Below are 115,010 nucleotides of genomic sequence, written 5' to 3'. Positions count from 1 at the left end.
GTGTATCAAGTAATGATCGATGATAGGCAGAACCCGACTCTCCAATCAGCCAGGCAAGCTCTGGCAAAATGGCTGTAAGAGAACCGGAGTGAACAGACAGTCCTTCTTTTATTTTTCGCTTCCAGATTTCTACTTGTTCATCATTCTCGGTCAGAAATTGGCGAATGAGTGATTTAAAGGCAGAAAGGATTGGCGCAAAGGGAACTGTTCTATTCATTTGCTCAAATTTCCCTGAAATAAAATATCCTTTTTCTTTTATCAATGGTTTATGAATCTCATTTACGAGTGCTGTCTTCCCAATCCCAGCCTCTCCTGGAATAAGCAATAGACTTCTTCCGCCATTTGCTACATGCGCAAAAGCTCTATGAATTTGTGAAATCTCTTTTTCCCGTCCATATAATCGACCAGCCTTCTCAAAAACGAGTCCATGGTCATGTTGTCCAATCGCAATACTTGGAATGTTTCCGAATGCATGATATTGGCTAATGGCGTATCCTAAATCTTCCCTGAGACCCCAAGCGCTTTTATAGCGATTGTCTGGTGTCTTTTCTAATAATTTTAAAATAGTTTCACCAATCATTTCAGGTAAATCAGGAAACTGCAGACATGGATGTTTAGGCCTTTTGGCAAGATGTGCATGAACAAGCTGGCTATGCTCAGCCAGATCGAAAGGTAATTGACCGGTAAACAGTTCGTATAATACCACCCCTAAGGAATACAGATCAGAACGATAATCAATGGGCTTATTCATTCTCCCTGTCTGCTCTGGAGACATATACAAAGGATGATTTTCAAATACTTGATGCTGGCTAGAGATAGCATAGCTTTCTTGTTTTAAAAAAGTGGCATATGTTAAACCTGTTATTTTAACTTCTAATGTGGATTCTGAAAGAAAAATCTGCATGGAATTTATATTTTTATGAATTATTCCATGCCGATGTAGTGCAGAGAGGGCATTTGCTATATGGTATGAGATCTTCAGTTTTTCAAGCAGAGGCAGCTTTGTTTGTTTTAATATTTCTGCTAAGGGAATGCCTTGGAAATATTCATATATAAAATAGTAGATGGAATGATGCTGCAGTATCTCAATTGGCTGCAGTACCATTTCCGGGATTTTTTCACTCATATGAAATTCATGAAGGGATGCAGCAATTTCCTTCTTATCTGGAAATTCCTTTTTGAAAGTTTTGATTAATACCTGCTTTCCTTTATTTGATAGCCCTTTAAAAAAGACGCTATCATGCAGTTCAATTTCAATCTCCAACAGCTGATAGTCGCCAATACGGTTCTTTTTGTCCAAATACGCACACCTCATGTTTAGAAGAACTTTAATTTCACTTTAACTAAACTTTAACTTTCAACTTTATAATATAAATACAATGAAAACATTTTCAATGGAGGTTTAAAATGGCAAATTTGATGAAATCTGATCACACTGAAATGTCTAAAGAGCAATTTGAGGAATGGTATATACTCCTTCTTGAAGCCAAAAGAATGGGATTGACTATTGAGGATATACGCAAATTTTTCAGAACATCGATCACTGGCCTCCGCTAAATTTATAGCCTAAACCTCTTACAGTTAAAATAAACTCCGGCTTACTTGGATCCATTTCTATTTTCTTTCTCAGATTACTGATATGTACCATCACAGTACGATAGTCACCCAAGCTCTCTTCACCCCATATTTTGTAAAATATTCGTTCCAGACTAAATACTCGATTGTGATTTTCAGCTAAGAAGCATAACAGCAAGAATTCCTTTGTTGATAATGTAATTTCTTTTCCGCCTTTTTTCACTGTACACTGTTCTTTTTCAATGATTAGATCTCCAAACATAAGAACATGCTGTAATTCTTGTACACTTGAATCCTTAGGCACGCTTGTTAATTCACGATAACGGCGCAAATGTGCCTTTACTTTCGCCACAAGAACACCAGGATTAAAAGGCTTATAAATATAGTCATCACCGCCAATGCGATGTCCCAAAATCGTATCCACATCATCACTTCTGCCTGTAACAAACAAGATTGGAACTTTCGTATATTGTCTTAAGCTTTGGCAAACCTCAAACCCATCCAAATCTGGCAAGTTAACATCTAAAATAATCAGACTTGGCTGTTGTTCTGCTGCGATCTTTAATGCTTCATTGCCTGAGCTGGCAAAATGCAGCCTGAAACCTTCTTTTTGGAGATAAAGTCTTTGCAGATTTTGAATGTCTTTATCATCATCAACAAGAAGTATGGTCTCTTTCGTCATCTATGGCTTTCATCCTTTCTTCACACTGCTTTAAACCCTTTATTTCCCACAATTATATAATATTTGGATGTACTACACATTATTTTTGCGTTATTTTCATATGCTTCTCCGCTGTATGGAGGAACCTGTCAATCTATTATTCCATATCCAGGGGTTAATTCCCTCCCAGTTAGAAATGTTGCTCATTAATTGAGTGAATGAATCTCTAATAAAAAAAGACCTGCGATGAAGCAATCGCAGGTCTTTTGGTGTTCATTATTAACATTCCTCAGGTGTACCAACGTTTGTTGCTGTTCTAAATGATGAACCACAACCGCAATTTGCAATTGCGTTTGGATTTTCAATGGTAAATTAGGCGGTATGGAAAACGTTGCCCCCATCGGTAACTTATGCGGTCACTGAGCGTTTATCGTACTCGTATATTTTTTCGCACCTACGTATTTAACGTAACGTGTATTGATAGTCCCATTATAAACGCAAGGTTTGCGATGTACAAGCGTCAAGCGCAAAAAACTCTGTCGGAGCCCAATAAATTCAGCCTATGAAGTGGCGAAGTTTTTCTATTGTTTCTTCCCAACCTAATAGTAACGTCATTAGCGAGCCGAACAACCCTATTAGAATAATTACTCCGTTAATAAATCGCATAAACCAATTGTCCGTAATTTTTGCAAAAGTTCGATATTCCATTAGGCCTGACCAAACTAAGACGGATAATGGCAATGTGACAATAAAGTTAACACCTTCTCGCAAAAGTTTAAATGGGTTTTTTATCATTGACCTAACCGAATCCGCGGCATCTATTTTCTCTTGAATTGTCATTGTAAGCATGTTCCTCAATAACTCAAAGTCTCGCGAATGGATATCAGGAAACCTCAATTTATTTATAGTATTGGCAAGCAATTGGTAGTTTCTATACAACATATTTCCAATTTGGTACGATTCCAAAATTCCGTTTTTACCCATCTTCCTCTGAGCTTTGCTTGTGTACCTTACGAGAAAGGAGTATAGCTCACTTTCTTTTGAAGAATTTTTTCCGCGCGAGTTTATTAGAAAGGATCCAAAATCCCTCTCGATAAAACTATTTAAATATTCTACATAATTTTGTAGATATTTAAGCAAGAATTTTTCATCCTCGTCTATTCTTTTGAGTCTACCTATACATATAACTAAGCCAATAAATATTAAAGCTGAAAAAACACCGACTATATACCAAATCAACAGCATCCCCCCTGTATTCAATATAATTACATTTTACTACACAAAAAGATAAATTTATGACAGGTTTCATGTGAATTTTGGAAATATTCAAGGGTTTTTTTGTTTTCTTGTAGAATTAAAATACTACAAATAAAGGAGGGGAATTCGTTGAGTGAAAAAATTGTAGATATCAAAGAGCGTTACCATGAGGAGATTGGAAATATTAAATCTATACTTACTTGCTTAGAAAATGGGAGGGTTTATGGATATAACGGGAATAAAAGCCAAGGAGACGGTTCTTTAGAATATAATGCGAGGAAACTAAAAAAGGAGATTGCACGGTTACTTACTAAAATTGAGTACGGAAAACCCTCGATTTCTGACGAAATTGCAGAAGCGTTTTTCAGCGAAAATAAATAATAAACTGGGTTTCGCAAATCTATCCGCCACTGCCAAATTTACCGCCAACATACAGAGAACCACCTCAAAGTAAAAATTTGATTCGCGGATTTAAAACGTGCCTGGGCAGCGTTTTCTAAAAACACCGCCCCCCCCCCTATTTTATCCACTTTAATACATTAAAGTTTTACAGTAATGATTTGGATTTTCATACAATCGTATACAATTTCGTTATACAAAAAGTTGCATGTGAAATACATTTCTAGTAGACATAATATACATTTTCAGAACCAACCTACTTTCACATACCGCGTCGTAGCAACGTTTATGGAGTGCACTGATTTATCGATTATACACGATTTTATACAACGTTGTTATAACACGGTTTATGTTGCGTATTCATCCGTTATTTCCCGAAATAATTGCATATAGTTCGGAAGCTGAAACGCTGGCATTATGCATATAACTTCGTATACTAACGCTTTAACGTATTAAATCGATAGGTTAAAGTTTTTGGAGGGGTCGCGCGCGAAGCTGCGTGGGTTGATATATAGGAAGACTATTACGCTAAATGTTACCTTTTGTAACGGAGAATATTAACACTGCTGAATATCTTCTATAATATATTTTGTATAATTTATTGTTACGTTAACGCTTCAGAAAATAAAAAAGAACCTTATTTAAAAGGTTCCAGTTATTTATTTAAACCTAACAATCTATGGATATTTATAGGAGGTAGAATTAAAGGTTCAATATTTGCTATTGATGTGACATTCGTAACCGCGCTCCTTAGGTAGGGAAATAGGATCGCTACAGTATTTAAATTAATTACATCATGTACAGATTCTCTTGGTACTTCACTAAATTTATCATCTATTGAAAATATACCTTTTAACATTATTTCTAAATAAAACGCATCAGAATCATCTGATAAATTATTCTCATTTATTAGGCATGTGAGTGAGACAAACACCCTATTTTCATTTTCATAAGTGTGTTCTACTTTAAATTTAGGTTTAACACTAACTTCAGCATTATTAAAATCAAACTTGCTATTTATATTAAACAAGCATTTTTCTATTTTATAATCCTCAAAAACTAAAAAACTTATTAGCTCGTCCATTATATCACTTTCCTTAAGTCAGTTAAGTCCATTTCCCATTTTTTTTGTGCTTCTCCACCCATATTATATGTTGATTTCTTTTTAATTTTAACTGGATACGGCAGCTCAAATTTATCATAGTCCTCTAATACCATAGAAGCTTTTTCGTCATTAAATACTTCCAGACCAGAGTTTTCAAAATGCTTTTTAAATTGTTCATCAGACATTTCGTCATAAAACATTTCTAATTTTTTTAAAATTTCGTTTTTATCCATTTAAAACACCTTCCTCAACTATTTTTGGTGCTTCAATATAATTTGTATCTCGAACACTAATTACTGTGCAATTCGGAACTCTAGATAACGTCTTTAAAATTCGGTCTTTTGATAATTGAATAAACATATCTTGCATTACAACTTTATATTCGGCAACCTTACACAAGTCATTAATTATTTGTCCATCAAAAAAATCTGTTTTACCTTTTACACCAATTCTTCTCTTTTTAAATTGATCTCTGACAATTTCTCTGTGAGCATGGAACATCTTCCTGTTATCAGGCTTGTTTAAATCTAACATTTCTTCATCAGTATTTATATTAATCCTTGCCTCTATAATTGTATATTCTACATAACTTTTTTTATAACCTTCTGATATGCACCATTCTTTAGCAATTTTTTTATCATTGTTAAAAAAATACGCCCCATCGCCCAACCATAGTAACGGTCTTGTGCTGATTAAAAATTCACCACTACAAACAATAGCAGTTCCTGCCTCTTTACTTGTTCCGTGATGTGCATTTTCAATTCGAACCATATAATAATCATTCCCATAATAAACAATATATAAAACATTAGTATTCAATTTAGTTTAATATAAACGACAAGATTTGACAACCGATATATTACCATAATTCGGCTATTAACTAATTCTTTAGTCTTGATAATTAGAAATACGGCAGCCCCAACGGAGCCACCGCGTTATTGATTATGCGTTCTTCTTACCCCGAAGTCGTGCAATTTCCGCCTTCATATCTTCGACTGTATTCGCTGATCTATCACTCTGTTTCGTTCTGTCCTCGACCTCTAAGCGATCCGTCAGCATGCCCGTCGATTGGAATAACAGCTTTGCTGCGGCAGCATTACCGTCTATCGCCTGCTTATACATAGCGTTGACTACATCGCCCATTTTCTCGGCTGTATTGCGGGAAATTTCGCGTTTAAGCTCGTCTTGAAATTCGATGCTTTGGCGCCATTGATAAAGCGTCTTTCTTGTAACGCCAACCTTTTCCGCGATTTGTTCTTGCGTTAAATCCCCGTGACCTGGTAACGCTAAATATTGAATTGCTTCGTATTGTGCTGCGTTTAACATTCCGATTCCTCCCTCGGTTTTCTATATAAGTCATGTAGCTTTTCTAAATCTTCCTCGTAAAAATACCACTCAATCTTTCCGCTTTCCTCTAACGCTAAAACATGAGCGTTAATGTCCGATGAAACCTCGAACGGATGGAAATAAGAAATCATTCCGTGTAATCCTGCTAGGTGATTTAAGACCTTTTGTCGCATATATCGCGATGTTTCGTCCGGTGTTTTATTGGCGATATCTTCCTCCGTAAAAGGTACGTTCATTAGTTTCGACCCAGCTTCGTGATATTTCTTAACTGGAGGCATTATAGACCAAATACCTGTGCCAGCTTCCGGTAAAGTTAGTGAAACGCCGTCCTCCGGAACGAAACTAACCTGGCCTACTTTTTTCGTATCTTTACAGAATCCGATTATCACGATTTTGACGCTATCGGCCTTATCGAGGAAATTTAGCCATTCCGGACCGTCTTTATTTTCGCGCGCTCGAGCAATAACTCTTTCCAAGGCGTCTTTGCAGTCTTTTATGTCATACTCGACACTAACTTCCTTAGTTAATTCATCCTTAATATATTCGCCAAGCTCCGCAATTCCGCCGATACTTAACAAAGTGAAATAACTTAAGCGACTTGATTTCGTATACTTTTCGTCGTCCATTGTCGGCGGTAAATCACTTTCCGTAAACTCGCCGGTTGCTTCATCGTATAGATAGTTTTTAGTAACTCGACGAGAATCACTTGCGGAGATAGCGAATAGACCGCTAACTCCATAATTCATGACCAATGTCATTAAAACGCCTCCCTGTGAATAGAGCCATCGCTTGTTCTGCGATCTCTGTTGAATATTCGTCGTCAGCCTCGATAGGTGAGTCTTTGATCTTCGAATATACATCTAAATTAAGGCCCGACATTGTGTTCGTTACTGCCTCCGTCAATCCTGCAGCAGTTCTAGCGATACGGCCAGCCGTTTTACCTAAACCGTTTTCAAAGCCTTCGCCAGTAAAAATACCGAGTTTCATCGTCACACGCGACGGAGACTTAATGCCTAGCGCGCCTTTGATCGTGCTTGTTATTCCGTCAGCGATAGACTTGACCTTTTCCCACACGGCAGACGCCATCGAGCCTATTCCGTTAATTAAACCTTGGATGATGTTCTTGCCGATTTGGACTAAATTAATACTACGGAAAAAGTCCATTACGCCGTCCCAAAGTGTTCGAATCGTAGTTCCAACAGTGCCAAAAATATTCCGTACGCTACTTAATAGGCTATTAAAATGGGCAGTAACCATGCTCCAAATTTGTGAGGCGATATTTACAATCGTCTGTTGCATGGCCGACCACGTACTCGCCCCAAAATTTCTAAGCATAGTAAAAATACTGCTGGCGCTGTTATAAAGGTTCCGGAAAAATCCTAGTACACCGTTGACCATGCCACTTGCTAGGTTCTGCCCTGTCGTCGCGAAGCTCTTAAAGAAATTTACGATTCCATTTGACATGCCTTTAATGATATTAAGCACGCCTTTTGCGAGGTTTGTTAAAAGAGTACGTAATCCTCCGACAAAGGTAAGCGTCATAAGACCAATAACAAAGTCGATTGCTCCGGAGAATATTTGCTTAATACCTTCCCACAGCGTCGTAAAGTCGCCAGTAAATATTCCAGAAAAGGCTTTTATAAGTCCCATAATGATGTTTAGTGCACCATCCACAACTTGCTGAATAGCCAACCAGACATTTTCCATGATAAATTGTACCGCCGGCATAACGAACTCAACAGCTGCCTTTATACCATTAAAGACATTTTCAACAGCCTGTAGAAATTGCGGTCCGATTTCGTTCCAAAACGACATGATTGCCGCTATTTTTTCTTGCACAAACGAAGCCACAATGCCGAATACATTTACCGCGACATCTTTGACGCTGTTAAATATACCGGTGACGGCACTTCGGAAGGTTTCGCTGTTTTGCCACAAAGCGACGAGCGCGGCGCCTAGCCCTATGATCCCAGCAGCGATTAGTCCGATAGGTCCTGTTAAAGCGGTGAATACAGGAAGCATGGCCGTAAATCCTCCGATAATAGACGGAATGGCACCAACCAACATTAACAGCGGTCCGCCTACTAACAAGAAACCTCCCGTAAGCGCAGCAATACCGGCGATTGTTGACTGTATTGGCGCCGGTATGGAGGCGAATAGTTCCCCGAGTGATTTTAGAGCGGAAGCTATTGATTGAACTGTCGGCAATAACGCTTGACCAAGTGGAATAAAAGCATCGCCTATAGTCCGGAATGCTTCCAGGAACTGCTTTCCAACCGTCTTTTCCATCGTTTCAGCCGCACGCATTGTAGCTCCTTCAACGTCGCCGATTTTGTTTTCAGCCGTGCCCATTGCTGCAACTACGTCAGCCTCGAGGTCCTCCCATTGCGTTCCGAATAAAGCAAAGCCGGCAATACCTTGTTCGACCGGATCTTCCATGGCTGCTAATGCTGCGATAGTAGCCTGAAAAGCATTTTCGCCTTTGATGCCCCCTTCTGCGATTGCTGCGCCCATTTCTTCGGCATTAAGTCCGATTGCCTGGAAACCTTCTGCTGTCAATTTCGATCCGTCTTTTGCACGGATATTAAATTCCTTGATCGCATCCCCGACTTTATCCAGGTTCCATGCTCCGGCATCTGCTCCGGCGATAAGGATGTTTAACATTTCTTCTGCCGAGTGGCCCATCGTTGAGAAGGCCGGCGAATATTCTCGCATTGTATCGAGTAATTCATCGGAAAAGTTTCCGCCCTTTTGGAAACCGACCGTCATTAAGTCCATTGCTTCGGAGGCTTCAATACCGAAATTCTTCATCATTACCGATGCGGTTCTCGATGACTCCGCGACATTGGCTCCGAATAACTCCGAAAGGAGCATTGCGCCCTTTGTCACTTCTTTAAGCTCTCCGTCAGCAAGATCGCCCAAGTTTTGGCGGATTGTTATAATAGCGTCTGTTGCCTCGTTAGCACTTGCGCCAAAACCGTCTTTCCATACCTCTCGAGCAACCTTACCAAGTTGACGCGCCTCTGACTCGGTGGTGCCTAGGCTTGCTTTAATTCTTGCGTTTGCATCTTCAACCGCACTTGCTGCCGCTGCTAACCCGCCTAGACCTCCTACAATAGCTGCACCTGCACCGGTAGCAATCGCACCAATTTCGCTGAATGATTTACTGGCTTGGCTTATATTTCTTTGCAAGTTGGTGATCTGCGAGGTAGCGTTAGTAAGTCCTCTGGTCAATCCACTGATATTAGCGCCAATATTTACGACTAAGTTTTGTACCGAAGCCATTAGCGCAACACCTCGATAACTTCTTTTAACGCCATGTTTGCCATGCGCTGAGCACGTCTAAACCGACCTTGCTTACCGACGACCATTGCATAAATTACCTTTTTAAACGCTTTCCTCACCGCGCTGATCTTCGGATGCTGGTACTGGCTCAACGCCTTATCAACGACTAAAGCTCGCTCGTGTGCCTCCGCAAATAACTGGCGAGGACTTTTCGTTTGTTCCTTTGCGCCTTGCTCCAGAAAACGTCCAATTGCAACGATTTCAGCCAGCGCTTGTTCGATATTTCTCATTGCTTAACCCCCCTAAATTAACTTTGATTAAATTTGACCTTATGGTCGTATAAAAAGCGCCCCAAGTGGGACGCCTAGTTCTTTTTATTTATATTTACGTACTATTCGATCATAAGGTCCTCGAATATCCCCTCGGTATTGTTCGATAGCTTCAAGCATCTTATATTCAACATTTGCATTCCGTTGATTTTCGTTAGATGCTGCTTCTTTTATAGCTTCATACGTTGAACGAATAGCGCCGTTGATTGTAACAGTACGTGCCGAATCGCTTCTAGCTTGCATTTTTTCGCCTTTTGATTCCAACATCGATTTGATTTCGCTGAATTGCGACAACAGTTCGAGTGCTGAATCTCGTTCGATATTAGTAAGTTGTTCGTTTATAGATTCAATAGCTTGAGTAAAACTAGAAGCCATGCTAATTTCGGTCTTTACGATACCAACTGTTTGCCGAACTTTATCGGCGTTATAACTATTGTCTAGGTCGATTGATGTAGCAGTTTTCTTCGCTGCTTGTTTTAATACATTTAAATCATGCGAAAACTTCTCTTGAAATCCATTGACCTTTTCCTTCAGTTCTTCTTTTAACAGTGTGATTTTTTCCGCTTTACCTTCAGGAGATAACCGATAGTTATCATTTATAGCAGTTACTCTTACTTCGAACTCACTTACCGCTGTTACTACGCTCTCTTCATGAGATTTTAACGATGGGTAATTAATTTCTTTCGCCTTACCTTCACTTATTAACTCGTCCGCCACATGTGTTTCTTCCGAATAAATAAGACCCGTTGATTTTCTAGTACCTCTATCCGAAACACTTTCTAACATATATATATCTTTAAAACTCATAATTTCATCCCCTTATTTTAATGTTTCGATTATTGTATCTTTCCTATTTAATGCGTCTGCAGCAAGTGAATTAGTGTCCCTAAACCGTCGTGCAGGATAAACTAATACATTTAAGTTTGTAAAATGCCGATACCAACTGCGTTTAGTTCTGAGTGTTGGATCGGATACTCGTATAGTTGCTATTTCATCCTCGTTTAATTGCGAAGTAACCTGGTCGATTATAAACTCGAATGTTTTGCGCCTCGAATACTCCGAAACTTGTAAATAATAAGAACCGATAAACTCAATTTCTTTGCAGTTATACCGCTCAATTCCGATTCCAATGTCATCACCGTCTCTTAATATTGCTACTCGATAAGTTTTTTCTTCGACCACGGATACACCCTTTCATCTTTAAAATTTTTATTAATGAAACTGCTTTCAGCTAATTCCTTAATCCGCTTTTCTGTAACATAACGTCCGGCAGTGAAGAAAAATTCTCGACCGCCTTGGACAACCCGGACAAGAGACGTTTTACCTCGGCAGATAGTGATTCGCATTCTATATCCTCCCCGTCAACAAAAGCGCTATATCGTTCGACTTCTTCTTGCTTCTCTTGGCTAAAGCGTTCAGCAATAGGTCTGTCGTGCTTTTTAACATTGCAAGGCATACATGCAACAACTATATTGGCTTTGGTATTTCCGCCACCTTTACTTAGAGGGACTACATGGTCAATTGACATAGTTCCAGCGATTTCCTGGTCACAATAAACGCAAGTATTTCCGAAAAACTCCATTACCGCGAGAACGTCGTCAACTTCTAAATTGTCCTCGACTTCGTACCCGTTCTTTTTAATCGTCTTACGGGCATTCTGTAACGCCATGCTTGCTTTACCGCGTGGAGTTCTGCCATATTCCCGCATTCTCACTGACGCAGCTGCTCGTTCACATTCGGCGCAATAACTTCTGTTCGCTTTGTAAAACACGTCTATCGGCTTGTCTTGGTCACATCGGCTGCAGTACTTTGTTTCTTCGCACATACTTAAACCGCCTTACGGCGCAAGTCGCGTGAATCCATAACCATGCGCGGTAATAATTCTATGATTTTGCGTTTGCTTAAATAGTGCCCGAGTTTAAATTCTGCGGTAGACCCGTCGTCAAAAATAACGCGTGTGATCTGAGGCTGACGAAACCCCGAGCCGCGGATAATTTCATATCTAAATGCTGTCATTGTAATCTTCTCCCCTACTAAATAGATTTTCTTGGTGATCTCAACAGTTTTTCAAGCGAATTAGACGATTACAGCCACAGAGAAACATTCCGAGTATGTTGGTTAGGGTAATCCCTTTAAACGCCTTAAACGGCTTTATTTTCGTTGAAAACTGTCACGCCAAACATCCGCTCCGCTGGTCGTCTTTGTTCAATCGGTATACGAAATTGAACGCTAATGAGGCGCTCGCGTTTGTAATATGAAGCCATGATTGTCCAATCTTTTTTATAGCGTTTTATACGCCGGATTAGCTCACGGTCCTCGCTATAACCGGCGAGCCAGCCAGGCTCTAACTTCCATAAAGAATTTTCCATTTCGATATTGACGTCCCCTTCTTGTGCGTGTTATACTAGTGTAAAGTAATAATTTTAAAATAGGATAACTATGAGATTTTTCTAAAATGAGTATAAAAAATATAAAAGTCATCCGATAGACCTGCTTCTATACGAACTAACTTAGCGCGCACATAATCCGAAATTTCCCGCTGACCGTTCTCGATTGCGCAAATAGTCGTAGCACCCACGCCGACTCTTTTAGAAAAAACGCTCATTGACTCTCCGAAAAAGTAACGGATCGCTTTCACTTTCATTCCGTCCATTATTAATCCCTCCTTTTTATTCTGTTTTAGTCCTAAAATAAAGGTGGACAAACACCGCGCGCCAGTATTCGTCCCTATATTATATAATGGAGTTTTCTTCGGCTAAAATTGGCGTTTTACCGCGGTTTAATGCAGTTTTTCTTTCATTTTCTAGCTCACACGCCGATTTATCGGACAACTTATATTTTCGACGATCTCCCTCTTTGTAAGCGACTATCCCCTGCTGCATATCGCATATATGACGTCTATAATCATGCGCATAAAAGGCGCTTCCGCAAACCTTACATTCTCTTACTCTCGACAAATCTAATTTTCTTATTCTCCTTAAAACATCTTTTCGTTGATAGCCATACTTTTCAGCTAAAGTTGTGGTATAAAACTCCGCATTCTGCTTAACGCGGCGAAGCTCCTGTCGAAACGCCTCAATGTCTGGCGCTACTTCCGCAAATAATATATCTTCGATTGAATCGTCGGCGAGCTGTAGCTCTGTTACTAAACCGCTTGGCATAACGTCACCTTCAACCATCGCGTCCATTTCGTACTGAAAAAAAATGCTACGTTCCTTTTGCATCCGGTCGCGGTCATCCCTCACCGATCTATCCGGATTAGTTACCGGGTATTCTTGCTGGCGTTCTGCTACCTGGTCAACACGCATAATAAAATCGGCAAGAACGTCAGCAACGGTACACGAACGGCTGCGCTCGCGTTTTCTTGTGGCAGGATGACGAATAAACGGCTTATCGATCTTTATTTTCGACGGGTCCAACCATTCCAGCGTAAAGTCCTCGGCCAACTGATTGCGTTCGTCTGCAGTATATTCTTGAGTATAATTAGCGTCCCAAAACCTATTAAGTGCGGATTGAACTTCGTATTCTTGCGGCGTAAGATACATTTAATTCCTCCTTAAATTTTGTATTTGGCCCATGCGTCTAACAATCCCCTCATGCGTTCCGAAGGAATATAAGCGTCTATCGGCTCGCCTCTGCGGATGCGCGAGCGCCACAACCACTGCACAAGCTCACTTACCGCATATAAATCTTCATCAATACTAATACCGTTATCTTGAAAGAACGCGCCTTTTTCCCTGTTCATAAAGCGATTGATTAGATACGCAACAGCTCGTTTATCTGCGTACTCATTAGTTGCGCGAGCATTGTGCGGTATGAATGTATTCTTAAATCCTCGTGGCGTTAGCAACGGCTCAACTTCTTTCAATGTCGACAAGTAAACGTCAGCCTTTTTTGCGTTGTCAGCATATCTCCGAAAGAAATTAGCTGCATTATTTTTTATCTGCGTAAGAGTGGCGTCATCGTACTGTTTTAATTTTGATTGGCTTAACGCAAATTTTCCTCGACCAATGTCGTTCATTTTGCCTTCATAGACTTTTATTAATTTGCGTAGGTCATCCCGCCTCTCACTTTTCGGATCATAGTCGCATAGCTCGTAGCGATCTCCGTTGCTTTTAACACCTTTGTAATCGTAGGTGAAGTTGAACATATCGAAATAGTATCGTTGCATCTGACACTTAAAAAGATACGTAAGCACAATCGCTTTAGGAAAAGCTCGAAACACTGCCGGCGGAAACGCCCACACCATGAAAGACCCGCGAAATAGATATAAGTTTCCTGCTTGCGCTAGTTCTCGAATGTCACGATAACGGCTTTTGTCCTCCGGATCACCGATCCAATCAACGCGTTTTGTTTCTTCGTCGATTACGATGTCCTTATTTGACTGCAGCCTTCTTATGTCCGTTGCCTTAATCGTTACACTGTCTACAACGTCCATCACTTCGTCTAATATAAGCGTATAGCCGGATTGTTCCAGCAGTTCGATAACTTCCTCATCAGCACGGGAAAACAAGGCGTGCGTGCTTACGATGTCGCGATTAGATGCGATCAGCCGCTTTAAATCCTCGAGTTTCGAGGTATCGTTAAATATCGTAGGCTCTACGAATGTACGACCGGTCACGCTCGCCTTCACACGTGCAACCTCGGAAAGAAACGGTGTAATGTAAATGAAGTTATTCATCGGTCCCGCTTCGCTCATATGCTGAATCGCCCACTGCGTTTTTCCACTTCCCATAATCGAATCTACTACGGTAATTTCCGTTGTCATTAAATCCCCTCCTTAATTTTCGAAAACCATTCCGCGACATTTCTGTCGCAAAACTTCTCAGAAACGTTGATATAACGCGGTTTGTAGCGTGTGTCCCTTAAAAGAAAAAAGTACATAAAACCGTTGCGATAAGATATTAACTGCACGAACTTCAGTGAGTGCCGGGCGTTAGCCCGTTGTTTTTCGAATTTATCCCTTTATTAAAAGTACCCTGAAACACTTCCATCTGCACAATCACCTAAACGCTACCCAATATATATTAAGCGCGTATCGCTGTAACTGGACGAAAAATCCCCTATATAAAGTTATGACGTTCTCAAACACTATCTGCGCACCCTATTTTTCACTTTCTATACGATATAATGCTTTTCGCTTGAATTTCGAACAACGGCCAATAGCGCGGGCGCATTGCACAACGGTAGAGTTGCCGCTCCTTAACCGCTCCACAACGCGTCTGCGCTATCATTTAAGCTGCTCGCTCGGACGCCCTGGCGATCGACGTCCGAACATATGCTGATCCGGCCGCTTATACCGGGCCAACAAAGCAGGCACCGCGTCACAGTTTTACTGCAACATTAAATCGATTACTTGCTCGGGACCAGTGAGGTAATTTGTGGCGTCCGCGTCTAAATCGACTAGCACCTCGTTCGGCTTGTCCGCTTTTGCGACGGAAAGCAACTGCGCCCCTGTTTCGTCGTCGTGAACGAATACCTTATCGCCCACTAGCACGCCGCGCTCATTTTCTCTTTCATTGATAGTTCCTTCGAATAAATACTTAACCACTACCGCTTTTTTCATTGCGCATTACCTCCATTTAATATTAGATTGATTAAAAATTCCGGATTCTGCGTTAAGGAGTCGTCAGCATTAACAACGACTGCCGTATCGTTGCTAAGCTCTACCGTTTTATAGACCGCTACCATGCCGTTAGCATCTACCGCTAATGTGTAGCCGTTATCAAATGCGATGCCTTGCTCGCTGTATTCGAAGTCCTCCGGCGCCCAGCCTTCGGATTGAAAAACCACTTTAACTTTTCGCATATTTCAATGCCTCCTAAAAAATCGCGTATTTTCTTACTACGTCTACAAGCGATGCTTTTGCCAGCCACTCAAAATCCGGCTCCTTACTTATGCGTATTGATATTAGTTTGCATAAAGCTCTATCAACGACGTCGCCGATTGGTTTAGGGTAAACACGAAAATTTAAGCCTTCATCCTTGGAATACTCCGCTATTATTTCTGGTGCGATAAGTACGGTCAATTCTGTAGTAGGCACCCAGTCCGGGTCGACCGAGTCTACAATTGTGATTAATTTTCGCTGCATGTTTCGGGTTCCTCCTTATATTCAGTGCGGACAGAAATACCGATCATTGCGCATGTCAAGCGTATTCCTGCTAATTGGTTTTTGTAACCGTCAAGATAAGAGCAAAAGTAGTAGTCGCGACCCTCTTTGAGTCCTTCGTCAATCGTTTTTACATAGTAGGCAATTTCCGCTTTAATTCTTTCGATTTCAGATTGGCTTAACGCACAACCTTCATTAACTACAAATCTTGTTAGTTTAAACATCTCGTTGCACCGCCTTTACGAACAGAGTTGCGATGATGCCAGCGACAAGGATGTAAGCTAATGTAAAAAGATAACCTATGACAACCGCCCCCCCTTTATTACTCTGCTAGTATTACTTGATGAGTTAATAATATAACTTAGTGAGTCATACGTCAAGAGGTTTACTAATAAATTTCTATAAAGTATAATAAATTTTGAGGTGAGGTTATGGTAATGGAGAAGAAAAAACTAACATCGATGAAGGAAAACGGCTTTATATCAACGTTTGAGCAGTCGTTAAGTGAACTTTCAATAACCAAAAACGCAATCGCAGTTGAGTCAAAAGTTCGTCCAGCCACTATTGCAGACTTACAAAACGGGCAAGCAAAGCAAATCAATTTTGAAACTTTAAAAGCTATTATTGACGCAATGAACCGAATGGCTGCAGTTCGAGGTAAGGAAAAAGTATATGCAATAGAAGACGTTTTTACATATGAGTCAACACAAAAAGCCCCCGAATGAACGGAGGCTTTTTATCTTTATTTAAAATTCTTTCTTCTTATTGGCGTTGCGATCTGATGTTCCTGATAAAGATTTGCAACTGGAGATGCTTTCTCATGGATCAATTGAATCTCATTTAAGGAGTAACGGACGTACCGATTCGTCATAGCCATGTCGGTGTGCCCTAATATTCGCATTAAACTGAACGACTCGCCACCGGACCTCAGAAACTTAACTGCGAAATAGTGTCGGAAAGTATGAGGGCTGCAGCGTACGCCTGCTACTCCTACCTTTTTACCGTATTTCTTTAAGAGTTTTGCGAAACTATCAGAGTGGAACCTTTCGCCGAATTGACTAAGGAATAAATAATCGCTCTGCTCTACGTTAATATAATCGATCAGCTTTTCGATTTCATCACGAGTTTTCCTTCCGATAGGCAAGACGCGCAAGGTGTTATTCTTAGCAACCTCGGCTGGCACCGTTATCTGGCGCAATTTTAAATCTACGTTTTCAATCCGCAAATTCGTCAACTCTCCGATGCGAATGCCAGTATCAATTAGCGTCAACATCATGACGTAATCCCGAAAACCTGTGTACGTTTTGATAGCCGGCGCACTTAGCAACAACCGCACATCTTCATCAGAGAAAACCTCAAATCCGCCTTTTTCTTCCGTTAAATATTTAATGCCTGCCGTTGGGTTGATCGATAGTGACCGTTCCTTTTCCGCCCAATTAAAGAACACGCGAAGATTGCGAATGATATTATTGACTGTTCTCGCGCTAACGCCCGTCTGGGCTATAACGCCCGCCAGCGTTTCGTGATCGTCCCACTTCTCCTTTTGAAATCGCATGTACTCGATGTAATTACGCAAACAGTCGGTATCAATACGTTCCAAGCCAGAATCCGTATACCATTTCGCAAAGTGATCTAACGACTGCTTGTACGTTTTGATCGTTTTAGGAGACCTATTCTCTAACTTCTTTGTCTCAAGAAACCTTAACATTATTTCGTCAAGATTTAACTGTTGATTTTTAGTCGTTTTTCTATTTTTAAACGCAAATTTCCTCGTATTACTTTTCTGCCCTTTTGCCATTATCCATACACTCCCCTTTTCAAATAAATAAATAAATAAACCGCCACATGTTGGATGGCGGCTTTTGTTACTCTATAATTCTTTCAACGCTTTTTCGTATTCTTTGTACTGATCTTCCGAGAGATCACCGTTTAATTGCACGAGTATATTTTTGTGTACAATGGTCCAGGAGAACAACATTGCGGATTCCTCGCCCATTTCATCGTAATATGCTTTCATTTGCTCTAAATCGTCCTGGCTATCGTAGCTAAACACTCGCCCGCCGCAATCCTCGCAAAGTGACGGCAGTAAAATCCTTTTCCCTTCTTCCGCCTTCATTGGCGCCATGCCGTAATCATCCTTAGTCATTTCGGTTGGACTTTCCGCCTCTAAACCTGCATTTGCGAACGCTTCAATTGACTCGTCGACAGTTAAATCGCCGCCACCGTTACTGCACGCTGATGTAACCATTCCTAGCAAAATAACAAAACCAAAAAATACTTTTTTCATAGTCTATTAGCTCCCTTTATCTTTAGATAGATTTTTCAATGGACTGAACTTATTATGGTGTTCTTTAACATGATGATCTGCCAATTGGACATATATCCTAACAACCTCAAGCGAACTATGCCCCAAGATCTTTTGTAATGTAAAGGTATCTCCACCCATCAAGAGGTAGTACAAAGCCCCCGAGTGCCTCAACACGTGCGGACTGAACCTCTTCCCTTTAAAATCCAATTGCTTACTCCAATGGTGAAAGTTATACCGAACATTATCAGCTGTCAGTGGTTTTCCATACCTGTTAGTAAAAAGATACTCAGAATCTTGGTAAGGTCTGCTTTTTAAAAATTTTTTAATTAATTTTCCACTCTGGTCTGAAAATGGGACCATTCTCTTTTTTCTGGACTTTGTATTTCTAGCTGGCAATGTAATCAGACCTTCTGCTAAATTAATATGATCTACCTTAATGTTCACAAGCTCTGAAATTCTCAACATACAATCTAACAGTAAGTACAAAGTAAGGATACTCCTATCACGTATAAATCGTTCTTTGTTCTTTTTTACAAGGGCAACTACTTGATTGAACTCTTCAGGAGTTAGTGGCTGAATATGATCAATGTCAGTCTTTAACAATTTTATTCTCCGATTTAAATCCTTTTCAATAAGTTCTTCTAAATAACAAAACCTAAAAAAGGATTTAATATTCCTAATTCTTATGTTCACCGTATAATTGGATAACTCCTTCGTATAAACCATATACGAAATGTATTCTCTAACTTTATCAACATTAAATTCTTCTAACATAATTTCTTTTCCAATAAAATTTATTAAATAACGAAAATGTTTTTCATAATCTCCAATAGTGCGTGTAGATAAACCCTCTATTTTCTTCACAAGCATAAATTTGTCATGCGCTTCTATTAATTTCAAATTTTACCACCTCCCCCCATTTGAATCATACCATGATTACGATAAAGAGAAAAGCCTTTCAACCTTAGAGCCACAAGCGATTGACGCGTTTCTAATACGTCTATAACCCGCTTACTATTCGGTTATATTTCGCGTGCATTTCGTTTATAAAGCCTTTGCAATTTCGACAAGTAAATCCATTATCATCGGAAGCATTTGCACCAACACGTAGCCAAGACCGGCCTTTTGAATCATGCTGAAACCTCTTTCCGAGTTGCCGATCATCACGAACAATCCACCGCTTAGCATCATCACTAGTGAAATCGGATAACTTAACGCCTTGACCAGTTCAACGACCGGCTCGAATACTCCGACTACTTTTGCAGTTATAGCACCGTCAATCACATTAGCAGCCGCGAATGAAACGTCACCGAACGACAGGGAAAGCACGATCACGCCAGCAGTTACGCAGGCTTTGACGATCATTTTACTAGCATCAATTTTGCGTTCGTACGCAAATTCATCAAAACGCGTCTCGAATCGTGGTTTCCGGCTCATAAACTCCTTAACGGACATCGTTTCAACTTTACGCTTAAACATCTAAATCACCCCTCGTATAGATTCGCGCGTCAAGACCTTCGCACATTTTCTCCAACTGTTTCCGTCGATACTCTGTTGTGGTAATCCAGATAAATTTCGGTTGCTTCTTGAATACACCTAACGCAATCAAATGCCGATATTTCGCAATTTTCGCCTTGTTTTCGGCCATACGCTGCGTATTATCGACCTCGCATATAAAATAGCGATCAGCCATCGTAAACAACGCGTCCGCAATAACAGTGACCTCATTTTTGACTGCCAGTTTTACTTCAACTTTCCAGGACGATGGGCAGCCTTGCGCAATATAAAGAGAATTACGCATTAAATGGTGCGTTATTTGATGCGTCTTTTTCAAAACCTTCGTTGCTCCGACACGTTCACGGCCCGCTGCGTTAAGATAGTAGACTTTTTCGTCTAACCTAACGGCATGTAAATAATCATTCATATCGCTTAAAATCCGATTAGCGTTTCGATCACCGCCCAACCGGTGCAAGCGTTGAATCTGCGAACGACTAAGAAATCCCAATTTCTTCAATGTCAAGAGTATGCGTTCCTGGCGTTGCTCCTTTGCTATTGTCGCTAACATGCTCATCGTCCTCCTTGCGTGCCTTAAAGGTAATGTGTGGCGTTATTATGCGGTCAATCGTGTTATTGCTGATATAAGGCGTCTGCAGCTCAGTACATTTGACTTGTTTGTATATCGCACGACCTTTAACTAACGGCAGCTTTTCCGCGCCTTCCTGGTCGATTACGACCTTACTCGCAACCCCAGTGTCCAGTACGAAGCATATCCGACCGATACAGTTACGCTTAATTTGCGAATCAATCGTCTGAGCTGTCGGATATTGTGTTGCGTAGATTAAACGCTCGCCTGCAGCACGGCCACGCCTAGCTATGTCGATAATTATTTCAACACAATCAGCATCGTCGGCAATGTCTGCAGCTTCATCAATAAAAGTGAAATAACGCTCTTTTATACCCGCTTCCTTTACGTCCTCGAATCCGTTTGCCTCGAGATAGTCCATCGTCTTATTCATCCGCTCCTGAACCGCCGTGAGCGCTAAAAGAGCCTCGTCAGGATTCTTCGCAACAATCTCGACTTGCTTTGCTTTTCGGAAACGGGAAAACGACAGTCCTCCTTTTAAATCAATAAGCGTAAACTTAACGTCATTTGGCCTGCGATGAATAAGCGCTGTGATCCATAGCTTTAAAATATTTGATTTCCCGAAGTCAGTGGAGCCGCCAATCAAACTATGCGCAATCTTGTCGAAGTCGTGTTTTATTAAACCTTGCCGACTCATACCCGCCGGCACTTCCCAACCTTTCAACGACATAAAAAGCGACTCGTCGACCTCGTAAAACTCTGTTAATGCCTCCGTGTAGACGCGAAACTTTAACATTCCGTCGAACTCGATTTCGACCTCTTTACGTTCCGTTTTCTTCTTTTTCGCCAGTTTACGTAGCTGTGTGACCACATCTTTGCTGCGCCAATTAATTGCGCGTAAGTCCGCCAGGGAAATATCGCGGACCCGACGTTTAGCGTTCAAACCGTCCTGGAAACGATCTAGCTTATCACGAAATTGTTGCGCTGATAGACCTTGCGGCAATTGAAACACGTATTCTACATAATCGCCTTTATTTGTCCGGCGAAATGGACGAATCTGCGTGCCGTCTTTTGCGACTAGGCCAGCGTTTGCAGCAATCCGTGTGATATTTTGCGTATCATTACCGCCAAGACCAATTTGATGAAAATAGGACGCACCGACAAGTCCCCCAACAAGAGCAGACGATAACAACTCAAACAACATAAGCACCACCACCTTTGCGATTTAATATTCGTAGAATAGTTCCTCCGAAAAGGAATGCTTCGGACAGGCTTAAACCATGCGACGTCGAGCGATTTCGAATATTCCGTTCGCGATTCTGTGCGGGAATTTTATTTGGAATAGTAAAAGGTATGGGCGACTGATTGTCCTTTATGTCTGTTTTTTGCGTGAGGTTTAAAAACGGACTTTTTGGACGAGACTGTTGGTAAAAAAAGTAAGGAGTGGCGTAAATGTTTGGACTAGGTAAGCGCAGAACGAAGTTTGGACGGTGGCTTGATCATGAAGGAATTACGCAGCTAGAAATCGAGAAGAAGGCGAAGCTGGGGCGTGCGACGATCAGCCGCTTATGTAATGACTTCGAATATGCTCCGAAGTTTGAAACGGTCCAGAAGGTAAAGCGTGCGATAAAAGCGCTTGGACATAACGTGCCGCCGGACGATTATTTCAACATGTAATGCGACTTTTCACTTGACTTTGGTTCTCGTTTTTTTTGCTTGCTGAGGCGAAGGCGAGCAACGGCTGGGCAACAGACTTTGCCCCTATGCGTCACAAACAAAGAGTGTCTGCAACGAATAGAAGCGAAGCTGTTATCGGCTTGCGTCGGTTCGACGAGTATCCGTTTGGTATAACCCTTCTGAACTTCCGATCTTTCGACCGACTGCAGCTCGTACAATATCGCCCCTGTACGTGGTCAAATACGAGGACGTCCTCGCATCTTCACTTGCCGCAGCACCCTAGCGCCTTAACGCCAACGATAACCGCCGAGCCGTTCGCTTGTCGCTGGTCGCTCGCACCTAGACCGTCACGCAGCGCAGAAGGATCGCTGTTTTATGTGAAGCGCTAGAGTTAATGCATCGGCCCCAGCTGACCGGTCAAGTTTCGATTTAAGTCGTGTTAATAGGCGTTCCACGACCGGCAAATGCCTGCGCATGTCTAAAGAAACCTAACGTTTCCGCTTGATTTTGCGAAAACAGATAAGTTATAATAAAGACATACAAAACCTGTTGGGAAGCAGCAGGCGAAGTCATTTCCGTTATCGAGTTGGCGCTCAATAACATTATGGAAGTGACTTTTTTATTTGTCCGTATTTAGTTTTCGGATTACTTAACGTAATTTCGTGCGAAACTTTTTAATCGGCGAGAATTGATCGTGCTTTATACGAACATCGTCTGCCGTCATCTGCACGTATCGGCGCGTCATATGAATGGAGCTATGCCCTAGTAATCGCATAAGCGTATACGGGTCCCCGCCGTTCAAAATGTACTGCCTTGCTGCGGTATGCCTCCATGTGTGCGCTGTTGAGCGAATCTCCTTTCCTACTCCGGTCATATCTCCGTAATACTTCAAACGCTTATTCATTTGTGTGTCGCTTACTTCCTCACCGTAGCACGATAAGAACACCTTATTTGAGCCAGGAAAGTGCGAATTATTTTCGTCAATTAATTCGAGCAATAACTTCAGCGTTTCGGGACTCAAAGGAATTAAACGGGCTCGCCTGTTTTTATTAAACCGTGCCTCTAGCGTAATAGTCCGCGTTTTCATATCGATGTCATCTGGTTTAATAGATAACGCTTCATTTATGCGCATTGCGGAATCTAAGAGAAGAAATTGAAATACATAATCCCGAAAGCCGACATACGTCCGCTGATCGCACGCTCCAAGCAGCGCCGTTATTTGTTCGTCCGTAAATGATTCGATTTTATCCTCGTCAACCTTCTGACACTTAACGTTATCCATCGGACTTTTATGCAGAAATCCTTCTTTATACCAAAAGTTAAACGACACCTTTAGCGAACGAATCCGCATATTAATCGTTGCTGACGATAGGCCTTTTCCTTGATCGTTGTTTATGTACTTGTGACCTTTATATCGCGGTGCCTCTACTGTCAAATAGTGAATATAGGTGCGTACCATTTCCGGCGTAATCTCATGAACATACTTCGCATCATAGTTTTCTTCGTTTATCCAGTCGGTAAAATATCGCCAGGTATTCGAATAGTCCTCCTTGGTTCTTTTGCGAATGCCTTCGCCTATCTTTGCGGTTATAAAGTAGTTAAACGCAGGCTCGAACGCCATTGGCTGAATGTCCAGCGACGGGTTTGCGCGCTTGTCCACCTTTCCCCTACGCTTCTTGATCGTCCTATCCGTTGACATAAAAAAACGCCTCCTAACGCATTGTTAAATACGTTAAGAAGCGTCTTATATACGAGTAGATAACAGTTTGGCGACGGGTTGATTACGTAACCCCCGGCGAGGTAAATACGTCATCCCCACCGCTTAACTTACCGCTCACTGACCGATTAACATTCCTCAGGTGTACCAACGTTTGTTGCTGTTCTAAATGATGAACCACAACCGCAATTTGCAATTGCGTTTGGATTTTCAATGGTAAACCCGCCGCCCATCATACTTTGTTTGAAATCAATTTTTGTACCATTTAAAATCGGTGCATCCTCTGAACTTACTACGACTGGAATGCCAAATTGCTCAAAGAAAAGATCCTTTTCCTCTTGTTCATGAGTGAAGCCCATGCCGTAGGATAAACCACTGCATCCTCCGCCTTTTACCGCCACACGCAGAAAAGCGTTCTCCTCCTCATTATGTTTCATCATGTCTTTTATATGAAGAGCAGCGGCTTCCGTTAAAATGACAACTTCATTCATCGTAAACCCTCCTTAAAAATAAATGCCTTTCCTTTTAGTATATACAGTATTTTTATGTTCCTCAACTAATCTTGTTTATTGCAGAGAGAATAAATACTGAATCCATTATTCACATACACCAATCTGTGTTACATATACAAATCCAGGTGTATTTTATTGGGTATAAACCACTACTTTTTTCACATAAAAAACAAGCGCTTTTTCCTCTCGCAGCTTCATTTATATGATACTATAGAACTATAATACCCAGGCCGAAAAACAGGAGGAAAGACATATGAATCAAATCGAACCTACATATGATAAACAATATAATTGCATTAAGTGCCAGCAGGTTTTCACGAGTAAAAGGGTGCGTTCACGGTTTATTAAAGTTGATGGGTATGATTCAGACTTTCTTCCCCGCTATTCTGCCAGCTCAAGTAATCCGCTGCTTTACTATATTCAAACATGCCCTTTCTGCGGCTTTTCTTACTCAGAGGATTTTGTTTCTTTATTCCCGCCAGGAACAGAAGATAAAATCCAAACAGAAGTGTGTGACCGTTGGGCGGAAAGAAGCTATAGCGGCATTAGAACGACCGAAGAAGCGATTTCCACATATAAGCTGGCTATTTATTGTGCGATTTTAAAGCAAGAGAAGATGATTACAATTGCCGGCCTTAACATGAGACTTGCCTGGCTATATCGATTAGAGGCCAACGAAGAGCAGGAACAGCGTTTTTTAAAACTTGCGATTGACAATTACCTTGCTTCCTATACTAATGAGGATTTTAGAGGATCAAAAATTTCCGAAATACGTGTTTTGTATCTAATTGCAGAGTTAGCAAGAAGAACAAACCAGAATGAACTTGCCATTCAATACTTTTCTAAAGTATTAGAACAGCAAAAAAGAAGCACTGAACCTAAAATCATAGAAATGGCGCGTGAGCAGTGGCAAACCATGCGGATGAAAGAAAAAATCTAAGAGGCATCTATACTAAAAGATTAACTTCTTGGTTCATTCCCATATTTTTGAACATGTAAAGAAAAGCTGGATCCTCTTTTAAAAGGGACCAGCTTTTCATCTATTTAAAACATTGGATTTTCTTCCAAGAATTGATATATATTGCTTACAAGCTCCTCAGCTGTTTCCCCTGTTACTACTTCACCATTCACAAGCGCAAACATATGCTCAGAGCACTTTCCGCAATAGCCAAGACAGCCGTATTCAATCACATCAAGATCATAATCTTTTTCAAGCTCTTCTAAAGCTTTGTATGAACCGCTTGCCAGATTACTGACACAGAATTCAATAATAGGCTTAATCATGTTCCTCACCTCACTACAATCTTTAATCTACCTTTTTTAATGCACTTGTTCAAGCTTTTGAGTTCAAACGCTGGTGAAATTATTCTAAAAAAGCATAACCTAAATAAGCAGGTTAAGATATTCGCAGCTTAAAGAAAGCGTTTTATGCTTCCTAATATGAATAATACACCGATATATGTTGTGATTTAACCGTAATTTCGTTATACTTTTTATTGAATTATGTTTCATATTCTTATATATAATCTGAACTGCTTAATAGCAGAATTATTGCCGAAGAGAGCCCTATATGGCACTTTTTCATTCGGCCTCTCATTTTTTTTGTAGAAATATTAAATAGTAATCTGACCATTTTCTTTAGTACGGACAAAGGGGTAATTTCCATGAAAAATCTCGTGATTTTAGGGGGAGGTTATGGAGGCATGCGGGTACTCGCTCGTCTACTTCCAAATCAGCTTCCCGATGATGTGACAATCACATTAATTGACCGTGTACCTTATCATTGTTTAAAAACTGAGTATTATGCATTGGCTGCTGGTACTATATCAGATCAGCATGTGCGCGTTGCCTACCCGGAGCATCCCAGGCTGCGCATTCAGTACGGAGAAATAACGAATATTAATCTAGCAGAAAAAAAGGTATATTTGCAGGAAGAAAAAGCAGTGTCATATGATGATCTAATCATAGGTCTTGGCTGCGAGGATAAATACCACAATGTTCCTGGAGCCGATATTTATACAGATAGCATCCAGACCATTGAAAAATCGCGAAGAACCTATCAAAAGCTGAACAATCTTGCTCCAGGGTCAGTTGTTTCTATTGTCGGAGCAGGTTTAAGCGGAGTTGAACTTGCTTCTGAGCTATACGAAAGCCGACCGGATCTGCATGTAAAGCTCTTTGACCGCGGAAAACATATCCTTTCTGCCTTTCCTGAGCGTCTGAGCACCTATGTTGAAAATTGGTTCATTGAACACGGGGTGGAAATTGTCAGTGGGTCCAATATTACCAAGGTAGAGGAAAATGTATTATACAATCATGATGAACCGGTTCATTCGGACGCAATCGTTTGGACAGCAGGCATTCAGCCCAATAAAATTGTCCGTTCTCTAGAAGTTGAGAAGGATCAGCAGGGCCGCGTCGTGCTCACTAAGCATCACAACCTGCCTGAAGATGAGCATGTTTATGTGGTTGGTGACTGTGCAAGTCTCCCTCATGCGCCTAGTGCACAGCTTGCAGAAGGGCAGGCAGAGCAAATCGTCCAGATTCTAGTGAAGCGCTGGAAGGGTGAAGAGCTTCCAGAATCACTTCCTACGATTAAACTGAAAGGTGTACTTGGCTCCCTCGGTAAAAAACACGGATTTGGCCTAGTTGCCGACCGTGCCATCACAGGCCGGGTTGCACGCCTTTTGAAATCAGGGATTTTGTGGATGTATAAGTATCATAACGGATAACTTTTCAATCAATCATATTTAGTTATATAGAATGTTGATTTAGCAATCTTTATCTATAATTTAAATAACAAAAAGTGCAATCAAAAATATCAGATTGCACTTTTTTTATTGGTTTTTTTATTTCGCACTACCTATATCTTTAAGTACACCCAATAAACATTGGCATTATTTGAATCCAATACGGTACATGAGCAGCTGCAGTTCTCTTGAGTTAGCTCTTGCTTACATATTGGTACACGCGTTAAAATAAGGTAAGGACGGTGGGGACAACGTATGATATCAAAATTTAAAGAGTTTCCGACGAGAAACAAAATTACAATAATAATTGGAATCGTTATCGTTTTAGTCGGTGTTATTATGACAATCATCGAAAAGGTATAAGGCGAACAAGCGACGCCAATTCCAGCGGCCGGCATGACGGCAGAAGAAAGCGCCAAGATTGATGAAGCCGTATTGTTCGATGCACTTACGGACCACAACGCAACTAATGTTCAAATGGACTATAAAGACGAGAATGAATAAACCCTGTAAAAAAAGATTGCAGAACATGTCTGCAATCTTTTTTAAGCTGGTGTATAGCCGTATTTCTCCATTTCAGCGTAAATCGTTTTTAGCTTCGGATTTCCTTCTCCAACAATCTCTTCTTCAATTAAGACAACTGGATAAAACATATCCTCTTCAATCACTCTTTGAGCAAACTGCTGTTTTGCTTGGTTTTCGGGCGGCTGATGAATATCAACATAGGATATAGTAAATGGCTGTTCCGGGTATTTACGTGATATAGCAGCCTCAAGCCATTCATATGTTTCCTTTGATGAAGGCAAGTTTACACAGCTTGGGCACAGCACCTCTGCTCCATAGATCGTTACTTCTACTTTACGGTTCATCTTTCTGCCTCCTTTTTTCTAATTCCTATTTTACAATATGTCGATATAGGAAACATATGAAAAAGTTACAAGGAGCGGAAATTCGTGTTTGAGAATAGATTTTTGCTAAGCATTTGATTATAATATAGGTAGGAAAGGAGTCGATTTCATATGGCAGAACAAACAACTATGAATGAACAAGTACAGGAAGTATTAGATAAATTACGTCCGTTCCTTCTTCGTGATGGCGGCGACTGTGAACTCGTTGATGTAGAGGATGGCATTGTTAAGCTTCGCTTGTTAGGCGCATGCGGCACATGCCCAAGTTCAACAATTACGTTAAAAGCTGGTATTGAACGCGCTCTTTTAGAAGAGGTTCCAGGCGTAGTAGAAGTAGAACAAGTATTTTAATAACAAAAGCGATGTCTTAGGACATCGCTTTTTTATTTCCATTCGACATGATCACTGTGCTGCCGCCATGATCCACTCGCAGTGACTTAAAATCCAGGAGCGGCATATCTTTCTTCAGTTTCCTCACTAAATCCGCTGAATAGCCAGAGCGGGTAAAGCATAAAACAGATGGGCCAGCGCCGCTTAGAGCAACACCAAATGCTCCGTACTTTATTGCTTTCTCCTCTAAATGGGCTAAATGTGGAATAAGCTCTTTACGATAAGGCTGATGATACAAATCACTCTGCATCATTTTCCCAGCCAGCTCGAATTGTCCATTTGCCAAAGCAGCAACGAGAACATTCCCAACTGCTCCAGCTTTCACTGCTTCATGGAACTTTAAGTGGCTTGGAAGAACCTTTCGTGATTCTTTTGTCAGCAATTCTTCCTGTGGAATCGCAGCGACGATTTCAAAATCCAAGTCATGCAGAACAACTGCATCTGTATAATTATCCATCATAACTCCGATGACAAGTCCGCCATACAGAGAGGCTCCTGCATTATCAGGATGTCCCTCATATGCAGAAGCTAAGCCAAACTTATCCTGTTTGCTTAATTTAAGTTTGCATAAAGCATCTGCCAGCTCAATGCCTGCAACGATCGCGGCCGCACTGGAGCCAAGCCCGCGTGCCAGTGGAATTTCACTTGATATTTCCAATGTACATGTTGGCAGAACCTTCCCATATGCTTTTGCTGTCTTCATGGCTATTTGAAAGATAAAATGGCTCTCATCAGTCGGAAAGTCTGTTAAATTACTTGTAAGCGGAACAACTGTCCACGTTTCTGAATGTGTTATCTCTAGCTTTAAATATAAATTAAGCGCTAATCCAATTGAATCAAAACCTGGACCTAAATTAGCTGTACTGGCAGGTACTTCAATGGTCAGCATTTCCCCTTCCATCATACATGGACAGCTCCTTTGATATGTGCAGCAACAATATCTTCATCATTCGGCAGATGTACAGGCTGAATCAGACTGGCTGTCATTGCTGTATCCGGATCTTTTAAACCATTGCCTGTTAATACAGCAACTATTTGCGTTTTATGCGCAATTTCACCATTGCGAAGCTGTTTATATACTCCTGCCAGTGATGCACATGAAGCCGGCTCTGCAAAAATACCTTCTGTCGAAGCAAGCTTCCGGTACATGGAAAGAATCTCTTCGTCACTTACTTCATCAATCTTTCCATTGGATTCTTGTAATGCATTTGAAGCCAAATCCCAGCTGGCTGGATTTCCTATACGGATCGCAGTAGCAATTGTTTCTGGATTTTCAAAAACTCGATTGTGAACGATTGCTGCTGCCCCTGCAGCCTGCATCCCATGCATTTTCGGGAGTCCTGTAGAATTCACCTGATGGTATTCTTTGAAACCTTTCCAATAGGCACTGATATTCCCAGCATTGCCTACAGGTAATGCTAATACATCAGGTGCGCCACCTAATCCGTCGCATATTTCAAATGCGGCCGTCTTCTGTCCTTCAAGCCGATACGGGTTAACAGAGTTAACAAGTGTCACTTGCCCCTCTTTTGCAATATTCCGAACAATGGATAGTGCTTCATCAAAGTTTCCATCAATTGAAATGACTTCAGCACCGTACATGACGGCCTGTGCCAGCTTTCCTGCTGCTATTTTTCCTTCGGGAATAACGACGATACAGCGCAATCCCGCTCTTGCTGCATAAGCGGCAGCTGCAGCAGAAGTGTTTCCTGTTGAAGCGCAAATGATCGCCTCACTGCCCTCTTCCTTTGCTTTGGCAACAGCCATAACCATGCCTCGGTCCTTGAAGGAGCCAGTCGGATTCGCTCCCTCCGTTTTTACATATAAATCCACGCCCCAGTCTCTAGAAAGCTTATCCAAGCGGATGAGAGGGGTATTGCCTTCATTTAAGGTCAGCAGCGGCGTTTCCTCATTGACCGGCAAATATTGTTTGTATGTTTTTAGCAGGCCTTCCCATCTCATGACTTTACACTTCCTTCTACCCGGTAAGAGCTTTTAATGGTATGAACCGGTTCTAAATCCCGCAGCTGTACGAGAATATTTTCATAATCGCTTAATGCTGCCTTATGTGTGACAACGACTATTTCTGCCATTCCCGCTTCTTCAAGGGGAAGCTGCAGAATTTTTTCGAAGCTGACATGATGATCAGAAAAAATACTTGTAATGTTAGCAAAAACGCCAACCTGGTCTTTTACATGAATGCGCATAAAATATTTAGAAAAAATTTCATCAGCACTCTTTAATTTTTTCTCATATTGAGGCGTCACTGCACTTTTGCCATTTACCCCTAAGCGCATATTCTTCATAACACCAACAACATCAGAAACAACTGCTGTTGCAGTTGGCATACTGCCTGCACCTGGTCCGTAAAACATCGTTTCGCCAACTGCCTCTCCATACACATACACTGCATTGTATTCATCTTGCACAGATGCCAGCGGATGTGATTTGGCTAACAAAGTAGGCTGAACACTTACCTCTACCTTTTCACCATCTCGTTCAGCAATGCCGATCAGTTTCATGCAATAGCCAAATTGTTTTCCATATGCCAGATCTTCTTCCGTAATACTTGAAATGCCTTTCACCTTTACATCATCCAAATCAATATTCATTGAGAAGCCAAGAGTAGATAGAATGGCCATTTTCCTTGCTGCATCAAGTCCTTCTACATCAGCAGTCGGATCGCTCTCCGCGTAGCCAAGCTCCTGGGCTTCTTTAAGCACATCTTCATAGGCTAATCCTTGCTGGCTCATCTTTGTTAAGATAAAATTGGTCGTTCCATTGACAATCCCCATCATTTTTGTAATACGATCTGAAGAAAGTCCATCGGCAAGCCCTCTTAAGATCGGGATTCCGCCTGCCACGCTTGCTTCATAAAACAAATCACATCCATTTTGAGATGCAACAGCAAGTAATTCTGATCCATAAACGGCCATTAAGTCTTTATTTGCAGTCACAACATGCTTCCGATTTTTTAAGGCGGTCAGCAAATACTCCTTTGTTTCTTCGACGCCGCCCATAACCTCAATAATGACATCAATATCTGCATCATTGATCACTTCATCTGGGTCTGTTGTGACCAGTGAAGAATCAACCTCAACCGCTCGCTGTTTATGTATATCTTTCACAAGAATCTTCTTAATGGAAACAGGGCAGCCAACTTGATGCATCAGTTTATCCTGATGATTTTTTATAATTTTTACGACACCTGAACCTACTGTTCCAAGTCCTAATAATCCGATCGAGATTCCGTTCATCCAGTCTTCTCCCCTTTTAATGTTCGCCTTAAAAGAACAATTGTTTTTATATAGTAGACATTATAATATTGAATAACTTACATTACAATAAGAATTTTAAGAAAACTTATGTCTAATTGGGGAAAAAGCAGTCCAATTATTATAAAAATCAGCGGTCAAAAAATAAAAGCAGAGGAAATTCCCCTGCTTTTACACATACAGCCATTCTGGCACAGCAATATTCCATTGTTTACTCGGAACCTCTGCTAACTCAAAAAATCCAGCCAGAAAGCGTTCATGGTCAACTGACTGCTGCAGATACTTTTCCAGGCGTTCTTCAAGCATATGTTTTTCCTGTTCTGAACTAGAACTATAATAGGCTTCAACGCATTCAAAATAATGAAGCGGAAAAAACAGTCTAGCGTAATATAATCTCCATGAGAACGAAGAAAGAGGGCTAATTGATTGATATTCCTTTAAAAATTGCTTTAGCTCAGGTTCATATGTTTTGATGTTATAAAAATACCTTTCACGGGTCCATTCGGCAAGGTCGCGTGTGCTATGATCAAAAACCCACTCAAATGGATTCTTCAAGTAATAAGCTCCTGACCATGTTTTTGACGTGAAGCGCCCATGACATACTGTACCGCTGTCATTCATCGTTGGCTCGTCATCAAATTCAGAATCCACAAGAAACTGAATGGCATTTTCACAGATGCCCATATAATAGGGAAATGATTCCAGGAAAAGACGATCAAACTCACTTTCCGGTTCTTGATATAACATTTCATTCCATACCTTTTCCATTTGATCTAATCGAGTTTCCCACATCTGTTTCCACTGACCTATACGGCTTAGTTTTTTTACAGGAAAGGAAACCGACCTTCCTCTGTAATGAAATTTTGCCAGCTTTCTGCCGCATTTCATTCCCTTCCTTCTTTCCAGTTGCTGATTGACCAGAACACAATATTTCGCTTGTTCCCAATTACTATATTCTCTTCCTTCTTTTGTTTTTAAAAACGTACTCACATGTCTTTCTCCATTATTGACGAGATGTGCTGCAATTTGGTCCAGCTCCATAATTTCATCTTCCTGTAAATGATCAGCCGGCACCAGCATATAATATTGATTATTAAATCTGCATGCAGGGTAATTTCCAATTCTCATCTCTTCCTCAGCTTTTATCCCGTACATTTCGTTTAATAGCCTTGTAATCATATTATTGTCCCCTTTCACGTATGATAGTTATATGTATGATTCAAATTGCAGAATCTTTCTTTATGACTTGTATAAGTACATTCAACAGGGAAAAGATGAAAATGAGGTATTTCCAGCGGCATTATAATTTGCTATTTAAGTGTATTACTGGAAAAATGGGTATATAGATGAAGAATATAAATAGAAAAGGTGACAGCAATGAGTAAAGAAAAAGAAATTTCATTAACCGAAAAGACAGCTCGAAAATGGCTGCATGAAAGAGGAGTAGAAATTAATGACATCGCTGAACTTGTCTTCTTTCTCCAGGAAAAATATCATCCAAACCTCCAAATGGATACATGCGTAGATAATGTAGAACGCGTCTTATCGAAAAGAGAGGTACAAAACGCGATTCTAACAGGAATCCAGCTTGATATGCTTGCAGAACAAAAGAAACTGCTCGAACCGCTGCAATCCATTATAGAAATTGATGAAGGCTTATATGGTGTGGATGAAGTATTGGCCTTGTCTATTGTCAATGTATATGGATCCATTGGATTAACAAATTTCGGTTATATCGATAAGTTAAAGCCAGGAATTTTAAAAGCGCTTAATGATAAAAGTTCTGACAGATGTCATACATTTTTAGATGATATTGTCGGTGCTATTGCCGCTGCTGCTTCAAGCAGACTTGCACACAGTGCAAAAGGCGCGAAATAAATAAGAGGTTAACTAGAAAAAGATGGAGCAGTTTAGGCTCCATCTTTTCTTATATTAAAACTCCCATTGTGCAAGTGAATCTAATACATAGGTTGGTTTCTTTTCATAGCCGAGCAAAAGTTCCTTTGTGGTAACTCCAGTATGCACAAGCAATGTATCCATTCCTGCATTCATGCCTGCTAAGATGTCGGTATCATAGTTGTCTCCAACCATTATAGTTTCTTCCAAACTTGTACCTAACACTTTTAAAGCCTGTTCCATGATGATCGATTCAGGTTTGCCGATAAAAGTTGGTTTAGTCTGTGTGGAAACCGTTATAACAGATGTGATGGAACCATTTCCAGGAAGCAGCCCTCTTTCAGTCGGGAGCGCAATATCTCCGTTTGTAGAAATAAATTGAGCTCCATTTCTTACAGCCAAACAGGCTGTTGCCAGCTTCTCATAAGAAATCGCTCGATCAATGCCTACAACAACATACTCAGCATCTTCCTCAGCAGGACGTAAATTCTGCTCGGCAATCGCTGTTCTGATGCCTTCTTCTCCAATCACATAAACAGATGCATCTTTCTTCTTTTCGGCAATATAATTGGCAGTTGCCATACTTGTTGTAAATACTTGATCTTTATGAGCTGAAATGCTGAAATCAGTTAGTTTTTCCGCAACCTGCTCAGGAGTTTTAGAAGAATTGTTTGTGACAAACAAATAAGGTATATTCCGCTCTTTCAGCTTCTGCACAAAATCTGCTGCTTCTTGAATTAATTCAGTACCTCTATACATCGTACCGTCTAAATCAATCATATAGCCTTTATAGTTTTTCACGATACAGCCTCCTAACGATGTCTTAATCTTATTCTTTAAATGCCGAAACAGGTCCGAGTTCATTTGTTAAGTAATTCCTGATTTTTTCAGGGAATATCTCTAAAATATGTAAGTTGTTTTTGGTCTTTATCAGCAGCTGCTGATGATCTATATTTATGTAGTCTTGCACAAGTATTTTACGGTAGGAAATGAATTCCTTCATTCCGCTGCTCATTGTATCTTCAATAACCTTTTCATCTTCAAGGATGTCGATAATATCATCATAGCTTCCAGGATCCCGCATAATAAAACCATCAATCATAGCATTTCCTGTGTCCAGAATCGCTTCAATCATAATATGTGTGACTCTTTCCAGTGCTGCCTTTTCAATCGGAGTTGTCCATTCAGACTGCTGCTTGAAGAGCAGGAGATGGTTATTATAATGCTGTAGTGTGTCCTCTATCTTGTTGCGATCAACAAAGTACATTTATCTCACCTATCCTTTTAATCCATTGCGATTTCTAAAGATCTGTTAAGTACACCCGGACGCGCATACAAGTAGCCTTGTGCAAGGTCTACCTTATTTCGTGCAAGGACGGATTCTTCTTCTTTGCTCTCAATTCCTTCTGCTACTACAATTGAACCCGTTTCTTTTGCGACCAGCAGCAGCCCTTTCAGCAAGGATTCTTTTACTGTATTTTTGTCAATATCCTGAATAACGGCACGATCAATTTTAATAATATCCGGCAAAATTTCACTAATCGAATTTAAGCTCGCATATCCCGCACCAGTATCGTCAATAGCAATTCTAAAGCCTAGAGTACGAAGCACCTTTATATTGTAAATAAAATGGTCCATCCCTTCAATTGAATCGCGTTCAGTGATTTCAAAAATCATCTGCTTTGGAGAAATTTCATCATGTCTTTGAAGCGTCTCCTTTATATCTCTGACAAATCGCTGATTGCCTAATGTAATTGGCGTGAAATTGATAAAAATCTCCTGTTTACAGCCTGTAGCAATAATTTGCTTCAGTATTTTTTCGAAAACAATCATTTCCAGATTGTATAGCATTCCAGTTTGTCTCGCAACGGAGAAAAGCTGAAGCGGATTCTCTAATGTTGTTCCCTTTGGACCTCTTGTCAGCATTTCCCATGCTCTAACTTCCCCTGTTGCAAGGGTAATAATCGGCTGTGCAAGGATATGTATATCTTTTTGGGAAATAATTTTGCTTATAGAGTATACCATTTCATTAAATTCTGTTTTTACTCTTTTTTCTGCCATTGCTACTGCCTGCTGATGGGCTTTGTAAATTGATTCTTGTATAGAATAGTGCTTTCTCTGAATAAACATATATCCTGTTTCGAATTTAGGCTTTATTTGCCCTAATTCAGGAAACATCATTTTTTCTGATTCACGCAGAATTTTCTTCATTGTGCTGTCAATATCAGACACGCTATGTATATTATGATTTACTCTAATAAATAAGGCTAATCCATCACTATAATAGTCATGCAATGCAATTAAATCGTCATTTACCTCCTGTGCTATAACCTGTTGAAAGGCCTTTTTCATTAAGCTAATGAAACGGACATATTCTGTTTCACCAAGCTGATCAGATAGCTCCTGCAGATTCTTAATATTATAGACGATCACCGCAGTTTCAAAATCCATTTTAAAAGCTTTTTTTACACCTTCTGCAATCGGGTCACGAATAACAAACCTTGGTGGAAAATAGCGCAGCTGATTTAGCGGAAGAAGAATTTTTCCCCATTGAAAAAGCGCTTTTACTTTTTTTATTATTTGACCAGCCATTGTCCCATTCCTCTCAGAAGCAAACATCGATTTATTTTGATTCAATTGTATCATAATATGCATACTTTAGCGGTTTTTTCCATTAAAAATACGCTGTTTTATTCAGCCTGCCCGTTAAAATACCACAAATCTGTTAAGATATAGAATGAGATGAGTAATTATAAGAATTAAAGGAGATTTTGCAATGTCTGAACGTTTTTTTCTTTACGATGATCTTGAGGATACAAAAACCAGATTCATTAGTTTTATGGGGGAAAATAAGCGCTTCGACTTAGCGTTAATCCGTTCAAGCCGCTTTTATGGAAAACAGCTTGTCCTTGACTTGCAGGGCAGCCGTTTTGCGATTATCGGAAGCGATGACCTGGAGGAAGAGGGATATCTTGAATCCATTTACCAGCTTTCTGAGGAAGATGCTGTCGAGCTGCGTGCGTTTCTTTATGAGGTAATTTAAAACTGGAATATATGTTTGTAAAGCCGCAAATGCTATTAATGCGGAGCTTCTTCGCTACTTTTACATTGGAGTGATCTCATGATGGCTGACAAAGAACAAGAAGCATATACAGACTTTTCCAATGCAGAAACACAGAAAAATTTTATTATACCTGAAGATTTGCCAGAGGGACCGTACGGGTCTCCTATTAATGCCACTGAACCTGTCCAGAATAAAAGCACACCGTGGGAAGAGGGGCAGCGCCCTTATAGTGCTTTTAATTATGAGTTTAAGTCGCTTCATCAGAATTTGCCTAGACAAATGGATGGCGCCCACCCAACACATGATGATCCAGATGTAAATGAAGAGCAACCATATACGGAAACCTAATGAAAAAATGAATATCCTTAAAAAGCCCAAGAATTTTATAAAATTCTTGGGCTTTAGTTTAAGAACAAAGAAATCAACGTGATGATTACATATGTTATTTACTTATCTTTTTAACCACAAAATAAGGACAGCCAAAATTACAATACTCATATAAGTATTCCGTAAGCGTGCTTATTTTTGTATCGAAGGTTGCTTTATGGTTTTGATCATCAAAAAAACCTCTTAACCGCAGCTGCCCATAGCCCCAATCCCCAACGATATAATCATATCGGGCTAAAATCTCACTAAATCTGCCCTTGAAAGCTTCCTCATTAAAGCCATCGCGCTGCTCTTCAACCACTTCATAGCATAAATTATTAATGCAAATCATACTTTCACCTCTTTGGAAGCAAGTTCAATTGTTTTCGTTAATTAAATTATAACTGATTCTCCATCAATTACTAAGAGAAAAAAATAAAACATAAGGCAATTCTAATAGTACTGGAGGTGTTTATGATGAAAAAAACATTTATTTTTCTTTGTCTATGTGGATTAACTGCCCTAACAGGCTGTCAAAACGATAGTGCACAAAATGACCTTTATGAGGAAAGCGGCAACACCATTAATGTAAACGATCAGCGAGCTGAATTGTATCATCAAGGAAACGAAGGCGACCGTGATGATGTCAGTGAAGACTTTGGCTATGTACGTCACCAGCGCAGTCCGGTTCTGGGAGAAAGTGTTGCCAATGAGCATTATGCTGCAATTGATCGTGAACAATTGGCTGATATAATCAGTAAATATTCAACCGAAGTGCCAAACGTTGATGATGTATCTACTTTGGTCACAGATGAAGAAGTCATTATTATTTATGACGCAGATACGGAAGATCGGAATTATACAGCAGATCAGGTCAAAAGAATGGCCTTGTCAGTTGTTCCAAGCTGGTACCACATATATGTAAGTGATAATACAAATTTACGTAAAACAGTAGAAAGTTATGCCACTATGGATTCCAATAGTGAAAATGCAGATTACGGCATCAGTCAGCTTATTAAGGAACTGAAGAAATCTCCTCAGGGTGTACAGAAAAAGGGAGACCCAGATCAGGGATCAATGGATGAAAATAATCTTTAATTATCATGAAAAAATCAAGAGGCTGCCTGCCTCTTGATTTTCTAAATATTATGCTTGTTGAGCCTGCTTTTCACCCATAACTTGTCTTTGTTTTGCAGCAGCATTAACTTGTTCGTCAGCATGGTAGGAAGAACGGACGAGTGGACCCGCTTCACAATGGCTGAATCCTTTTTCCATTGCAATTTCCTTTAATTCATTGAACTCTTCTGGTGAATAATACTTAAGAACCTTCAGATGTTTTTTAGAGGGCTGTAAGTACTGGCCAATTGTCATAATATCAACATCATGTGCTCTTAAATCATCCATTGTCGCGATGATTTCCTCTTTTGTTTCTCCCAAACCAATCATTAAGCTGGACTTGGTAGGAATTTCAGGCTGCATTTCTTTGGCTTGCTTTAAAAACTCCAAGGAACGTTGATATTTCGCACGAGCTCGGACTCTTGGAGTTAATCTTTCGACCGTTTCAATATTATGGTTCAAAATATCTGGCTTAGCATCCATTACAAGTTTTAAATTCTCAGTTGCGCCTCCAAGATCGGATGGCAATACTTCCACAGTGGTAAAAGGGCTTTTCCTGCGGATTGCTCTTATGGTTTCTGCCAAAACTGCTGCTCCACCATCCTTTTGATCATCTCTGGCTACCATTGTAATAACAGCATGTTTTAAATTCATTAAGGCAACAGAATCAGCTACTCTTTCTGGCTCTTGAAGATCCAGTTCAGTTGGCAAACCTGTTTTTACAGCGCAAAAGCGGCAGGCGCGCGTACAAACAGAGCCTAAAATCATAAAAGTAGCCGTTCTTCTGACGGCCCAGCATTCGTGAATATTCGGACATTTTGCTTCCTCACAAACTGTGTGCAAGCTGTTTTCCCGCATCATTTTTTTTAGACCAGTGTAATTTTCATTCGTGTTCAACTTTATTTTAAGCCATTCAGGCTTGCGCAAATACTCTTCCTTTTTGCTCAAAACACTCACTCCATCCTGAGAAATTACTAAAACCGCAATTTTCAATATGTAATGTCAAAATACTCTTTCACTTGTCACTGTATCATATGCACCCATCAAGGACAAGTAGTACAGTTTTATCATTACCAAAAATTATGATCTATTGTTTTTGTCTTTTTTCATAAACTAACTACGAAAGAAAAAGTGAAAGGAGGTTCAATGTGCGTCTTTTTAACATTATTCTTTATACTGTCTTATGTTTTGCTGCATTTCAACTAAATGTATACGCTGAATCAAATGAAAATGAATACGTTAAAAGGATGGAGCTTTATACACGAACGGAAGCTGTGACAAACATACCGTGGTACTATATAGCGGCCATTGATCAATATGAAAGAAATGTTCGTCAAGCTCGCCGAGACATTCCTAAGGCGGAAGGTTTGACTGGTATATACTTTAAAGAGGAACAATGGACTGGCGTATTAAATCCAAATAAACAAGATGAAAATCCTAAAACGATAGCCTTATTTAACGGTTTAGGCACAGATGGGGATGGAGATGGGAAAGCGAGTCTAAAGAGCGATGAAGATGTTCTATTTTCTTTCGCTAAGTTTCTTCTTGCGTATGGAACAGATCATGATAATTTAAAAATTGGCTTATGGAATTACTATAAAAGAGATAAAGCAGTCAGAATTATTATTGGGAAAGCAGATATTTATAAGCATTACGGGCGTCTAAATTTAGATGAGCATGCCTTTCCTGTCCCCCTTAACAGCACATACAGCTATCGAAATACTTGGGGCGATGCACGCGGATGGGGCGGCCGCAGAATACATGAAGGAACAGATATCTTTGCAGGTTACGGTGTCCCAGTTAGAGCCACCTCCTATGGCATTGTGGAAATGAAAGGCTGGAACAAGTATGGCGGATGGCGTGTAGGCATTCGCGACATCAACAATAACTATCACTACTATGCTCATTTAAGCGGCTTTGCAAAGGATCTAAAAGTTGGACAGATTGTTGAACCCGGCTTGATGATTGGCGGTGTCGGCAGCTCTGGATATGGACCTCCTGGAACATCCGGGAAATTCCCTCCACATCTGCATTATGGAATGTACAAGGACAACGGTATATCAGAATGGTCCTATGACCCATATCCACACTTAAAGCTGTGGGAACGGCAGGAGAGAAAGAGAAAATAGAATAATTGTTGATGCAGCCCCTAGTCTAAGACAAGATTATTATTAAAAAAAGAGAGTCAATCGCCTCAGCAGGCTAATTGACTCTCTTCTATTTCCTATTTACTTTTCTTTGCTTTGGAAATGGCATTGCCTATACTTGCAGCAAGTCCTCCCCAGATAATAAGCATCCCAATGATCATTACTGTAATAGATACACCAGACATTATTGAGATACCTCCTTGTTTTCTGGAACATCAAGTTCTGTCCCTTTATTCCACTTAAGAGCCATTAAAACGAATCCTGCAATGATAGCCAATACCGCTACAGCCCAGCCTGACCAGATCAAGAAGTTAGTTGGGTAATCTCCATAGTTTTCCCGGATGTTTGTTACGATGTTTTGTATCATCATATATCCAAGCACAATAGGAGTAATAATGCCTAAGCACACTTTCCACCAGCCGCCTAATTGAATATCAGACATGCTGTTTGCATGTTTTTGGAGACTTGGCAACTCTCTTAACACCCATGCAACAATGACAACCTGCACTAATCCTGCCAGAGCAACTCCAAATTGGTTAATAAAATAATCCGCTGCATCTAAGAAGTTTAAACCTCCGCGAGTCGCAAAAATAATTGAAATTAGTGCAGAAAATCCTCCACCGAATACTACTGCTTTGTTGCGGGAGATTTTAAATTTATCCACTAAACCAGCAACAAATGTCTCAACAATTGAAATTAATGATGTCAAGCCGGCAAGCATTAAACAAAGGAAGAAAAACGCTCCGAAAATACCATTTAATGCAGGAATTTCACTTATAATTTGCGGAAAGACCATAAAGGCAAGACCAACGCCGCCTTCAACAACCTCACTGACATTTACGCCTGATTGTGAAGCCATAAAACCTAAAGCAGCGAAAACTCCAATACCTGCTAATAGCTCAACACCCGAGTTAGCAAAGCCTGTAATGAAAGCATTGTTCGTAATATCTGTCTTCTTAGGGAGATAACTTGCATAAGTAACCATAATGGCAAAACCAATTGATAAGCTAAAGAAGATCTGACCGTAAGCTGCTACCCATACAGTAGGATTTGCTATTTGGCTCCAATCTGGTGTGAAAAATGCATCTAATCCTGCTGCTGCTCCATCTAATGTTACTGCTCTAATTACGACAAATATAAATAATAATAAAAGTACAGGAATAAGTATTCTGTTGGCAGCTTCGATTCCTTTTTTAATTCCCTTAAATAGCACACCCAGAGTAATAATCCACACAATCACTAAAGGGATGAACACGCCTGGAACAATCCCGCCGAATTCTCCAGGATTTGCAACTTGCAGGTACTCTCCAACAAGGAATGATGTTGGATCATCTCCCCATTTTAAATCAAATGAGAAATATGCATACGTCATGGCCCAAGCAATAATTACTGCATAATAGGTAGAGATTACAAATGAAATTGCAACCTGCCACCAGCCTAACCATTCATATTTTTTGTTCATTCTTGCATAGGATAATGGAGCAGAGCCGCGATATTTCTGGCCAATCGTAAATTCCATTATTAATAGCGGAATTCCTGCCGTAAGAAGAGCAAATAAGTAAGGAATAAAAAAAGCTCCCCCTCCATTTTCATACGCAACTGCCGGGAAACGCCAAATGTTTCCTAAACCAACAGCTGACCCTACTGCTGCAAAAATAAAACCAGCTCTCGTTCCCCATTGAGCACGACTTTCCATAGTCTATTATACCCCCTACAATAGCCCGTATTAAATTTTCCGCAAGTTGGAAATTTTTATATTTTCAGACTATTTAATTTAATATAAATTTAGTATATATACTTTTACTACCACTGTCAAAACATTATTTGGGACATAATATTTATTTATTTTTCGTTACTAGAAAAGCAATTGCGCTCACCTTCTCTTATTCCCAGCAGTCCCAGTCCCTCCTCCTCTCAATCTATATGTATGCATATAAGAGAATTTCTTTCTGTATATTTCAGAAAATTTTAAAAATACAATAAAAAAGAAGAGCCCTCCCGCTATAGACGAGAAGACTCATGATCATGATTATTTCATCTGTGTCATGTCTAACTTGAATTTCCAAGAGCCGACAAAGGTAAATACAATCAGTAATAGAGCAATGGTGGCCAAACTTAAGATCGTACTGTCTGTAAAACCAAGGACTAGGAATCCGACACCCGATATTGCTGCTGATATTAAGGCATATGGCAGCTGTGTAAGAACATGGTCGATATGATTGCATCCTGCTCCTGTTGACGAAAGAATCGTTGTATCTGATATAGGAGAACAATGATCGCCAAAAACAGCTCCAGCTAGTACAGCTGCCATTGCAGGCAGCAGCAGGTTTATATCTGTTGCTGCAGCAATATCACCTGCAATCGGAAGTAATATTCCAAAAGAGCCCCATGAAGTTCCTGTACTGAACGCCATTACTCCCGCAATGATAAATAGAAGGAAAGGCAAAAAGGATATCTCCATATTTGAATTTTCAACAAGTCCAGCCAGGTAGGCACCTGTTTCCAGCTGACCAATTAAATCAACAATTCCCCAGGCAAATAGAAGAATATAAATAGCCGGGAGCATGGATTTGATACCGCTCCATATTCCTCTGAAAACAATCAAGCCTTCAATTCCTTTTTTTACGGTTACTTGTCTTGTAAAGAACAGCAATGTCACAATTAATCCAAATACACCACCGAGTACAAGAGATTTAGAGACATCTGTATTCTCAAATATCGTTAAAATGGTCGCATTTCCCTTTACAGCCTGATAACCAGTCCAGATCATTGCCCCAACGGTACCTGCAACTAGGGCGATAATGGGCCAGACTAAATCGCCAACTGTTCCTTTTGTACTAACCGGTAAATCTTCTTCTAATTTTCCAGGTGCAGGCTTCTCAGGGTCCATTACCTGATTATCTCTTACAGCCCGAATCTCATGCTTTTTCATTGGCCCGATCTCAAATCCTTTGATCGCTACGATAAAAACGATGGCCAGCGTTGTCCACACATATAAATTCATAGGAATCATCTGCAAAAATACCGAAAAGGCTGTATAGTCCGTTAAATTATGAGATGCAAGAATGGTACCGATTAAAGCAATAATATACGCACCCCAGCTTGAAACAGGTGATACAACACAGACAGGAGCAGATGTCGAATCAATTAAATAAGCAAGCTTTGCTCTTGAAACCTTTTGCCGATCCGTAATCGGCCGTGAAATCTGACCAACTGCAAGTGCATTAAAATAATCATCTATAAAGATAATTACCCCTAGTATGGCACCAATCATTTGTGCACCTGCCCGGGTTTTTACCCGTTTCATTGCCCATTCACCAAAAGCCCTGCTTCCTCCAGATATAGAGATGAATGCTGTAATAACCCCTAATATCAATAGGAATAAAATTATATACATATTCCATGTATTAATGCTTCCACCATCAATAAAGATTCCTTTTACGGTTTCCCATAATATAGATCCAGCTTCAAGAAAGTCCATTTCAGCAAGTATAATTGTTGCTGTAATAATCCCTACTCCTAGCGAAAGCAGCACTCTTCTCGTTAAAATAACAAGAAGTATTGCAACAAGCGGCGGAAGCAGAGAAAATATTGTATTTTCCATTATATTTTAATCCTCCTAGAAATCAATTCGGCAGAGGCATAGCAAAAGAGCACAAAATAAAAAGAGCAATGGCAGAGAATCTCTATCATCACTCTTGATAATCTATTCTTCTCCATTACGATCTGTAGCTCCCCATTGCAAGGGTCAACGAAAAGAATGCAATAAAAACTGCAAAGACTCTTCTAATCTTGCAATGACAGTGTTACCTCTCTTAAAGGTAACCCCAGCGAAATAGCCGCTGACATCAGCTATCCACTTCGGCAGCATTCCCTTTCAGCTGCTCTCTTTGTTGTCATCCTCAAACAGCTTACTAATGAATATTGCACCTCTACCCCATCGGATATGATAAGGTTCATATTCAATTAGAATAATTATATCAAAATAATAAACATTCGACAATGGAGGTCTTTTCCTCCATAAACACTAGTTCTGCCATGTTGTATCACAGCCGCTTATCATGATTGATAAGTCTTGCTTTAAATCTAGTTCATAGGCCTTAACCCTTAAACCGCTCTCTTCAAGAATCCGCACAATAGGGCGATCGCACAAACCTACATTTTGATGAATCACAACACCTTTCCTTCCATCGTTTAACTCAACAGTCATCCCGACTGGGTATAAGGCCACAGATTGCCGAAAGCTTTCAATCAGCTTTGCATCAAATAATGTGTCTGACCCTGCATATAAGATTTCCATACCTTCATGCGGAAGCATAGCTTGACGATAAATGCGATTAGATGTGACAGCATCAAAAACATCTGCGACAGCGATAATTTTGGCAAAGGGATGGATATCTTCTCCAGAAATACCTCGTGGATATCCGCTTCCATTCAAACGCTCATGATGCTGATAGGCGCAATGAGCCACAATTAATGAGACACTATGTACTCCCCGTAATAAATCGAACCCTGCTTCAGCATGTTTCTTGATTTGAAGAAACTCTTCCTCCGTTAATCTGCCGGGCTTTAACAGTATGTTCTCAGGTATCTGCATTTTCCCAACATCATGCAATATCGCACCCATACCCAGCAGCTCTAAATCCTTTTGGGAGAAGTTAAGCTGTAAACCAATCGCTAAGGAATAAAGTGTAACATTCAAAGAATGAGAAAAAATATAATGATCATATGTATACACGTCAGACATAATTGAAATGAGGTTTTGATCTCCTTTTATCTCATCCAAGAGCGTGCTGATCAGCTTGGAGAAATTCTTTGAAGCCTTATCTATAACAAAGGATTTATCTAAATTCTGGTCATTTGCTGATTGCCGAAACGTATCTTCAATCGTAAGAATTGCTTCTCGGCGCAATTTTTCCGGCAAAGTTGATTTATAAACAATATCCTTCATTCTCTCGTCCATTACATATATATATGTAATCCCCATTTTCTGCAGCCTGGATAACATTCTTCCGTCAAGCTTTACTCCTTTATTTAAAAGGATTTTGCCTTTATCATTATATATGGATTTCCCTAGTACACTGCCAATTTTGGCAGATTTTGTTGACACTAATCTCATGAAAAAACCTCTTTTTCATCTATAAGTTATCCATTCTAATTCTACTCTTCGCTTATATCCATCAATATTTTACATGTTTGCCCATATTATTCAAGTTTGAGCATTCCAAAGCAGGAATTTAGTCTTAATCATATATTATCATTCCTCCAGCAGCTAGCAAAAGAAAATTTATAAATTATCTATTTTTCTCTTCCATGGAGATTGAATCTTAATTATCAGTATATAGCCTGCTAAAAAAGCTGAGACTGCATATAGCAATCTCAGCTTCTATATGTTATTTATATCATTTTTAAAAGAGCGTCTCTGCCTGTCATGCCTTTCTTAATTCCAAGGTTTTCAGCTTCATATGTGACAGATTCAAGCGGCGCTTCAATTAATTGTTCAATCGTCTTTACACCAACAGCTCTTCCTGCAATCACTTTTCGATCTTTAAGCTTTTCATTTAAAAGTGCCACATCTAATGCTCCGCACATGATATACCCTTTATCATTTGTAACTACAAGTAAATTTGTTTTAGGAAGTTCCACCGATACACTTAAGAATGTATGGCCATCAATCTCTATAGGACTTAAGTTCATCATATCTTGCCCCACTCCTTTCCTTACACCATATGATGGTACAAGAAAAAAAGTGTAGAACCTGGGAAATCTCCTATGAAGGCCTACTTACCAGCCACTAAAATAAATCGAGCTGCCTTGGTGCTAAGCAGCTATATTCAATGCCAAGCATATCAATGAACTGCTTAGCATTATCAGCAGCATCTCCGCCGGAGTTATTATTAAACAATACATAAATTTGCTCACAATTCTGTTCTAGTGTTCGAATATACTCAGCCCATTGTGCAAGCTCTTCTTTATTATAGTTATACAAATAACGTACCTCACGCCAATTATCATGATTCTTCTTTTGCCAGCCATGGACATTACGGCCATGAAAACGAACAAGAAGCTTATCAGATCGCGGGGCTTCGAGTACGATCGGAATCGATCCTTCTCCTGCCTGCGGTTCGTCACATATTGTATGAATCCAATCTTCATCCTTTATAAATTGCAGCGTCTTCTCCCTGAAGTGTTCCTTAAACCATGACTGATGGCGGAATTCCAGAGCACATGGAATATCTCGCATCTGTGCCTTGCACCATCGCAGATAGTCTACATTCTTTTTTTGGCAATCAAACCATGGCGGAAATTGAAAAAGGACCATCGCCAGTTTATTACGCTCTATATAAGGCTGAAGTGATTCTTTAAATGCTGAAAACATTTCTTCCTTGCTCTCAAAGGGGATCTTACCGCGTTCATGCCCTGTCATCCCCTGATACGCTTTGACAACAAACTGAAAACCATCTGGGGTATCCTCTGTCCACCTTTTCGCATTACGTACAGGCTGAACTGCGTAAAACGCTGAATCAACTTCAACGACTGGAAAATGGGCGCTATATTCCTTCAGCTTATCACGTGCAGCTATTTGGCCCGTATATAATTGATCATGATCTCCCCACCCAGTTACACCTATGATGATCATTGAATATCCCCCTCTCTCAGTGTTCTATATAAAATATAACCTAAATTTATAGAGTCAATCAAAATCCATAACTTATATATATAACTACAGCAGGCAAACTTTCCCCTATTGATTGCCTGGCAGCTGTTTTACTAATAATATTTTCCTATACATTCCGTTCAGCATTACTGCATCGTCTTTTTTCAATTCTAATTGAGTTTCAAAAGGTTTTAGAAGTGCATGAAAATCTATACCAATATCTGTCCCTAGTAATTTAATTATCGGACGGAGTATTTTTTGTGCAACATTCAGTTTTTTAGTTACAGGAGCAAACTTATCAAATATTAGAATTTCTCCATTCTTCTTTAATACCCTTGTAATTTCGCTAAGCGCATCTTCTGGTTTGGGGACAACACTAATAACTAAGCTTGCTGCAATAAAATCAAATGTATTTTCTTCAAACTCCATCTTTTGCGCATCCATTTTTTTAAACGTTATGGACTTGTCCTTAAACTTACTTTTTGCAACAGCCAGCATTTCTTCAGAGTAATCAATTGCTGTAAGCACGTACCCCTTATCTAAGAAGAATGGAATATCTGCACCTGTACCCGCCCCCACTAACAGGATTTTACTTCCTTTCTTGTATTTTAGATTTTTAAATACCTCTTTTCTTGCTTTTAAAAACATCCCTTTATTAAAGACGTGATCATAAATTGGTGACCATAATTTATAAATAATCGCATTCCAGCTTCTATTCAAAATATCCCCTCCATTTGAAAAGTACCGGCATCTTTCCTAGTTGAAAATTTGCGATATGTATATGAGCCCGCATACTTACTTTTTCGCAAAGAAGCCTCCCTATCAGGAAGCTTCTGTCACTTATTTATCCTTCACCCACAGCAGTCTTAAACCGTTTAATGTGACTATTAGCGTTGCACCCATATCTGCAAAAATAGCAATCCACAGTGTTAGCCAGCCTGGAACAACTAAGAGTAAGGCCAATAGTTTAATGCCTAAAGAGAATATAATATTCTGTTTAATAATGAGTAATGTTCTTCTGCTCAACTTAACTGCAAAAGGCAGTTTTTCAAGATCATCCGCCATTAATGCAATGTCAGCTGTTTCTAACGCCGTATCTGTTCCAGCACCGCCCATTGCAATTCCAACAGTAGAGGCTGCTAAAGCCGGAGCATCATTGACACCATCCCCAACCATAGCCACCCGGCCATATTCGCTTCTCAGACCTTTAATAAAAGTTAATTTATCCTCCGGCAGCAAGTCTGCCTTCAAATCTGAAACACCTGCCTGTTTTCCCATTGCATTTGCAGTACCAGCATTATCTCCTGTCAGCATAATGGTCTTTTGAACTCCTAATGAATGAAGTTTTTGAATAACGTCTTTACTATTTATCCTCAACTCGTCAGCAACAGCAATCAGTCCCAAAACTTTAGCAGATGTTCCGGCAGCCATGACAGTTTTGCCCTGTTCTTGAAGCTGCGAGATCGTTTCCTTCTGCTCATTTGATAACCCATGTTCTAATATTTCTTCAAATAGACTTGGATTGCCGACATAATAGGTTGTGCCATGAATTGAGCCAGTAACTCCTTTTCCTGTTATTGATAAGAAGTTTTCAATCGATATACTTTTGTAACTTAAATCTTCTTCTTCAGCTTTTTTTATAATGGCAGAAGCCAGCGGATGCTGTGAACCATTTTCCAGGGCTGCAATAACGGACAGAAGTTCATCAGAATCAACATTTGCAGCTGGAATGTAATCCGTTACTACCGGGATCCCTTTTGTTAACGTTCCTGTTTTATCAAAAGCAACTGCTTTAATTCCTCCCAATTCTTCAAGATGAATACCGCCTTTGATCAGAACACCATTACGTGCTGCATTCCCGATTGCCGTTACAATGGAAACGGGTGTGGAAATAACAAGGGCACATGGACAGCCGACTACTAAAACAGCTAATCCCTGGTAAATCCATTTCTCCCAATCTCCATCGAAGAATAAAGGAGGTACAACAGCTGCGGCAAATGCAACCAGCATGATGATTGGAGTATAGTACCTGGCAAAGCGATCCACAAATGCCTGAGAAGGAGCCTTCTCCGCTTGAGCTTCCTCCACTAGATGAATAATTTTTGCAATGGTTGTATCATCGACAAGTTTTGTAACTCTTACCTCCAGCAGGCCCTCTTCATTTAATGTTCCTGCGAAAACTTCATCTTCAATTGATTTTGACACAGGCACTGATTCACCAGTAATCGCTGCTTGATTGACTGATGATACTCCTTTTAAAACGACCCCGTCCATCGCAATTTTTTGTCCAGGTTTAACGACCATAATATCGTCAACACGAATATCAGCTACATTAATAAAGCGTTGTTCATTTCCTCTTCTGATTAAAGCTTCTTTAGGAGCAATGTCCATCAATGATTGTATTGATTGGCGTGCTTTATCCATGGAGTATGTTTCGAGGGCTTCACTGATCGCAAACAAAATAACAACTGTTGCACCTTCACCCCATTCACCAATAACAGCAGCACCAATAACTGCAATGGTCATTAAAGTTTTCATATCAAAATCTAAACGGAATAAATTTATAACTCCTATTTTAAAGAGCCGATAACCGCCCCAAAATATAGAAGTGGCATATGCCAGTATAGAAACAATGCTATTTTCTCCAGATATTTCTGCAGTCAGCCAACCTATTAACAGGAATATAAGCGATGCGATGACTGTTCCGTGTTTTTGGAAAAATGGAATCTTTTTCACTTCGACTTTTTGTTTTTCTGGATACAGCTTTATGTTTTCAAAGGCTCCTGCTTTTTCGAGTTCTTCAATCGTTGTCTCACCATAAACAGTAAGCTTTGATGCACCAAAATTAACACTTGCATTAGAAACACCATCCAGGTGTTTGACGTTCTTTTCGAACTTTGTCGCACAGCCTGCTCAGGTGAAGCCTTGAACGCAGTAAACACTTTTTTGTAATTCAGAGTTACTCATGAAGCTTTCCCTCCAGCTGATGTGCAAAGGCTATTTGAATCAATTGTCTGACATGCTCGTCATCCAAGGAATAATACACGAGTTTACCTCTTTTCTGATACTTTGCCAGACCAAGATTTTTAAGATGACGTAAATGATGAGATGCAGTAGCCATCGTGCTGCCAACAATATTAGCTACATCACATACACATAGTTCATCTTCTTCGCATAAAGCAAAAGCTATTCTAATTCTCGTATCATCAGATAGAGCTTTAAATATTTGTGCAACAGACATCGTATCCTTCTGCTGGATAGAATTCTTTACTCGAGTTACTTTTGCTTCATCGACACAGGTAACCTCGCAAATATCATCGTGTTTCAATATATAACCCCCTCATTCAAACATTCATTTGATTATTAGTATATGCAAATTTATTCTAATGGTCAAATGATTGTTTGAATATTTATTTAAAATTGAATTTTTTAAGAACGTAAAAACATCAGGGTTTTCCTATTTAACAAGAAACTGAAAAGACATTTAAGTTTGTCTTCTTTGTGAAATTTATAGTAAAAAAATAACTCGTAAAGTAAAATTTAGTATGTTGATAGATAATTAAGAAGGGGGACATTAAATGGATTACATATTATTTTTAATAGGATTACTATTAGTCATTTGCTCATTGGTATATGTGATTGTCACATTAATGAAAAATAGATTTGGAAAAAAAACCTTCTTGGCATTCATATTGTCTGGTCTAACTCTAATGCTGATTGGATTATTAATGCCTGCTTAAAAATCCTTTAATATAAAAGAAGTGGAAGAGAATGGATTTAGACTGAAGAAATAAGATTAAGCAGGGGGATAAGGAAAATGAATAAATTCTTCTGCATCACAACTTCTTGATGAATACGATCCGATTCTCCAAGCATGCAAGGAGAAATTACTTTTAAATCTGTAGCAAAAAACCCTTGCGGCTGCAAGGGTTTTTTCACTTTATCCGATAGAACCTTCCATCTCGAACTTGATAAGACGGTTCATTTCTACTGCATATTCCATTGGAAGTTCTTTTGTAAATGGCTCAATGAAGCCCATTACGATCATTTCCGTTGCTTCTTCTTCAGAGATTCCGCGGCTCATAAGGTAGAACAGCTGCTCTTCAGATACTTTAGAAACTTTCGCTTCGTGCTCAAGTGAGATGTTATCGTTTAAGATTTCGTTATATGGAATGGTATCAGATGTTGATTGATTATCCATGATTAACGTATCACACTCAATGTTTGCACGTGCGCCATCTGCTTTGCGCCCAAATTGAACGATTCCGCGGTATGTTACTTTTCCGCCTTGTTTCGAGATGGATTTTGAAACGATTGTTGAAGACGTGTTTGGTGCAAGGTGAATCATTTTTGCACCTGCATCCTGGTGCTGACCTTTACCTGCTAATGCAATGGAAAGAGTCATTCCGCGAGCGCCTTCTCCTTTTAAAATAACAGCTGGGTATTTCATTGTTAATTTAGAACCGATATTTCCATCGATCCATTCCATTGTTGCGTTTGCGTCACAAACCGCTCGCTTTGTAACAAGGTTATAAACATTGTTTGCCCAGTTTTGGATTGTTGTATAACGGCAGTATGCATCCTTTTTAATAATGATTTCAACAACCGCACTATGAAGTGAGTTTGTTGTATACACAGGAGCTGTACAGCCTTCCACATAGTGAACATGTGCGCCTTCATCCACAATGATCAAGGTACGCTCGAATTGACCCATGTTTTCAGAGTTAATTCGGAAGTATGCTTGCAGAGGTGTTTCAACTTTGATCCCTTTTGGAACATAGATGAAAGAACCGCCTGACCATACAGCAGAGTTTAAGGCCGCAAACTTATTATCTGTTGGCGGAATAACCTTTGCCCAGTGCTCTTTGAAGATCTCTTCGTTTTCGCGAAGTGCAGAGTCTGTATCTTTAAATACGATCCCCATTGCTTCAAGATCTTCCTGCATGTTATGGTAAACAACCTCTGATTCGTATTGAGCAGATACACCTGCTAAATACTTTTGCTCTGCTTCAGGAATTCCAAGCTTATCAAATGTTTGCTTGATTTCATCTGGAACTTCATCCCAAGAACGCTCAGTCTTTTCAGAAGGCTTTACATAATAAGTGATTTCATCAAAATTTAATGACGCTAAATCTCCGCCCCATTGCGGCATTGGCATGTTGTAGAAGTGCTCTAATGATTTTAAGCGGAAGTCCAGCATCCATTGAGGTTCTTCCTTCATTTTTGAAATTTCTTCAACAATCTCTTTTGTTAACCCGCGTTTTGATCGGAAAATGGAAACGTCTTTATCGGCAAATCCGTACTTGTAATCGCCAATGTCAGGCATCTTTTTTGCCATCGTCGTATTCCTCCATTCTTTGCCTCAGGAATCATCCTTTGGCTATATTTTATCCCAAAATTGTTTTATTGTTCTGATTCATTAATACCCTTTTCCATTGCCTTCCATGGCAATGTAGCACATTTAATTCGGGCAGGAAATTTAGAAACTCCTTGCAGTGCTTCAATATCACCAAGATCAATCTCATCGTCATAATCCTTGCCTTGCATCATATCAGAAAAGATCTTCGATAACTTAACCGCATCTTCAAAGGTTTTTCCCTTTATAGCCTGAGTCATCATAGACGCAGAGGACATTGAAATGGAGCAGCCTTCACCGTCAAACTTTGCGTCTGCTACGATGCCGTCCTCCACTTTCATTGTCAATTGAATTCTGTCTCCGCAAGTTGGGTTATTCATATGAATGGTTAAACTGTCATCTTCTAAAATCCCTTTATTGCGCGGGTTTTTATAATGATCCATAATGACTTGACGATAAAGGGTATCTAAGTTATTAAAAGACATCGCTAAAATACTCCTTTGTTTTGACAAGCCCTTGAACGAGCCGATCAATATCTTCCTCTGAATTATACAGATAGAAGCTTGCCCGGGCAGTTGATGATACCTTCAGCCATTTCATAAGCGGCTGTGCACAATGATGTCCGGCTCTGACAGCAATTCCATCAGCATCCAGTACCGTTGCCACATCGTGAGGATGAACTTCATCAATGTTAAAGGTAACAACACCTGCTTTTTTCGAAGCATCTTTTGGTCCAAAGATGGTCATGCCTTCTATAGCAGACATCTGCTCCATCGCATACGCAGCAAGCTTATGCTCATGCGCCTCGATGTTGTCACGTCCAATTTCCTCTAAAAAGTCGATCGCGGCCCCTAATCCAATTGCACCTGCGATAATTGGAGTTCCGCCTTCAAACTTCCAAGGAAGCTCTTTCCAAGTCGACTCCTGTAAACCAACAAAGTCAATCATCTCACCGCCAAATTCAATTGGCTCCATGTCTTCCAAAAGCTTCTTCTTACCGTATAAAATACCGATGCCTGTTGGGCCGCACATTTTGTGGCCTGACATAGCGAAAAAGTCGCAGTCCAGATCTTGGACATCAACCTTCATATGCGGTGCACTTTGCGCCCCATCAACAACCATTACGGCTCCATGCTGATGAGCAATCTGTGCAATTTCTTTAATCGGGTTAATGACACCAAGAACATTGGATACATGCATAATTGATACAATCTTTGTCTGGTCTGTAACTGTATTCTTCACATCTTCAAGAGAAATCGTTCCATCTTCTTGAAGCGGCAGATATTTTAGTATAGCTCCAGTTGCTTTTGCAACCTGCTGCCACGGAATGATATTGCTGTGATGCTCCATATAGGAGATGACAATTTCATCACCCTCCTGCAGATTTGCACGGGCATAGCTTGCAGCTACTGTATTCAGAGAAGTAGTAGTCCCTCGGGTAAAGATCACTTCTTCAGTTGATTTTGCATTGATGAACTTACGGACTTTTTCACGTGCACCTTCATAGCCATCAGTTGCCTTTGTCCCTAGGGTATGAACACCTCTATGAACATTGGAGTTATATTGTCGATAATAGCTGTCAATCGCTTCAATAACCTGAATCGGCTTTTGTGACGTTGCCGCACTGTCCAAATAGACTAACGGACTGCCGTTAACCTCCTGATGCAGGATCGGAAACATTTGGCGAATGTCCATTATATTCATTATTTTACTTTCCTTTCAATTACCTCTGTTAATTGCGCTTTAACTCCTTCAATTGGAAGGGCATTAACAACAGGTGCCAAGAAGCCATGAATTACAAGTCGCTCTGCTTCTGTTTGCGAAATACCGCGGCTCATTAAATAATAAAGCTGAAGCGGATCCACACGGCCTACAGATGCAGCATGACCAGCTGTAACATCATCTTCATCAATAAGCAGGATCGGGTTTGCATCCCCGCGTGCTTTTTCACTCAGCATTAGAACTCTGGATTCCTGTTCTGCATTTGATTTAGATGCGCCATGTTCAATTTTTCCGATGCCATTAAAGATGGAAGTTGCAGCATCCTTCATAACACCATGCTTTAAAATATAGCCTTCGGAATTTTTTCCAAAGTGAACAATGCTTGTCGTAAAGTTCTGTGTTTGTTCACCGCGGCCGACAACAACCGTTTTTGTATCACCAAATGAACCATCACCGATTAAATTCGTGATATTTTCAGAAATAGTATTCCCGTCATTCATTAATCCTAGCGCCCATTCAATACGTGCATCTCTGCCGGCTTTTCCGCGGCGATTCACATAAACGGTTGTGCCTTTGGCAAGTGTATCCACTGCTCCATATTGAATCTTTGCATTTGCACCAGCAATTACTTCTGTCACAATATTAAAGATTCCATCTGCTTCAGCAACAGTCGATACGTAGTTTTCAACATACGTAACTGAGCTATTGTCATCTGCTACGATTAAAACATGGTTGAACAAGTTTGCTTCCTTGTCATCATGAATATAAACAGCTTGGATTGGCTCAGTGATCTCAACATTTTTCGGAATATATAAGAACGCTCCGCCGTTTAACAATGCTGCGTGCAAAGCCGTCAGCTTGTGCTCGTTCACTTTCACTGCATCTGTCATAAAGTACTTCTGCAGCAGGTCGCCATGCTCTCTTGCAGCTGTAAAGATATCTGTAAAAATAACACCTTTTTCCTGCATCTCTTTCGTTACTGAAAGATATGTCGGTCTGTTATTACGCTGAATATAAAGGCTTTGTTCTTGTGCCTCTAAATTAATCAAGCTTCTAACATCCTCAGGCAGCTCGTTTAAAGAGGAATAATCCTCACTTGCTACAAGATGTTTTGTAAATTGCGTAAAATTCCATTTATCTATTTTTGTTTTATCAGGCTTAGGCATTGGCAGGTTTTCCGCATCAGCAAGAGCTGTAGTACGAAGTTCAGTCAGCCAAGCCGGTTCGCCCATATCTTTTGAAAAGGAGCTGACATACTCCTTGTCAAATGGTAATTTGATTTCAGTTGACATAGTGATCCTCCTAACTGTTACGCTTCTTGCCCAACTGTTTCGTCTTCGATGCCAAGTTCCTTTTTAATCCAGTCATATCCTTCTGCCTCTAAACGCTGTGCCAGCTCAGGGCCACCGGATTTTACAATGCGGCCTTGCATCATTACGTGTACATGGTCAGGCGTAATGTAGTTAAGAAGACGCTGATAGTGAGTAATAATTAAGCAGCCAAACTCTTCGCCGCGCATTTCATTGATTCCTTTTGAAACAACCTTTAATGCATCGATATCTAATCCAGAATCAATTTCATCAAGGATTGCAATTTTTGGTTCAAGCATCATTAATTGAAGGATTTCGTTACGTTTTTTCTCTCCGCCAGAGAACCCTTCATTTAGGTAACGCTGAGCCATGTCAACGTCCATTTCTAGGAATTCCATTTTGCTATCCATTTGACGGATAAACTTCATTAATGAAATTTCATTGCCTTCCTCACGGCGGCTGTTCATAGCAGAACGCAAGAAGTCAGCATTTGTTACACCGCTAATCTCGCTTGGATATTGCATAGCAAGGAATAGACCTGCTTGAGCGCGCTCATCTACTTCCATTTCTAACACATCTTCCCCATCCATTACGATGCTGCCAGATGTAACTTCATATTTCGGGTGACCCATAATCGCAGAGGATAATGTTGATTTCCCTGTTCCGTTTGGTCCCATGATTGCGTGAATCTCTCCGCCTTTAACTTCAAGATTAACACCTTTTAATATCTCTTTGCCTTCAATTTCAACATGAAGGTCTTTAATTGTTAAAGTTGATGCTGCCATAATAATACCTCCGTCAATTATGAAAGATTTGTATAAATCGGCTTTGCCGCAAACCTCTTAGTTTAATTCTCATTTTATTCTCATTACAATCTTATAACAAATGAAAAGTGATATCAACTCTTTCAGAACATTCGTCTATGGAATAAGAGAATATGTCTAATTATAGAGTTTTTTTTCGTCTTTTTAAACTTTTTAGTATATGTAGGTTCTAAAGTTATTCTCTCCTTTCTGAAAGGCTCAAATTCAGTATGAAATCCTATTTAACTATTTTCTGCGACTAACTTGGATTGTATGTGAAGATAGCCTGAAATAAAGATCGTGAAATACTTAATTTTGTTTCCTTTATGATCACTGCAAAAGAAAAACCAGCTCATTACAGCTGAGCCGGTTTCTTCCTATATATATAACATTAAGAATGTACTTTTCTTTCTAAATCTGCAACCATACGCTGGCTTTCTACATATTCCTTTTGCCGCTTTTCTTCAACTTCCATTCGCACATCATGCTTTTGGCTGTAAACCTCATATCCGACTCCATGGGCTCCACGCATGGCCTTTTCCATTTCACTCGTATAATTTAGGTTTAGCTGGTTAATAACGAACCATTCCTTTCAAATTTCCGCAGTGCGGATTATTTACTATAAAATCGTATCATTGACTGTATACCCGACACAATAACTGTAAAACCTGATATATCGTGAAATATGACGCTGGTTCAGTCTGAAGGACACTTGAAGGAGTCAGTTCGGTTAATTGCTGGAGTTTAATCCGGTTTAAAGCATGGTTCTAAATGGCTGTGATTTTATAGGTTAGATAACTTGGTGATGGTGGGCCAGAAGTCGGAGAATCCTTTTATTTTAGCCAATATTGCTACATTGCTGAGGAATATGCCTGCGTTTTTTGCTGAAACCGCTGCTTTGCTGGATGTAAAGAGAGGTTGAAGCTATAATTTCCGCGGTTATTTTGATTTATCCGCTGTAAAATCGGATATAATCGCCGTAAAATGGGAGTTATCCGCCAAAAAGAGCAACTTATCCGCCAAACACAAATGGTACCAGCCGCCGCAGCCGAAAAACTCAAGACAAATAAAAAAAGCTCCTGCAAACACAGGAGCTTTTAAACTATTATTCAGATACAGGTACAACTGCACCTTCATATTTTTCAAGAATGAAATCTTGAATTTCTTGAGAGTGAAGAACTTCTACTAATGCTTTGATTGCTTCGCTTTCTTCATCACCACTGCGAACAGCGATTACGTTCACGTATGGAGATTCTTTGTCTTCGATTGCAATAGAATCTTCAATTGGATTTAATCCAGCATCAATTGCATAGTTAGAGTTAATTAGAACTGCGTCACCTTCGCCATTGTTGTAAATTTGCGGAAGAAGGGATGCTTCATATTCAGTATCAAACTCTAGGTTCTTGCTGTTTTCTTCAATATCTTCGATTGTTGCTGCTGTTTTTTCAACGCCTTCTTTAAGCGTGATTAATCCTTGCTGTTCTAATAATGAAAGGATACGGCCATGGTCAGCAACAGAGTTACTCATAATAATTGTTGCACCATCAGGAAGTTCATCTAAGCTCTCATATTTTTGAGAGTATACACCAATTGGCTCAATGTGAATTCCGCCAGCGTTTACGAAATCATACCCATGCTCAGCCTTTTGAGACTCAAGATAAGGGATGTGCTGGAAGTAGTTAGCATCAATATCTTCGGACTCTAATGCCTGGTTTGGTAAAATATAATCTTGGAATGTAGTAATGTCTAGTTCAAAGCCTTTCTCTTCAAGCAGCGGCTTCACTTCTTCTAAGATTTCAGCGTGTGGAACGTTTGAAGCACCGACTTTAAGTGTTGTTGTTTCTGCTTCTTCTCCGCCGCCTGCATTGTCTCCTTCAGTACCTTCATCTGAAGTGCCGCAAGCAGAAATAATTAGTGCTACTGTTAAGGCTGCTAAGATTGATAACCATTTTTTCATTTTTTTCTCTCCTATCGTTTGTCTAATTTTGATGTTATAAAATCACCAATGAATTGGATGATAAATACAATAATTAATATAATAATCGTTGCTACCAGCGTTACGTCAAAACGGCTGCGCTGAAACCCTTCCAGATAAGCAAGGTTTCCAAGTCCGCCTGCTCCAATTACACCAGCCATAGCTGTATAACCTACTAACGCAATGGCAGTAACGGTAATACCAGAAACTAATGCTGGCATTGATTCAGGAAGAAGCACTTTCCAGATAATCGTGCTAGTTTTAGCACCCATTGATTTAGCCGCTTCAATAACCCCTTTATCAATTTCCCTCAATCCTATTTCAACCATTCGTGCATAAAATGGCGCTGCTCCGATAATAAGAGCCGGCAATGCAGCGTTTTGACCAATCATTGTACCTAAAATTAGCTTGGTAAAAGGAATCAATAATACAATTAAAATGATAAATGGAATAGATCTAAAAATATTGACGAATGCACTGATAACTTTATTAACAGGAGCATTAGCCCAAATATTTCCTTTGGCTGATAAAAAGAGCAGCAATCCTAAAATAATACCCAGGACAAAGGTTGCAAAAACCGATATAGCTGTCATATATAATGTTTCTAATGTAGCTTCCCACATTTTATCCCATTGGACATTTGGAATGAGTGAATTAAGCATTAGAAATCACCTCCACTCCAACATTCTGGGAATGGATATAGTCGATTGCCTTAGCAATTTCCGTCTGTTCCCCATCTAGATGAATAAATAATGTTCCATAAGAACCCTTTTGTGTTTGTGATATTTTCCCTTGCAGAATATTAACTGTAACCGAGTAATGACGAATTAAATTCGTAATAAGCGGCTGTTCTGCAGCCTCACCAACAAAACCGAGCTGAATGACTTGCCCCTGTGGATAAAGGTCGAGTAAATGCTGAACGGTTTCCTTCGTCTCTTCCGGTTCGGTCACCTGCTGTACAAATCTCTTTGTGATTGGTGCAGCTGGATTTTTAAATACTTCTAGAACAGGTCCTTCTTCAACAATTTGACCATTCTCCATCACAGCTACACGATGGCAGATTTTGCGAATAACATGCATTTCATGAGTAATCAATACAATGGTTAAGCCAAGGCGTTCATTAATATCAACAAGCAGTTCAAGTATTGAGTCTGTTGTCTGTGGATCTAACGCAGATGTTGCCTCATCACACAGCAGCACCTTAGGATTATTCGCCAGTGCTCTTGCAATGCCAACCCTTTGTTTTTGCCCTCCGCTCAGCTGGGAAGGATATGCATCCTCTCTCCCCTCTAAACCAACAAGACGGATGAGTTCATCCACTCTCTTAATTCTTTCCTGCTTCGAAACGCCTGCAATCTCCAGTGGAAAGGCAATATTCTCTCTAACATTTCTGGACCATAGCAGATTAAAGTGCTGGAAAATCATACTAATCTCTTGTCTGGCCTTTCTTAAGTCACTGCCTTTAATACGTGAAACTTCGTTGTTGGCAACGACTACACTGCCTTCAGTAGGAATTTCCAATCCATTTAGCATACGGATTAACGTACTTTTCCCCGCTCCACTGTAGCCAATCACTCCAAAAATTTCGCCTTCTTTAATTTCAAGGTTCACTTGATCAACCGCGTTGACCTTCCCTTTTTTCGTTGCAAATATTTTCTTTGCATTTTTTATAGAAATCACTTGTTGTTTCACCCTCTCATTCCTGACATTGCCTATACAATAGCTTTTGATTGGACCATGCCTTTCATTCTCCTCAATTCCAGAAAACACATAAAAATATCTTTGTAACCAGTCAAGATTTCAATTCTTGAAAACTAGTAAAAAAATAAAATAAAAATGCCTTCCTGTTATGAGCAGAAAGGCATTAAAAATAAGTCCTTTCTCTCATCTATCAAAGCCATAAGCTTTGAGTGAATTGGCACCATTTCATTTTCATGACGGTTGCCGGGCTTCATAGGGCACTTCCCTCCACCTCTCTTGATAAGAGCTAAACATCTATATTCAATTCACTTACATTCATTTATAAATTACGAATGCTATCGTATCACGGTCATGATAAGGGTGTCAACTAAAAAAGTGAATCCCAAGATATTTTATACTTCCTCTGGTAACACTTTGTTTAAGCTTTAGCGGCAAGTGCTGTGATTCCTGTTGCGGTCTCAATTGCCTGTTCTAAATCCTCAATTAAATCTTCTGCATTTTCAATTCCGACAGATATTCGGATTAAATCTTCAGGAACTCCCGCAATTTTTAAAGCCTCATCATCCAGCTGCTGATGAGTTGTGCTTGCAGGATGGATAATTAAGCTTTTTGCATCCCCTACATTGGCAACATGTGCCCAAAGATTAAGATTATTGATTAAAGCAGCACCAGCTTCTCTTCCTCCTTTAATGCCAAAAACAACAACGGCCCCTGCACCTTTTGGAAGATATTTATCTGCTAAAGCCTTGTCAGCATGATCTTCATCTCCAGGGTATAAGAGCCAATTAATAGCAGGATGGCTCTTGAGATAGCTGATAATTTTCTTTGTATTTGCCACATGCTCCTTCATGCGCACATGTAAAGTTTCAATTCCTAAAGCGAATTGGAATGCATTTTGCGGACTTAAAGCAGGACCAAGATCACGCAGCAGCTGAACACGTGCTTTTGTAATATACGCAGCCTCACCAAGCGCCTCACTGTAAACTAAGTTATGATAGCTTGGATCCGGTTCAGTAAAGCCTGGGAATTTCGGTGAATTCCAGTCAAACTTGCCGCCATCTACAATAATGCCTCCCATTGTTGTTCCGTTGCCAAGAAGCCATTTGGTGGCAGAGTGGATCACGATATCGGCCCCAAATTCAATTGGCCTGCACAGATAAGGAGTAGGAAATGTATTATCAATAATTAGCGGTATGCCATTTTCATGAGCAATAGCAGCTACTGCTTCAATATCCAGCACTTTTAAGCTGGGGTTACCAATTGTTTCTGCAAATATCGCTTTTGTTTTATTCGTAATTGCCTCTCTGAAAGCTTCTGGATCTTGCGGATCAACAAACTTTACATTTATCCCATATTTAGGCAAGGTTACTGCGAACAAATTATAGGTGCCTCCATATAAGTTAGATGCGGCGACAATTTCGTCTCCGGCACCAGCAATATTTAGTATGGATAAAGTAATCGCAGCCTGACCACTTGAAACAGCCAGTGCGCCAATGCCACCTTCAAGCAGTGCTACTCTTTCCTCGAACACACTTACAGTCGGATTATGTATCCGTGTATAAATATAACCTGGTTCCTTTAGTCCAAAAAGGTTTGCAGCATGGTCAGTACTTTTGAATTGATAAGCATTATTTTGATAAATTGGAACTGCCCGAGCACCGGTTACTGGATCTGGCGCTAATCCTCCATGAATACCCAATGTTTCAAAACGATAATTTTTTTTCCTTTCAGTCATGTCGATCTCTCCTTTTAATTGGTTTTCGCTTGAGTATCATCATGCTGCATTCGCTCCATACGATTATCGTAACAGCGAAAGACCCTCTTCAAGAAGAAGAGGGTCTGGAATTCACAACTCTTCTTATCTTTCAGAGCATCTGCTCTGCTGGAATTAGCACCGTGTAATTAACCGGTTGCCGGGTTTCGTAGGGCCAGTCCCTCCACCTCTCTTGATAAGAATATTCAATTTTCATATTTGTTTGAAATTTTAACATATAGGAAAAAACCAGTCAACAAAAAAACCATTAATTTTTTCCAAGATATAAAATTGTTTCTAATAAAAGAATACTGCGAAAAGGGCCTTTTATTTGGATTGGCTGCTCTTTCATCAGTTGGCGCAGCTTTATTTTTTTCTGAAAAAGATGAGTCAAAGTTGTTTTAGGGCCATAAATCTCCATCTCACATTCTATAGGAGAAATAACGTCAGCCCTCCCGTCTTCAATCCGTAAATATAGGTGTTCAGCCTCGCTATGAAAATGCACCGTCAGCCTGCGATTCTGCAATACTTGAAAGACATGCTGTTTTTGCTCTAATTCTTGTATAAAGGATTTAGCCAGCTGTTCCATTAGAGTACACCTCAAAATTCTATAGTCTATATAAGCTTTATTCCGTGGAACTGATTCTTTATCCTGCATATTTTTTTCAACAAATTAACCAAAAAAAAGACAACGACCGCTTCTATTACGGTATTGTCTAGGATTATTTCCTGAGAAATATGTCAGTTGAAAGCAGGCTATGCTGTCATTTGTGCGATTTTTTTAGGATTATAGCGTTTAAAGACAATGAGGAAATAAAGTGAACCTATTAAATATAAGATAGCCGTAATCGTGAAAACTGCAGCGTACCCCCAATAAGAACCATACATCATCACAATACCCGTTGATACAGGTCCCATTACTGCCCATCCTAAATTAAAGACCATCTGGTTCACAGAGCTGGCAAATCCTTTCATTGAATCGTCAACTTTTGACATCATCAGTGACATTTGTATAGGATTTCCCGCATTCATTAATGCCTGCCGGAAAAGAAACCCAATCGCTGCAAGCCAAAGCTGTTCTGTATAAGCGGTTAAAAGCAGAAATGGCAGTGACGATAGCTGCAAAATAACGACCGCTTTCACTTCACCAAATTTCTGAACTACTTTAGGTCCGATAATCATGGCTACTGCAGTCATTGCCTGCCCAAGTGAGATGATCATCCCGACTGCTGAGTTTGAAGCGGCAAAACGATCAGAAAAATATAGATTTAAATAAGGTATAACTAATCCTGCGCCGACACCAATAATTAATTGCGCTACTGCAAACAGAACGACAATCTTCAAACTGTCTTTTCTTGCCAACAAGGCAGCCTTTGCAGAATCAGACTTAGATTTATCAATGGAATTCGTTACCTTCCGGCTTTCCTGGAACTTTATAATTGGGAAGATTCCTATGAGAAAAATAACACCGCCGAGCATCAGCGTAACTCGTATTCCATTCAACTGAGACATAAACAATGAAAAGAAATCAGTTAGTAATCCGCCACTGAGGTTACCAATGACATTTGCCCCTGTCATAATGGCAAAGTGAATGCTGAATAAGTGCACCCTCTGTTCTGCTCGAGAGTTTTCAGCGAGCCAAGGGATACTTGAGACTTGTAAAAAAGCTGATGTCAGTCCTGTTGCAAAAGCAGCAGATAATAACATTGCCGGTCCTTCCGCCAAGCTGCGGATGATCAAGACGGCTCCCGTTGCGATTGCACCGTAAAGCATAATATTTTTTCTTCCAAACCGATCACTTAATAAACCTGCTGGAATAAGGATGATTGCAGTTGCAAGTGATGTCATTGAAATCACTTGCCCATTCATTCCATCCGAATAGCCTAATTCACGAATATAAAAATTGTAAATAACCATAAAAATACCTAAACCAATTTGTGTGAAAATATTGGCTAGAAAGGCACGCCGGATATTTTGATTATATCCTTTAATTTGGTGAACCCACTCTTTATAGAACATGCTCTTATCGCCTCAAGACTTCTTTAGAAATTTTGTTGATATTTCGCATCCCTAAATATAATATTCTTAAAAGAGGCAATTGTAAATATATTTCAATGACAAAACGATACATTTACTAAAAAACAACATTCACTTCATGTTCATGTTGTTTTTATAGGAAGGAGTTTTTGGCTAAGAGGCAGGATTCCTGGCTTTTCCTTCTCTTCATCTATACTATGTTGGCTGGCGGGCAGAATTCTTTTTTCATTACTGATATCAATCTGAACAGCCTGCTTAATAAACCAACAACTTTTCATGCTATGAAATTTGGAAACAAAGAAAAAGCCGGGAATTAGCTCCCAGCCCTTTCTTTTATACTGCAGACATTTTTTCCAATAAATAAGGAACTGAATGAAAGGCATATATTTTTTCAGTTATTTCACCATTATGAACAATCAACAGACATGGGACACTTTCAACATTCCACTTCTCCGCAAGTGTCGGCATATAGTTTAGATTTGCCTTTCTTATTGCAGATTCTGGTAATAACTCATTTACCACAGTAAGCATCTTGCCAGCCATTTGACATGTGCCGCACATGGGTGTGTACAAATAAATAAATCCTGAAAAATCATTCTTCAATGCACTTTCAATTTCTTGCTGTGACCATTCAAGCATAATACTCAACCTCTATCTAAATACTCTGTGTAAACATCAATATTAGCACCTAAAAGAACTGTCGCCAAGTGATGCACTGGTGCTGTAGCAACCTCTCTGTACATTTTGTCAATATAAAGATGAGCAGCCTCTGGCATTTCCCGCTTAAACTGCTTTCTCAGTTTTTCACCCGCATCATCGGCATCTACCAGTATATATACATCCTTATCAAATAACTCATCAATCAGTTCATCCAGTTTTGTAACGCTAATGGTGCCATTCGTGCAGATAATCTCAACGGGTTCTCGAATAATGTCCTTCACTTTCCTTTTGTCAGATGTGCCTTCCACAATAATAACCTTTTCAGAATTGTAATCAAACATATTCATCACCTTGGAGTAGTAGGATTATATTGCCGCCCTAATTTGTATATTTTATGTACTATATTCACTATTCTATACAAATGTGTAATTTTCCTTTTATAAGGCACGGAGAAACTCTGGTTGTTTTTTAAAGGTTTCCTATTAAAACAGTAAAAAGTCATATTATAAAAGCCAGCCCTTTAAAAAGGCTGGCTTTACCATATATTAGTCTTCTTTAACCATTTCATCATATTGCTCAGAATCCATAAGGCTGTCAACTTCACTAGCATCTGACAACTCTACTACTACCATCCAAGCATTTTCATATGGAGATTCATTTACGAATTCTGGATTGTCGCTTAATTCTTCGTTTACTTCGACAACTTTACCGCTAACTGGTGCATATAATTCAGAAACTGTTTTAACAGATTCCACACTGCCGAAAGGTTCGTTGACTTTTAATTCGTCGCCAACTTCTGGAAGCTCAACAAATACGATGTCACCAAGTTCAGATTGTGCAAAGTCTGTTATTCCAATACGGACTTTCTCTCCCTCTGTTTTAACCCATTCATGCTCTTTTGAATATCGTAATTCTTTTGGTGCACTCATTACAATCCCTCCATTTGTATGTGTATCTATGATCTACAGAAAAGTGTAAGCGCCTTGCTCAGCCCCGACAAGCTTAAGGCGAGCCAGACAGAAGGTCGTTCTTTGACCTTTTGACTGGATTGACTTAAGACCTCGAGGGGCTAGGCGCTGGAACTAGACACTCAGAAAAGTGTAAGCGCCTCGCTCAGCCCCGACAAGCTTAAGGCGAGATGGCTAGAAGGTTGCACTTTAACCTTCTGGACAGATTGACTTAAGACCTCGAGGGGCTAGGCGCTGGAACTAGACACTTAGAAAAGTGTAAGCGCCTTGCTCAGCTGCTAGACACTATTCAAAATTGATCTCGTTCTGAAATTAAGCCAGTATAAGCTTTTATAGCTTTCTCGTTACGTAAGTCTTTGGTTAAGCGAGCCACGTTTTTGCATACTCATCTTCTTTAAAACCAACCGTTACCTTTGAACCGTCAGTTAGAATTGGCCTCTTTATAAGCATTCCGTCTGAAGCCAAGATATCTAAAAGCTCATCCTCAGATGCGGTTTTAACTTTATCCTTTAAGCCAAGCTCACGGTATTTCATTCCGCTTGTATTAAAGAATTTTTTTAGCTCTAATCCGCTTTTTTGATAAAGCTCTGCAAGCTCATCGCGAGAAGGCCGATTTTCGGCAATATGTATTGCTTCGTAAGTAATTTGATGCTCATCAAGCCATTTTTTTGCATTACGGCATGTACCGCATTTAGGGTACCAATAAAATGTATGCGCCATAGTTTTCACCATCCAATCTTAACATATCCTTGCTAGTGTTAAAACTATTATCTTCAAAAGAATAGTATCATATATGGCCTATTTTTCATAAAAAAATTTGCTGATTAGCAAGCCTTTTAGAGAAACAGGCTCAGTTGTACTGATACTTTGTTCTAAATTAGCTGCTGCGTCGGTTCATCTTCTGTGCAGCTGATTTACTCTTTTAAAGTATAACAAATACAACTGATATTTTACTAACTCACAATCAGTTCTCCTGGTCTCAGGAAATGAGCACTATTTATCTGAATAAGTATAGTTGGACATGTTCATCAGTATGAGTTTCATAGAAAAAGCTCCCTCCGTATCGAAGGGAGCATATTTCTTAAACCACGTAGCGTTCAGTGTCGATAATTTTCTCCGATGCTTCTCGTTTCTTAGCGATTACGTTAATAGGTGTATGACGAGTGAATTTCCTTAGTGCTGACAGCATCATGCGCAGGCCATCGCCTGTTTCAACTGCTACAAGTGTCTCTTTTGCAATTTGCTCTATTTCATTAAACGCTTCCTGACAGAAGATTTGCGTATAAAGGAGTTTTTGGTTGTTTTTCTCTGCCCCTGTTGCCGCAATGGCTTTTTCCGTACGCAGAACAACCGATTCCATTGCATAAGCATTGGATACGATATCAGCAACATTTACTAGAATTTCTTGCTCTTTTTCTAATGCTTTGCCATATTTCTGTGCCGCTAAGCCAGCTGCCAGGAGGCCAATTTTCTTTGCATTTTTCACTAGATACTTTTCCTGCGCAAGAGGTTCGTCACCTGGTTCTTCTGGCATCAGCATCATTAATTCTTCTTGAAGCGCTTGTGCTTTCTCGAATAATGGCAACTCGCCTTTGAAGGCTTTACGCAAATAAGTGCCAGGAACTAACAGCCGGTTTATCTCATTTGTTCCTTCAAAGATGCGGTTGATTCTTGAATCACGATAAATTCTTTCAATTTCATATTCAGCCATAAATCCATAGCCGCCATGAAGCTGAACACCTTCATCAGCTACATAATCGAGTACTTCAGTTGCGAAAAACTTATTTAAAGAGCATTCAATTGCATATTCAGCAATCGATTTCGCTACTTCTTTGCCATCCTTTACTTCTTCTTCTGACAATCTGCTCATACGGTCTTCAAACAAACCTACTGTTCGATAAACAGAGCTTTCTGCCGCATACATTTTGGAAGCCATTGTGCCAAGCTTCTCTTTTGTTAAGTTAAATTGGGAAATAGGCGTTTTAAACTGCTGGCGCTGATTTGTATATTCTACCGTTACCTCAAATGCCCGCTTAGATGCTCCAACAGCTCCTACACCTAATTTATAACGGCCGATATTTAAAATATTAAACGCAATGATATGACCTTTTCCATATTCACCGAGCAGGTTTTCTTTCGGCACAAGCGCATCCTCTAGGATTAATGTTCGCGTAGATGAACTCTTAATCCCCATTTTCTTTTCTTCTGGTCCAACAGACACACCTTCATATTCTCTCTCGACAATAAAGGCAGAAAAGTGCTCTCCATCAATTTTGGCATATACAACAAACACATCTGCAAAACCAGCGTTTGTGATCCACTGTTTTTCACCATTTAACACATAATGAGTGCCTTCTTCGTTAAGTTTAGCCGTTGTTCTTGCTCCCAATGCGTCTGATCCAGAGCCTGGCTCAGTTAAAGCATAGGCAGCGAGCTTTTCTCCAGTTGCGAGTGGAGGAAGGTATTTCTGTTTTTGCTCTTCATTTCCAAATAGCACGATTGGCAATGAGCCAATTCCAACATGTGCTCCGTGAGAAATGGAGAATCCTCCGGCACGGGACATTTTTTCAGCAATTAAAGCAGAGCTGATTTTATCTAGACCAAGGCCGCCGTATTCTTCAGGCACATCTGCTCCAAGCAGTCCAAGTTCTCCCGCTTGTTTTAATAGTTTGACAGAGCGATCGAATTCATGATTTTCAAGATGCTCGACTTCTGGAAGCACCTCATTGATCACGTACTCCTCTGTGGTTTTGGCAATCATAATTTGTTCGTCTGTATAGTCCTCTGGTGTAAACACATTTTCATATGAGACATCTTCAATTAAAAAGCTTCCGCCTTTGATTGCTTTTTCAGTTTGGTTTGACATTGTTATCCTCCGTTCAGCTTCTGTTTTTTAAAATATATTAAACAAAAAATGTATATATACTGCTAAATCATTTGTCCTTAAATTAATTCAAACACGCCCGCTGCGCCCATTCCTCCGCCAATACACATGGTGACAACACCAAATTGCTGATTGCGCCGTTTCATCTCATGTATTAAAGAGAGCGTTAATTTGGTTCCTGTGCAGCCTAGCGGATGGCCAAGCGCAATGGCACCACCATTGACGTTAACCTTCTCCTCATCCAATCCAAGCTCACGAATGATCTGAATTGACTGTGAAGCAAATGCTTCGTTCAGTTCAAACAGGCCGATATCACTTAACTCTAATCCAGCAAGCTTTAAAGCTTTTGGAATCGCTACAATTGGACCTATCCCCATTACTTCTGGCGGAACTCCTCCAACTGCAAAACTTCTAAACTTCACCATTGGCGATAGTCCTAACCCCTCAGCCTTTTCGCGGTCCATTACCATCACAGCCGCCGCTCCATCACTTGTTTGAGACGAGTTTCCTGCTGTAACTGTTCCTTTTATCGAAAAGGCTGGCCGAAGTTTTGCCAGTGTTGAGACCGTAGACTCAGCACGGACTCCCTCATCTTGAGTAAATTGAAACTGTTTTTCTATTAACTTATGATCATCTCCAACAGTCCGTCTGGTTACATCTACTGGAACAATTTCATCATTAAATCTTCCCTCTTGAAGAGCTTTTGCTGCTCTTTGGTGACTGCGAACAGCAAAGGCATCCTGGTCTTCACGGGAAATACCGTATTTATTTGCTACTTCTTCTGCTGTATGTCCCATGCTCATATAATATTCAGGTGCATTTTCTGCCAATTTCACATTGGGGCGAACCACATGTCCCATCATCGGCACTAAGCTCATCGATTCAGCACCGCCTGCAATAATGGCATCTGCATTTCCAAGCATAATTTTTTCGGCTGCATATGCAATTGATTGTAGCCCTGATGAACAATAACGATTAATCGTTATAGCTGGAACCGTATGCGGCAATCCCGCTAATGCTCCTATATTTCTTGCCATGTTCATTCCTTGTTCTGCTTCCGGCATCGCACAGCCTATGATCAGATCGTCTATGTTTCCTTCATAATTGCCGGCACGTTTTAGTGTTTCTTTTACAACAAGTGCACCGAGATCATCCGGTCTCACGGCAGCAAGGCTTCCTTTTTTCGCCCTTCCTACCGGTGTCCTTGCACCAGCAACAATAACAGCTTCTCTCATGCTATTCCCTCACTTTCATCTGTTTTGAATCTATGAAACTTCTTATTAATTACGAAGCGGTTTGCCTTTTAAAAGCATATGCTGCATACGCTGCTGAGATTTCGGTTCAGCTACAAGGCTTAGAAAAGCTTCTCGTTCTAAATCCAGCAAGTATTGCTCATCAACCTCTGTTCCGTATGGCACCTTGCCGCCAGCAAGTACAAAAGCCAGCTTGTTGGCAATCTTTAAATCATGCTCTGAAATATATCCTGAACGAACCATTGATTGAGCACCTAAAAGGAGAGTGGCGTAGCCTGTTTCCCCTACGACTGGGACTTTTCTGCGAACTGGAGCTGTATACCCTTTCGCATGAAGGGAAATGACAGCCTGTTTGGCATCATAAAGCAAATGATCTCCATTCACACTGATCCCGTCAGCACTATTTAAGAAGTTATTTTCTCTTGCTTCCTCACCAGACGTTGAAACTTTAGCCATGGCAATCGTCTCAAATACTCGATTGGCAACCTGCTGAAGATCAAAGTCGACGCCTTTAGGCATGCTGCTTAAGTGTTTGATATAAAGCTCTTTATTACCCCCTCCACCAGGGATCAGGCCCACACCCGCTTCAACAAGTCCCATGTAAGTCTCATTAGAAGCCTGAATATGTGCAGCAGGCAGACAAACCTCTGCACCTCCTCCTAATGTCATCGCAAATGGAGCTGCGACCACAGGCTTTGAACTATATTTAATTTTCATCATGGCATTCTGAAAGTGTCTTACAACCATATCCAGTTCATAGATATTGTCATCTTGGGCTTCCATTAGAATCATGCCGAGATTAGCACCAACACAGAAATTCTTTCCTTGGTTGCCGATTACAAGTCCTTTGTAATTCTTTTCAACCTCATCTACAGCAAAGTTGATCATTTGCAGAATATCAAGTCCAATGGCATTGCTTTGCGAATGGAATTCCAGCAAGGCAACTCCATCTCCAAGGTCAATAAGGCTGGCACCAGTATTCTTTTTAATAACGCCATTTTTCTTTTTCAAACGTTTTAAGCTGATAACCTTTTCGTTCTCTGCCACAGGCTTATACTCGCCATGATGATAAAAGTAAAGATCTCCATCTTCCTCTTTATAGAAGGAAGTAAATCCTTTTGCGAGCATGTCCGTTACCCAAGCTGGAACGTCTATGTTTGAATCGTTCATTTTCTGTACAGCTCTCTCAACTCCAAGGGCATCCCATGCTTCAAACGGACCTAATTCCCAGCCAAATCCCCATTTCATAGCAGAATCAATTGCTTGTAAATCATCAGCAATCTCACCATACAATTGGGCAGAATATGAGAAAACAGGGCTTAATATATTCCAAAGTAGCTGACCGGCACGATCATCAGCATATACAAGCGCTTTCATTTTATTCACTGTTCCTTTTTGCTGCTTGCTCATTTCGACTGCTGCAGTTTTTAATCTTTGACGCGGGATGTATTCCAATGTTTCTGGATTCAATTCGAGTATGTCTTTTCCTTGCTTCACATAAAAACCTTGACCAGACTTACTTCCGTACCAGCCGTTGTCCAGCATCTTTTGTATAAAACCTGGTATTTCAAATACTTTTTTCTCCGCACCTTCTACTTGATCGTATACATTTTTGGCAACATGGGCGAATGTATCTAAACCTACCACATCAAGTGTTCTGAACGTAGCACTTTTGGGCCTGCCAATGAGCGGACCGGTGACAGAATCGACTTCCCCTACGCTATATCCGCCTTCTAACATTTGCTGAACTGTTACAAGCAAACCGTACGTACCAATACGATTGGCAATAAAGTTAGGCGTATCTTTCGCTTCAACAACCCCTTTTCCTAATACATCCTCGCCAAATTTCTTCATAAAGGAAAGAACTTCAGAATCTGTTTTAGACGTCGGTATCACTTCAAGAAGCTTTAAATAACGTGGAGGGTTGAAAAAATGTGTACCCAGAAAATGCTTTTTAAAATCTTCTGAACGTCCCTCTGCCATTTTCTCAACAGAAATGCCAGAAGTATTGGAGCTTATAATACTGCCTTGTTTTCGATGTGTGTCAACTAAATCAAAGACTTGCTTTTTAATGGCCAAATTCTCTACAACTACCTCAATAATCCAATCAACTTCTCCTAAGCGTTCCATATCATCTTCGAAGTTACCTGCTTCAATCAAAGCGATATTGGCTTTAGAGGTAAAAGGTGCTGGTTTTTGTTTCAACAGCTTTTGTCTTCCTGTTTCACTAATACGATTGCGGACTACACGGTCTTCTAGCTTCAGCCCTTTAGCACTCTCTTCTTCAGTTAATTCTTTTGGTGCAATATCAAGTAATAAAGTCGGAATCCCGATATTTGCAAGATGAGCTGCAATACCAGATCCCATTACTCCTGAGCCAAGTACAGCTGCTTTTTTAATGTGCTGAATCAACTTTACGTCCCCCTTGCTCTTTTTTGAATGAACAATCATTCATTTTTACTCTAAAAAAAAGATCACTGAATGTGTTCTGTTAATTATTATAATAAAATATTTGCAATATTTAAGCAATCATAAATGGCTGAAAAATGAAAAAAGTTATAAACAAGTATATTCATTTTAAAAATGAAGCACTTTAGAACGGGTAAGGTTACAAAAGAAGTTAGAGCATTCCTGCTCTAATATGGAGGTGAAAAAACATGGCAAAAAGAAAGAAGAATCCTTCAAAGGCAGGAGTAAGCGCTGCGAGTGTTAAAGGAGATGCAGGTCCTACTGTCGAAGCGGACGGCGGCGGCAAGGTCAATAGCCAAAATAACCAATACAAGAAATAGGATAAAATAGGTTACTGTTACTCATAATGACAAAAAGTCTCTGCTTGAATATCTAATGCATTTTTACTGCTTTACTAGCAGATGATTTTTTTATGTCAGGCTGTTTAAACGCTTGCTCTTATAAGAAAGAGCACCGAAGATAACCGAATCTGCTAAAGAGATCGGTGAAGCGAGCGTTTTAGGCAGCCTGTAACAGCATCATTTATTTATACTACTTGTGAAGCAGGTGAATCCCCATTTTTCTTCCAGCAGATTTATTTTTATGTGGAAATGGGTTTGCCGGATACTCAGCCATCCTTCTCATATAATAACCAAACCAATCCTCTCCAAATGGAACATATAGGCGAACTTTATATCCTTCACGGCAAAGCTCAAGCTGCCGATCTGCTTTCACACCATAAAGCAGCTGAAACTCAAACTGACTATATGGAATCTGATATTTGGACACAAGCTGCTTGGTATATTCAATAATGGCATCATCATGTGTGGCAATAGCCGTATAATGTCCATTCCGCAAATGTATTTCTATTATTTTTTTAAAGTTGTCATCAATTGCTTGTTTTTCTGAAAATGCGGCTTCTGGCGATTCTTTATATGCTCCTTTCACTAATCTCAGACTAGGCGAATATGGTTTTAATACATGCAGATCTTCTATTGTTCTATATAAATATGCTTGAAGGACTGTGCCAATATCTTTATAGCTTAATTTAAGTAATGTAAAGATCTCCAATGTCTGGTCGCAGCGCAATGAATCTTCCATATCAATCGTAACAAAGATATTTTGCTGTTCTGCCGCATCTAAAATTCGTTTCATATTTCTAAGCGCAAGATCATTTGAAATATCCAGACCCAATGATGTTAACTTGACAGAAATTTCTGCATCCAGTGATTCTTGTCCCAATGTTTCAATTAACCTCACCAAATGATTGGCAGTTGCGTTTGCTTCAGCTTCGTTGTCAACAAATTCCCCAAGGCAATCAACGGTAACAGATAATCCCTTTCCATCTAACCTTTTTATTACTTCAACCGCTTCTGGTATACTCTTGCCTGCTATGTATCGCGAGGCTCCGAAACGAAAACCGTATTTTTTAGCAACAATGGTTAGTCTTTTATTTTTTGATAAAAACAGAAAAATGTTTCTTAATACCGTCATTTCTCACTCCTCCTCAAATGTCATAGATTTGATTAGACATCTTTTTAAAAAACATATAGGAAAATCATATATAGTTGAAAACTCCTTATAGTTTGATAAAAACATTGGTCTGTCAAAGCTGAAGCATTCGGAGGGATTTGTCTATGAATTCGCTGATGCTCAAGGCAAAAGAGAAAATGAATCAGCGAAAAAGGACGTGTGCAGGCAGCCTGACCATTTATATTTTAACATCATTTAAATATTCTGAAAATAATTATGTGAAAAATATGTCGAATTGTTATTCCTGCATAATTATAAACCTATGTGGAATCATAAACGCGAACAAAACTTCTTTCGTGTTGGAGGGATTATTTATGCAGCAGCAAAATGTGGGAACTGAGTATGGGCAAGGAATCATGCAGCAGCCCCCTCAAATCATATCTTCAAAGGATTCTTTATATTTAACTGATATGCTTTCATGGAACTTACTGGCAATGAAAAAAGCTCATTTCTATGCTACACAATGCCAGGATCAAGAAATAAAGGCAGCTATGGAACGATGCGGACAAATGCATCAGCAGCATTATGAGCGGATCCTTGGTCATTTGAATCAGCAAAATCAACAATCTACTGCCATGCAGTAGTAATTGGGAGGAATTATGATGAATCAGAATCAGCAAAAGGTACAAAATCCAGAGACACAAATTCCTAAAACTCCGCAAATGAATGATCGTGATTTCACAAGTGACTTACTTACAATGGAAAAATACATGACAGATTCTTATAGCACTTTCTTAAATGAAGCAAGCCACCAAGCTCTTTATCAGGATGTATTAAACATTTTTACTGACACACAAAATGAACAGCGTAATCTCTATAACTTAATGTTTCAAAAAGGATGGTACAAGCTTGAAGCAGCAGAACCTCAAAAGCTGCAGCAATCTTACCAGCAATTCCAAGGATACTCCAGCCAATTTCCTTATGGAAATGGCGGAAACACACTACAGTAAACATCTTTCAGCCGTATCATTGGTGGTACGGCTTTATTTATTGGATGGAAATGAAATACTGTACGGTTTGTTAAGCTGTATCTGAGTGCTGCATTTGGATAATTGCCCATCTCTAGATTTTCTTCCAACTTGGGAGTTATACTTTTGTTCCTTCGAAGATGCCCCCTTACCACGTAATCGCCCGCTTTTCTATTCCTTGCTTACCTTATGTTCTTCGTTAAGCTGTTTAATTTCTTCAATGACATTTTTAATCGATTCCTTGCCATCCGGGTAAGTTGCATTCCAATGTTTAACGAGAGGCGGCATTGATTTTGCTATAAAGGAATATAGGATCCAAGCTTTTACTTTGTTCTGATTTTCTATACTTGTATCGCCAATTAACAGTTCTGTATATTTCTCCAGCAACCCATCTAATTGTTCTTTCAACTGATCTTCCATTTATATACCCCCTAAATGACTCTGATAATCATTTTCATTTATCAGTTGACACCTGGATATGTTTGTATTATGATAAACCCATAAATGAAAATGATTTTCATTTACAGTGTAATTGAAGCTGTATGGCTCGTCAACAGCTTCAATAGACAGACAACAATTACACCATGTTTGCAACTCCCTTACCCCCCTCTTTCGTAAAGGAGTTTCATATCACAAAGAAATCCGTTGAATAACGGATTTCTTTTTTTGTTTATTTACTCCTTTTTCGCACCATCTTTTTTATTAATGCCTATCTGAACTATTAAAAAAATCATTCATAAGTTTTCCAGTTTCGGTAAGAATAAACCTATGCCAAAACATATGGTGATCATTGATGAAAGATTGGTTCAAAAAACACTTCTCTAAAAATCAAGATAAGCAAAACTGGGAAACATCGCTGCGCAAGTCTGCCGATTTTAAGAAAAATTATTATATGAATCAAAAGAATGGAATGAAGTTTTGTTTTGTATTTATGACTTCATTAGTAGATGAGCAGATCATTCAGAAAGATGCACTCCCTTCATTATTAGAAGATAAATTTAATACGGTTCAGGATATAAAAGAAATTGTTCCAGTAGCAGATATCGAGATCAGTGATGACTTCTCACAAATTGAACAAAAGCTATTTAATGGCTATGTCATGGTTATGACGGAAAGACAGCCAGATTGCTTTGCCTTCATAGCAGCCCAAAAAGAGATTGTCCGGAGCCTCACTCAACCTGAAATTGAATTCTCCGTTATCGGTCCAAAAGAAGCATTTGTTGAGTCATTGGGGCAAAATTTAAACTTAATTCGTAAACGGCTTCCCATAAAAGAATTAATTTGTGAAGAGGTTACACTTGGGAGTATGTCTAAAACACGTGTTGCAATTTTGTATGTAGATGGTCTTACAAATGTCGATAACGTTAATACCGTAAGGCAGCGGCTTCAAGACGTGGAAATGGACGTAATAGTTGATAGCTCCTATATCGTTCAACTAATTGCCGATAATTCCAATTCTCCGTTTCCTCAAATGCTTGATACAGAAAGACCTGACCGAGTTGCTGCTATTTTAGGTGAGGGAAAAATCGCCATCATTGTGGACGGCTCTCCGCACGTGCTGATCACCCCTACTACTTTGGTCGAATTCTTTTCTGCCTTTGAAGATTATTTTCTTAATTGGATACTGGCATCATTCTTCCGTTTAGTAAGGGTTTTTGCCGTCCTTTTCTCTATTTTAGCGACACCTGTTTATGTAGCAGCACTTACATATCATCATGAATTAATTCCGAAAGATTTACTGGCAACGCTGGTTACATCAAGGCGTGAAATTCCGCTGCCGCCTGTTCTTGAAGCACTTTTTCTAGAGCTGACCATTGAATTACTCAGAGAAGCAGGGGCCAGACTGCCGACAAAGGTTGGCCAGACAATCGGTATCGTAGGCGGGATCGTTATTGGAACAGCGTCCGTAGAAGCGGGAATAACAAGTAATGTACTGCTAATTATTGTAGCCTTAGCTGCTCTTGCTTCGTTTACAACACCCGTTTATAAAATAGGTAATACAATCAGAGTTTTGCGCTTTCCATTTATATTACTAGCAAGTATATGGGGATTAGTTGGCGTCGTATTTACATTTTGTTTCTTATTAACACACTTGCTTCGCCTTACATCTCTAGGCAGACCATTTTTAGAGCCGCTCTTCCCGCCAAGATCCAGGGATTTCAAAGATGCTGTCATCAGACTTCACTTCAACAAACTGACAACAAGACCAGGATTCCTAATGACCGAAAAACCCATCCGATTCAGCAAAAACAAAGCAAAACAAATAAAAGATATAGATGAATAGAAAAGCGGAGGGCGCTTGCTCAGGGGCGACAAGCTTAAGGCAAGATGGCATAAAGGTCGTTTTTTGACCTTTAGGACAGATTGACTTAAGACCTCGAGCCCCTAGCGCCCGGAGCTGGACAATAGAAAAGCGGAAGCGGCTTGCTCAGCCCCGACAAGCTTAAGGCGAAACAGACTAAAGGTCGTTCTTTGACCTTTTGGATGGGTCGACTTAAGACCTCGAGGGGCTAGCCGCTGGAGCTGGACATATAGAAATGCGGAAGCTCCCCGCTCATAAAAGTAACAAGCTAAACACTCCATTCCTATGTGACAATTTCAACAAAGAGGTGAAAACAGATGGCAAGTCAGCCAGTTCCAGAAAGGTTGCAAATATCTCCATTCCTTGTATTTTATTTGGTCATGTCCATGCAGGTTGGAATTGGTGTGCTTGGTTTTCAGCGAATTATTGCTAATTATGCTGGTTATGATGGATGGATATCAATTATTATCGCCGGGTTTGTCATTCATGGAGTGATGTGGGCCATTTACAAAATAGCTGAGACTGTTGATGGCGATATTGTAACCGCTCATGAATACTTTGCCGGCAGATTTCTGGGACGGATTTTAAGCAGTGTTTTTATCCTTTATTTTATGCTGTATATGCTGACAGTGATGAGAACCTACATTGAAGTTATTCAAACGTGGATTTTTCCTGAGATGGGAACATTTTGGTATGCTTTAGGATTTTTAATTCTTTGTGTTTATATTGTTTCAGGCGGCTTTCGAACAGTCACTGGGGTAGCCTTCTTTGGACTCGTGCTGCCCGCTTATCTTGTGCTGACATTTGGCTTTACCTTTAAGTTCTCAGATTTCACTTCACTTCTGCCGGTATGGGACCATTCCATTAAAGATATCGTCATGGGATCCTATGCTATGTCCTTATCTTATATTGGGTTTGAAATTGTATTGTTTATTTATCCCTTTATTAAGAATCCGGGACAGTCGAAAAAATGGGCGCATTTAGCTATTTTAACGACGACCCTTCTCTACGTCGTTCTGGCCATAATGACTTTCGGCTATTTTTCAGAAGGGCAGCTTCAAAAGAATATATGGGCCACTCTTTCTATTTGGCAGATCACAAGATTTCCATTTGTTGAGCGTTTTGAATACATCGGCATTGCCAACTGGAACTTAATCATCCTGCCAAATATATGCATCTCACTATGGGCTGCCTCCCGAATTTTGAAGAGGCTCTTTCATGTACAGCAGAGAAAAGGGATTTTATTTATAGCTGGAATTATAGTAATACTATGCTCCCTTTTTCAGACACGCTCTTCCATCAATATACTTAATGACTATACTGGAAAAATAGGTTTTTTCATAAATTTTATTTATTTACCCATGTTACTTGCAGCCGTTAAGATTGCTAAGAAGGTGAAAAAGCAATGAAAATAATAAGAGTGTTCCTTTTTTGTGCTCCTTTGCTGCTTTTAGCAGGCTGTGTCGAGCCTGAAATTATCGATGATGTAAACATTATTGTTGGAGCAGGCTTTGACAAGGTAGAAGAGGATCTTTTTATTGGCACGTATCTGGTTCAAGATTATCTGCCCGATCAATCGATAAAAAATATTACCTATATATCAGAATCTACTTTAAGAAGAAGTGTCTTGTCAGATGCCCAAAAACAGTCCTCTGAACCACTCGTAACAGGCGGCATCCGGATCGTCGTTTTTGAAGAGAAGTTCGCGGAAAATGGCATTATTGATTTTATTGATGCTTTTCAGCGAGATGCTACAGTAGGGTCAAGAATTTTTCTGACAACCTCAAGAGGCAGCGCCCAGGAATTGTTAAAAGGGGAATATGGCTCAAGAGGCAACGGCAATTACTTATATAATTTATTATCACATAATATTAATGATCGTGATATTCCAGAATCGAACCTGCACCTTTTTCTCCATGATTTTTATCAGGAAGGAAAAGATGTTTATTTGCCGCAGCTCAACCAAAAAAGCAAAAAACAAGTTGAAATCTCAGGAATGACCATCTTTAAGGATGATTCTGCAGTTGATTTTATTGAAAAGGATGATATGTTTTATTTTAAATTATTAGTAGACAAATACAGCAGCGGATACTTCAATGTTGATTTATCAAAAGATAATGAAGCATCTGTTCATAGTATTAGCTCTAAACATCATTTCAAGATAGATGATCGCGATCGGGATAAATTGACCATGCATATTGATGTAAAAGGTATTGTTAAAGAATTCACTGGTGATAAGCTCACTGAACAAATTGTGAAGGAAATTGAAAACGCAGTGCAGAAGAAAATTGAAAATGAATGCAGCCAGCTTGTTCAAAGATTTCAGGAAAAAGGCACGGATCCGATTGGTATCGGGAAATACTATCGGACACAGACGAGAGGTTTTGACCTGAAAAAGTTTAAAGATAATTATACTAATCTCGATATCCGCATAGAAGCAGATGTGACAATTGAAGAAACAGGCGTAGTAGATTAAAAAGAGCGGCCTATATGCCGCTCTTTTTAATCTGTATTAGAAAACATATATTTCTTATAATGGTAACGGATCGAGAATATAAGGCCCATTGCGAGCATATTGCCCATTAGAGAACTTCCGCCATAGCTAATGAATGGAAGCGGAATACCTGTGATCGGCAGCACTCCAATGGTCATGCCGATATTTTGAAAGACATGAAAGGTGATCATACTAATGACACCCACGCAGATGTACGTATAAAACTTATTCTTGGTTTCCATTCCAATTTTTGTCAAGTGATATATAAGCAAGAAGAATAAGCTTATAACAACACTTGCTCCAATAAACCCAAATTCTTCTCCAATAATACTAAAAATAAAATCGGTATGACTCTCAGGCAAATAGACTTCTCTCGTACCATAGCCTTTTCCAGTTGTTTCACCTGAACCGATGGCCAGAAGTGAACGTGTCAGCTGGAACCCTGTCGAACTTTGATAATTATAAGGATCAATCCAAGAATAGATCCTGCCGAATTGATATTCTTTCACACCTAAGTACTTTTCTAATATTTCTGGATGCCAAAGTACAAAGTAAAAAATTGTCCCTACAAGAGTTACACCTGTTCCAAAAATAGGGAGAAGCAGTTTCCACGTAATACCTGAGATAAATATCAAACCAAGCATTATAGCTATAAGAACCAGGGCTGTTCCCAGGTCAGGCTGCATCATGACAAGAAGAAGTGGTGCTGCAGTAATTCCTATAATCTTAATCAGCAGCCAAAGATCTGTTGATATGGTCTTGACGATGTTTTTTTGATGATGGTGCTCAATTATTTTTGCCAGCATCACGATTAGAAAAACTTTTACAAGCTCTGCCGGCTGAATAGAACCTAAGCCTGGAAGTACATACCATGCCTTAGCACCATTAATAACCGGCGCAATGGAAGCAGGAGCAACTATTAAAAAGCCGAGCAGCGCAAGCCCCAGGCCGTATGTATACCAAGAAATTTTTTGCAATTGATCAGAATCAAGTGTAATTACTGCCGCAATGATGCATGTACCAACGACGTACCAGACAATTTGCTTCAGCAGGAAATTTTCTAAATATTGACCTGTTGTCTGGGCACTGTAAATAGACACACAAGAAACAATAAATAAAAGCATTAATATAAGAACAAGGCTAAAATCCAGCCTAGAGGGTGTATTTCTATTAGAAGTCATGTTGATTCTCCTTTAAACCAAATACAATCTGCACAATTTCATAATCTGTGATTTACAAAATAAAATGAACATCAACATGCAATCAAATTTCATTTGCACTCAATATTTCATTATATTTTTAAAGTGAACAAATCACAATTTCTAAATGTGAATGGTTATATTTTCAATTATGGAAGTGCTCTGTATTTGTAAAATAGTGCTTTTGTAAATCCTCTTTCATCCATTCTAGATTATCCGGAATCTGCGGAATTGAAAATCCAACATATAATGGACTTGTAATGAATCGCGGCACAATTTTGGCATATCTCTCTTGCCCTAGTTTATAGAAGAAAAGGTTATAGCTATTACAGTGAAACGGAAAATTCGTAAGGATATAGTGTACTGCTGTTTGCACATAACGAGCAAATGGCTCAATCTCTTTTCGTTCACCAAGTTTTACATTAAATTCATAAAATCCAATTTTGGGCAATGTGGATAAAGTAAATTCTGCACCTTTATAGCTGTCTATTTCTAAACCAATAAAATCCTCAGCTTTTATATGTAGTGTATAATCAACATCTTCAAGACCGATGATTTGCATATGCGGATGGGCAATGCTTCCTCCAGAAAGCGGGCCATGATTCTTGAATAACAAGACAGACTCATATTTCCCTGATTCCTCCATCTTTATCCAATGATTAATTGCAAAGCGAAACAGACGATATAAATGATCTTTTTGATAGATCGACAGCTCAGAATGGCAATCATCTGTTTCAATTAATACGGTTTGATAAGATTTTTGTAAAACAGGATACTTATTTTTTAATAACATAATGGGTCCGTCAGTATCAATAATATCGGTTAGAAGGTCTCTTGCACAGAACGGACACATTACATCTTTGTTACGAATGCTATTTGGTTTCTTTACCCCTACTGATGTAAGAAAATGCAGGTGTGTACAACTCATCATAATCTCTCCCCAATTTCCCTCTGTTTCTTCTATTATAAATTGAAAACTCATTAAGCGGGGATTTGCGGATTGAATGCAGAATAAAAAGCACTAGGATTACCTATGTGCTTTTGTTTTGGGAGACCTTGCTGCAGTTAGATAAGTTCCTTTTTACTCGTATGAAACAGTACTTATGACTGCAGCATATTCTTTATGAGCCCTTATGAATTTTCTTCTTCCTGTTCAGTTTGATCAGCAGCATCTCCTACCGTAATCATTTTCTTCGGCATCGTGTGCAGATCTCTTGCTGTTACATGTGATTGAACAGAATAAACGCCGTCTTCAGCAAATGCTTTTTGCACCGTATATTTCCCATCGCCTTCTGGGACAGCTTCTATTTCTTCGCTCTGCTCTCTATCTTCTCCTTGCCAAATTTCAAAAACGACTTCATCAGCATCATCGACTGGTTCACTTCCTTGCATTACCGTAACCGTAAATGATACTTCTTCCCCTAACTCAGCACTTTCCGGAACATCTAAGCTTGCTTCAACAAATACCGGAATCTCTTCGTTATTACTTGAATCTTCTCCGTTATTTCCACATCCAGCTAAGACAATTGAAATCAACCCTAAGCTTACTATCCACTTTTTCAACTCATTTCCCTCTTTCTGCTAGTCGGTATGGTTTGAAGATACATTCCAAATGTGAAAAATCCATGAAATTTCTCTCATATTCTTAATTTATCCAGGAATTTATTTATCTGAATTGAAAATTTAAAACCTCACTATCATGTATTTCTCTTCTAGTGACTTCTGTATCCTCTCCACCATTACTTCTTATATGAATAGAACCCATAATTCCCTTTGCACCGAAAAGTATACATGTTCAACTTGATCCCGTCATCTCGTTAGTTTTGAACGTTCTGTGACAAAATCTATATTTCTGCAACTTAACTTAACCAAACATAACAAAAGTCACATCTTTGATTCGTTATCCATTGTAATTTTGTTATGTAGTCCGAAAGAGGGGATGATGCTTGCATAATAAGATTTATACACCAGATGAAGTAGCTGCCTTATTAAAGATTTCAAAACATACGGTATATGAACTTATTAAAAGAGGTGAACTTGCTTCATTTAAAGTTGGCAAGAAAATGAGGATTGAGGAACGGGAACTGAATCGATTAAAGACTGGGGCAATGTCAGCACCAGTTAAACAATCGCAATCCATTCAGCTCCGCTTGGCGGGCAGCCATGATTTTTTAGTAGAGTCGCTTGTTCAATATGTTTCAAAAGAAGACTTAGATATTAGCATTCAGCCTTCCTATATCGGAAGTCTCGAAGGGTTAATGGAGTTATATAAAGGCCGATGTGATATTGCTGCTGTTCACCTGCTTGAACCAGTTTCTAAAATGTATAACCTTCCTTTTATACACCAGTTATTCGTTCATGAGAAGATTACTGTGATGCGGCTGGCTGCCCGTGAGCAAGGCCTTATTGCCGCAGCAGGAAATCCACATAACATAAAAGGAATAAAAGACCTGGAGAGAAATAACCTTGTATTCGTTAACCGTCAAAAAGGATCTGGCACTCGATTCTTATTTGATACGATTCTTGCAGACAAAAAGATAAATCCGGTTGCGATCAATGGTTATGAACACGAGGAATGGACTCATTTATCTGCTGCTTCTCATATCAGCAGCGGAAACGCCGATGCCGCCTTTGGCATTAAAACAGCAGCAAGCAGACTGAACCTCGACTTTATTCCCATCGCAGTGGAACAGTTTGATTTGGTTTTTAAGTGGACTCAAAAAAATGAAAACGCTCTGCAGCATATAGTTGATGTGCTGGAACTGACCAGCTTTCGAGAACATGTAGATGCCCTTGCAGGGTATGATGGCAGTCAGTTTGGATGTATTACATATGACAGCAGATAATTGGAGGAATGAACTTGAAACATTATCGTTTATTATTATTAACTATTCTGACAGCATTACTTTTATTCGCAGCAGGGTGCCAAAGCTCACCAGCTGAATCAAATGACAAAGCCCAAAGTACTGAAGAATCAAAAAACTTAATCTTAGCGACCACTACCAGCACACAAGATAGCGGCTTACTCGATGAGTTAATCCCCATTTTTGAAGAAGAAGAAAACATCAATGTAAAAACAATTGCTGTTGGCACCGGTCAAGCACTTGAAATGGGAACACAAGGTGAAGCAGATGTCCTTTTAGTTCATGCACCTGCAGCCGAACAGGAGATTGTAGACAGCGGAGATGCCATTAATCGTAAACGCGTTATGTACAATGATTTTATAATGATCGGTCCTAAAGAAGACCCGGCTGGAGTTTCAGGAATTCCTATTAAAGAAGCATTTGTGAAAATTTCTGAAGAAAACGCTGTGTTTATTTCTCGTGGAGATGATTCAGGCACACATAAAAAAGAACTTGGCATTTGGGAAGCCGCAGGTATTACGCCATCTGAAAACAGCGGATATACGGAGACAGGACAAGGGATGGGCGACACTCTGCAAATTGCTGCTGACAGAGGCGGCTATGTATTAACGGACCGTGCTACATTTTTAGCACACCAGGATACACTGGGCTTAAGTATCCTGGTTGAAGGTGATGAAGATCTATTAAATATTTACCACGTTATGCAAGTAAACCCTGAGAAGCACAACAAAGTATATGCAGAAGGCGCAGAGGCCTTTGTGGATTTTATGGTCAGTGATGAAACACAAAAAGTAATAGAAGAGTTTGGAAAAGACGAATATGGTGAAGCATTATTCTTCAAATTTACAGAATAAAAATACAGGCTGGAGCGGATACAGATGGAACTGCTGATAGAGGGTCTAAAACAAGCGTTTAGCATGCTGGAAACAGGAGATATGCAATTGATAGAAATTACACTGCTCACCCTACGCGTGTCCTTATCAGCGATCATCTTCAGCACGATTGTCGGCATTCCGCTCGGAGTAGCGCTTGGCCTCTCATCATTTCGAGGCAGGCGTTTTCTCCTATCCCTCATTAACATTGGGATGGGATTGCCGCCCGTGGTTGCTGGACTGTGGATTACGATGCTGCTGTGGCGAAATGGCCCGCTCGGCTCTTTCTCCTTATTATATAGCCCATTTGCGATTGTACTCGCTCAAATCCTCGTTTCACTGCCTATCGTTATTGGATTAACATCAAGTGCCTTTCAGCAAATAGACAAAAAACTTCTTCTGCAAATTAAAGCGCTTGGTGCTTCTAAAGTACAAACGGTTTTCCTCTTAATGAAGGAAACCAAGATTGCCATTATGGCTGCTGTTATGGCGGGATTTGGCCGCGTGATTGCCGAGGTGGGAGCAGCCATGATGGTAGGCGGCAATATTCTTGGCGAGACAAGAATATTAACAACTTCCATAGTGATGGAAGTTTCAAAAGGTAATTTTGATGTAGCGCTTGCTCTCTCCTTCATCTTAATGGGGCTAGCTTTTGCGATTACATTTCTGCTTACAATTCTCCAGCAAAGGAAGCAGCTACAATGAAAAAACCGATCTTATCTGTTCACAATATTCTTTTCCAGAGAGCAGCTAAAACCTTGCTTGAAGTAGAGGATCTTTCCTTATGTAAAAGTGAAATTCTTGGCATCATCGGTCCAAACGGTGCCGGGAAAAGTACACTCATTAAACTGATGTCCTTCCTTGAGTCACAGAGCAGCGGTACGATTCAATTTGAAGGAGCACCGTATACAGCTGCATCTATACCACTTGAAACTAGAAGAGAACTTGCTGTCGTTATGCAGCAAAGCCTTCTCCTCGATACAACGGCAGTCAAAAACGTCTCCAGCGGCTTAAGATTAAGAAAGATTCCTAGATCTATTATAAAAGAGCGCACCGAATATTGGCTTGAGCAGCTATCCATTTCTCATCTCGCCCACAGAAACGCCCGCTTTCTTTCTGGCGGCGAAGCACAGAGGGTAAACTTGGCCAGAGCGCTTGTTTTACAGCCAAAAATTTTATTTATGGATGAACCCTTTTCTGCTCTTGATTATCCTTCAAAGGTAAAACTATTAAAAGACTTGAAGCCCCTGCTGCAAAAAACGGAAACCACAGCCGTTTTTGTCAGCCATGATTTAGAAGAGATTAAATTCCTGACCGATCGTCTCGCTGTTTTAATAGATGGCAAACTACATCAGATCGGATGCACGGAAGATGTCTTAAACTCCCCCGCAGAAGAGACAAAACACTTTTTAAATGGAATGGTGTTAAATTGAGGATAATGAGTGAAGAAGCATGGATTGATAAATCTGTGCTTATTTGCTGTTCTGTCTATACATGCAGATTTTTATAATCACACTTATAATAAACCAAAATCAAGCTGATTTACTTTCACATCATCTGCTTCTTTGTTTTAATGAAATAGACTAATACTTGCAGATCAAAGAAAATAAAAGGAGTGATTTCATGAAAAAGATTGCGATTGTAACAGGAGCTTCAAGGGGTCTGGGTGCAGCGATCTCTCAAAAACTTGTGGAAGAAGGGTATTCGATTATATCGATTTCCCGTTCAGAGAACAGCACATTACACACCATTGCTGCTGACAATGACCAAAGCTATTATCACTTCCCTTGTAATCTCGCAGACGGATCGGAAGTGGAAGACACATTTACAAAGGTGTATGAAAAGGTGAACCAGCCTGACACGGAAGAAATCTTCCTAATCCATAATGCCGGAACAGTTGCGCCCATACATACAGTTGGTCATTTACACCATCAAACTGTAACTGATAGCACCCAAATCAATCTGATTTCTCCTATCATCATGACGAATAAGCTGCTTAAAATAACAGATAAAAAAGTGACTATAGCAAATATTACTTCTGGTGCTGCCCAGCGACCGATTGAAGGCTGGAGTGTGTACTGCAGTACAAAGGCTGCTCTAAATATGTTTACACAAACGGTCGCGCTGGAACAAGAAACAGCTGGCACACCCCATAAGATTTTTGCCTTTAATCCAGGCATTATGGATACAGATATGCAAGGAGAGATTCGTTCCTCCAGCGAAGAACAATTTACTGACATTGCTAAATTTCAAGGTTATAAGGAAGACGGTCTTCTCCGTGCGCCAGAAACGGTCGCAAATATTTTTGTTTCCCTTCTACTAGACACAGAAACTGAGAGTGGAGTCATTTATCAGATTAATGATTTTTTGAACTAAATTAAGCTCAGTATTCTCCCTTTTGAAAATTTTCAAAAATTTATGTATAGAATGAAAAAAATTTGCTCATACTATTTGTACAAGTGTAAATCCCCCTTTTAATTGCTTCCATTTTTGGGAGCATTTTTTTTTAGTGATACTGATATCCCCCCAGAATAATCGCTTTCCGGCGGGCTTTTCGTTTCAATTGAAAGGTATATTGCTAAACCCCCCTGCTTGTATATGGTGTTTTCGGTCAATCTTAAGACTTTTTCAATCAATCTAAAGACCATATCGATCATTTCCCGAATTTCCTTAATCATTTCCCAGACACTTTCGATCATTACCCTTCTTTTTTCGATCATTCACTGTATCCTTTCAATACTCTCTCCCTCTCTATTAAAATCAAAAAAACCCCGTTTCCATCCACGGGGTCATGCTCATTGAATCATATTGAGAAATTGCTTTGTTCGTTCTTCTTTTGGATTTGTAAAGATTTGGCCTGGAGCTCCGCGTTCAATAATGTGGCCGCCGTCCATAAAGATCACTTCGTCTGCCGCTTCTTCGGCAAATCTCATTTCATGGGTAACCACAACCATCGTCATCCCTTCAGAAGCAAGGTTTTTCATGACCTTCAGCACTTCTCCGACAAGTTCCGGATCAAGTGCAGATGTAGGCTCATCAAAGAGCATTACCTTTGGTTCCATTGCCAGTGCACGTGCTATTCCCACACGCTGCTGCTGACCGCCGGATAATTGAAAAGGATAGTAATCAAGTTTATCGCCAAGACCAACTTTTGATAATAATTCTTCTGCTCTTTTTCTGACAGCATCTTTGCTTTCACCTTTAACAGTTAATGGACCTTCCATTACGTTGCCGAGTGCTGTCATATGCGGAAATAAGTTGTAGCTTTGAAATACCATCCCAGTCAGCCTTCTAAACGAAGAAATGGCTTTTTTTGAAACCGATTCAGTAAAATCTAATGTTTGATTATCAATTGAAATTTCACCTGCTGTAGGCGTTTCGAGCACATTAATGCAGCGCAGCAATGTTGTTTTACCTGAACCTGAAGGACCAATAACCACGACAACTTTGCCTCGCTCCACTTGCAGGTCAATGCCTTTGAGCACTTCCAATTCATCGAACTTCTTATGCAGTCCTTTTAGTGTAATCATTGATCTAAACTCCTTCTCCTATATACAGGAATGCTTATGACACATATCGATTAAGTCTTTTTTCCATAAATCCTTGTAAAACGGAAAGTACGAAGCAAATCACCCAATAGATTAAAGCAGCCATGGAATAAAGCAGTATGAATTCATAATTAGTCGCTGCTATTTCTTGTGCCCTTCTAAACATTTCTGTAACGAGAATCATGGAAGCCAATGATGTATCCTTTACCAGGCTTATAAATGTATTTGAAAGCGGAGGAATTGATACCCTTGACGCCTGGGGCAAAATGATTCTTTTTAACAGCTGCTGATAAGACATCCCCATAGAATAGCCAGCTTCCCATTGACCTTTTGGGATCGATAGAATAGCGGCCCGAATTACTTCAGATGCATACGCTCCTACGTTTAAGGAAAATCCAATCACTGCCGAAGGAAATGGATCTATAATAATATTTAGCGCTGGAAGCAGGTAAAAAATAAGAAATAATTGCACTAATAGCGGTGTTCCTCGAATAGCTGAAACGTAAACTCTAGCAATAATCTGCAGTACTCTTATCGTTGAAATTCGGGCTAATGCTGTTAAAACAGCCAATGTAAGACCGATTACAAAAGAAATCAGAGCCAATGGAATCGTATAGGAAATGGCTCCCTCCAGCAAAGGCAGAAGGGAGCTTTTAGCGATACTAATCAGACGGTCAATCCGTTCTGGATCTGTCAAAATATTAGTTAAGTACATCTTCACCAAACCATTTCTCAGAGATTTCTAAATATGTTCCGTCTTCAATCATTTCTTCTAATGCTTTATTTACTTCCTCGATAAATGGCTCGTTTCCTTTACGGAACATAAATCCGCTTTGAGACGCATCATCCATTGTTGCTACCATTTTTACAGGAGCATCTGGTTTTTGCTTTTTAAAATCAAGGAAAGATAAGTTATCGTTAATTGTGACATCTGCACGCTGAGAGTTGATCAGTTCAATTGCCTGGTTAAATCCTTCTACTCCCACGATTTCTGCTCCATATTCACGGGCGATATCAGCATAGTTGCTTGTCATGGATTGTGCTGCTTTTAATCCTTCAATATGCTCAAAATCTTTAATTGTATCGTTATCATTATGGGTAATTAATACACCAGAAGAAGTAATATAATGCTCTGAGAAGTCATATTTCTCCTGACGATCAGGTCTAATCCCAACTTGGTTAGCAATCATATCAAAACGTTTTGAGTCTAATCCGGCAAACATAGCATCCCATTGTGTTTCCATAAATACAGGTTCAACACCAAGACGTTCTGCAACCTCTTTCGCAACTTCAACATCAAAACCTGTTAATTCTCCGCTATCGTCATGGAATGTGAATGGAGGATAAGTTCCCTCTGTTCCAATCAGCAATTCTCCCTCTTCCTTAACTTTAGCCAATAAATCTTCTTCATTTGTATTTTCGTCTGCTCCGCCCGTATTATCCGGCTCTGCTTCATTGTTATTTCCGCAGGCTGCAAGAAGCAAGACAAAGCTTAGCATTACGATCAATAAAATAGAATTCTTTTTCATGTTACAAACCCCCTAATCCCGATTAGTTTTGTCAGCATTAGCTATCATATTACATGCCCTCCTTGCTGTAAAGAGAATTGCTCTGAATTTCTCATAATCCAAAAGCAGCTCCTGCAACAATAAGCATTTTATATAGCTTTGCCGATTATAATGATGAGTATTTTCCCTGTTCTTATCTTTACCAAACGGGACATTTTTACACGGATTTCCACTCATGATCTTTTCCTTAAATGGGAAAACCATGAATGTACAAATTTAATGTCTTCAACAAAAGACAGGAGGAAATTTTCATGACTAGAACACCTAACAAAGGCAGCAAAAATCAAAACTCACCAAGCAATGATACGGCTCATATCGTAAGCGGCGATAACAGCAAAGGAAACAAGCGGAATAAGGATCAAAAGGATAAAACAGATTTAGATTCTTAACAGTTTTGATCGCAGAAAAAAGCCGATGGTGTGTATAAGAAGTACCATCGGCTACTTTTTTTTATAAGTTGTCATCATTGCCACTATTTCACCTTAACTTGCGCATCTCCGTTAATCCATTGCGGAAATGCAGAAATTTTAAGTGTTAGCGGATTTACTATATTAGTGGAATTATTAGTGGAATTAAGTCGTATTCCCATTCTTTGCATTCCATTTTCAATATGTCCTTCAACCATGCTGCCATGATTGTATTCATTTCCTTTAGCATCTATAGAGGACAACATAAATAAAGAGTAATTAAACTCTTTCTCTGTTTTCAGCTTAAACCACACATCATTTCCGATAACCTCCAAATCTGAAAGAAGGTCTCCTTTAGGCTGTTTTACAATTTCCTCTGTGCTTGTGTCAACAACTACCGTATCATCCTCACGATCAATGGCCTGCAAGCGATTTAGAACAATATATAACTCTTCTGGTTCTTTAAAATAATTACTTTGCAAATATAAAATTTGTTCATGCTCATTTATATAATTAGCGGTAACACCATTGGATATTTTTGTCCATGCTTCCCCATGTTCGTCAACAAGTCTTAAATCATCAAATGAAAGTATTTTTTTACTATTGCTTTCATCCATTTCTAAGGTAACTGCTACCCTAAGCGGATAGATTTCCACTTGTTTTATAGTAATGTTCTGCTGCTCAATTGATACAGTCTTATTGACTTCGTAAGTTTTCTTTTGTTCCAGCGATTTATTTAAAGAAAAAGGAATCTCGAATTGCTCTTTTTGCGTGCCTGTTCCTACTTCTATATCTAATATAAAATCAGTTGTTTCTAATGGTTCACTGAAAAACAGCTCTGCAGTAGTATCTACTTTATTTCTTGGAGTATCACTTGGAAAATCAACACCATATCCGCTCGTAGCCATCACTGGGTCTTTCCCTTTAGCACTTTTCAGCTCTAAGTCATGGATCTGATAGTTCGTTTGCTTTTCATTTGACTCGATGGAATAAAAAAGGACCATTCCATATTCATCTGCAATGACATGATCTATATTTACCTTCAAGCCATTCCTTTCCTGAGAAACGCCAACCTCTTGCACATAGTCATTCTCGACTGCAGCCAATAGCCCTTTATCATAGCGGATCTTCTCGACAACCTTTTCCATGCCTGGAATAACTGCAATATAATTTGCCAATACATTTGAGTAGCGGATGCTGACAAAGAAGGTGATGAAGAATACCGCAGCAGCCGCAGAACTATATAGCCATCTTTTTCGCATAACCTTCTTCTTTTTCTGCCTGCCTTTCTGAAAACCTGCTTGAATGGCAGCATCTATATCTTCTACAGGATATGGTAATTCATCATACACCTTTTTCCATCCAATTAGTTTTTGTTCTTCTTTCTCAAACATGTGACATTCCGCCTTTCTCATCCAGCAGTTTCCGCAATGATTTTAAGGCTTTGTTCAGCCAGGTTTTTACTGTTCCTTCCGGGCATTCCAAAGTAATGGCGATATCTTTGAGTTTCATATCATGAAAATATTTCAGTGTCAGAATTTCCCGAGAACGCTGATCTAACTGGTTCATGGCATCCTCTATTTCTAACAATGTATAGCTATCCGCTTTACCGCTCACATGCACAAGTTCATCATTCAGTACTGTGTGCTTTCTTTTTCGCAGCACGTCATTGCAATAATTGATCATAATTTTGATTGCCCAAGTTTTAAAGAAAGCCTCTTTCCGTAATTTTTTGATCTCTTGATAAATTCGGACTGTGACTTCCTGGACAGCTTCAAGGGCATCCTCCCGATTGTGCAGATAAGCAAATGCTGTTTTATATAAATCTAATTTAATGGTGTTAATGATGAAAAGGAATGCCTCATCATTTCCTCGCCGAGCTTTTCGGACAGCCTTTTCGAGCTCCACACCGTTCCCCCCTGCCGTAATCTCTATATGTATTAGACTGCTGAATAAGCAAAAGGTTTTCATTTTTTTTAAAGATAACTATTTATACTCGAATTTTTGAAAGGGCCAGAGAAAAGACCTGCTTTTAAAGCAAGTCTTCACAACATTTTATACAGATGAACAAATTGACTTTCTTCTTCCTCCAGGCTATAACCGTTGCTTTTGTATAGCTTTACTGCACTTTCCCAGTTCCTATTCGTTTCAAGCACCAGTTTGCTATATTGTAAATCCGCCGCTTTTTGTTCAAGAGCTTTTAGCATTCTTTTAGCCAGACCTTTGCCTCTTAAGGTTTGTTTAACCGACATTCTTTGAATCCGTCCTGTCCCTTCAGCTTCTTTGGTCAATGCCCCTGTACAAACTAACTCATTATGTAAAAGTCCTATAAGAAAAACAGAACCGTCTATAGAATAATGTTCATAGATATGGTTAAGATCAGGATTTAGATTCTCATCAATAAAGCCGAATCTTTCTAGAAATCCATCGAGTATTAGCGCTTTCGCTTCCATTTCGTAACTCTTCGTTATTTCAATGATCTTCATATCCATACTGCACCTCAGTCCTTATACTTCTTAAGTCTTATATCAGAATCCTGCTGCGGCTCAATACCACCTCCCTTATTTTATAGTAAAATAAGGAAAACAGAGTAAAACAAGGAGGATTTATGAAAAGAATTTTTATCATATTTTTAGTATTAGTGAGCTTTTATGTTATTGCTACTACTGCCTATCAATGGCTGCCGCTTGGAAACAGTGCAGCTAATGGCAAAGTTGGTTCCAATATTGAAGAAATCGCCATTGAATTAGAAGGTGCAAATGCGGCAATTCAAAAAACGAGCGGTGATGATTTAGAAACAGAGCTTGAAGGAAAAGGGGAAGTAAAGGTTTCAGAGGAAGGCGACACGCTGAAAATAAAGTACGAACGGAAGTTTTGGTTCAGCAGTCCCTTTAATAGAACAGCAACAGTCGTCATTTATGTACCTGAGACATTTGACCGCACTTTATCCATTAGAGGCGGATCTGGCACGATTGACGTAAATGGTGAAAATGATTGGCAGCTTGAAGAGATGGATGTTAAATTAGGTTCAGGTAAAATAAATGTCCAAAACATCCTAGCAGAAACCGTTTCACTTGAGGCTACTTCTGGGGTGATGAGCGTTGATGGTATAGAAGCTAAAGTAAGTTATTTTTCCATAAGTTCCGGCAAAGCTGATATTAACAATGTTACTGCAGAAAATGTATCCTTTAAAGCATCTTCCGGAAGAATTGATGGGGACAGCATAACAGCTGATGATATAAAGGCGAATTTAAGCTCTGGAAATTTCTCATTAGATAACATGACTGGCGGATTAACAGGAGAGTTATCCTCCGGCCGATTAACAGCTTCCTTTAAAGAAGTTACAGATGATATTGATCTTCGTGCAAGCTCTGGACGACTCCAGCTTGATTTACCAGATGATGGAGACTATACCATAAACGGCGAATATAATAGCGGGCATATTTCCGCAAACCTGCCATTAGAAAATAAATCCGAAAGCGATCATGGCTTTACTGGTAAAAGCGGAGCTGGGACACATGAAGTCAATGTTCGAGTAACAAGTGGCTCAGCTGAGATTAATTAATCTTAAAAAGAGCACCTTTTTCATCATAAAAAGGTGCTTTTTTTATTTGACCATGTACAAAAATAAAAAAGGCAGCAACTCCATAATAGGAAATTTCTGCCTTTCAAATTCTTTATCTTTTAAACGGCCACCAGTTGGCAGCCCCAAAGTTTTTCACCATTACCGGGATAAACAATGGCAGAATGACAAGTGCATAGAGGAATAATCCTACAATGACGATCGCTGCAATTTGCAGGAGCGACAGCATTCCAGAAGGCATCATCGCCGCAAAAGTCCCGCCCAGGATGACAGCAGCCGAAATGATTACTGTACCCATCTTTTTCATCGATAACAGCATCGCTTCTGATACAGACAAGTCTCGATACTCATTGAAACGATCCATCAGGAAGATACTGTAATCCACACCAAGCGCAACAAGAATAACAAAAGCAAAGAATGGAACAGCCCAGCTAATGCCTGAGTAGCCAAGAATGTTGACGAAAATTACTTCATTGATCGCCATAGAAGTATAATATGTCAGAATCAGTGAGCCGATTAAATACAGCGGCATGATAAGTGACCGGAACAAGAAAACAAGAATAATCGCTATACCAGCAAGCATTAGAATAACTGTGCGGGTGTAATCCTGATCACTCATTGTTCCTAAATCAGCATTCATGCTTGTTGGTCCACCAACGGCAACAACTGCATTTTCTAGCTTCGTTCCTTTGGTTGCTTTTTCAACAGTGTCCTTAATTTCAGGAATTTGCTTAATTGCATCATTTGAATACGGATTTGCTTCGAAAATAACATCCAGTGTCATTACTTTGCGATCTTCAGATAAATAGACATCTAGGACTTGAGCAAAATCGTCACTGCTAAGCACATCCTCAGGTAAATAAAATGCGTCCGAGCCATTTGATAAACCTGTTAAATAGTCTTGCGCAGACCCAAGTCCGTCAGACACTTCTGTTAAGCCATCAACACTTTGGCCAAGTCCATCGGTTAATTCGCCGATCTGTCCATCAAGATCTCCAAAGCCTGCAAGCAATTGTTCCTGCCCAGTCGCAATACCAGCTAAACCATCGGTTAATTCAGGCATCCTGCCGACAATCTGCCCTTGGCCATTTGCCATTTGCTCTAAGCCAGCCTGCTGCTGTTCAAGTCCTGCAAGCAGTTGGTCGAACCCTGCTGCTGCCGCGTTTTGCCCGTTAATTAATTCTGTCAAATTGCTGTTTGCTCCTGTAATTCCTTCAATAATTGAAGGAATTCGACCATGAACAGCAGAAATTTGGTCTTTATGCTGCTGATAAACCGGATCTTCAATAAGTTCTGGATATTGACCTTCCAAATAGTTATATAAAGCTGAATGTGCGTTAGTAAGCGCCTCTGATACTAGAGCTAAATTCTCAGCAGCATTCTGATAACCGGTATGCAGCTGCTGATATTTATCTGCAAGCTCCAGAACCCCAGCTTTCGCACTTTCTAATCCTGCACTGATCTCAGTTGAGCCCATTGAAGCTTCCCGTAGTCCCTGCTCAATCGTTGATAGGTTTGTCTGGATTGTTTCAAGGCCTGTTTTCGCCTGATTTGTTCCATCTATTAATTGGCTGATTCCAGCTGTTGATTGTTCCAGCTGTGGCGCTTGATCTGTAAGCATTGTGTTTGCTTCATTCAAGCCATTGCGAATTTGTTCAACTCCGTCACGGCCATCTCCAATTCCATCTCCGAGTGTTTCCGCCTGAGAGCTGACATATAAATCATCCATCACTTCTCCCGTTGGTCTTGAAACCGAGCGGACACTTTGAACTAAGTCAATGTTTGATAGCTCATCGCTGATTTTCTCTGCCAGACTGATATACTCAGCTGAATCCATTTCTTCGTCATTTCGGATAACTACCTGTGTTGGCATGGATTCACCAGGACTAAAGCTGTCAGAAATCGCATTAAATGCTTTAATGGAATTCACATCTCCGCTAATTTCCTCAAGCGAGTTAAATGAAAGCTCTCCATCATATGTGGCTAAGAAAGGTACGCATACGGCAGCAACGATCAGCAAGGCAATAAACGGCCTCGCTAGAGAGAACTTGCCAACTGTCCCCCAAAGCTTGCTGTCAGCATGCTCCGCCGATCCTTTTGATGGCCAAAACAGCTTTTTGCCCAGGACTGCCATAAAGAATGGAACGATGGTAAAAAGGGCAATCAGCAAAATCGCAACCCCAATGGCCACAGCAGCCGCGGACTGATAAAGAATAAATTGCGAGAAACCAATCGCTGCAAATCCAATCATCACCGCTACTCCGCTAAAAAATACTGTTCTTCCAGCATTTTTATAAGTAGCTATGATGGCATCGGTGATACTCTCTGAATGACTCAATTCTTCTTTATAGCGACTTAAAAGCAAAATACAATAATCTGTTCCTATACCAAAAAGCACGGCAACAAGGAAAATCTGTGTATAGCTTGAAATCGGAAAGTCAAAATGATCAACAAGAAAACCGACAATTGACTGAGATGCCAAATAGGTGAGCCCAACTGTGACGAGCGGGATTAACGGTGCTATGACCGATCTGAAAACAAGCAATAAAACAGCTAGTATAAATACTACTGTAATGCCCTCTGTTTTCTTCAGTCCTTCCTGTGAGCTCGTCATTACATCCTCACTGATCATCCATTCACTAGTGTAAAAATGGTCAACCTTTACATCTTCAACCGCTGCATACAAAGCATTACTTAGCTCCTTTGCTTCGCGGTCGTTCCAATTCACGGTAACTTGAGCCAATATTGCTTTTCCGTCTTCTGACACAAGCTGATCTCTTAGTGATTCTTCATTAAAATGAGTTAAAATCTCTGTAATCCCAAGCTCTTCCTGCTGGTCTTCCAGTAAACGAATTGCTCTTTCAGCCTCTTGAATATCTTCTTCTTTCAGCTTATTTTCATTGTGAAATATCAATGCGACTCCCGTATCATTGCCGCCGCCTTCATCCTCTTGCACCTCAGACATTATTTCACCTGCAAGTGCTGAAGAGTATTCATCCGGCACGGTAATTTGACCTTTTTCACGAACAAGGTCTCCCATACTCGGTGCAGCAAGAAAAAGTCCAGCAACAATAGCAATCCATGCAATGATGACAAACCACTTTCGTTTGATGATTGTACTCACTTTGTATCCTCCGTCTGAATATCTTCTTTGCTTTGCAGCATAAAGTTCTTAAGCTTCTCAAATGAATCCATAAATTGATTGATTTCATCTTCTTCAAAGTTATTAATCAGTGACTCTACTAACTTCTGTATACGTTCTTCCGTATCTTCGAATAACTCCTTTGCTTTGTCTGTAAGCGTCAAATAAACCACCCTGCGATCACTTTCATCCCGTGTCCGCAGGATTAGTCCTTTTTCCCACAGCCTTGTAATAATGGCTGTAATGGCGCTTTTTTTCACATCAAACACTTCTGCAAGCTCTGATGAAGTACAGGAACCGGATTTATAAATATGACGTAAGGTATAATGCTGATCATACGTTAAGTCACTGCCTACCTGGCTTTTCACCAGGCTCTGTCCACAGCGATTGACAATAAATGAAATTTCAATATAACGATCAATAAGATCTTTTATCGAATGTTCCCCCATGTATATATGCACCTCTTTTTTAAATTATTCTCTACTTTAATTATTCAACACATGAACTATTCATATAGTTAACTTTATGAAAAATGACATTCCTTGTCAATAAAAATCTCCATTTTACACTTTCGTTTTTCAGGCAAAAAAAACACCGCATATTCCATGCGATGCAAGTATTATGAATATTAAAAGAAGAGATTTTTATTTCATTCTTCCCTCTATCATCTCTTTGAAAATAGCATTCAATTCTTTCTTGGTTTTCTGCTGCAGCCATTCAGCCTGATCGATGGGCAACGTCAGTTTTAAGGCAATCTTTTCATATGGCATCTCTACTTTACGAATATCTTCTAATGTAATGCCTTGTTCTATATCCGGAAAATCAAGATCGTTTTCGTGAACTGCCGGCAGTTCACGAAATTCATCAGCATCCTCCACTTCACTGACAAAATTTAAGTGAGGAATCCTTCCAGGCAATATATTCACGGTCATAAATGAAGTAACCAAACTGCCATTCTCCAATTCTGCTTCTATAATATGACTTTCTCTATCTGTATATTTTTTAATGGTAATTTCACTGACAATTATATCTAATTGCAGAGTACAGCCAGAATTCGCATGGAACACATAGATGGCGCTATTAAAATAAAATATATTCTCCCCGTCGATCTGTATCGATTTTATTTTAGCCATGCTATATCCTCCAAATCTAATATAAACTCTTATTTTTTATTATAAGACAACCTGAAACTTGTTCATAGCTGCGATATTTTCTCAGAAAAAGTGTAATTGTTTTCAGAGTGTATTGCAAAGAATATTTAATAATCCCAACAAGTAATTTCCATATAAAGTTAATTTTATTTTTCGTTTAGTATGAGCCGGCAAAATACCCTATAATAAGGAATGAGGTGAGTTTTTTATGGCACGGGAACGCAAATTTTCACTTGAGGAATTATACAAACAGGTGAAGCCTTTACTATTAAATAATGGGTATGAAGGATTTACATTCAGTCATCTGGCAGACGCCTTAAATGTGGCCAGAGGCACCATATATAAATACTTTGAAAATAAAGATGAATTAATTACTGCTTATATGATCTTTGAAATGGAACAGTCCCATAAAGAGCTGCAGCAAATCAGTCATATCAGTGACTTTAACGGACAATTTGATTTTCTGATTACGTTTATGTTTCAGAATTCCAACTTGCACCGATTAATAGAGATCGGCAAACAAGTGCAATCCTCTACTGAGGTTGTGAAAAAAAATAAGCAAAGATTGATGGAAATGCAAATTGATATGTATAAGCATTTGCAGGATTTTATTAGCCTCGGCAAGCAGGAGAACATGTTAAAACCCCATTTGCCTGATACGCTCATTTTGGGCTATATTTTTCAATCCATCGCTATTCCAAACCATTTTGGCATCCCCCAATCAGTCTGGGTAAGCTCAATTAAAGAAATGCTTCAATCCGGAATGTTTGCACATAATAATTGACAGAAGTGTCATTTATAAAGATAATGATTACAGCAGGTCTATTACAGACCTCTATATAGTTAAAATGACACAACTGTCACTTTGAGAGGAGAAGAAGAAATGAAAGGTTTTCTGCGAGCAGTCACAGACTGGGTTTCCACGAAAAAAGGGATGTGGATTACATTATCCGCATGGCTCGCTGTCACTGTCTTATTTACGATTTTCGGGCCTAATCATAAGGATTATGAGGTTTCAAATATCGCTTCCTTGCCTGATGATGCACAATCAGTTATTGCAGAAAGTAAGCAAAACCAATATTTCGAAGGCGAAAACGGAATTCCAGCTATACTCGTGTTTCATAGAGATAGCGGGGATCTAAGTACTGAAGAACTCGTTTCTGCCTTTCAAGCTATAGAAAATGAAAAAATAGATGGAATTAAGGAATTAATTCCTCTTGCCGCACTTCCTCCGGCTGCTGTTGAATCCTTTGTTTCTGAAGATCAAACAACAGCTTCACTTCCATTAATCTATCAGGATTCAATGGAGACGAAGGAAATCCAGGATGCAAATCATCAAATCAGTGACATTATTGCTGAAGAAACGGATCTTGAATTATTTATTACTGGACCTGCAGGCATTTCATCTGATTCTGTAGATTTATTTTCAAGGGCCGATTTGGTACTGCTGTTCTCAACAGTTGGCTTAATTTTAATTCTTTTAATTGTGATTTACCGTTCACCATTGCTTGCACTTATTCCTTTGCTCGCAGCTGGTTTTGTATACCAGGTTGTAATGAAGTCACTTGGATTTCTTGGAGCCTCGGGACTGGATCTCAGCCAGCAAACCATATCAATCATGTCGATACTGCTGTTCGCAGCTGTTATTGATTATTCACTTTTCGTCTTTTCTCGCTACCGCGAAGAATTAAAGACATATGAAGACCGCTTCGATTCCATGAAATCAGCCATGCGCGAAACGGGCTTGCCTGTCTTCTTCTCTGGCGGAACCGTGCTCGCTGCCATGCTGGTCTTATTTTTCGCTCAGTCAGGCGATTATCGTAATTTTGCCCCAACCTTTGGAACCGCAATGGTGATTATCATGCTTGCTTCAGTCACATTAGTGCCAGCATTGTTCACCCTTTTTGGACGCAAAGCATTCTGGCCGAAGGTGCCTAAAGTTGGCGATGAGCAGCTTAATAAGAACTCATTTTGGAGTAAAGTCGCTCGAATCGTTGTTAAAAAACCAGGTATGGCTGTAGCAGTCATTGCTGTTTTCTTAGTTGTATCATCCTTAAATCTATTCAACCTTCATTATGAGTTTGATACCATTAAGTCTTTTCCAGAGGATATGCCCTCAAGACAAGGCTATGAACTGCTATCTGAGAAATTTGCCAAAGGAGACATAGCTCCTGCAACGGTGCTCTATGAAGCAGAAGAAGCAGTCACGCCAGATGATGCTGAAAATCTAAGAGCAGCCTTGGAAGATCAATCATTAGTAAGAAGTGTTTCGATCTCAGAAACAACCGAAGATTCACAGGTTATTTCCTATTCGGTTACCTATGATGAAAATCCTTATTCAGAAGAAGTTATTGATGCAATGGAACAAACAATTGAAGAATCGGACAATATAATCGAGACAACTAATCTAGAAGGAAATCTGTACTTTGCCGGTGAAACGGCAAGTTTAGTGGATGACCGCAATGTGAACAATCGCGATATTATTGTAATAGTCGCACTTGAGACGATTCTTATTTTTGTGATGCTGATCTTTTTAACAAGATCGATTAAAATGCCAATCTATATGATTGGAACCATCTTAGTATCACTGCTGTCTGCATTAGGATTAGGGTTATTTTTATCCGATCTATTCTTTGATATCAGTACTATCAGTAATCGTGTGCCCTTATATGCCTTTGTTTTTCTTGTTGCACTCGGCATTGATTACAATATCATTCTTGTGTCCCGCTTTCAGGAAGAACGCAAGAAATATCCTGTTAAAAAAGCCATTGAACTGGCTGTCTCCAATACAGGCGGAGTCATTTCCTCTGCGGGGATTATTCTTGCCGCAACCTTTGCTGTCTTAATGACACAGCCGATTCAGCTGCTCTTCGTTTTTGGCTTTATTGTTGCCGTTGGAATTTTACTAGATACCTTCCTGATCCGCGGTGTGCTCCTGCCTGGACTGATTGTCATGCTGGAGAAGGATGAGCATGCAGAGAAGGAAAAGCAGGAATAAGATTATTGATTTGCTATTGAAAAGAACCTGATCCTTTCAGGTTCTTTTTTGTTATGGAATTTATATTTTACATAATGTAATTTATATGTTACATTTTTATTATGGAGGGCTGCTATGAAAAACAATGTGAAACTGGCTCGAATAAAGGCAAATCTAACTCAGCAGCAGCTGGCGGACGGTGTTGGCATTACAAGGCAAACGATCAGTTTGATCGAAAAAGGAAAATATAACCCTTCCCTAAAACTGTGCCTGCAAATTTGCTACAGAGTAAACGCTCAATTGGATGAAATTTTTTGGCTTAGCGAGGAGGAATTTAACAGTGAAGAAAATAACTGATGAACGTCTAATCATGAAGAATTTAAAAAATATTAGAATTGCTTTTGCTGTCCAATCACTAGGCATTTTCGCCATTCTTTTCTATGAATTTTTACAAGGCGGAGTAGATCAAATGCGTAATAACCCGATTTGGCTAGTGTTTATGGTCACCATGATCGTGCTTGCCTATTTATCAATGAATATTAGTGTTGATAGTGAACGCACTTTAACTAAGTCTAATCGATCACTTCAGATTAGTGCGATTGTTACTTTAATGATTAGTCTGATTGTAGGCATCCTTACAGCCAATACGCCTGGCTACGGGATATGGGATGGTGCGCTCATCGGCAGCATTATTTTTATCTGTGGCCTAGTTCCTTCTTATTATATATACCGCTTGAGAAAACGGAAGGAAGAAGTGTTTGAAGAAGATGAGGATGAATAGAGAAAAGCGGCAGCTTGAATCAGTAGGAGACTATCCTTTCTCACTGATTAAATGAACTAATTAAAAGAAGAAAACGGCTTAATAATGGATTTTTTTGCTTTTTAGAGAAGAAATGGTTTATTGAACTAGCTTATTTTTTGATTGCTGTTAAAATATTTGGGGTTTCTATCAAACTGTTTGGGTTTTTTATCAAAAGTTCTGGGGTTCATATCAAATTTTTGTTTTATCCTATCAAACTTATCAAGTTTCCTATCAAAAATTCGCTCTTTCCTATCAATTTTTCCTGTTTTCCTATCAAAAATCCGGTTTTTCCTATCAAACCACTTTTTTGAGCCTAAAATTAACGATTAACCACCCAATTATTCTCTTTTCGCGAAAACCCTAATCATGTTCCTGCACGCCAAAGTCGATTTACCCTGCTTATTCTGGGTTTCCTAAGACATTTTTTGTGGTTTCTATCAAAATTTCTGCGTTTCCTATCAAAATGTTTGGGTTTCCTATCAAATTTCCCCTCTTTCCTATCAATTTTCCCGGTTTTCCTATCAAAAATCCGCTTTTTCCTATCAAACCTCCATTCTCCCCACATATCCAATCCACATCACCCCAAAAAAGCGGCTTGCCATATGACAAACCACTTCTCCCTATCCTATAAACCAAGCTCGGCGCGGATTTCTTCGTTGTGTTCTCCCAGCCTTGGAGCAGGTTTTGATAGTTTGGCAGGAGTTTGTGAGTATTTTGCGGGAAAACCCAATGTTTTCAAGGTCCCAAATTGTGGGTGTTCATATTCGAGGATCATTTCACGTTCCTGGATATGCTGATCATTCATCGTTTGATCATAGGAATAAATTGGTCCAGAAGGGATGCCGTTTTCTTCAAGTAATACAAGCCAATGAGCGGAAGATTGTGTTCGCAGTACATTCTCGATATCCACTTCAAGCTGTAGAGCGTGCTCATTTCGTAATGAGTTGGTTGAATAGCGTTCATCTTCAAGCCATTGGGGTTGATCCACTACATATAGGCAAAATTTTTCCCATAGTTTTTGGTTGGCAGCGCCGATTAAAATAAACCCATCTCGAGTAGCATAACCTTGATACGGAGCCGCGGCACGGTGAGCTGTTCCATTTCGTTTCGGGAGCTGTCCTTCTCCAAAATAGGCAGCCGCCTCCCATACGGTCCATGCTAAAGCTGAATCGACAAGAGATACATCAATATATTGGCCTTCACCTGATTTTAGCTTGTGGATATAGGCTGTCAGCACCGACTGAATAGCCGTTTGTGCTGCTGCGATATCATGAATAGCAATGCCGACCTTAACAGGCTTTCCATCTTTTTCGCCTGTCATATCCATAATGCCAGATAAGCCTTGTGCCATGATATCGAAGCCGCCTTTATTTCTGTATGGTCCTGTTTGTCCATAACCAGAAATTGAACAATAAATGATACCGGGGTTAAGCTCTTTTAATGTCTCATAATCGATCTCCAGTTTTGCTGCCACACCAGGGCGAAAGTTTTCAATAAACACATCTGCTGTTTTCACAAGCTCGTAGAGAATTTTTTTATCTTCCTCTTCCTTCAAGTTTAGGCTAATTCCTCTTTTGTTGCGGTTGACCATCATAAACATATGACTCTCTCCGTCAGTGTATGGGCCCATGCGTCTTGTATCGTCACCACCGGGAGATTTTTCCACTTTGATCACATCTGCACCCATATCACCAAGAACCATTGTACAGTAAGGGCCGGCTAAAATTTGGGTTGCATCAATCACTCTCATTCCGCTTAGTGCCTGTGTCATCATCCGCACCTCCCTTTAAGTTGTTTGAACCAATTTCACAGAGGAAAGCCCGGCAATACTGGAGGCACCTGCTAAAGAGATGGACACCTTTGTTTCCTGAATCAAATTCTCGAACAGCTTTTCTACTCCTGTTTGTCCCCCAGCTGCCAGCGCATATACAAAAGGTCTGCCGATGCAAACCGCATCTGCTCCAAGAGCGATTGCTTTCACTATATCTGCTCCACGCCGGATGCCGCTGTCAAACAGCACTGGAATTTGTTTATTAACTGTTTCGGCGATCGCTGGCAATGCTGAAATTGCAGAAATGATACCATCCAGCTGCCTGCCGCCATGATTTGAGACAATGATGCCGTCAATTCCATTTTCAACCGCTAATCTGGCATCTTCGGGATGCAGAATACCCTTCAAAAGAATAGGCAGCTTCGTTCGTTTTTTAAGCTCAGCCACATCTTCCCAATTTAAAGACGGATGATGGATATTATTTAGTATTCCTTGAATGATGCTTTCTTCACTTTCATCAGGCAGAGACTGAAGAAACACTGGGTCACTTTCATAATTCGCTTTGCCATAGCCAAGCTTAAGCGGGGAAAACCGGTTCCGCAAGTCCTCTTCTCTCCATCCAAGCATGACAGTATCTACTGTTAAAACGATTGCTTCAAAACCTGCTTTTTCTGCTCGTTCAGCCATATGGAAGGAAATACTGCGATTATTTGACCAATAAAGCTGAAACCATTTTGGACTTAGGGGGGAAACCTCTGATACTTCCTCTATGGAATAACTTGAAACCGTACTTTGCACAAATGGAATTCCATAACGTGCAGCTGCTTGAGCAACAGCTAAATCTGCATCCTCATGAGCAAGCTTCAGCATTCCAACTGGTGCAAGCAAGAAAGGATGGTCATATTGTTTTCCAAAAAGTGTAATGCTTGTATTGATAGTAGATACATCTGTTAATACTCTAGGTACAATAGAATGTTTTTGAAAATCGGCCCGATTGCTTTTTAATGTTTCTTCACCACCGGCTCCAGAGCGCACATATCCAAAGGCACCTGCTGACATCACCGTCCGGGCACACTCTTCCAGCTCTTCGTATGATATGGGAAAATAATCGCCTGCATTCATATTTTGCAGTAAGGCATCCTTACTATTTACAGGTACAGCCATTTCCGGTCACCATCCTTACTTAAAATTTGGTTTTCGCTTTTCTAGAAACGCTTGAATGCCTTCCTGGTAATCTTCACTTTCAAAAGAGTACAGGATAAGCTGTTCGATTCTTTCATCTTCTTCAATGGCACCGTTTAAAACTGCATGAATAACTTCCTTTGTTCCGTTTAACGCCAGTGAAGACCTCTCAGAAAGCTGTTTAGCGTATTCATAGGCTGATTGTAAAAGTTCATCTTCCGGGAGTACGCGGTGCACAAGTCCAATCTCTTTTCCTTCCGGCGCTTTCACAAGCTTTCCTGTATAAAGCATGTCTTTAGCAATTGATGTTCCAACAGCATCAATAAGCCTTTTCGTGCTTGCCAGATTATAGATAATCGCTAATTTTGCAGCCGTTATGCCAAGAAGGCTTTCTTGTGAGGCAAATCTGAAATCACAAGAAAGTGCCAATTCTAATCCTCCGCCAATCGCTAAACCTCGTATGGCTGCAATTGTTGGTTTTGGAAAATGGTAAAGCTTTTCAACGGTCTCCAGAGCAATGGCATTATATTGTTTCGCTTTTTCTGCCGAGGTCCGATTCTGTAAAAATTCACTGATATCCGCACCGGCACTAAAAGCAGACTCATCTGCACCGCACAGTACGAGTACTTTTACTTCATCATCCTTTTTAATCTCATCCAGCAGAACGGAGAGCTTCTGAAACATCTTTAAATTGAATGCATTTTTTTTATGAGGACGGTTGATAATGATACTCGCTATCCGCTCTTCCTTTTTCCAATAGAGTTCTTCCAATGTTAATCCTCCTTTCTATAATTCTTATCTCGCAAAATACACTAATCTTTTTTCAAACGGGCGGCCAATCTGTTGCCAATGGTTTGAATGGTTTGCACTAAGATGATTAAAATGAGAACTGTTGCATACATCACGTCAACTTCGTAGCGGAGATGCCCGAACCGATAAGCTAAGTCCCCTAAACCGCCTGCTCCAACGAGTCCAGCCATTGCGGTTGCTCCAATTAAGCCGACCGTAGCAATCGTCAATCCTAAGACAAGTGAAGGGCGTGATTCACGCAGCATCACATTCCAAATAATTTGACGTGTCTTGATGCCCATTGCTTTATAGGCCTCCAGCACACCATTATCCACTTCCAATAAAGCTGTTTCAATGAGCCTAGAAATATATGGTGCTGTATAAATAACAAGCGGAACAATAACTCCTTGAACTCCGATCGTTGTCCCGACGATAAATTTGGTAAAAGGCAGAATAAAGAAAAGTAAAATAATAAAGGGCACAGAACGAATAATGTTAATGATCAAATTTAAGCCGCCATACACCCATTTGTTATGCAGCGATTGGCCAGGCCTTGTTAGGACAATGAGAATGCCAAGGGGCACACCAATTAAAATGGAAAATAAAAGTGAAACACCGACCATTTGAAAAGTCTCTACGACTGCCTTGCCGATTATCGGCAGCCACTGATCTGTAAATTGCTGAAATCGATCCATTTTGTTATCCCTCCAATTCCTCTACATTTACTCCATGCTCTTCTAAATAGCTAAGAGCAGCTGCTATATCCTGCTGTTCACCGAGCAAGTGGATACTTATATTCCCAACAATTCCATTTTTCAATTCAATGATATTAGCGGTTAGTATATTGGGCTTTACATTAAACTTTTGACTCACAAGCGCCAACAGCGGCTGTCCCGTCGATTCGCCTAAAAAAGTAAGTCTGAGCACATTTCCCGATAGCTTTAACTGCTGAATAAGCGAGGATGAAAGCTTGCGCTGTGCGATCGTGTTTAAAAACTTTTTGGTCGTTGGATATTGCGGATTGGAAAACAATTCAATGGCTGTTCCTTGCTCGATAATGCTGCCTTGTTCCATCACATATACATAATCACATATTTTTTGAATGACGTTCATTTCATGTGTAATGAGCAGAATGGTTATGCCCAGCTCTTTATTGATTTTTAAAAGCAGCTCGAGAATGGAATCTGTTGTTTCCGGATCAAGCGCACTTGTTGCTTCATCGCTTAGGAGCAGCTCAGGCTCTTGAGCCAGGGCTCTGGCTATAGCGACCCGCTGCTTTTGTCCTCCAGATAACTGACTTGGATAAGCATTCACTTTATCTGCTAAACCCACAATCTCTAAATATTTTTTTACGCGATCGTCAACTTCTTTCTTCTGAATGCCGATTAATCTTAAAGGGATGGCAATATTATCATAGACAGTTGCCGTTTTTAATAAATTGAACCCTTGAAAAATCATGCCGATTTTCTTTCTTTTTTCACGGAGATTCTGCTCTGATAAGGAAGTGAGATCTTCTCCTCCAATAATCACCCTGCCCGAGGTTGGATTTTCGAGCAGATTTACACAGCGAATTAATGTACTTTTACCAGCACCGCTATAGCCGATGACTCCGTGAATTTCTCCTGTTTTCACTTCAATATTGGCATTCCGAACTGCTTCAATATCTCCTTTTTTTCCTGAAAAAGTTTTTGAAACATTTTCTAATACGATCATGCTGTACCTCCTTCAAGTCTGATCAGCCATTCAATAGAAAAAATGTGTGACCGATTATGATAGCAGAATGGTGCCCGCGTCCCTTGCAGCGGGAGCGAGCATTCTTCTTTCATAGGAATCTAGATTAAAAGATTATTCCTCCCAGCTTGGAAGAACAGATCCTTGAAATTCCTCTTCAATAAATTTTTTCACTTCTTCTGACTGATAGGCATTTCTGAGCTTTTCAAGGACAGGGTCGTTTTCATTTTCTGCCCGAACAACTAAATAGTTCACATATGGAGAATTCGATGATTCTAGGAGGATGGAATCCTCTTTCGGATTAAGGCCTGCTTCTAAGGCAAAGTTTGTGTTTATCGCAGCAGCATCCAGCTCGCTTAATTGCTTTGGAATTTGCGCAGCATCCAGTTCAATAAACTCGAATTCTTTTGGATTCTCTTCTAAATCATAAATAGTGGCAGTTTCTCTTTTATCCTCAATCAGTTTGATCAGACCAGCTTCTTCTAAAATAAATAAGGCACGTGAACCGTTTGTCGGATCATTTGGCAAACCAATTTTGGCTCCATTCGGCAGATCCTCAATACTTCCAAATTCATCTGAATACACGGCCATTGGATTTAAAATTGTTTTTCCTACCTTTACTAGATCTGTATTATGATCCTCATTAAATTGATTTAAAAAAGGTTCGTGCTGATAGCTGTTTACATCCAAGTCCCCTTCTGCAAGCGATGTATTAGGCAGAACATAATCGGTAAATACTTTTAATTCAAGCTCTAACCCATCCTCTGCTGCAACCTCTTTAACCTTTTCAACGATTTGTTCATGCGGCCCAGCTGTAACTCCAATTAATAGTTTTTCTTCACTAAGCGGCTCTGCCTCATCTCCAGAGGCACTGTCACTCCCACAGCCTGCTAAAAACCCAGTTAATAAAATTGATGATAAGATGATTGCCCATTTTTTCATATTCGTTCCTCCTAATGTTTTTTAAAAATAAAAATGCCTCTCTTTCAAAAGAAAGAGAGGCATAAGCATACAAAGATACGCTTCCTCTCTTATCTTCCAAAACACAAACGTGTTTTGCAGGATTTAGCACCAATTCATTCTGATGAATGAACGGTTGCCGAGCTTCACAGGGCCAGTCCCTCAGCTACTCTTGATAAGAGATCAATCAAGTATATTTAATTTTTGGTAACCTTATTGGTAAAATCTACATGAACCATTAACGAATGTCAATATCTTTTTTTCAAAATATTAAAACTTAATATATACTAGTTAGAAATATATGCGAGAGGAAGAAAAGTATGACTCATACGATACATGCTCATTTTGCTGAAGGTTTTGAGGGAAAAACGGTTGTTGCCCGGCTGCTGCCTGGTACAGATTTACTTTCTGGAATTGAAGAGGTCTGCAGAGCAAATCAGATGCAATATGCTACAATCAGCAGCTGTTTCGGCAGTCTAAAAAAAGCTGGTTATGTATACTTAGTGGAAAAGCCTGAGACAAGTATCGGTGCTGGCTACGGAGAGCTTATCAGCCGGAATGGCCCAATTGAATTTTTGAATGGAACGGGAATTGTCTGTCAAAGAGATGATCAATTTGAAACCCATATACATGGAACCATGTGTGATAAGAACGGTGCCGTATTTGGCGGTCATTTAATTAAAGGCGAAAATACAGTGTTAACCGTTGATCTCGTTTTAAAGGAAATCAAGAATATGACCGTTTTGAGGACCTTTGATCCTGAAACAGGCGGATATCAACTATATCCAATAGCAAACGGGAAATCGGAGCCAGTTTATTTAGAGATTAAAGGTAAGAAATAATAAAAATAAAGCTTATAAATAGAACGAAAAGCTGCCCTTCGCGGCAGCTTTTCTCTTAACCTATGACTCCTGTGGTGCCGGCAAGCTGCCCTTATCCTCATCAGGCTCGCTGGCATACAGCTTTCTGCTTGGCAACGCAATAGACACATCTTCACTTTCGAGAATCTCGATCAATCTAAAATTAATCTCTTCTTTCACTCGCAAATGCTCAGCCCAAGCGGTTGATTTTGTAAAGAAATAGATGAAAACTTCATAGCCATTTTCCTGATATTTATCAAAGCGGACAAGGATTGAGTCAGGGTGCACTTCGCTATGTCCTTTAATTACCTCTTCCATTTGCCGCACGACTCTTAATAGTTTGGCTTTCGGTGTTTCATAAGAAATTTTAATATTAAAGCTTACTTGCCGTTTCCCCATTTTACTCCAATTGGTGATCGACTCATTTGCTAACGTATTATTCGGAACAGTTACGATCGCATCTGCAAATGTTCGGACCTTGGTACTCCGGAAAGTAATATCCTCTACGGTTCCTTCCACACTCGGCGTCATGATCCAGTCACCGATCGTAAACGGCTTTTCAGTAATTATAATAAAACCGCCGAACAGGTTTCCGATTGCATCCTTTGCAGCAAAGGCAATTGCCACACCACCCAGACCGAGCCCAGCGATAAATCCTGTTACATCATATTCAAATTCCTGTGCAATAATGGTAATACTGATCGCAACAATTATGATTCGAATAGCTTTCGACATAAAAGGAATTAAAATATCATCAATTTCTAATTTAAACCGGTTCTTTACTTTGGCAAAGAAAATCGATGATGCTGAAGCTAAGTTATATAATCCCCAAGTAATTAGGACGATTACTGACGCAGAAATAAAGCTGTTAAACAAACCATCTGGCGCTGGCCGAAATGGAAAATATCTAGAGGCAATTTCAATTCCTATTATGATAAACAACCATTGCAGCGGCTTCTCAAACGACACAAAAATATGCCTTAACATATCGGTTGGCGCCTTATTACTCAAGCGAAGAATTAACGAGTAAATATATTTAGAAAATAACTTCCTAAACACTAAAAATAGCAGGAAAATCCCTATAGATATTCCTATTTGCGTCCACATGTCAACATCATAAAATAAAGCCCAATTCATCAAATACCTCCTAAAAACTGTTCTCCTAAAATAGTATTCTAATTACATACTATTCATTATTAGCAGCAATTTTTAAATTCACCCTAGGAAACTAGTTCTTATGATAACATAGATTACTGTATCTATTTAAGAGGTTGCTTATAACAGAAAGGTCATGAAATGGTATTTTTCAGCTATAATAAATGGATGAACATGACGGGAAAAGCTGCTTAATTCAAGAATTTATTTAGATAAAGCTGAGTTACCCTCCCTCAAACAAGCTCTCTGCTTTTGACTTTTTCAAGATCTCTTCTGAATCCATATATGTCCACTCTTCCACTCCTAATTCTGGGAAGTTAGCTAACAGATTTTCCATTATTTGATATCCTATCCGGTAATGTGATAATTCCGGAAATCCTCTTTCTGTACTGCCCAGGTACAAAGTTTCAAGGTCTTCATCTCTAAAAAGCTTCTTGCTTTTCTCCTCAATAAAACTCCAAACCTTTGCACCTGTATCTGGATTTAAAGGTTCAAGCCAGTAGGATTCATATTGAGGATATAACGTTTTAGCAAATGCCTCAGCTTTCCCTTCAATCAAAATCCAGTCTAATAATGTCTGCTTATTTCCCTGGAAGAAACCGCTCGCTAATAGAACACTGTGATGGTATTCATGAACAACCGCTGCCTTTAAACTCTCCTCCGTATAGTTGAAAGGGTCAATAAACAGCACAATACTTCCAGTTTCCCCCGCCGCAAAACCGCTGACTCCTTTTGTCGCTTGAGAACCATATATATAATCAGGATTAAAAGGAACAATGTAAAGCTTATAGTCCTCTCCTTTTAACATAGAGACTGCATCAGATAAACCGCTCTCAATGATACTCTTAATAGCCGGGTATTCCCCGCTCAGTTCAATGAGTGAATCTTGAAGTTTTTGAAGATTTGTTGGAGCGCTTAGTTGCGGGTCATTATACAAGCCATAACTATTTCCATAGATTTCTTCACTTAAAGGTTTAACAACTATATCAGAAAAACTTTTTATTCGTTCATCTTCATCAAGATATTCACCATTAGTAAAATTTGTATACTCATTAAAAAAAGGAATGACCTCAAAATTTTGTTCATTGATAATAAACGTATTCGCTGCTTGCTCGCTAAACGATTCTTTTTCAATGACTTCCTCCGTATTCTTAGAGCAGCCTGCAAGAACAAGAATAAGCATCAACATAAATGATATTCTTTTCATATAAATCACCTGTTCTTTACGATTTGCTATTCTTTAATCCAATCTACATCCTTTTTCAGCAAACTCAAGGTCCTCGCTTCCATACTGCCAGGCTGTACTTGATAATTGTAGAGCCATTTCGCTTGTGGAGGCAGACTCATAAAGATTGATTCTATTCTTCCATTCGTGTCGAGACCAAATTTTGTACCACGGTCGTATATGAGGTTGAATTCTGCATACCTGCTTCTGCGCACATACTGCCATTCTTTTTCCGCTTCCCCATAGGTCTTATGTTGATTTTCTTCTACAAGCTGGCTGTAAATGGGCACAAACGAGTCACCGACATCTTTTACAAAATCAAAAAGCTTTTCAATCGTTGTGTTCTCATCAACTCTTAATCGATCAAAGAAAATACCGCCGATTCCGCGCGTTTCCTGGCGATGCTTTATATAGAAATAACGGTCTGCCCACTCTTTGAATGTCGGGTAATAATTTGAATCATGTTGATCACATAGATGCTTTATGCTGCGATGAAAATAATCCGCCTGCTGTTCGTCAATATATATAGGTGTTAGGTCAATCCCGCCACCAAACCACTTATCTCCATTCGACATCTCAAAATAACGGACATTCATGTGAATGATTGGTACATAGGGATTGACAGGATGCATAATAATAGAAACACCAGTAGCTAAAAATTCATGCCCGCTAGGCAAATTAAGTCCTGCAGACATGGTTTCAGGAAGTGCTCCATAAACATGAGAAAAGTTAACGCCTCCCTTTTCAAAGACCTGTCCGTTCTCAATGACTCTAGCTCTTCCGCCGCCTCCCCCTGGGCGATCCCACTGATCCTCGTGAAAACGTGCACTTCCATCTAATAATTCTATCTTTTGACATATATCATCCTGAATATTCTTAAAGGTTTGAAGAATGCTGTCCTTATCAACTTTTACCGAAGCTTGAATTAGATGATTCATTTCTTTCCCTCCCCGTTATTTTTTCACTATTCTTACAAATAATAGTATAATTTTTGTAACTTTTTGTAAACTTTCAAACGAGGTTCTATTTACTACACTCCACATCTATAGTAAAGTTATTTTAAATTTTATCTGCAGGTTTAACGGGAGTGTGCGAAACAGCGAAACTTAGCTATGAGAGCACAATAAATTTAAGGAGAAGAACATGATCATCAGGGAAATAGAAAAAAAGGATAATAAGGCTATAGAGGTAATCATAAAAGAGTCACTAGAGTCCGTGCAGTTAAACATACAAGGAACAGCTTACTTTGATCCGCAGTTAGGAACGCTATTTGAACATTACCAATCACTGAAAAATTCCATGTATTGGGTGGCGGAACTAGATCATGAAGTAGTTGGCGGGATTGGAATTGGTCTTTTTGATGAGACAAAAGGAATTTGTGAACTGCAAAAGCTTTACTTAAAAGATAAAGTGAAGGGGAAAGGATATGCCGATCTGTTAATGGAAACCGCCTTAGCATACGCATCTCAGCACTATAACGCTTGTTATCTTGAGACGCGCCATGAACTAAAGGCGGCGGGTGGTTTGTATCAGAAATATGGCTTTAAGCTGTTATCTGAACCGATAATGGGATCGGAACATTCGGCAATGGATGCCTGGTATTTAAAAGAACTGAACTAACGCATTTCTCTGTTTTGGGGAATCAGCGAACAGACCAAAACGAATAACCACGGACCGCGGGATCCATATTGGATTCGTAGTTCGTGGTTATTTTGGCTGCTTTTTTTTCGTCTGCTATCATTAGCAGAGCTTTTTTGAGTTAGTCAATTTGCGATCGGTCAGGATGGGGTAGGTCTTTATCTTTGTCACTCTTTTATAAGACTGACGGGCAGGAGTCCTGCCTCTTTAAATATTTAACCATAAAGGTGTGGAGCAGGATTCCTCTTAACAATGATGTGCTTATTTTTATATTCCGAAAATTTACCCACATGGCAAAATTCATAATCAACAGAACTTACCCACATCTTATTCACAATTAACCTTACTTATCAACAGAACTATCCCCATACACATTAGTGCTGTTCTCTAAGAGCCTGTTGATAACGCGGAATTTATCCACATTATCAACATAATAGTTTGCAAAGAACTTGTGGATAAATTAGAAAACCGCCCACTTACCCACAGCTCACACCTTGTTATTCTTGAATCACGTATTGACTATATTTCTCAGCATCACTATTTTTACAGATGACATGCAGGATTGTGCCTTTTTCATCATATTCTGTTGAGATTACATCGGCATTGTTGTTAAAATACGAAACAATTTCGCCGTCTGTATAAGGGATAAGCATTTTTTGCTGTGAATAATCGTTTAAAATTTCTGTGCTGATTTTATTGGTCAATTCCTCTAGACCCTGCCTCTTTTTCGCAGACAGATAAATTCTGCTATTGCTGACAGAAGGGGATACCATATCTGTTAAGTCGACTTTATTGTAGGCATAAATTATAGGTATATCCTTTACCCCAATTTCATGCAATACTTTTTCGGTTAGCAATTTATGCTGTTCATGGTTCGGATCTGATGCATCAAGAACATGGATAAGCAGGTCTGCTTCTGTCACTTCCTCCAATGTTGATCGAAATGCCCTGACGAGATGATGTGGAAGCTTGTGAATAAATCCAACTGTATCTGTTAATAAAAAGACACGATTATTCTCGAGCTCGAGTCTGCGCACAGCCGTTTCCAGTGTGGCAAAGAGCATATCCTTTTCAAACACAAGCTTTTCATCTTTGTCGCCATATTTTTCAAGCATTGCATTCATCAGCGTAGATTTACCTGCATTTGTATAGCCAACAAGAGCCGCAACAGGCACGTCTTTTTTATTGCGCTGCTTTCTTTGCGTTTTTCTTTGCAGCGTTAATTGTTCCAGTTCTGTGGATAACTTACTGATCTTTTCTTCGATTTTGCGGCGATCCAATTCTAGCTTGGTTTCACCTGCACCTCTATTTTTTAATCCGGAGCCGCCGCCTTGACGACCTAAATCTTCACGAGTGCCAATCAGCCTGGGAAGCAAATATTTAAGCCGAGCCATTTCAACCTGCAGCTGTGCCTCTCTTGTTTTCGCTCTGCTTGCAAAAATATTTAAAATAAGAGTCGTTCTGTCGATTACCTCACACTTTAGCTCTTCTTCAAGATTGCGGATCTGCGATGGTGAAAGCTCATCATCAAACACGACAAGCTCGGAATCCTCGTGTTCAATCAGCATTCGCAGCTCCTCCACCTTGCCAGGTCCCATATAGTAGCCTTTATGAATATGCTTTACATTTTGCGTAAGCGCACCAGCCACCTCTAAATCGCATGCTTCAGCTAAATTGGCAAGCTCCTCCATCGAACTTTTAAAATTTTCCTGCTGATTGCTGTTCACATTTACTCCAGCTAATATGACTTTTCTCTTCATAAAATGATTCCTCCCTTTCATTACAAACTTCCTGCCTGCATAGTGTAATCGGGAGTAGTCCTTTTGAAATAAAGGAAATAACGATAAAGTAAATTGCCGGCCGGCATGCCTAAAAAGGTGTAGCCAGAGGCTTAACTGCATTTATACTTTCATTTGAAGTCAGAGCTGAATAGAATTTTCTCCTTTGCGCTCATTTAGACTTTCTGAAGGTATAAAAAAAGACAGCAAAAAAGAGAGAACGAATTCATCCCCTCTTCTTTGCCGTTATATGCAAATGTAACTTCCTCTAATGAAGGCAGACTAATCCCGTTTACCCTGCAAGGCGCAGAGTTTTGACCATATTCAGTTACTGGTTCAAAGTGGGAAAACGTAGTCTGATTGATTGCATTATTGGAAGCCTCCGTTCATTTAAGTTAGCAACATCATATCATTCACTGGAATATAAAGCAAGGTGACATTAGCCTAATTTATGACTGCTGAAGCTTAACTGCAGCATTTTTTTGTTTCAGTTTCTTCTGCCAGATCATGGTCACCGTCATTGTAACAGAAAGGAATACCAGTCCTAGAATAAATGGATAAATAATATTCACATCATAAAGCATTCCGGCAATCGTTGGCCCTAAAATATTTCCGATACTCATATAAGAGTTATTCATGCCCATCGCAAAGCCTTGTTCATTGCCCGCTAATTTTGAAATAAGCGTGTTTAATACCGGGCGGAGAAT

At 39.7% G+C, this 115,010-nt stretch carries 127 protein-coding genes, 2 pseudogenes and 4 riboswitches (2 of these 133 only partly in view); of the genes and pseudogenes, 32 read left to right on the top strand and 97 right to left on the bottom strand.

The window, feature by feature from the left end:
• Positions 1-1,300, bottom strand: partial view of an AAA family ATPase gene (locus F7732_RS12755; RefSeq protein ID WP_161598879.1) — the 5' end (the start) only. 3,869 nt of this gene lie to the left of the window's left edge; 1,300 of the gene's 5,169 nt are visible here — the first part of the coding sequence; it begins with the start codon at positions 1,298-1,300; its stop codon lies off the left edge, out of view.
• A 107-nt stretch (positions 1,301-1,407) separates the two neighbouring features.
• On the opposite strand from F7732_RS12755, the gene F7732_RS12750 reads away from it, so the two are divergent.
• Positions 1,408-1,557 (top strand): anti-repressor SinI family protein, encoded by a 150-nt coding sequence (locus F7732_RS12750; protein WP_240056612.1) that lies wholly within the window; start codon positions 1,408-1,410, stop codon positions 1,555-1,557.
• Here F7732_RS12750 and F7732_RS12745 read toward each other — a convergent pair.
• The 3 genes and pseudogenes from F7732_RS12745 to F7732_RS12735 form a co-directional block, all read right to left on the bottom strand.
• On the bottom strand, positions 1,541-2,257 hold the full coding sequence (locus tag F7732_RS12745; RefSeq protein ID WP_151574391.1) for a response regulator transcription factor: 717 nt from the start codon (positions 2,255-2,257) through the stop codon (positions 1,541-1,543). The two genes, F7732_RS12750 and F7732_RS12745, sit on opposite strands and share 17 nt — an antisense overlap.
• Before the next feature lie 258 nt (positions 2,258-2,515).
• A pseudogene (locus F7732_RS12740) lies at positions 2,516-2,608 on the bottom strand (iron-sulfur cluster assembly accessory protein); the annotation flags it as partial.
• A 183-nt stretch (positions 2,609-2,791) separates the two neighbouring features.
• Entirely contained in the window at positions 2,792-3,475 is a 684-nt protein-coding gene (locus tag F7732_RS12735) for a hypothetical protein (protein WP_151574389.1), read from the bottom strand.
• Between the two features lie 147 nt (positions 3,476-3,622).
• On the opposite strand from F7732_RS12735, the gene F7732_RS12730 reads away from it, so the two are divergent.
• Positions 3,623-3,874, top strand: a complete 252-nt coding sequence (locus F7732_RS12730; protein WP_151574387.1) for a hypothetical protein — start codon at positions 3,623-3,625, stop codon at positions 3,872-3,874.
• Between the two features lie 673 nt (positions 3,875-4,547).
• Here F7732_RS12730 and F7732_RS12725 read toward each other — a convergent pair.
• The 19 genes from F7732_RS12725 to F7732_RS12635 all read right to left on the bottom strand — a co-directional run bounded on the left by F7732_RS12725 (position 4,548) and on the right by F7732_RS12635 (position 16,291).
• Entirely contained in the window at positions 4,548-4,976 is a 429-nt protein-coding gene (locus F7732_RS12725; protein WP_151574385.1) for a protein-export chaperone SecB, read from the bottom strand.
• Entirely contained in the window at positions 4,976-5,230 is a 255-nt protein-coding gene (locus F7732_RS12720) for a hypothetical protein (RefSeq protein WP_151574383.1), read from the bottom strand. Before F7732_RS12720 ends, F7732_RS12725 begins: the two co-directional genes overlap by 1 nt.
• Positions 5,223-5,768, bottom strand: coding sequence for a hypothetical protein (locus tag F7732_RS12715; RefSeq protein ID WP_151574381.1), 546 nt, complete (start codon positions 5,766-5,768; stop codon positions 5,223-5,225). Before F7732_RS12715 ends, F7732_RS12720 begins: the two co-directional genes overlap by 8 nt.
• 171 nt (positions 5,769-5,939) lie before the next feature.
• Complete coding sequence (locus F7732_RS12710; protein ID WP_151574379.1) at positions 5,940-6,323, bottom strand: phBC6A51 family helix-turn-helix protein; 384 nt, start codon at positions 6,321-6,323, stop codon at positions 5,940-5,942.
• Complete coding sequence (locus tag F7732_RS12705; RefSeq protein ID WP_151574377.1) at positions 6,317-7,102, bottom strand: hypothetical protein; 786 nt, start codon at positions 7,100-7,102, stop codon at positions 6,317-6,319. The genes F7732_RS12710 and F7732_RS12705 overlap by 7 nt, the downstream gene beginning before the upstream one ends.
• A complete protein-coding gene (locus F7732_RS12700; RefSeq protein ID WP_151574375.1) occupies positions 7,074-9,629 on the bottom strand; it encodes a phage tail tape measure protein in 2,556 nt (851 codons plus the stop codon). Before F7732_RS12700 ends, F7732_RS12705 begins: the two co-directional genes overlap by 29 nt.
• Positions 9,629-9,919, bottom strand: coding sequence for a hypothetical protein (locus F7732_RS12695; protein WP_151574373.1), 291 nt, complete (start codon positions 9,917-9,919; stop codon positions 9,629-9,631). Before F7732_RS12695 ends, F7732_RS12700 begins: the two co-directional genes overlap by 1 nt.
• Before the next feature lie 84 nt (positions 9,920-10,003).
• Positions 10,004-10,765, bottom strand: coding sequence for a hypothetical protein (locus F7732_RS12690; RefSeq protein ID WP_151574370.1), 762 nt, complete (start codon positions 10,763-10,765; stop codon positions 10,004-10,006).
• Between the two features lie 12 nt (positions 10,766-10,777).
• Positions 10,778-11,140, bottom strand: a complete 363-nt coding sequence (locus F7732_RS12685; RefSeq protein WP_151574368.1) for a hypothetical protein — start codon at positions 11,138-11,140, stop codon at positions 10,778-10,780.
• Between the two features lie 49 nt (positions 11,141-11,189).
• Complete coding sequence (locus tag F7732_RS12680; RefSeq protein ID WP_151574366.1) at positions 11,190-11,783, bottom strand: HNH endonuclease; 594 nt, start codon at positions 11,781-11,783, stop codon at positions 11,190-11,192.
• Between the two features lie 2 nt (positions 11,784-11,785).
• A complete protein-coding gene (locus F7732_RS12675) occupies positions 11,786-11,974 on the bottom strand; it encodes a hypothetical protein (RefSeq protein ID WP_151574364.1) in 189 nt (62 codons plus the stop codon).
• 125 nt (positions 11,975-12,099) lie between these two features.
• On the bottom strand, positions 12,100-12,327 hold the full coding sequence (locus F7732_RS12670) for a hypothetical protein (protein ID WP_151574362.1): 228 nt from the start codon (positions 12,325-12,327) through the stop codon (positions 12,100-12,102).
• 68 nt (positions 12,328-12,395) lie between these two features.
• Positions 12,396-12,611 (bottom strand): helix-turn-helix domain-containing protein, encoded by a 216-nt coding sequence (locus tag F7732_RS12665; RefSeq protein WP_151574360.1) that lies wholly within the window; start codon positions 12,609-12,611, stop codon positions 12,396-12,398.
• Positions 12,612-12,690: 79 nt separating this feature from the next.
• Positions 12,691-13,503: a hypothetical protein gene (locus F7732_RS12660; RefSeq protein WP_151574358.1), complete on the bottom strand. Its 813-nt coding sequence runs from the start codon at positions 13,501-13,503 to the stop codon at positions 12,691-12,693.
• A gap of 11 nt (positions 13,504-13,514) precedes the next feature.
• Complete coding sequence (locus F7732_RS12655; protein WP_151574356.1) at positions 13,515-14,726, bottom strand: DEAD/DEAH box helicase family protein; 1,212 nt, start codon at positions 14,724-14,726, stop codon at positions 13,515-13,517.
• 564 nt (positions 14,727-15,290) lie between these two features.
• Positions 15,291-15,524, bottom strand: coding sequence for a hypothetical protein (locus tag F7732_RS12650; RefSeq protein ID WP_151574354.1), 234 nt, complete (start codon positions 15,522-15,524; stop codon positions 15,291-15,293).
• Positions 15,521-15,766 (bottom strand): hypothetical protein, encoded by a 246-nt coding sequence (locus tag F7732_RS12645; RefSeq protein ID WP_151574352.1) that lies wholly within the window; start codon positions 15,764-15,766, stop codon positions 15,521-15,523. The genes F7732_RS12650 and F7732_RS12645 overlap by 4 nt, the downstream gene beginning before the upstream one ends.
• Before the next feature lie 13 nt (positions 15,767-15,779).
• Complete coding sequence (locus F7732_RS12640) at positions 15,780-16,049, bottom strand: hypothetical protein (RefSeq protein ID WP_151574350.1); 270 nt, start codon at positions 16,047-16,049, stop codon at positions 15,780-15,782.
• On the bottom strand, positions 16,034-16,291 hold the full coding sequence (locus F7732_RS12635; RefSeq protein WP_151574349.1) for a hypothetical protein: 258 nt from the start codon (positions 16,289-16,291) through the stop codon (positions 16,034-16,036). Before F7732_RS12635 ends, F7732_RS12640 begins: the two co-directional genes overlap by 16 nt.
• A gap of 213 nt (positions 16,292-16,504) precedes the next feature.
• Between F7732_RS12635 and F7732_RS12630 the strand changes: the two genes are divergently transcribed.
• Positions 16,505-16,792 carry an XRE family transcriptional regulator gene (locus tag F7732_RS12630; RefSeq protein WP_240056611.1) on the top strand — a complete coding sequence of 96 codons (288 nt, stop codon included), beginning with the start codon at positions 16,505-16,507 and terminating at the stop codon, positions 16,790-16,792.
• Between the two features lie 17 nt (positions 16,793-16,809).
• Here F7732_RS12630 and F7732_RS12625 read toward each other — a convergent pair whose 3' ends face one another.
• The 6 genes from F7732_RS12625 to F7732_RS12600 all read right to left on the bottom strand — a co-directional run bounded on the left by F7732_RS12625 (position 16,810) and on the right by F7732_RS12600 (position 21,662).
• A complete protein-coding gene (locus F7732_RS12625) occupies positions 16,810-17,865 on the bottom strand; it encodes a tyrosine-type recombinase/integrase (RefSeq protein WP_151574347.1) in 1,056 nt (351 codons plus the stop codon).
• Between the two features lie 72 nt (positions 17,866-17,937).
• Complete coding sequence (locus F7732_RS12620) at positions 17,938-18,354, bottom strand: stress protein (protein ID WP_151574345.1); 417 nt, start codon at positions 18,352-18,354, stop codon at positions 17,938-17,940.
• A gap of 6 nt (positions 18,355-18,360) precedes the next feature.
• On the bottom strand, positions 18,361-19,275 hold the full coding sequence (locus F7732_RS12615) for a tyrosine-type recombinase/integrase (protein WP_151574343.1): 915 nt from the start codon (positions 19,273-19,275) through the stop codon (positions 18,361-18,363).
• A 144-nt stretch (positions 19,276-19,419) separates the two neighbouring features.
• Positions 19,420-19,854: a hypothetical protein gene (locus F7732_RS23065; protein ID WP_151574341.1), complete on the bottom strand. Its 435-nt coding sequence runs from the start codon at positions 19,852-19,854 to the stop codon at positions 19,420-19,422.
• Positions 19,847-20,440, bottom strand: coding sequence for a replication-relaxation family protein (locus F7732_RS12605; RefSeq protein WP_151574339.1), 594 nt, complete (start codon positions 20,438-20,440; stop codon positions 19,847-19,849). Before F7732_RS12605 ends, F7732_RS23065 begins: the two co-directional genes overlap by 8 nt.
• Complete coding sequence (locus F7732_RS12600) at positions 20,367-21,662, bottom strand: FtsK/SpoIIIE domain-containing protein (protein ID WP_151574337.1); 1,296 nt, start codon at positions 21,660-21,662, stop codon at positions 20,367-20,369. The genes F7732_RS12605 and F7732_RS12600 overlap by 74 nt, the downstream gene beginning before the upstream one ends.
• Before the next feature lie 248 nt (positions 21,663-21,910).
• On the opposite strand from F7732_RS12600, the gene F7732_RS12595 reads away from it, so the two are divergent.
• Entirely contained in the window at positions 21,911-22,135 is a 225-nt protein-coding gene (locus F7732_RS12595) for a helix-turn-helix domain-containing protein (RefSeq protein ID WP_151574335.1), read from the top strand.
• Positions 22,136-22,784: 649 nt separating this feature from the next.
• Here the strand turns inward: F7732_RS12595 and F7732_RS12590 are convergent.
• Complete coding sequence (locus F7732_RS12590; protein WP_151574333.1) at positions 22,785-23,834, bottom strand: tyrosine-type recombinase/integrase; 1,050 nt, start codon at positions 23,832-23,834, stop codon at positions 22,785-22,787.
• A gap of 146 nt (positions 23,835-23,980) precedes the next feature.
• Positions 23,981-24,343 (bottom strand): HesB/IscA family protein, encoded by a 363-nt coding sequence (locus tag F7732_RS12585; RefSeq protein ID WP_151574330.1) that lies wholly within the window; start codon positions 24,341-24,343, stop codon positions 23,981-23,983.
• Between the two features lie 274 nt (positions 24,344-24,617).
• On the opposite strand from F7732_RS12585, the gene F7732_RS12580 reads away from it, so the two are divergent.
• Positions 24,618-25,304, top strand: a complete 687-nt coding sequence (locus F7732_RS12580; protein ID WP_151574328.1) for a DUF2225 domain-containing protein — start codon at positions 24,618-24,620, stop codon at positions 25,302-25,304.
• Between the two features lie 104 nt (positions 25,305-25,408).
• Here the strand turns inward: F7732_RS12580 and F7732_RS12575 are convergent, their stop codons facing one another.
• Positions 25,409-25,648, bottom strand: coding sequence for a YuzB family protein (locus F7732_RS12575; protein ID WP_151574326.1), 240 nt, complete (start codon positions 25,646-25,648; stop codon positions 25,409-25,411).
• A gap of 380 nt (positions 25,649-26,028) precedes the next feature.
• Here F7732_RS12575 and F7732_RS12570 point away from each other — a divergent pair, with 380 nt between their 5' ends.
• Positions 26,029-27,096 (top strand): NAD(P)/FAD-dependent oxidoreductase, encoded by a 1,068-nt coding sequence (locus F7732_RS12570; protein ID WP_151574324.1) that lies wholly within the window; start codon positions 26,029-26,031, stop codon positions 27,094-27,096.
• Positions 27,097-27,659: 563 nt separating this feature from the next.
• Here the strand turns inward: F7732_RS12570 and F7732_RS12565 are convergent.
• On the bottom strand, positions 27,660-27,983 hold the full coding sequence (locus F7732_RS12565) for a YuzD family protein (RefSeq protein ID WP_151574322.1): 324 nt from the start codon (positions 27,981-27,983) through the stop codon (positions 27,660-27,662).
• A 159-nt stretch (positions 27,984-28,142) separates the two neighbouring features.
• Here F7732_RS12565 and F7732_RS12560 point away from each other — a divergent pair.
• Positions 28,143-28,373, top strand: a pseudogene (locus tag F7732_RS12560) (NifU family protein); the annotation flags it as partial.
• A gap of 16 nt (positions 28,374-28,389) precedes the next feature.
• Here F7732_RS12560 and thrB read toward each other — a convergent pair.
• The 4 genes from thrB to yutH form a co-directional block, all read right to left on the bottom strand.
• Entirely contained in the window at positions 28,390-29,316 is a 927-nt protein-coding gene (gene thrB / locus F7732_RS12555; RefSeq protein WP_151574320.1) for a homoserine kinase, read from the bottom strand.
• Positions 29,313-30,374 (bottom strand): threonine synthase, encoded by a 1,062-nt coding sequence (gene thrC, locus F7732_RS12550; protein ID WP_080844230.1) that lies wholly within the window; start codon positions 30,372-30,374, stop codon positions 29,313-29,315. The genes thrB and thrC overlap by 4 nt, the downstream gene beginning before the upstream one ends.
• Positions 30,371-31,669: a homoserine dehydrogenase gene (locus F7732_RS12545; RefSeq protein ID WP_151574318.1), complete on the bottom strand. Its 1,299-nt coding sequence runs from the start codon at positions 31,667-31,669 to the stop codon at positions 30,371-30,373. The genes thrC and F7732_RS12545 overlap by 4 nt, the downstream gene beginning before the upstream one ends.
• A gap of 189 nt (positions 31,670-31,858) precedes the next feature.
• Positions 31,859-32,866 carry a spore coat putative kinase YutH gene (gene yutH, locus F7732_RS12540; protein ID WP_151574316.1) on the bottom strand — a complete coding sequence of 336 codons (1,008 nt, stop codon included), beginning with the start codon at positions 32,864-32,866 and terminating at the stop codon, positions 31,859-31,861.
• A 198-nt stretch (positions 32,867-33,064) separates the two neighbouring features.
• On the opposite strand from yutH, the gene F7732_RS12535 reads away from it, so the two are divergent.
• The gene (locus F7732_RS12535) at positions 33,065-33,565 is read left to right on the top strand and encodes a phosphatidylglycerophosphatase A family protein (protein WP_151574314.1); all 501 of its coding nucleotides are present in this window, start codon (positions 33,065-33,067) and stop codon (positions 33,563-33,565) included.
• Between the two features lie 54 nt (positions 33,566-33,619).
• Here the strand turns inward: F7732_RS12535 and F7732_RS12530 are convergent, their stop codons facing one another.
• From F7732_RS12530 to F7732_RS12520, 3 genes are read right to left on the bottom strand one after another with little or no spacing between them, the layout of a single operon-like run.
• Positions 33,620-34,384, bottom strand: a complete 765-nt coding sequence (locus F7732_RS12530; protein WP_151574312.1) for a TIGR01457 family HAD-type hydrolase — start codon at positions 34,382-34,384, stop codon at positions 33,620-33,622.
• Between the two features lie 28 nt (positions 34,385-34,412).
• A complete protein-coding gene (locus F7732_RS12525) occupies positions 34,413-34,850 on the bottom strand; it encodes a DUF86 domain-containing protein (RefSeq protein ID WP_151574310.1) in 438 nt (145 codons plus the stop codon).
• 17 nt (positions 34,851-34,867) lie between these two features.
• Complete coding sequence (locus F7732_RS12520) at positions 34,868-36,175, bottom strand: EAL domain-containing protein (protein ID WP_151574308.1); 1,308 nt, start codon at positions 36,173-36,175, stop codon at positions 34,868-34,870.
• Between the two features lie 184 nt (positions 36,176-36,359).
• Here F7732_RS12520 and F7732_RS12515 point away from each other — a divergent pair, with 184 nt between their 5' ends.
• A complete protein-coding gene (locus F7732_RS12515) occupies positions 36,360-36,626 on the top strand; it encodes a DUF3055 domain-containing protein (RefSeq protein WP_151574306.1) in 267 nt (88 codons plus the stop codon).
• Between the two features lie 81 nt (positions 36,627-36,707).
• Positions 36,708-36,995: a cytosolic protein gene (locus tag F7732_RS12510; protein WP_151574304.1), complete on the top strand. Its 288-nt coding sequence runs from the start codon at positions 36,708-36,710 to the stop codon at positions 36,993-36,995.
• Between the two features lie 94 nt (positions 36,996-37,089).
• Here the strand turns inward: F7732_RS12510 and F7732_RS12505 are convergent, their stop codons facing one another.
• Complete coding sequence (locus tag F7732_RS12505) at positions 37,090-37,365, bottom strand: YutD family protein (protein WP_066442777.1); 276 nt, start codon at positions 37,363-37,365, stop codon at positions 37,090-37,092.
• A 125-nt stretch (positions 37,366-37,490) separates the two neighbouring features.
• On the opposite strand from F7732_RS12505, the gene F7732_RS12500 reads away from it, so the two are divergent.
• Complete coding sequence (locus F7732_RS12500) at positions 37,491-38,111, top strand: YhcN/YlaJ family sporulation lipoprotein (protein WP_151574302.1); 621 nt, start codon at positions 37,491-37,493, stop codon at positions 38,109-38,111.
• A gap of 48 nt (positions 38,112-38,159) precedes the next feature.
• On the opposite strand, the gene lipA is transcribed toward F7732_RS12500, so the two are convergent.
• Positions 38,160-39,077: a lipoyl synthase gene (lipA, locus tag F7732_RS12495; protein ID WP_151574300.1), complete on the bottom strand. Its 918-nt coding sequence runs from the start codon at positions 39,075-39,077 to the stop codon at positions 38,160-38,162.
• Between the two features lie 200 nt (positions 39,078-39,277).
• Here lipA and F7732_RS12490 point away from each other — a divergent pair, with 200 nt between their 5' ends.
• The gene (locus F7732_RS12490; RefSeq protein ID WP_240056610.1) at positions 39,278-40,258 is read left to right on the top strand and encodes a M23 family metallopeptidase; all 981 of its coding nucleotides are present in this window, start codon (positions 39,278-39,280) and stop codon (positions 40,256-40,258) included.
• A 95-nt stretch (positions 40,259-40,353) separates the two neighbouring features.
• Here F7732_RS12490 and F7732_RS12485 read toward each other — a convergent pair whose 3' ends face one another.
• From F7732_RS12485 to F7732_RS12445, 9 genes are all read right to left on the bottom strand, one after another.
• The gene (locus F7732_RS12485) at positions 40,354-40,461 is read right to left on the bottom strand and encodes a MetS family NSS transporter small subunit (RefSeq protein WP_151574298.1); all 108 of its coding nucleotides are present in this window, start codon (positions 40,459-40,461) and stop codon (positions 40,354-40,356) included.
• Positions 40,461-41,972 (bottom strand): sodium-dependent transporter, encoded by a 1,512-nt coding sequence (locus tag F7732_RS12480; protein WP_151574296.1) that lies wholly within the window; start codon positions 41,970-41,972, stop codon positions 40,461-40,463. The genes F7732_RS12485 and F7732_RS12480 overlap by 1 nt, the downstream gene beginning before the upstream one ends.
• A gap of 333 nt (positions 41,973-42,305) precedes the next feature.
• Positions 42,306-43,880 (bottom strand): Na+/H+ antiporter NhaC family protein, encoded by a 1,575-nt coding sequence (locus F7732_RS12475; protein WP_151574294.1) that lies wholly within the window; start codon positions 43,878-43,880, stop codon positions 42,306-42,308.
• Positions 43,881-43,997: 117 nt separating this feature from the next.
• Positions 43,998-44,219, bottom strand: a riboswitch (Lysine riboswitch).
• A gap of 84 nt (positions 44,220-44,303) precedes the next feature.
• On the bottom strand, positions 44,304-45,395 hold the full coding sequence (locus F7732_RS12470) for an HD-GYP domain-containing protein (protein WP_151574292.1): 1,092 nt from the start codon (positions 45,393-45,395) through the stop codon (positions 44,304-44,306).
• A 278-nt stretch (positions 45,396-45,673) separates the two neighbouring features.
• The gene (locus F7732_RS12465) at positions 45,674-45,976 is read right to left on the bottom strand and encodes a YunC family protein (protein WP_151574290.1); all 303 of its coding nucleotides are present in this window, start codon (positions 45,974-45,976) and stop codon (positions 45,674-45,676) included.
• A gap of 94 nt (positions 45,977-46,070) precedes the next feature.
• Entirely contained in the window at positions 46,071-46,916 is an 846-nt protein-coding gene (locus F7732_RS12460; protein WP_151574288.1) for a DUF72 domain-containing protein, read from the bottom strand.
• 105 nt (positions 46,917-47,021) lie between these two features.
• Entirely contained in the window at positions 47,022-47,654 is a 633-nt protein-coding gene (locus tag F7732_RS12455; protein WP_151574286.1) for a class I SAM-dependent methyltransferase, read from the bottom strand.
• A gap of 120 nt (positions 47,655-47,774) precedes the next feature.
• The gene (locus tag F7732_RS12450) at positions 47,775-49,901 is read right to left on the bottom strand and encodes a heavy metal translocating P-type ATPase (RefSeq protein ID WP_151574284.1); all 2,127 of its coding nucleotides are present in this window, start codon (positions 49,899-49,901) and stop codon (positions 47,775-47,777) included.
• Positions 49,894-50,262, bottom strand: coding sequence for an ArsR/SmtB family transcription factor (locus F7732_RS12445; RefSeq protein ID WP_151574282.1), 369 nt, complete (start codon positions 50,260-50,262; stop codon positions 49,894-49,896). Before F7732_RS12445 ends, F7732_RS12450 begins: the two co-directional genes overlap by 8 nt.
• A gap of 250 nt (positions 50,263-50,512) precedes the next feature.
• Between F7732_RS12445 and F7732_RS22655 the strand changes: the two genes are divergently transcribed.
• Positions 50,513-50,674, top strand: a complete 162-nt coding sequence (locus tag F7732_RS22655; RefSeq protein WP_161598878.1) for a hypothetical protein — start codon at positions 50,513-50,515, stop codon at positions 50,672-50,674.
• A 200-nt stretch (positions 50,675-50,874) separates the two neighbouring features.
• Here the strand turns inward: F7732_RS22655 and sufB are convergent, their stop codons facing one another.
• The 19 genes from sufB to F7732_RS12355 form a co-directional block, all read right to left on the bottom strand.
• Positions 50,875-52,272, bottom strand: a complete 1,398-nt coding sequence (gene sufB, locus F7732_RS12440; protein WP_066442768.1) for a Fe-S cluster assembly protein SufB — start codon at positions 52,270-52,272, stop codon at positions 50,875-50,877.
• Between the two features lie 65 nt (positions 52,273-52,337).
• On the bottom strand, positions 52,338-52,775 hold the full coding sequence (gene sufU, locus F7732_RS12435) for a Fe-S cluster assembly sulfur transfer protein SufU (RefSeq protein ID WP_151574280.1): 438 nt from the start codon (positions 52,773-52,775) through the stop codon (positions 52,338-52,340).
• Entirely contained in the window at positions 52,765-53,994 is a 1,230-nt protein-coding gene (locus F7732_RS12430; protein ID WP_151574278.1) for a cysteine desulfurase, read from the bottom strand. The genes sufU and F7732_RS12430 overlap by 11 nt, the downstream gene beginning before the upstream one ends.
• On the bottom strand, positions 53,994-55,304 hold the full coding sequence (gene sufD / locus F7732_RS12425) for a Fe-S cluster assembly protein SufD (protein ID WP_151574276.1): 1,311 nt from the start codon (positions 55,302-55,304) through the stop codon (positions 53,994-53,996). The genes F7732_RS12430 and sufD overlap by 1 nt, the downstream gene beginning before the upstream one ends.
• Positions 55,305-55,321: 17 nt before the next feature.
• Complete coding sequence (sufC, locus tag F7732_RS12420; protein ID WP_151574274.1) at positions 55,322-56,107, bottom strand: Fe-S cluster assembly ATPase SufC; 786 nt, start codon at positions 56,105-56,107, stop codon at positions 55,322-55,324.
• A 409-nt stretch (positions 56,108-56,516) separates the two neighbouring features.
• Positions 56,517-56,657, bottom strand: a complete 141-nt coding sequence (locus F7732_RS22860; RefSeq protein WP_192913029.1) for a YuzK family famiily protein — start codon at positions 56,655-56,657, stop codon at positions 56,517-56,519.
• Positions 56,658-57,230: 573 nt separating this feature from the next.
• Positions 57,231-58,082: a MetQ/NlpA family ABC transporter substrate-binding protein gene (locus F7732_RS12415; protein WP_151574272.1), complete on the bottom strand. Its 852-nt coding sequence runs from the start codon at positions 58,080-58,082 to the stop codon at positions 57,231-57,233.
• A gap of 11 nt (positions 58,083-58,093) precedes the next feature.
• Positions 58,094-58,762 (bottom strand): methionine ABC transporter permease, encoded by a 669-nt coding sequence (locus tag F7732_RS12410; protein WP_151574270.1) that lies wholly within the window; start codon positions 58,760-58,762, stop codon positions 58,094-58,096.
• Positions 58,755-59,780, bottom strand: coding sequence for a methionine ABC transporter ATP-binding protein (locus F7732_RS12405; RefSeq protein WP_151574269.1), 1,026 nt, complete (start codon positions 59,778-59,780; stop codon positions 58,755-58,757). Before F7732_RS12405 ends, F7732_RS12410 begins: the two co-directional genes overlap by 8 nt.
• Before the next feature lie 201 nt (positions 59,781-59,981).
• Positions 59,982-60,087: riboswitch (SAM riboswitch) on the bottom strand.
• Between the two features lie 132 nt (positions 60,088-60,219).
• The gene (locus F7732_RS12400; RefSeq protein ID WP_151574267.1) at positions 60,220-61,536 is read right to left on the bottom strand and encodes an O-acetylhomoserine aminocarboxypropyltransferase/cysteine synthase family protein; all 1,317 of its coding nucleotides are present in this window, start codon (positions 61,534-61,536) and stop codon (positions 60,220-60,222) included.
• 120 nt (positions 61,537-61,656) lie between these two features.
• A riboswitch (SAM riboswitch) is annotated at positions 61,657-61,757 on the bottom strand.
• 65 nt (positions 61,758-61,822) lie between these two features.
• On the bottom strand, positions 61,823-62,143 hold the full coding sequence (locus F7732_RS12395; RefSeq protein WP_161598877.1) for an SCP2 sterol-binding domain-containing protein: 321 nt from the start codon (positions 62,141-62,143) through the stop codon (positions 61,823-61,825).
• Between the two features lie 167 nt (positions 62,144-62,310).
• The gene (locus F7732_RS12390) at positions 62,311-63,573 is read right to left on the bottom strand and encodes an MFS transporter (protein ID WP_151574263.1); all 1,263 of its coding nucleotides are present in this window, start codon (positions 63,571-63,573) and stop codon (positions 62,311-62,313) included.
• Positions 63,574-63,924: 351 nt separating this feature from the next.
• The gene (locus tag F7732_RS12385) at positions 63,925-64,230 is read right to left on the bottom strand and encodes a thioredoxin family protein (RefSeq protein WP_151574261.1); all 306 of its coding nucleotides are present in this window, start codon (positions 64,228-64,230) and stop codon (positions 63,925-63,927) included.
• A gap of 5 nt (positions 64,231-64,235) precedes the next feature.
• The gene (locus tag F7732_RS12380) at positions 64,236-64,592 is read right to left on the bottom strand and encodes a toprim domain-containing protein (RefSeq protein ID WP_151574259.1); all 357 of its coding nucleotides are present in this window, start codon (positions 64,590-64,592) and stop codon (positions 64,236-64,238) included.
• A gap of 204 nt (positions 64,593-64,796) precedes the next feature.
• A complete protein-coding gene (gene gcvH / locus F7732_RS12375; RefSeq protein WP_066442756.1) occupies positions 64,797-65,180 on the bottom strand; it encodes a glycine cleavage system protein GcvH in 384 nt (127 codons plus the stop codon).
• Positions 65,181-65,579: 399 nt separating this feature from the next.
• A complete protein-coding gene (locus F7732_RS12370) occupies positions 65,580-65,939 on the bottom strand; it encodes an arsenate reductase family protein (protein ID WP_151574257.1) in 360 nt (119 codons plus the stop codon).
• A 361-nt stretch (positions 65,940-66,300) separates the two neighbouring features.
• Entirely contained in the window at positions 66,301-68,085 is a 1,785-nt protein-coding gene (locus F7732_RS12365) for an acyl-CoA dehydrogenase family protein (RefSeq protein ID WP_151574255.1), read from the bottom strand.
• Positions 68,086-68,162: 77 nt separating this feature from the next.
• Positions 68,163-69,338, bottom strand: coding sequence for an acetyl-CoA C-acetyltransferase (locus F7732_RS12360; protein ID WP_151574253.1), 1,176 nt, complete (start codon positions 69,336-69,338; stop codon positions 68,163-68,165).
• Positions 69,339-69,383: 45 nt separating this feature from the next.
• Positions 69,384-71,765, bottom strand: a complete 2,382-nt coding sequence (locus F7732_RS12355) for a 3-hydroxyacyl-CoA dehydrogenase/enoyl-CoA hydratase family protein (RefSeq protein ID WP_192913027.1) — start codon at positions 71,763-71,765, stop codon at positions 69,384-69,386.
• 248 nt (positions 71,766-72,013) lie between these two features.
• Between F7732_RS12355 and F7732_RS12350 the strand changes: the two genes are divergently transcribed.
• Entirely contained in the window at positions 72,014-72,145 is a 132-nt protein-coding gene (locus F7732_RS12350; protein WP_151574249.1) for a YuzL family protein, read from the top strand.
• Between the two features lie 211 nt (positions 72,146-72,356).
• On the opposite strand, the gene F7732_RS12345 is transcribed toward F7732_RS12350, so the two are convergent.
• The gene (locus F7732_RS12345; protein ID WP_151574247.1) at positions 72,357-73,298 is read right to left on the bottom strand and encodes a proline dehydrogenase family protein; all 942 of its coding nucleotides are present in this window, start codon (positions 73,296-73,298) and stop codon (positions 72,357-72,359) included.
• 353 nt (positions 73,299-73,651) lie between these two features.
• Here F7732_RS12345 and F7732_RS12340 point away from each other — a divergent pair, with 353 nt between their 5' ends.
• Together F7732_RS12340 and F7732_RS12335 are read left to right on the top strand one after the other, a co-directional pair.
• Complete coding sequence (locus F7732_RS12340) at positions 73,652-73,921, top strand: hypothetical protein (RefSeq protein ID WP_151574245.1); 270 nt, start codon at positions 73,652-73,654, stop codon at positions 73,919-73,921.
• Between the two features lie 18 nt (positions 73,922-73,939).
• Entirely contained in the window at positions 73,940-74,287 is a 348-nt protein-coding gene (locus F7732_RS12335) for a spore coat protein (protein ID WP_066442749.1), read from the top strand.
• Between the two features lie 189 nt (positions 74,288-74,476).
• Here the strand turns inward: F7732_RS12335 and F7732_RS12330 are convergent, their stop codons facing one another.
• The gene (locus F7732_RS12330) at positions 74,477-74,725 is read right to left on the bottom strand and encodes a YusU family protein (protein WP_151574243.1); all 249 of its coding nucleotides are present in this window, start codon (positions 74,723-74,725) and stop codon (positions 74,477-74,479) included.
• Positions 74,726-75,098: 373 nt separating this feature from the next.
• On the opposite strand from F7732_RS12330, the gene F7732_RS12325 reads away from it, so the two are divergent.
• The 3 genes from F7732_RS12325 (at position 75,099) to F7732_RS12315 (ending at position 79,083) form a co-directional block, all read left to right on the top strand.
• Entirely contained in the window at positions 75,099-76,589 is a 1,491-nt protein-coding gene (locus F7732_RS12325; RefSeq protein ID WP_151574241.1) for a spore germination protein, read from the top strand.
• A 335-nt stretch (positions 76,590-76,924) separates the two neighbouring features.
• A complete protein-coding gene (locus F7732_RS12320) occupies positions 76,925-78,016 on the top strand; it encodes a GerAB/ArcD/ProY family transporter (RefSeq protein ID WP_151574239.1) in 1,092 nt (363 codons plus the stop codon).
• Complete coding sequence (locus tag F7732_RS12315; RefSeq protein ID WP_151574237.1) at positions 78,013-79,083, top strand: Ger(x)C family spore germination protein; 1,071 nt, start codon at positions 78,013-78,015, stop codon at positions 79,081-79,083. Before F7732_RS12320 ends, F7732_RS12315 begins: the two co-directional genes overlap by 4 nt.
• Positions 79,084-79,109: 26 nt before the next feature.
• On the opposite strand, the gene F7732_RS12310 is transcribed toward F7732_RS12315, so the two are convergent.
• The 3 genes from F7732_RS12310 to F7732_RS12300 form a co-directional block, all read right to left on the bottom strand.
• On the bottom strand, positions 79,110-80,282 hold the full coding sequence (locus F7732_RS12310) for an FtsW/RodA/SpoVE family cell cycle protein (protein WP_151574235.1): 1,173 nt from the start codon (positions 80,280-80,282) through the stop codon (positions 79,110-79,112).
• A gap of 163 nt (positions 80,283-80,445) precedes the next feature.
• Positions 80,446-81,228, bottom strand: a complete 783-nt coding sequence (locus tag F7732_RS12305; protein ID WP_151574233.1) for a DUF4931 domain-containing protein — start codon at positions 81,226-81,228, stop codon at positions 80,446-80,448.
• 203 nt (positions 81,229-81,431) lie between these two features.
• On the bottom strand, positions 81,432-81,863 hold the full coding sequence (locus F7732_RS12300; RefSeq protein ID WP_151574231.1) for a FixH family protein: 432 nt from the start codon (positions 81,861-81,863) through the stop codon (positions 81,432-81,434).
• A 383-nt stretch (positions 81,864-82,246) separates the two neighbouring features.
• Between F7732_RS12300 and F7732_RS12295 the strand changes: the two genes are divergently transcribed.
• The 5 genes from F7732_RS12295 to F7732_RS12275 all read left to right on the top strand — a co-directional run bounded on the left by F7732_RS12295 (position 82,247) and on the right by F7732_RS12275 (position 86,412).
• Positions 82,247-83,146, top strand: a complete 900-nt coding sequence (locus tag F7732_RS12295) for a helix-turn-helix transcriptional regulator (RefSeq protein ID WP_151574229.1) — start codon at positions 82,247-82,249, stop codon at positions 83,144-83,146.
• An 8-nt stretch (positions 83,147-83,154) separates the two neighbouring features.
• Positions 83,155-84,018, top strand: a complete 864-nt coding sequence (locus tag F7732_RS12290) for an ABC transporter substrate-binding protein (protein ID WP_151574227.1) — start codon at positions 83,155-83,157, stop codon at positions 84,016-84,018.
• A 24-nt stretch (positions 84,019-84,042) separates the two neighbouring features.
• On the top strand, positions 84,043-84,741 hold the full coding sequence (locus F7732_RS12285; RefSeq protein WP_151574225.1) for an ABC transporter permease: 699 nt from the start codon (positions 84,043-84,045) through the stop codon (positions 84,739-84,741).
• Positions 84,738-85,469 carry an ATP-binding cassette domain-containing protein gene (locus F7732_RS12280; protein ID WP_151574223.1) on the top strand — a complete coding sequence of 244 codons (732 nt, stop codon included), beginning with the start codon at positions 84,738-84,740 and terminating at the stop codon, positions 85,467-85,469. Before F7732_RS12285 ends, F7732_RS12280 begins: the two co-directional genes overlap by 4 nt.
• A 190-nt stretch (positions 85,470-85,659) precedes the next feature.
• A complete protein-coding gene (locus F7732_RS12275) occupies positions 85,660-86,412 on the top strand; it encodes a (S)-benzoin forming benzil reductase (protein WP_151574221.1) in 753 nt (250 codons plus the stop codon).
• Positions 86,413-86,510: 98 nt separating this feature from the next.
• Here the strand turns inward: F7732_RS12275 and F7732_RS12270 are convergent, their stop codons facing one another.
• From F7732_RS12270 to F7732_RS12255, 4 genes are all read right to left on the bottom strand, one after another.
• Entirely contained in the window at positions 86,511-86,756 is a 246-nt protein-coding gene (locus F7732_RS12270; RefSeq protein ID WP_151574219.1) for a hypothetical protein, read from the bottom strand.
• Between the two features lie 75 nt (positions 86,757-86,831).
• Complete coding sequence (locus F7732_RS12265; protein WP_151574217.1) at positions 86,832-87,566, bottom strand: amino acid ABC transporter ATP-binding protein; 735 nt, start codon at positions 87,564-87,566, stop codon at positions 86,832-86,834.
• 34 nt (positions 87,567-87,600) lie between these two features.
• Complete coding sequence (locus F7732_RS12260) at positions 87,601-88,299, bottom strand: amino acid ABC transporter permease (RefSeq protein WP_151574215.1); 699 nt, start codon at positions 88,297-88,299, stop codon at positions 87,601-87,603.
• A complete protein-coding gene (locus tag F7732_RS12255; RefSeq protein WP_151574213.1) occupies positions 88,286-89,113 on the bottom strand; it encodes an amino acid ABC transporter substrate-binding protein in 828 nt (275 codons plus the stop codon). The genes F7732_RS12260 and F7732_RS12255 overlap by 14 nt, the downstream gene beginning before the upstream one ends.
• Before the next feature lie 290 nt (positions 89,114-89,403).
• Between F7732_RS12255 and F7732_RS22855 the strand changes: the two genes are divergently transcribed.
• Entirely contained in the window at positions 89,404-89,541 is a 138-nt protein-coding gene (locus F7732_RS22855; RefSeq protein ID WP_180320191.1) for a hypothetical protein, read from the top strand.
• 83 nt (positions 89,542-89,624) lie between these two features.
• On the opposite strand, the gene F7732_RS12250 is transcribed toward F7732_RS22855, so the two are convergent.
• From F7732_RS12250 to F7732_RS12240, 3 genes are all read right to left on the bottom strand, one after another.
• Complete coding sequence (locus F7732_RS12250) at positions 89,625-90,953, bottom strand: DUF4179 domain-containing protein (protein ID WP_161598876.1); 1,329 nt, start codon at positions 90,951-90,953, stop codon at positions 89,625-89,627.
• Entirely contained in the window at positions 90,946-91,467 is a 522-nt protein-coding gene (locus tag F7732_RS12245; protein ID WP_240056608.1) for a sigma-70 family RNA polymerase sigma factor, read from the bottom strand. Before F7732_RS12245 ends, F7732_RS12250 begins: the two co-directional genes overlap by 8 nt.
• Before the next feature lie 137 nt (positions 91,468-91,604).
• On the bottom strand, positions 91,605-92,045 hold the full coding sequence (locus F7732_RS12240) for a GNAT family N-acetyltransferase (RefSeq protein WP_240056607.1): 441 nt from the start codon (positions 92,043-92,045) through the stop codon (positions 91,605-91,607).
• 122 nt (positions 92,046-92,167) lie between these two features.
• Here F7732_RS12240 and F7732_RS12235 point away from each other — a divergent pair, with 122 nt between their 5' ends.
• On the top strand, positions 92,168-93,124 hold the full coding sequence (locus tag F7732_RS12235; RefSeq protein ID WP_151574205.1) for a DUF4097 family beta strand repeat-containing protein: 957 nt from the start codon (positions 92,168-92,170) through the stop codon (positions 93,122-93,124).
• Positions 93,125-93,236: 112 nt separating this feature from the next.
• On the opposite strand, the gene F7732_RS12230 is transcribed toward F7732_RS12235, so the two are convergent.
• The 3 genes from F7732_RS12230 to F7732_RS12220 all read right to left on the bottom strand — a co-directional run bounded on the left by F7732_RS12230 (position 93,237) and on the right by F7732_RS12220 (position 97,417).
• Positions 93,237-96,266: an MMPL family transporter gene (locus F7732_RS12230; protein WP_151574203.1), complete on the bottom strand. Its 3,030-nt coding sequence runs from the start codon at positions 96,264-96,266 to the stop codon at positions 93,237-93,239.
• Complete coding sequence (locus F7732_RS12225) at positions 96,263-96,733, bottom strand: MarR family winged helix-turn-helix transcriptional regulator (RefSeq protein ID WP_151574201.1); 471 nt, start codon at positions 96,731-96,733, stop codon at positions 96,263-96,265. The genes F7732_RS12230 and F7732_RS12225 overlap by 4 nt, the downstream gene beginning before the upstream one ends.
• Before the next feature lie 195 nt (positions 96,734-96,928).
• Positions 96,929-97,417 (bottom strand): hypothetical protein, encoded by a 489-nt coding sequence (locus F7732_RS12220; protein WP_151574199.1) that lies wholly within the window; start codon positions 97,415-97,417, stop codon positions 96,929-96,931.
• A 226-nt stretch (positions 97,418-97,643) separates the two neighbouring features.
• Here F7732_RS12220 and F7732_RS12215 point away from each other — a divergent pair, with 226 nt between their 5' ends.
• From F7732_RS12215 to F7732_RS12200, 4 genes are all read left to right on the top strand, one after another.
• Complete coding sequence (locus F7732_RS12215) at positions 97,644-98,219, top strand: TetR/AcrR family transcriptional regulator (protein ID WP_066442726.1); 576 nt, start codon at positions 97,644-97,646, stop codon at positions 98,217-98,219.
• A 99-nt stretch (positions 98,220-98,318) separates the two neighbouring features.
• Positions 98,319-100,433 carry an MMPL family transporter gene (locus tag F7732_RS12210; RefSeq protein ID WP_151574197.1) on the top strand — a complete coding sequence of 705 codons (2,115 nt, stop codon included), beginning with the start codon at positions 98,319-98,321 and terminating at the stop codon, positions 100,431-100,433.
• A 114-nt stretch (positions 100,434-100,547) separates the two neighbouring features.
• Positions 100,548-100,769 (top strand): helix-turn-helix transcriptional regulator, encoded by a 222-nt coding sequence (locus F7732_RS12205; protein WP_151574195.1) that lies wholly within the window; start codon positions 100,548-100,550, stop codon positions 100,767-100,769.
• Positions 100,753-101,193, top strand: a complete 441-nt coding sequence (locus F7732_RS12200) for a hypothetical protein (protein WP_151574193.1) — start codon at positions 100,753-100,755, stop codon at positions 101,191-101,193. Before F7732_RS12205 ends, F7732_RS12200 begins: the two co-directional genes overlap by 17 nt.
• Before the next feature lie 420 nt (positions 101,194-101,613).
• Here the strand turns inward: F7732_RS12200 and F7732_RS22650 are convergent, their stop codons facing one another.
• From F7732_RS22650 to F7732_RS12165, 7 genes are all read right to left on the bottom strand, one after another.
• Positions 101,614-101,823: a hypothetical protein gene (locus tag F7732_RS22650; protein WP_161598875.1), complete on the bottom strand. Its 210-nt coding sequence runs from the start codon at positions 101,821-101,823 to the stop codon at positions 101,614-101,616.
• 16 nt (positions 101,824-101,839) lie between these two features.
• Entirely contained in the window at positions 101,840-102,988 is a 1,149-nt protein-coding gene (locus tag F7732_RS12190; RefSeq protein WP_240056606.1) for a CaiB/BaiF CoA transferase family protein, read from the bottom strand.
• Between the two features lie 12 nt (positions 102,989-103,000).
• The gene (locus F7732_RS12185; RefSeq protein ID WP_151574191.1) at positions 103,001-104,149 is read right to left on the bottom strand and encodes an alpha-hydroxy acid oxidase; all 1,149 of its coding nucleotides are present in this window, start codon (positions 104,147-104,149) and stop codon (positions 103,001-103,003) included.
• A 15-nt stretch (positions 104,150-104,164) separates the two neighbouring features.
• The gene (locus tag F7732_RS12180; protein WP_151574189.1) at positions 104,165-104,938 is read right to left on the bottom strand and encodes an enoyl-CoA hydratase/isomerase family protein; all 774 of its coding nucleotides are present in this window, start codon (positions 104,936-104,938) and stop codon (positions 104,165-104,167) included.
• Positions 104,939-104,979: 41 nt separating this feature from the next.
• Positions 104,980-105,651: a methionine ABC transporter permease gene (locus F7732_RS12175; protein WP_151574187.1), complete on the bottom strand. Its 672-nt coding sequence runs from the start codon at positions 105,649-105,651 to the stop codon at positions 104,980-104,982.
• A gap of 4 nt (positions 105,652-105,655) precedes the next feature.
• On the bottom strand, positions 105,656-106,669 hold the full coding sequence (locus F7732_RS12170; RefSeq protein WP_151574185.1) for a methionine ABC transporter ATP-binding protein: 1,014 nt from the start codon (positions 106,667-106,669) through the stop codon (positions 105,656-105,658).
• A 132-nt stretch (positions 106,670-106,801) separates the two neighbouring features.
• Positions 106,802-107,629, bottom strand: a complete 828-nt coding sequence (locus F7732_RS12165) for a MetQ/NlpA family ABC transporter substrate-binding protein (RefSeq protein WP_151574183.1) — start codon at positions 107,627-107,629, stop codon at positions 106,802-106,804.
• An 86-nt stretch (positions 107,630-107,715) separates the two neighbouring features.
• A riboswitch (SAM riboswitch) is annotated at positions 107,716-107,829 on the bottom strand.
• Between the two features lie 138 nt (positions 107,830-107,967).
• On the opposite strand from F7732_RS12165, the gene F7732_RS12160 reads away from it, so the two are divergent.
• Positions 107,968-108,489 carry a PPC domain-containing DNA-binding protein gene (locus tag F7732_RS12160; RefSeq protein WP_151574181.1) on the top strand — a complete coding sequence of 174 codons (522 nt, stop codon included), beginning with the start codon at positions 107,968-107,970 and terminating at the stop codon, positions 108,487-108,489.
• Positions 108,490-108,549: 60 nt separating this feature from the next.
• Here the strand turns inward: F7732_RS12160 and F7732_RS12155 are convergent, their stop codons facing one another.
• From F7732_RS12155 to hemF, 3 genes are all read right to left on the bottom strand, one after another.
• The gene (locus F7732_RS12155; protein WP_151574179.1) at positions 108,550-109,644 is read right to left on the bottom strand and encodes a mechanosensitive ion channel family protein; all 1,095 of its coding nucleotides are present in this window, start codon (positions 109,642-109,644) and stop codon (positions 108,550-108,552) included.
• Positions 109,645-109,885: 241 nt separating this feature from the next.
• On the bottom strand, positions 109,886-110,869 hold the full coding sequence (locus F7732_RS12150) for a DUF2268 domain-containing putative Zn-dependent protease (RefSeq protein ID WP_151574177.1): 984 nt from the start codon (positions 110,867-110,869) through the stop codon (positions 109,886-109,888).
• A gap of 26 nt (positions 110,870-110,895) precedes the next feature.
• Positions 110,896-111,825 carry an oxygen-dependent coproporphyrinogen oxidase gene (hemF, locus tag F7732_RS12145; protein WP_151574176.1) on the bottom strand — a complete coding sequence of 310 codons (930 nt, stop codon included), beginning with the start codon at positions 111,823-111,825 and terminating at the stop codon, positions 110,896-110,898.
• A gap of 205 nt (positions 111,826-112,030) precedes the next feature.
• Here hemF and F7732_RS12140 point away from each other — a divergent pair, with 205 nt between their 5' ends.
• Positions 112,031-112,507: a GNAT family N-acetyltransferase gene (locus F7732_RS12140; RefSeq protein WP_151574174.1), complete on the top strand. Its 477-nt coding sequence runs from the start codon at positions 112,031-112,033 to the stop codon at positions 112,505-112,507.
• A gap of 515 nt (positions 112,508-113,022) precedes the next feature.
• On the opposite strand, the gene hflX is transcribed toward F7732_RS12140, so the two are convergent.
• Both hflX and F7732_RS12130 read right to left on the bottom strand, forming a co-directional pair.
• Positions 113,023-114,285, bottom strand: a complete 1,263-nt coding sequence (hflX, locus tag F7732_RS12135; protein ID WP_151574172.1) for a GTPase HflX — start codon at positions 114,283-114,285, stop codon at positions 113,023-113,025.
• A gap of 467 nt (positions 114,286-114,752) precedes the next feature.
• Positions 114,753-115,010, bottom strand: the end of a protein-coding gene (locus F7732_RS12130; protein WP_080844135.1) for an MFS transporter. Its footprint extends 948 nt past the window's final position; only the last 258 of its 1,206 coding nucleotides appear in the window; the start codon falls outside the window, past its right edge; its stop codon occupies positions 114,753-114,755.

This window comes from Bacillus mesophilum (assembly GCF_008923265.1).
Classification (GTDB): Bacteria; Bacillota; Bacilli; order Bacillales; family Cytobacillaceae; genus Cytobacillus; species Cytobacillus mesophilum.
This window is presented reverse-complemented; position numbering and strand designations above follow the sequence as displayed.

Coding starts and splice junctions, on each gene's coding strand:
- F7732_RS12390 (WP_151574263.1), bottom strand. CDS start 63,573: ATGTTCTATAAAGAGTGGGTTCACCAAATTAAAGGATATAATCAAAAT.
- F7732_RS12280 (WP_151574223.1), top strand. CDS start 84,738: ATGAAAAAACCGATCTTATCTGTTCACAATATTCTTTTCCAGAGAGCA.
- F7732_RS12570 (WP_151574324.1), top strand. CDS start 26,029: ATGAAAAATCTCGTGATTTTAGGGGGAGGTTATGGAGGCATGCGGGTA.
- F7732_RS12485 (WP_151574298.1), bottom strand. CDS start 40,461: ATGTCTGGTGTATCTATTACAGTAATGATCATTGGGATGCTTATTATC.
- F7732_RS12410 (WP_151574270.1), bottom strand. CDS start 58,762: ATGCTTAATTCACTCATTCCAAATGTCCAATGGGATAAAATGTGGGAA.
- F7732_RS12600 (WP_151574337.1), bottom strand. CDS start 21,662: ATGTTGTTTGAGTTGTTATCGTCTGCTCTTGTTGGGGGACTTGTCGGT.
- F7732_RS12165 (WP_151574183.1), bottom strand. CDS start 107,629: ATGAAAAAATGGGCAATCATCTTATCATCAATTTTATTAACTGGGTTT.
- F7732_RS12225 (WP_151574201.1), bottom strand. CDS start 96,733: ATGGGGGAACATTCGATAAAAGATCTTATTGATCGTTATATTGAAATT.
- F7732_RS22855 (WP_180320191.1), top strand. CDS start 89,404: ATGACTAGAACACCTAACAAAGGCAGCAAAAATCAAAACTCACCAAGC.
- F7732_RS12170 (WP_151574185.1), bottom strand. CDS start 106,669: ATGATCGTATTAGAAAATGTTTCAAAAACTTTTTCAGGAAAAAAAGGA.
- F7732_RS12745 (WP_151574391.1), bottom strand. CDS start 2,257: ATGACGAAAGAGACCATACTTCTTGTTGATGATGATAAAGACATTCAA.
- F7732_RS12645 (WP_151574352.1), bottom strand. CDS start 15,766: ATGCGAAAAGTTAAAGTGGTTTTTCAATCCGAAGGCTGGGCGCCGGAG.
- F7732_RS12315 (WP_151574237.1), top strand. CDS start 78,013: ATGAAAATAATAAGAGTGTTCCTTTTTTGTGCTCCTTTGCTGCTTTTA.
- F7732_RS12515 (WP_151574306.1), top strand. CDS start 36,360: ATGTCTGAACGTTTTTTTCTTTACGATGATCTTGAGGATACAAAAACC.
- F7732_RS12505 (WP_066442777.1), bottom strand. CDS start 37,365: ATGATTTGCATTAATAATTTATGCTATGAAGTGGTTGAAGAGCAGCGC.
- F7732_RS12720 (WP_151574383.1), bottom strand. CDS start 5,230: ATGGATAAAAACGAAATTTTAAAAAAATTAGAAATGTTTTATGACGAA.
- F7732_RS12150 (WP_151574177.1), bottom strand. CDS start 110,869: ATGAAAAGAATATCATTTATGTTGATGCTTATTCTTGTTCTTGCAGGC.
- F7732_RS12285 (WP_151574225.1), top strand. CDS start 84,043: ATGGAACTGCTGATAGAGGGTCTAAAACAAGCGTTTAGCATGCTGGAA.
- F7732_RS12360 (WP_151574253.1), bottom strand. CDS start 69,338: ATGAGAGAAGCTGTTATTGTTGCTGGTGCAAGGACACCGGTAGGAAGG.
- F7732_RS12325 (WP_151574241.1), top strand. CDS start 75,099: ATGAAAGATTGGTTCAAAAAACACTTCTCTAAAAATCAAGATAAGCAA.
- F7732_RS12630 (WP_240056611.1), top strand. CDS start 16,505: ATGGAGAAGAAAAAACTAACATCGATGAAGGAAAACGGCTTTATATCA.
- F7732_RS12190 (WP_240056606.1), bottom strand. CDS start 102,988: ATGATGACACAGGCACTAAGCGGAATGAGAGTGATTGATGCAACCCAA.
- hemF (WP_151574176.1), bottom strand. CDS start 111,825: ATGAATCATCTAATTCAAGCTTCGGTAAAAGTTGATAAGGACAGCATT.
- F7732_RS12220 (WP_151574199.1), bottom strand. CDS start 97,417: ATGGCTAAAATAAAATCGATACAGATCGACGGGGAGAATATATTTTAT.
- F7732_RS12370 (WP_151574257.1), bottom strand. CDS start 65,939: ATGGCGCATACATTTTATTGGTACCCTAAATGCGGTACATGCCGTAAT.
- sufD (WP_151574276.1), bottom strand. CDS start 55,304: ATGTCAACTGAAATCAAATTACCATTTGACAAGGAGTATGTCAGCTCC.
- F7732_RS12365 (WP_151574255.1), bottom strand. CDS start 68,085: ATGTCAAACCAAACTGAAAAAGCAATCAAAGGCGGAAGCTTTTTAATT.
- F7732_RS12240 (WP_240056607.1), bottom strand. CDS start 92,045: ATGAAGATCATTGAAATAACGAAGAGTTACGAAATGGAAGCGAAAGCG.
- F7732_RS12155 (WP_151574179.1), bottom strand. CDS start 109,644: ATGAATTGGGCTTTATTTTATGATGTTGACATGTGGACGCAAATAGGA.
- F7732_RS12480 (WP_151574296.1), bottom strand. CDS start 41,972: ATGGAAAGTCGTGCTCAATGGGGAACGAGAGCTGGTTTTATTTTTGCA.
- F7732_RS12350 (WP_151574249.1), top strand. CDS start 72,014: ATGGCAAAAAGAAAGAAGAATCCTTCAAAGGCAGGAGTAAGCGCTGCG.
- F7732_RS12655 (WP_151574356.1), bottom strand. CDS start 14,726: ATGACAACGGAAATTACCGTAGTAGATTCGATTATGGGAAGTGGAAAA.
- F7732_RS12580 (WP_151574328.1), top strand. CDS start 24,618: ATGAATCAAATCGAACCTACATATGATAAACAATATAATTGCATTAAG.
- F7732_RS12625 (WP_151574347.1), bottom strand. CDS start 17,865: ATGGCAAAAGGGCAGAAAAGTAATACGAGGAAATTTGCGTTTAAAAAT.
- F7732_RS12250 (WP_161598876.1), bottom strand. CDS start 90,953: ATGTTTGAGAAAGAAGAACAAAAACTAATTGGATGGAAAAAGGTGTAT.
- sufC (WP_151574274.1), bottom strand. CDS start 56,107: ATGGCAGCATCAACTTTAACAATTAAAGACCTTCATGTTGAAATTGAA.
- F7732_RS12140 (WP_151574174.1), top strand. CDS start 112,031: ATGATCATCAGGGAAATAGAAAAAAAGGATAATAAGGCTATAGAGGTA.
- F7732_RS12255 (WP_151574213.1), bottom strand. CDS start 89,113: ATGAAAAAGAATTCTATTTTATTGATCGTAATGCTAAGCTTTGTCTTG.
- F7732_RS12510 (WP_151574304.1), top strand. CDS start 36,708: ATGGCTGACAAAGAACAAGAAGCATATACAGACTTTTCCAATGCAGAA.
- F7732_RS12415 (WP_151574272.1), bottom strand. CDS start 58,082: ATGAAAAAATGGTTATCAATCTTAGCAGCCTTAACAGTAGCACTAATT.
- F7732_RS12205 (WP_151574195.1), top strand. CDS start 100,548: ATGAAAAACAATGTGAAACTGGCTCGAATAAAGGCAAATCTAACTCAG.
- F7732_RS12650 (WP_151574354.1), bottom strand. CDS start 15,524: ATGAAAAAAGCGGTAGTGGTTAAGTATTTATTCGAAGGAACTATCAAT.
- F7732_RS12565 (WP_151574322.1), bottom strand. CDS start 27,983: ATGAACCGTAAAGTAGAAGTAACGATCTATGGAGCAGAGGTGCTGTGC.
- F7732_RS12185 (WP_151574191.1), bottom strand. CDS start 104,149: ATGGCTGTACCTGTAAATAGTAAGGATGCCTTACTGCAAAATATGAAT.
- F7732_RS12275 (WP_151574221.1), top strand. CDS start 85,660: ATGAAAAAGATTGCGATTGTAACAGGAGCTTCAAGGGGTCTGGGTGCA.
- gcvH (WP_066442756.1), bottom strand. CDS start 65,180: ATGAGTGCACCAAAAGAATTACGATATTCAAAAGAGCATGAATGGGTT.
- F7732_RS12465 (WP_151574290.1), bottom strand. CDS start 45,976: ATGATGAACTTAAGTCCTATAGAGATTGATGGCCATACATTCTTAAGT.
- F7732_RS12700 (WP_151574375.1), bottom strand. CDS start 9,629: ATGGCTTCGGTACAAAACTTAGTCGTAAATATTGGCGCTAATATCAGT.
- F7732_RS12210 (WP_151574197.1), top strand. CDS start 98,319: ATGAAAGGTTTTCTGCGAGCAGTCACAGACTGGGTTTCCACGAAAAAA.
- F7732_RS12590 (WP_151574333.1), bottom strand. CDS start 23,834: ATGTCAACGGATAGGACGATCAAGAAGCGTAGGGGAAAGGTGGACAAG.
- F7732_RS12270 (WP_151574219.1), bottom strand. CDS start 86,756: ATGATCGAAAAAAGAAGGGTAATGATCGAAAGTGTCTGGGAAATGATT.
- F7732_RS12605 (WP_151574339.1), bottom strand. CDS start 20,440: ATGTTAGCGACAATAGCAAAGGAGCAACGCCAGGAACGCATACTCTTG.
- F7732_RS23065 (WP_151574341.1), bottom strand. CDS start 19,854: ATGTTTAAGCGTAAAGTTGAAACGATGTCCGTTAAGGAGTTTATGAGC.
- F7732_RS12330 (WP_151574243.1), bottom strand. CDS start 74,725: ATGGAAGATCAGTTGAAAGAACAATTAGATGGGTTGCTGGAGAAATAT.
- F7732_RS12290 (WP_151574227.1), top strand. CDS start 83,155: ATGAACTTGAAACATTATCGTTTATTATTATTAACTATTCTGACAGCA.
- F7732_RS22860 (WP_192913029.1), bottom strand. CDS start 56,657: ATGCGTGGAGCCCATGGAGTCGGATATGAGGTTTACAGCCAAAAGCAT.
- F7732_RS12395 (WP_161598877.1), bottom strand. CDS start 62,143: ATGGAACAGCTGGCTAAATCCTTTATACAAGAATTAGAGCAAAAACAG.
- F7732_RS12320 (WP_151574239.1), top strand. CDS start 76,925: ATGGCAAGTCAGCCAGTTCCAGAAAGGTTGCAAATATCTCCATTCCTT.
- F7732_RS12340 (WP_151574245.1), top strand. CDS start 73,652: ATGCAGCAGCAAAATGTGGGAACTGAGTATGGGCAAGGAATCATGCAG.
- F7732_RS12335 (WP_066442749.1), top strand. CDS start 73,940: ATGAATCAGAATCAGCAAAAGGTACAAAATCCAGAGACACAAATTCCT.
- F7732_RS12725 (WP_151574385.1), bottom strand. CDS start 4,976: ATGGACGAGCTAATAAGTTTTTTAGTTTTTGAGGATTATAAAATAGAA.
- F7732_RS12175 (WP_151574187.1), bottom strand. CDS start 105,651: ATGGATCGATTTCAGCAATTTACAGATCAGTGGCTGCCGATAATCGGC.
- F7732_RS12635 (WP_151574349.1), bottom strand. CDS start 16,291: ATGTTTAAACTAACAAGATTTGTAGTTAATGAAGGTTGTGCGTTAAGC.
- F7732_RS12665 (WP_151574360.1), bottom strand. CDS start 12,611: ATGGACGGAATGAAAGTGAAAGCGATCCGTTACTTTTTCGGAGAGTCA.
- F7732_RS12675 (WP_151574364.1), bottom strand. CDS start 11,974: ATGACAGCATTTAGATATGAAATTATCCGCGGCTCGGGGTTTCGTCAG.
- F7732_RS12535 (WP_151574314.1), top strand. CDS start 33,065: ATGAGTAAAGAAAAAGAAATTTCATTAACCGAAAAGACAGCTCGAAAA.
- F7732_RS12525 (WP_151574310.1), bottom strand. CDS start 34,850: ATGTACTTTGTTGATCGCAACAAGATAGAGGACACACTACAGCATTAT.
- F7732_RS12345 (WP_151574247.1), bottom strand. CDS start 73,298: ATGACGGTATTAAGAAACATTTTTCTGTTTTTATCAAAAAATAAAAGA.
- hflX (WP_151574172.1), bottom strand. CDS start 114,285: ATGAAGAGAAAAGTCATATTAGCTGGAGTAAATGTGAACAGCAATCAG.
- F7732_RS12500 (WP_151574302.1), top strand. CDS start 37,491: ATGAAAAAAACATTTATTTTTCTTTGTCTATGTGGATTAACTGCCCTA.
- F7732_RS12400 (WP_151574267.1), bottom strand. CDS start 61,536: ATGACTGAAAGGAAAAAAAATTATCGTTTTGAAACATTGGGTATTCAT.
- thrC (WP_080844230.1), bottom strand. CDS start 30,374: ATGAGATGGGAAGGCCTGCTAAAAACATACAAACAATATTTGCCGGTC.
- F7732_RS12305 (WP_151574233.1), bottom strand. CDS start 81,228: ATGAGTTGTACACACCTGCATTTTCTTACATCAGTAGGGGTAAAGAAA.
- F7732_RS12705 (WP_151574377.1), bottom strand. CDS start 7,102: ATGACATTGGTCATGAATTATGGAGTTAGCGGTCTATTCGCTATCTCC.
- F7732_RS12710 (WP_151574379.1), bottom strand. CDS start 6,323: ATGTTAAACGCAGCACAATACGAAGCAATTCAATATTTAGCGTTACCA.
- F7732_RS22655 (WP_161598878.1), top strand. CDS start 50,513: ATGGATTACATATTATTTTTAATAGGATTACTATTAGTCATTTGCTCA.
- F7732_RS12640 (WP_151574350.1), bottom strand. CDS start 16,049: ATGCAGCGAAAATTAATCACAATTGTAGACTCGGTCGACCCGGACTGG.
- F7732_RS12520 (WP_151574308.1), bottom strand. CDS start 36,175: ATGGCTGGTCAAATAATAAAAAAAGTAAAAGCGCTTTTTCAATGGGGA.
- F7732_RS12595 (WP_151574335.1), top strand. CDS start 21,911: ATGTTTGGACTAGGTAAGCGCAGAACGAAGTTTGGACGGTGGCTTGAT.
- F7732_RS12235 (WP_151574205.1), top strand. CDS start 92,168: ATGAAAAGAATTTTTATCATATTTTTAGTATTAGTGAGCTTTTATGTT.
- F7732_RS12310 (WP_151574235.1), bottom strand. CDS start 80,282: ATGACTTCTAATAGAAATACACCCTCTAGGCTGGATTTTAGCCTTGTT.
- F7732_RS12680 (WP_151574366.1), bottom strand. CDS start 11,783: ATGTGCGAAGAAACAAAGTACTGCAGCCGATGTGACCAAGACAAGCCG.
- yutH (WP_151574316.1), bottom strand. CDS start 32,866: ATGATTACAAGGCTATTAAACGAAATGTACGGGATAAAAGCTGAGGAA.
- F7732_RS12695 (WP_151574373.1), bottom strand. CDS start 9,919: ATGAGAAATATCGAACAAGCGCTGGCTGAAATCGTTGCAATTGGACGT.
- F7732_RS12575 (WP_151574326.1), bottom strand. CDS start 25,648: ATGATTAAGCCTATTATTGAATTCTGTGTCAGTAATCTGGCAAGCGGT.
- F7732_RS12750 (WP_240056612.1), top strand. CDS start 1,408: ATGGCAAATTTGATGAAATCTGATCACACTGAAATGTCTAAAGAGCAA.
- F7732_RS12660 (WP_151574358.1), bottom strand. CDS start 13,503: ATGTATCTTACGCCGCAAGAATACGAAGTTCAATCCGCACTTAATAGG.
- sufU (WP_151574280.1), bottom strand. CDS start 52,775: ATGTCTTTTAATAACTTAGATACCCTTTATCGTCAAGTCATTATGGAT.
- F7732_RS12160 (WP_151574181.1), top strand. CDS start 107,968: ATGACTCATACGATACATGCTCATTTTGCTGAAGGTTTTGAGGGAAAA.
- F7732_RS12265 (WP_151574217.1), bottom strand. CDS start 87,566: ATGATTACACTAAAAGGACTGCATAAGAAGTTCGATGAATTGGAAGTG.
- thrB (WP_151574320.1), bottom strand. CDS start 29,316: ATGATGGAAGGGGAAATGCTGACCATTGAAGTACCTGCCAGTACAGCT.
- F7732_RS12380 (WP_151574259.1), bottom strand. CDS start 64,592: ATGTTTGATTACAATTCTGAAAAGGTTATTATTGTGGAAGGCACATCT.
- F7732_RS12585 (WP_151574330.1), bottom strand. CDS start 24,343: ATGAATGAAGTTGTCATTTTAACGGAAGCCGCTGCTCTTCATATAAAA.
- F7732_RS12690 (WP_151574370.1), bottom strand. CDS start 10,765: ATGAGTTTTAAAGATATATATATGTTAGAAAGTGTTTCGGATAGAGGT.
- F7732_RS12460 (WP_151574288.1), bottom strand. CDS start 46,916: ATGATCATCATAGGTGTAACTGGGTGGGGAGATCATGATCAATTATAT.
- F7732_RS12215 (WP_066442726.1), top strand. CDS start 97,644: ATGGCACGGGAACGCAAATTTTCACTTGAGGAATTATACAAACAGGTG.
- F7732_RS12545 (WP_151574318.1), bottom strand. CDS start 31,669: ATGAACGGAATCTCGATCGGATTATTAGGACTTGGAACAGTAGGTTCA.
- F7732_RS12470 (WP_151574292.1), bottom strand. CDS start 45,395: ATGAGATTAGTGTCAACAAAATCTGCCAAAATTGGCAGTGTACTAGGG.
- F7732_RS12670 (WP_151574362.1), bottom strand. CDS start 12,327: ATGGAAAATTCTTTATGGAAGTTAGAGCCTGGCTGGCTCGCCGGTTAT.
- F7732_RS12715 (WP_151574381.1), bottom strand. CDS start 5,768: ATGGTTCGAATTGAAAATGCACATCACGGAACAAGTAAAGAGGCAGGA.
- F7732_RS12260 (WP_151574215.1), bottom strand. CDS start 88,299: ATGTACTTAACTAATATTTTGACAGATCCAGAACGGATTGACCGTCTG.
- F7732_RS12430 (WP_151574278.1), bottom strand. CDS start 53,994: ATGAATATAATGGACATTCGCCAAATGTTTCCGATCCTGCATCAGGAG.
- F7732_RS12475 (WP_151574294.1), bottom strand. CDS start 43,880: ATGGAAAATACAATATTTTCTCTGCTTCCGCCGCTTGTTGCAATACTT.
- sufB (WP_066442768.1), bottom strand. CDS start 52,272: ATGGCAAAAAAGATGCCTGACATTGGCGATTACAAGTACGGATTTGCC.
- F7732_RS12385 (WP_151574261.1), bottom strand. CDS start 64,230: ATGCTTGAATGGTCACAGCAAGAAATTGAAAGTGCATTGAAGAATGAT.
- F7732_RS12620 (WP_151574345.1), bottom strand. CDS start 18,354: ATGAAAAAAGTATTTTTTGGTTTTGTTATTTTGCTAGGAATGGTTACA.